General features: G+C 54.1%; 110 protein-coding genes, 9 tRNA genes, 10 pseudogenes and 1 riboswitch (2 of these 130 running past the window's edge). Of the genes and pseudogenes, 39 read left to right on the top strand and 90 right to left on the bottom strand.

From position 1 onward, the window contains the following. The 15 genes from ribF to MTP41_RS11735 form a co-directional block, all read right to left on the bottom strand. On the bottom strand, window positions 1-561 hold the 5' portion of the coding sequence (gene ribF / locus MTP41_RS11805; RefSeq protein ID WP_097773877.1) for a riboflavin biosynthesis protein RibF. 357 nt of this gene lie to the left of the window's left edge; 561 of the gene's 918 nt are visible here — the first part of the coding sequence; it begins with the start codon at window positions 559-561; its stop codon lies beyond the left edge, outside the window. Between the two features lie 17 nt (window positions 562-578). Continuing rightward, window positions 579-1,463, bottom strand: a complete 885-nt coding sequence (gene truB / locus MTP41_RS11800; RefSeq protein ID WP_097773878.1) for a tRNA pseudouridine(55) synthase TruB — start codon at window positions 1,461-1,463, stop codon at window positions 579-581. Continuing rightward, window positions 1,464-2,453 carry a DHH family phosphoesterase gene (locus MTP41_RS11795; protein ID WP_120079717.1) on the bottom strand — a complete coding sequence of 330 codons (990 nt, stop codon included), beginning with the start codon at window positions 2,451-2,453 and terminating at the stop codon, window positions 1,464-1,466. It abuts the gene before it with no gap. A gap of 17 nt (window positions 2,454-2,470) precedes the next feature. Then, window positions 2,471-2,863 carry a 30S ribosome-binding factor RbfA gene (rbfA, locus tag MTP41_RS11790; protein ID WP_005945412.1) on the bottom strand — a complete coding sequence of 131 codons (393 nt, stop codon included), beginning with the start codon at window positions 2,861-2,863 and terminating at the stop codon, window positions 2,471-2,473. 169 nt (window positions 2,864-3,032) lie between these two features. Then, window positions 3,033-5,501 (bottom strand): translation initiation factor IF-2, encoded by a 2,469-nt coding sequence (gene infB / locus MTP41_RS11785; protein ID WP_097776638.1) that lies wholly within the window; start codon window positions 5,499-5,501, stop codon window positions 3,033-3,035. Beyond that, window positions 5,498-5,875 (bottom strand): L7Ae/L30e/S12e/Gadd45 family ribosomal protein, encoded by a 378-nt coding sequence (locus MTP41_RS11780; RefSeq protein WP_097780834.1) that lies wholly within the window; start codon window positions 5,873-5,875, stop codon window positions 5,498-5,500. Before MTP41_RS11780 ends, infB begins: the two co-directional genes overlap by 4 nt. Continuing rightward, window positions 5,859-6,158, bottom strand: a complete 300-nt coding sequence (gene rnpM / locus MTP41_RS11775; RefSeq protein ID WP_005945403.1) for an RNase P modulator RnpM — start codon at window positions 6,156-6,158, stop codon at window positions 5,859-5,861. Before rnpM ends, MTP41_RS11780 begins: the two co-directional genes overlap by 17 nt. Before the next feature lie 33 nt (window positions 6,159-6,191). Beyond that, complete coding sequence (nusA, locus tag MTP41_RS11770; protein ID WP_097773881.1) at window positions 6,192-7,298, bottom strand: transcription termination factor NusA; 1,107 nt, start codon at window positions 7,296-7,298, stop codon at window positions 6,192-6,194. A gap of 37 nt (window positions 7,299-7,335) precedes the next feature. Continuing rightward, window positions 7,336-7,821: a ribosome maturation factor RimP gene (gene rimP, locus MTP41_RS11765; protein ID WP_005945397.1), complete on the bottom strand. Its 486-nt coding sequence runs from the start codon at window positions 7,819-7,821 to the stop codon at window positions 7,336-7,338. A 137-nt stretch (window positions 7,822-7,958) separates the two neighbouring features. Next, the gene (locus MTP41_RS11760) at window positions 7,959-9,200 is read right to left on the bottom strand and encodes an aminopeptidase (protein ID WP_249235575.1); all 1,242 of its coding nucleotides are present in this window, start codon (window positions 9,198-9,200) and stop codon (window positions 7,959-7,961) included. Window positions 9,201-9,319: 119 nt separating this feature from the next. Then, the gene (locus tag MTP41_RS11755; protein ID WP_097773884.1) at window positions 9,320-10,741 is read right to left on the bottom strand and encodes a glycine--tRNA ligase; all 1,422 of its coding nucleotides are present in this window, start codon (window positions 10,739-10,741) and stop codon (window positions 9,320-9,322) included. 182 nt (window positions 10,742-10,923) lie between these two features. After that, window positions 10,924-11,409: a 23S rRNA (pseudouridine(1915)-N(3))-methyltransferase RlmH gene (gene rlmH / locus MTP41_RS11750; protein ID WP_044954166.1), complete on the bottom strand. Its 486-nt coding sequence runs from the start codon at window positions 11,407-11,409 to the stop codon at window positions 10,924-10,926. A 63-nt stretch (window positions 11,410-11,472) separates the two neighbouring features. After that, on the bottom strand, window positions 11,473-11,703 hold the full coding sequence (locus MTP41_RS11745) for a hypothetical protein (protein ID WP_207699037.1): 231 nt from the start codon (window positions 11,701-11,703) through the stop codon (window positions 11,473-11,475). A 73-nt stretch (window positions 11,704-11,776) separates the two neighbouring features. Continuing rightward, window positions 11,777-14,026: a DNA gyrase subunit A gene (locus MTP41_RS11740; RefSeq protein ID WP_249235574.1), complete on the bottom strand. Its 2,250-nt coding sequence runs from the start codon at window positions 14,024-14,026 to the stop codon at window positions 11,777-11,779. A gap of 292 nt (window positions 14,027-14,318) precedes the next feature. Next, on the bottom strand, window positions 14,319-16,310 hold the full coding sequence (locus tag MTP41_RS11735; protein WP_154261165.1) for a DNA gyrase/topoisomerase IV subunit B: 1,992 nt from the start codon (window positions 16,308-16,310) through the stop codon (window positions 14,319-14,321). A 354-nt stretch (window positions 16,311-16,664) separates the two neighbouring features. Between MTP41_RS11735 and MTP41_RS11730 the strand changes: the two genes are divergently transcribed. The 5 genes from MTP41_RS11730 to MTP41_RS11710 all read left to right on the top strand — a co-directional run bounded on the left by MTP41_RS11730 (window position 16,665) and on the right by MTP41_RS11710 (window position 17,217). Continuing rightward, a tRNA-Phe gene (locus MTP41_RS11730) sits at window positions 16,665-16,740 on the top strand. A gap of 30 nt (window positions 16,741-16,770) precedes the next feature. Then, window positions 16,771-16,846: transfer RNA gene (locus MTP41_RS11725), tRNA-Gly, on the top strand. A gap of 29 nt (window positions 16,847-16,875) precedes the next feature. Then, window positions 16,876-16,952: transfer RNA gene (locus MTP41_RS11720), tRNA-Asp, on the top strand. Window positions 16,953-17,038: 86 nt separating this feature from the next. After that, window positions 17,039-17,114: transfer RNA gene (locus tag MTP41_RS11715), tRNA-Gly, on the top strand. Between the two features lie 28 nt (window positions 17,115-17,142). Continuing rightward, window positions 17,143-17,217, top strand: a tRNA-Cys gene (locus MTP41_RS11710). Between the two features lie 227 nt (window positions 17,218-17,444). Here MTP41_RS11710 and MTP41_RS11705 read toward each other — a convergent pair. Next, entirely contained in the window at window positions 17,445-17,942 is a 498-nt protein-coding gene (locus tag MTP41_RS11705; RefSeq protein ID WP_249235573.1) for a GNAT family N-acetyltransferase, read from the bottom strand. 125 nt (window positions 17,943-18,067) lie between these two features. Here MTP41_RS11705 and recG point away from each other — a divergent pair, with 125 nt between their 5' ends. After that, on the top strand, window positions 18,068-20,128 hold the full coding sequence (gene recG, locus MTP41_RS11700) for an ATP-dependent DNA helicase RecG (RefSeq protein ID WP_249235572.1): 2,061 nt from the start codon (window positions 18,068-18,070) through the stop codon (window positions 20,126-20,128). A 67-nt stretch (window positions 20,129-20,195) separates the two neighbouring features. Here recG and MTP41_RS11695 read toward each other — a convergent pair whose 3' ends face one another. Next, window positions 20,196-20,888: a metallophosphoesterase gene (locus tag MTP41_RS11695; RefSeq protein WP_249235571.1), complete on the bottom strand. Its 693-nt coding sequence runs from the start codon at window positions 20,886-20,888 to the stop codon at window positions 20,196-20,198. Window positions 20,889-21,063: 175 nt separating this feature from the next. Here MTP41_RS11695 and MTP41_RS11690 point away from each other — a divergent pair, with 175 nt between their 5' ends. Next, on the top strand, window positions 21,064-22,404 hold the full coding sequence (locus MTP41_RS11690) for a D-alanyl-D-alanine carboxypeptidase family protein (protein WP_249235570.1): 1,341 nt from the start codon (window positions 21,064-21,066) through the stop codon (window positions 22,402-22,404). Between the two features lie 78 nt (window positions 22,405-22,482). Here MTP41_RS11690 and MTP41_RS11685 read toward each other — a convergent pair. Then, window positions 22,483-22,556, bottom strand: a tRNA-Gln gene (locus MTP41_RS11685). Window positions 22,557-22,870: 314 nt separating this feature from the next. Here MTP41_RS11685 and MTP41_RS11680 point away from each other — a divergent pair. From MTP41_RS11680 to MTP41_RS11645, 8 genes are all read left to right on the top strand, one after another. Further along, window positions 22,871-23,329, top strand: coding sequence for an InlB B-repeat-containing protein (locus tag MTP41_RS11680; protein WP_249235569.1), 459 nt, complete (start codon window positions 22,871-22,873; stop codon window positions 23,327-23,329). Between the two features lie 48 nt (window positions 23,330-23,377). Then, window positions 23,378-23,599, top strand: coding sequence for a hypothetical protein (locus MTP41_RS11675; RefSeq protein WP_242959145.1), 222 nt, complete (start codon window positions 23,378-23,380; stop codon window positions 23,597-23,599). A 344-nt stretch (window positions 23,600-23,943) separates the two neighbouring features. Continuing rightward, window positions 23,944-24,486 (top strand): hypothetical protein, encoded by a 543-nt coding sequence (locus MTP41_RS11670; protein ID WP_118529226.1) that lies wholly within the window; start codon window positions 23,944-23,946, stop codon window positions 24,484-24,486. After that, window positions 24,483-25,073 (top strand): signal peptidase I, encoded by a 591-nt coding sequence (gene lepB / locus MTP41_RS11665; protein WP_120121099.1) that lies wholly within the window; start codon window positions 24,483-24,485, stop codon window positions 25,071-25,073. The genes MTP41_RS11670 and lepB overlap by 4 nt, the downstream gene beginning before the upstream one ends. Window positions 25,074-25,088: 15 nt before the next feature. After that, a complete protein-coding gene (locus tag MTP41_RS11660; protein ID WP_249235568.1) occupies window positions 25,089-30,473 on the top strand; it encodes a SpaA isopeptide-forming pilin-related protein in 5,385 nt (1,794 codons plus the stop codon). A gap of 103 nt (window positions 30,474-30,576) precedes the next feature. Continuing rightward, window positions 30,577-32,046 (top strand): isopeptide-forming domain-containing fimbrial protein, encoded by a 1,470-nt coding sequence (locus tag MTP41_RS11655; protein ID WP_249235567.1) that lies wholly within the window; start codon window positions 30,577-30,579, stop codon window positions 32,044-32,046. 81 nt (window positions 32,047-32,127) lie between these two features. Then, window positions 32,128-32,973 (top strand): class C sortase, encoded by an 846-nt coding sequence (locus tag MTP41_RS11650; protein WP_249235566.1) that lies wholly within the window; start codon window positions 32,128-32,130, stop codon window positions 32,971-32,973. After that, window positions 32,960-33,802, top strand: coding sequence for a SpaA isopeptide-forming pilin-related protein (locus MTP41_RS11645; protein ID WP_249235565.1), 843 nt, complete (start codon window positions 32,960-32,962; stop codon window positions 33,800-33,802). Before MTP41_RS11650 ends, MTP41_RS11645 begins: the two co-directional genes overlap by 14 nt. Window positions 33,803-33,881: 79 nt before the next feature. Here MTP41_RS11645 and MTP41_RS11640 read toward each other — a convergent pair whose 3' ends face one another. The 6 genes from MTP41_RS11640 to MTP41_RS11615 all read right to left on the bottom strand — a co-directional run bounded on the left by MTP41_RS11640 (window position 33,882) and on the right by MTP41_RS11615 (window position 39,878). Beyond that, entirely contained in the window at window positions 33,882-36,029 is a 2,148-nt protein-coding gene (locus MTP41_RS11640; protein ID WP_249235564.1) for a polyribonucleotide nucleotidyltransferase, read from the bottom strand. 189 nt (window positions 36,030-36,218) lie between these two features. Then, entirely contained in the window at window positions 36,219-36,473 is a 255-nt protein-coding gene (rpsO, locus tag MTP41_RS11635; protein WP_005933138.1) for a 30S ribosomal protein S15, read from the bottom strand. A 158-nt stretch (window positions 36,474-36,631) separates the two neighbouring features. Next, window positions 36,632-37,471: a CPBP family intramembrane glutamic endopeptidase gene (locus tag MTP41_RS11630; protein WP_249235563.1), complete on the bottom strand. Its 840-nt coding sequence runs from the start codon at window positions 37,469-37,471 to the stop codon at window positions 36,632-36,634. Window positions 37,472-37,579: 108 nt separating this feature from the next. After that, window positions 37,580-39,190 carry a glycosyltransferase family 39 protein gene (locus MTP41_RS11625; RefSeq protein WP_249235562.1) on the bottom strand — a complete coding sequence of 537 codons (1,611 nt, stop codon included), beginning with the start codon at window positions 39,188-39,190 and terminating at the stop codon, window positions 37,580-37,582. Window positions 39,191-39,694: 504 nt separating this feature from the next. Next, a tRNA-Pro gene (locus MTP41_RS11620) sits at window positions 39,695-39,770 on the bottom strand. A 34-nt stretch (window positions 39,771-39,804) separates the two neighbouring features. Continuing rightward, a tRNA-Gln gene (locus MTP41_RS11615) sits at window positions 39,805-39,878 on the bottom strand. A 280-nt stretch (window positions 39,879-40,158) separates the two neighbouring features. Here MTP41_RS11615 and MTP41_RS11610 point away from each other — a divergent pair. After that, window positions 40,159-41,238, top strand: a complete 1,080-nt coding sequence (locus MTP41_RS11610; protein ID WP_097776657.1) for a 6-phosphofructokinase — start codon at window positions 40,159-40,161, stop codon at window positions 41,236-41,238. A gap of 292 nt (window positions 41,239-41,530) precedes the next feature. Here MTP41_RS11610 and tnpA (MTP41_RS11605) read toward each other — a convergent pair. From tnpA (MTP41_RS11605) to MTP41_RS11575, 7 genes and pseudogenes are all read right to left on the bottom strand, one after another. Further along, a pseudogene (gene tnpA, locus MTP41_RS11605) lies at window positions 41,531-41,854 on the bottom strand (IS200/IS605 family transposase); the annotation flags it as partial. Between the two features lie 49 nt (window positions 41,855-41,903). Next, window positions 41,904-43,586 (bottom strand): recombinase family protein, encoded by a 1,683-nt coding sequence (locus tag MTP41_RS11600; protein ID WP_117465017.1) that lies wholly within the window; start codon window positions 43,584-43,586, stop codon window positions 41,904-41,906. Window positions 43,587-43,702: 116 nt separating this feature from the next. Then, on the bottom strand, window positions 43,703-43,969 hold the full coding sequence (locus tag MTP41_RS11595; RefSeq protein ID WP_117465016.1) for a DUF6870 family protein: 267 nt from the start codon (window positions 43,967-43,969) through the stop codon (window positions 43,703-43,705). Between the two features lie 433 nt (window positions 43,970-44,402). Continuing rightward, on the bottom strand, window positions 44,403-44,813 hold the full coding sequence (locus MTP41_RS11590; protein ID WP_117465015.1) for an RNA polymerase sigma factor: 411 nt from the start codon (window positions 44,811-44,813) through the stop codon (window positions 44,403-44,405). 430 nt (window positions 44,814-45,243) lie between these two features. Then, a complete protein-coding gene (locus tag MTP41_RS11585) occupies window positions 45,244-46,116 on the bottom strand; it encodes a hypothetical protein (protein WP_226818873.1) in 873 nt (290 codons plus the stop codon). 131 nt (window positions 46,117-46,247) lie between these two features. After that, window positions 46,248-47,660, bottom strand: coding sequence for a sensor histidine kinase (locus tag MTP41_RS11580; RefSeq protein WP_249235561.1), 1,413 nt, complete (start codon window positions 47,658-47,660; stop codon window positions 46,248-46,250). Next, window positions 47,644-48,318 (bottom strand): response regulator transcription factor, encoded by a 675-nt coding sequence (locus tag MTP41_RS11575; protein ID WP_425518619.1) that lies wholly within the window; start codon window positions 48,316-48,318, stop codon window positions 47,644-47,646. Before MTP41_RS11575 ends, MTP41_RS11580 begins: the two co-directional genes overlap by 17 nt. Window positions 48,319-48,508: 190 nt before the next feature. Between MTP41_RS11575 and MTP41_RS11570 the strand changes: the two genes are divergently transcribed. Then, entirely contained in the window at window positions 48,509-48,871 is a 363-nt protein-coding gene (locus MTP41_RS11570; protein ID WP_330366484.1) for a helix-turn-helix transcriptional regulator, read from the top strand. A 205-nt stretch (window positions 48,872-49,076) separates the two neighbouring features. Here MTP41_RS11570 and MTP41_RS11565 read toward each other — a convergent pair whose 3' ends face one another. The 26 genes and pseudogenes from MTP41_RS11565 to MTP41_RS11435 form a co-directional block, all read right to left on the bottom strand. Continuing rightward, on the bottom strand, window positions 49,077-50,423 hold the full coding sequence (locus MTP41_RS11565) for a relaxase/mobilization nuclease domain-containing protein (RefSeq protein WP_249235560.1): 1,347 nt from the start codon (window positions 50,421-50,423) through the stop codon (window positions 49,077-49,079). A 158-nt stretch (window positions 50,424-50,581) separates the two neighbouring features. Next, on the bottom strand, window positions 50,582-50,929 hold the full coding sequence (locus MTP41_RS11560) for a plasmid mobilization protein (protein ID WP_249235559.1): 348 nt from the start codon (window positions 50,927-50,929) through the stop codon (window positions 50,582-50,584). Continuing rightward, on the bottom strand, window positions 50,926-51,090 hold the full coding sequence (locus MTP41_RS11555) for a hypothetical protein (protein ID WP_014080207.1): 165 nt from the start codon (window positions 51,088-51,090) through the stop codon (window positions 50,926-50,928). Before MTP41_RS11555 ends, MTP41_RS11560 begins: the two co-directional genes overlap by 4 nt. 12 nt (window positions 51,091-51,102) lie before the next feature. After that, a complete protein-coding gene (locus MTP41_RS11550; RefSeq protein ID WP_249235558.1) occupies window positions 51,103-51,687 on the bottom strand; it encodes a hypothetical protein in 585 nt (194 codons plus the stop codon). Between the two features lie 13 nt (window positions 51,688-51,700). Then, window positions 51,701-52,660, bottom strand: coding sequence for a hypothetical protein (locus tag MTP41_RS11545; protein WP_249235557.1), 960 nt, complete (start codon window positions 52,658-52,660; stop codon window positions 51,701-51,703). Window positions 52,661-52,839: 179 nt separating this feature from the next. Beyond that, complete coding sequence (locus MTP41_RS11540) at window positions 52,840-53,193, bottom strand: cysteine-rich VLP domain-containing protein (RefSeq protein WP_087989526.1); 354 nt, start codon at window positions 53,191-53,193, stop codon at window positions 52,840-52,842. A gap of 4 nt (window positions 53,194-53,197) precedes the next feature. Further along, window positions 53,198-53,341: a hypothetical protein gene (locus MTP41_RS11535; RefSeq protein ID WP_187016090.1), complete on the bottom strand. Its 144-nt coding sequence runs from the start codon at window positions 53,339-53,341 to the stop codon at window positions 53,198-53,200. A gap of 29 nt (window positions 53,342-53,370) precedes the next feature. Beyond that, window positions 53,371-54,120 carry a DUF4366 domain-containing protein gene (locus MTP41_RS11530; RefSeq protein ID WP_249235556.1) on the bottom strand — a complete coding sequence of 250 codons (750 nt, stop codon included), beginning with the start codon at window positions 54,118-54,120 and terminating at the stop codon, window positions 53,371-53,373. Between the two features lie 2 nt (window positions 54,121-54,122). After that, window positions 54,123-54,377, bottom strand: a complete 255-nt coding sequence (locus MTP41_RS11525) for a DUF4315 family protein (protein WP_014080213.1) — start codon at window positions 54,375-54,377, stop codon at window positions 54,123-54,125. Window positions 54,378-54,391: 14 nt separating this feature from the next. Continuing rightward, window positions 54,392-56,110: a C40 family peptidase gene (locus MTP41_RS11520; RefSeq protein WP_249235555.1), complete on the bottom strand. Its 1,719-nt coding sequence runs from the start codon at window positions 56,108-56,110 to the stop codon at window positions 54,392-54,394. Continuing rightward, complete coding sequence (locus tag MTP41_RS11515; protein ID WP_442900303.1) at window positions 56,091-58,448, bottom strand: VirB4-like conjugal transfer ATPase, CD1110 family; 2,358 nt, start codon at window positions 58,446-58,448, stop codon at window positions 56,091-56,093. Before MTP41_RS11515 ends, MTP41_RS11520 begins: the two co-directional genes overlap by 20 nt. Continuing rightward, a complete protein-coding gene (locus MTP41_RS11510) occupies window positions 58,408-58,794 on the bottom strand; it encodes a PrgI family protein (protein ID WP_215684774.1) in 387 nt (128 codons plus the stop codon). Before MTP41_RS11510 ends, MTP41_RS11515 begins: the two co-directional genes overlap by 41 nt. A 3-nt stretch (window positions 58,795-58,797) precedes the next feature. Next, entirely contained in the window at window positions 58,798-59,352 is a 555-nt protein-coding gene (locus MTP41_RS11505) for an MT-A70 family methyltransferase (RefSeq protein ID WP_117761829.1), read from the bottom strand. 17 nt (window positions 59,353-59,369) lie between these two features. After that, on the bottom strand, window positions 59,370-60,149 hold the full coding sequence (locus MTP41_RS11500; RefSeq protein ID WP_249235554.1) for a DNA-methyltransferase: 780 nt from the start codon (window positions 60,147-60,149) through the stop codon (window positions 59,370-59,372). Continuing rightward, a complete protein-coding gene (locus MTP41_RS11495; RefSeq protein WP_215684776.1) occupies window positions 60,139-60,870 on the bottom strand; it encodes a septation protein SpoVG family protein in 732 nt (243 codons plus the stop codon). Before MTP41_RS11495 ends, MTP41_RS11500 begins: the two co-directional genes overlap by 11 nt. 15 nt (window positions 60,871-60,885) lie before the next feature. Then, window positions 60,886-61,752: a VirB6/TrbL-like conjugal transfer protein, CD1112 family gene (locus MTP41_RS11490; RefSeq protein WP_249235553.1), complete on the bottom strand. Its 867-nt coding sequence runs from the start codon at window positions 61,750-61,752 to the stop codon at window positions 60,886-60,888. A gap of 11 nt (window positions 61,753-61,763) precedes the next feature. Further along, window positions 61,764-61,844 (bottom strand): annotated as a pseudogene (locus MTP41_RS11485) (Maff2 family mobile element protein); the annotation flags it as partial. A 91-nt stretch (window positions 61,845-61,935) separates the two neighbouring features. Further along, the gene (locus MTP41_RS11480; protein WP_005335872.1) at window positions 61,936-63,606 is read right to left on the bottom strand and encodes a recombinase family protein; all 1,671 of its coding nucleotides are present in this window, start codon (window positions 63,604-63,606) and stop codon (window positions 61,936-61,938) included. Then, window positions 63,607-63,804: a hypothetical protein gene (locus tag MTP41_RS11475; RefSeq protein WP_007047419.1), complete on the bottom strand. Its 198-nt coding sequence runs from the start codon at window positions 63,802-63,804 to the stop codon at window positions 63,607-63,609. A 241-nt stretch (window positions 63,805-64,045) separates the two neighbouring features. After that, on the bottom strand, window positions 64,046-65,383 hold the full coding sequence (locus MTP41_RS11470) for a virulence-associated E family protein (protein ID WP_007047420.1): 1,338 nt from the start codon (window positions 65,381-65,383) through the stop codon (window positions 64,046-64,048). Next, window positions 65,352-65,996, bottom strand: a complete 645-nt coding sequence (locus MTP41_RS11465) for a CHC2 zinc finger domain-containing protein (protein ID WP_249235552.1) — start codon at window positions 65,994-65,996, stop codon at window positions 65,352-65,354. Before MTP41_RS11465 ends, MTP41_RS11470 begins: the two co-directional genes overlap by 32 nt. A 66-nt stretch (window positions 65,997-66,062) precedes the next feature. Continuing rightward, entirely contained in the window at window positions 66,063-67,991 is a 1,929-nt protein-coding gene (locus MTP41_RS11460; RefSeq protein WP_330220985.1) for a MobA/MobL family protein, read from the bottom strand. Further along, complete coding sequence (locus MTP41_RS11450; protein ID WP_006555734.1) at window positions 67,988-68,737, bottom strand: phage replisome organizer N-terminal domain-containing protein; 750 nt, start codon at window positions 68,735-68,737, stop codon at window positions 67,988-67,990. Before MTP41_RS11450 ends, MTP41_RS11460 begins: the two co-directional genes overlap by 4 nt. Next, the gene (locus MTP41_RS11445; RefSeq protein ID WP_005927784.1) at window positions 68,727-68,939 is read right to left on the bottom strand and encodes a hypothetical protein; all 213 of its coding nucleotides are present in this window, start codon (window positions 68,937-68,939) and stop codon (window positions 68,727-68,729) included. Before MTP41_RS11445 ends, MTP41_RS11450 begins: the two co-directional genes overlap by 11 nt. A gap of 184 nt (window positions 68,940-69,123) precedes the next feature. After that, the gene (locus MTP41_RS11440; RefSeq protein WP_249235551.1) at window positions 69,124-70,746 is read right to left on the bottom strand and encodes a relaxase/mobilization nuclease domain-containing protein; all 1,623 of its coding nucleotides are present in this window, start codon (window positions 70,744-70,746) and stop codon (window positions 69,124-69,126) included. Further along, entirely contained in the window at window positions 70,718-71,116 is a 399-nt protein-coding gene (locus MTP41_RS11435; protein ID WP_215663057.1) for a plasmid mobilization protein, read from the bottom strand. Before MTP41_RS11435 ends, MTP41_RS11440 begins: the two co-directional genes overlap by 29 nt. A 73-nt stretch (window positions 71,117-71,189) precedes the next feature. Between MTP41_RS11435 and MTP41_RS11430 the strand changes: the two genes are divergently transcribed. After that, on the top strand, window positions 71,190-71,708 hold the full coding sequence (locus tag MTP41_RS11430; RefSeq protein WP_249235550.1) for a hypothetical protein: 519 nt from the start codon (window positions 71,190-71,192) through the stop codon (window positions 71,706-71,708). A gap of 51 nt (window positions 71,709-71,759) precedes the next feature. Here the strand turns inward: MTP41_RS11430 and MTP41_RS11425 are convergent, their stop codons facing one another. From MTP41_RS11425 to MTP41_RS11405, 5 genes and pseudogenes are all read right to left on the bottom strand, one after another. Next, entirely contained in the window at window positions 71,760-72,080 is a 321-nt protein-coding gene (locus MTP41_RS11425) for a hypothetical protein (RefSeq protein WP_044960761.1), read from the bottom strand. A gap of 245 nt (window positions 72,081-72,325) precedes the next feature. Beyond that, window positions 72,326-72,913, bottom strand: a complete 588-nt coding sequence (locus MTP41_RS11420; RefSeq protein ID WP_005927795.1) for a DUF2812 domain-containing protein — start codon at window positions 72,911-72,913, stop codon at window positions 72,326-72,328. Beyond that, window positions 72,910-73,233 carry a PadR family transcriptional regulator gene (locus MTP41_RS11415; protein ID WP_005927798.1) on the bottom strand — a complete coding sequence of 108 codons (324 nt, stop codon included), beginning with the start codon at window positions 73,231-73,233 and terminating at the stop codon, window positions 72,910-72,912. The genes MTP41_RS11420 and MTP41_RS11415 overlap by 4 nt, the downstream gene beginning before the upstream one ends. 192 nt (window positions 73,234-73,425) lie before the next feature. Beyond that, a pseudogene (locus tag MTP41_RS11410) lies at window positions 73,426-73,554 on the bottom strand (Maff2 family mobile element protein); the annotation flags it as partial. A 98-nt stretch (window positions 73,555-73,652) separates the two neighbouring features. Beyond that, window positions 73,653-74,549 (bottom strand): annotated as a pseudogene (locus MTP41_RS11405) (VirD4-like conjugal transfer protein, CD1115 family); the annotation flags it as partial. Between the two features lie 124 nt (window positions 74,550-74,673). On the opposite strand from MTP41_RS11405, the gene MTP41_RS11400 reads away from it, so the two are divergent. Continuing rightward, window positions 74,674-75,987: a hypothetical protein gene (locus MTP41_RS11400; protein WP_117470902.1), complete on the top strand. Its 1,314-nt coding sequence runs from the start codon at window positions 74,674-74,676 to the stop codon at window positions 75,985-75,987. A gap of 56 nt (window positions 75,988-76,043) precedes the next feature. Here MTP41_RS11400 and MTP41_RS11395 read toward each other — a convergent pair whose 3' ends face one another. From MTP41_RS11395 to MTP41_RS11375, 5 genes are all read right to left on the bottom strand, one after another. After that, the gene (locus MTP41_RS11395) at window positions 76,044-76,409 is read right to left on the bottom strand and encodes a hypothetical protein (protein WP_118724375.1); all 366 of its coding nucleotides are present in this window, start codon (window positions 76,407-76,409) and stop codon (window positions 76,044-76,046) included. 77 nt (window positions 76,410-76,486) lie between these two features. Continuing rightward, entirely contained in the window at window positions 76,487-76,660 is a 174-nt protein-coding gene (locus tag MTP41_RS11390) for a transposon-encoded TnpW family protein (RefSeq protein ID WP_432649095.1), read from the bottom strand. A gap of 64 nt (window positions 76,661-76,724) precedes the next feature. Then, window positions 76,725-77,588, bottom strand: a complete 864-nt coding sequence (locus MTP41_RS11385) for an ATP-binding protein (RefSeq protein WP_118724377.1) — start codon at window positions 77,586-77,588, stop codon at window positions 76,725-76,727. Beyond that, entirely contained in the window at window positions 77,585-78,319 is a 735-nt protein-coding gene (locus tag MTP41_RS11380) for a phage replisome organizer N-terminal domain-containing protein (protein WP_118724378.1), read from the bottom strand. Before MTP41_RS11380 ends, MTP41_RS11385 begins: the two co-directional genes overlap by 4 nt. Window positions 78,320-78,432: 113 nt before the next feature. Beyond that, the gene (locus tag MTP41_RS11375; RefSeq protein ID WP_118724379.1) at window positions 78,433-78,831 is read right to left on the bottom strand and encodes a cysteine-rich VLP domain-containing protein; all 399 of its coding nucleotides are present in this window, start codon (window positions 78,829-78,831) and stop codon (window positions 78,433-78,435) included. Between the two features lie 126 nt (window positions 78,832-78,957). On the opposite strand from MTP41_RS11375, the gene MTP41_RS11370 reads away from it, so the two are divergent. After that, window positions 78,958-79,236: a type II toxin-antitoxin system RelB/DinJ family antitoxin gene (locus tag MTP41_RS11370; protein ID WP_005924829.1), complete on the top strand. Its 279-nt coding sequence runs from the start codon at window positions 78,958-78,960 to the stop codon at window positions 79,234-79,236. After that, on the top strand, window positions 79,233-79,523 hold the full coding sequence (locus MTP41_RS11365; protein ID WP_118724380.1) for a type II toxin-antitoxin system YafQ family toxin: 291 nt from the start codon (window positions 79,233-79,235) through the stop codon (window positions 79,521-79,523). Before MTP41_RS11370 ends, MTP41_RS11365 begins: the two co-directional genes overlap by 4 nt. Window positions 79,524-79,630: 107 nt before the next feature. On the opposite strand, the gene MTP41_RS15725 is transcribed toward MTP41_RS11365, so the two are convergent. From MTP41_RS15725 to MTP41_RS11320, 9 genes and pseudogenes are all read right to left on the bottom strand, one after another. Beyond that, window positions 79,631-79,840, bottom strand: a complete 210-nt coding sequence (locus tag MTP41_RS15725) for a TnpV protein (protein WP_442900302.1) — start codon at window positions 79,838-79,840, stop codon at window positions 79,631-79,633. Window positions 79,841-79,866: 26 nt separating this feature from the next. Continuing rightward, window positions 79,867-80,796 (bottom strand): annotated as a pseudogene (locus MTP41_RS11355) (DUF4368 domain-containing protein); the annotation flags it as partial. A 124-nt stretch (window positions 80,797-80,920) separates the two neighbouring features. Beyond that, a pseudogene (locus MTP41_RS11350) lies at window positions 80,921-81,784 on the bottom strand (type IV secretory system conjugative DNA transfer family protein); the annotation flags it as partial. Continuing rightward, on the bottom strand, window positions 81,771-82,160 hold the full coding sequence (locus MTP41_RS11345; RefSeq protein WP_442900369.1) for a PcfB family protein: 390 nt from the start codon (window positions 82,158-82,160) through the stop codon (window positions 81,771-81,773). The pseudogene MTP41_RS11350 and the gene MTP41_RS11345, both read right to left, overlap by 14 nt. Before the next feature lie 133 nt (window positions 82,161-82,293). Beyond that, on the bottom strand, window positions 82,294-83,007 hold the full coding sequence (locus MTP41_RS11340; RefSeq protein WP_249235549.1) for an antirestriction protein ArdA: 714 nt from the start codon (window positions 83,005-83,007) through the stop codon (window positions 82,294-82,296). Further along, window positions 83,007-83,348: a DUF7768 domain-containing protein gene (locus tag MTP41_RS11335; protein ID WP_003020223.1), complete on the bottom strand. Its 342-nt coding sequence runs from the start codon at window positions 83,346-83,348 to the stop codon at window positions 83,007-83,009. Before MTP41_RS11335 ends, MTP41_RS11340 begins: the two co-directional genes overlap by 1 nt. Before the next feature lie 282 nt (window positions 83,349-83,630). Beyond that, on the bottom strand, window positions 83,631-85,079 hold the full coding sequence (locus tag MTP41_RS11330; protein WP_249235548.1) for a ParB/RepB/Spo0J family partition protein: 1,449 nt from the start codon (window positions 85,077-85,079) through the stop codon (window positions 83,631-83,633). A gap of 209 nt (window positions 85,080-85,288) precedes the next feature. Beyond that, window positions 85,289-85,480: pseudogene (gene tnpA / locus MTP41_RS11325) on the bottom strand (IS200/IS605 family transposase); the annotation flags it as partial. A 251-nt stretch (window positions 85,481-85,731) separates the two neighbouring features. After that, entirely contained in the window at window positions 85,732-86,727 is a 996-nt protein-coding gene (locus tag MTP41_RS11320; RefSeq protein ID WP_249235547.1) for a D-isomer specific 2-hydroxyacid dehydrogenase family protein, read from the bottom strand. A gap of 208 nt (window positions 86,728-86,935) precedes the next feature. On the opposite strand from MTP41_RS11320, the gene pepT reads away from it, so the two are divergent. Together pepT and MTP41_RS11310 are read left to right on the top strand one after the other, a co-directional pair. Next, window positions 86,936-88,153 carry a peptidase T gene (gene pepT / locus MTP41_RS11315; RefSeq protein ID WP_249235546.1) on the top strand — a complete coding sequence of 406 codons (1,218 nt, stop codon included), beginning with the start codon at window positions 86,936-86,938 and terminating at the stop codon, window positions 88,151-88,153. Between the two features lie 329 nt (window positions 88,154-88,482). Further along, window positions 88,483-90,408, top strand: a complete 1,926-nt coding sequence (locus MTP41_RS11310; protein WP_249235545.1) for a carbohydrate-binding domain-containing protein — start codon at window positions 88,483-88,485, stop codon at window positions 90,406-90,408. Between the two features lie 237 nt (window positions 90,409-90,645). On the opposite strand, the gene MTP41_RS11305 is transcribed toward MTP41_RS11310, so the two are convergent. Next, a complete protein-coding gene (locus tag MTP41_RS11305) occupies window positions 90,646-92,031 on the bottom strand; it encodes a TrkH family potassium uptake protein (protein ID WP_249235544.1) in 1,386 nt (461 codons plus the stop codon). A 371-nt stretch (window positions 92,032-92,402) separates the two neighbouring features. Here MTP41_RS11305 and MTP41_RS11300 point away from each other — a divergent pair. The 7 genes and pseudogenes from MTP41_RS11300 to MTP41_RS11270 all read left to right on the top strand — a co-directional run bounded on the left by MTP41_RS11300 (window position 92,403) and on the right by MTP41_RS11270 (window position 95,853). After that, window positions 92,403-92,476: transfer RNA gene (locus MTP41_RS11300), tRNA-Arg, on the top strand. Window positions 92,477-92,873: 397 nt separating this feature from the next. Beyond that, window positions 92,874-93,134, top strand: a complete 261-nt coding sequence (locus tag MTP41_RS11295; RefSeq protein ID WP_005945283.1) for a hypothetical protein — start codon at window positions 92,874-92,876, stop codon at window positions 93,132-93,134. Continuing rightward, complete coding sequence (locus tag MTP41_RS11290) at window positions 93,131-93,385, top strand: hypothetical protein (RefSeq protein ID WP_097777335.1); 255 nt, start codon at window positions 93,131-93,133, stop codon at window positions 93,383-93,385. The genes MTP41_RS11295 and MTP41_RS11290 overlap by 4 nt, the downstream gene beginning before the upstream one ends. Continuing rightward, window positions 93,348-93,986 (top strand): annotated as a pseudogene (locus MTP41_RS11285) (replication initiator protein A); the annotation flags it as partial. The gene MTP41_RS11290 and the pseudogene MTP41_RS11285, both read left to right, overlap by 38 nt. Then, window positions 93,985-94,449: a PcfB family protein gene (locus MTP41_RS11280; protein ID WP_097777336.1), complete on the top strand. Its 465-nt coding sequence runs from the start codon at window positions 93,985-93,987 to the stop codon at window positions 94,447-94,449. The pseudogene MTP41_RS11285 and the gene MTP41_RS11280, both read left to right, overlap by 2 nt. Then, window positions 94,446-95,366 (top strand): annotated as a pseudogene (locus MTP41_RS11275) (type IV secretory system conjugative DNA transfer family protein); the annotation flags it as partial. The gene MTP41_RS11280 and the pseudogene MTP41_RS11275, both read left to right, overlap by 4 nt. Window positions 95,367-95,511: 145 nt before the next feature. Further along, window positions 95,512-95,853 (top strand): hypothetical protein, encoded by a 342-nt coding sequence (locus tag MTP41_RS11270; RefSeq protein WP_249235543.1) that lies wholly within the window; start codon window positions 95,512-95,514, stop codon window positions 95,851-95,853. 99 nt (window positions 95,854-95,952) lie between these two features. Here the strand turns inward: MTP41_RS11270 and MTP41_RS11265 are convergent, their stop codons facing one another. The 3 genes from MTP41_RS11265 to MTP41_RS11255 all read right to left on the bottom strand — a co-directional run bounded on the left by MTP41_RS11265 (window position 95,953) and on the right by MTP41_RS11255 (window position 97,773). Next, on the bottom strand, window positions 95,953-96,234 hold the full coding sequence (locus MTP41_RS11265) for a hypothetical protein (RefSeq protein WP_242959217.1): 282 nt from the start codon (window positions 96,232-96,234) through the stop codon (window positions 95,953-95,955). 63 nt (window positions 96,235-96,297) lie between these two features. Beyond that, a complete protein-coding gene (locus MTP41_RS11260; protein WP_249235542.1) occupies window positions 96,298-96,912 on the bottom strand; it encodes a class I SAM-dependent methyltransferase in 615 nt (204 codons plus the stop codon). A gap of 351 nt (window positions 96,913-97,263) precedes the next feature. After that, window positions 97,264-97,773 carry a ferritin gene (locus MTP41_RS11255; RefSeq protein WP_179859643.1) on the bottom strand — a complete coding sequence of 170 codons (510 nt, stop codon included), beginning with the start codon at window positions 97,771-97,773 and terminating at the stop codon, window positions 97,264-97,266. A gap of 373 nt (window positions 97,774-98,146) precedes the next feature. Here MTP41_RS11255 and MTP41_RS15720 point away from each other — a divergent pair, with 373 nt between their 5' ends. The 7 genes from MTP41_RS15720 (at window position 98,147) to MTP41_RS11215 (ending at window position 103,867) form a co-directional block, all read left to right on the top strand. Further along, a complete protein-coding gene (locus MTP41_RS15720) occupies window positions 98,147-98,905 on the top strand; it encodes a rhodanese-like domain-containing protein (protein ID WP_442900301.1) in 759 nt (252 codons plus the stop codon). Between the two features lie 373 nt (window positions 98,906-99,278). Then, window positions 99,279-99,393, top strand: a riboswitch (FMN riboswitch). Between the two features lie 151 nt (window positions 99,394-99,544). After that, entirely contained in the window at window positions 99,545-100,669 is a 1,125-nt protein-coding gene (gene ribD, locus MTP41_RS11240) for a bifunctional diaminohydroxyphosphoribosylaminopyrimidine deaminase/5-amino-6-(5-phosphoribosylamino)uracil reductase RibD (RefSeq protein ID WP_097777339.1), read from the top strand. Next, window positions 100,648-101,274 carry a riboflavin synthase gene (locus MTP41_RS11235; RefSeq protein WP_442900300.1) on the top strand — a complete coding sequence of 209 codons (627 nt, stop codon included), beginning with the start codon at window positions 100,648-100,650 and terminating at the stop codon, window positions 101,272-101,274. The genes ribD and MTP41_RS11235 overlap by 22 nt, the downstream gene beginning before the upstream one ends. A gap of 12 nt (window positions 101,275-101,286) precedes the next feature. Continuing rightward, window positions 101,287-102,483, top strand: coding sequence for a bifunctional 3,4-dihydroxy-2-butanone-4-phosphate synthase/GTP cyclohydrolase II (locus MTP41_RS11230; RefSeq protein WP_249235540.1), 1,197 nt, complete (start codon window positions 101,287-101,289; stop codon window positions 102,481-102,483). Window positions 102,484-102,504: 21 nt separating this feature from the next. Beyond that, window positions 102,505-102,981: a 6,7-dimethyl-8-ribityllumazine synthase gene (ribH, locus tag MTP41_RS11225; protein WP_005920573.1), complete on the top strand. Its 477-nt coding sequence runs from the start codon at window positions 102,505-102,507 to the stop codon at window positions 102,979-102,981. Between the two features lie 20 nt (window positions 102,982-103,001). Continuing rightward, window positions 103,002-103,418, top strand: a complete 417-nt coding sequence (locus MTP41_RS11220; protein WP_097777341.1) for a winged helix-turn-helix domain-containing protein — start codon at window positions 103,002-103,004, stop codon at window positions 103,416-103,418. Beyond that, window positions 103,415-103,867, top strand: coding sequence for a low molecular weight protein-tyrosine-phosphatase (locus tag MTP41_RS11215; RefSeq protein WP_097777342.1), 453 nt, complete (start codon window positions 103,415-103,417; stop codon window positions 103,865-103,867). Before MTP41_RS11220 ends, MTP41_RS11215 begins: the two co-directional genes overlap by 4 nt. A gap of 62 nt (window positions 103,868-103,929) precedes the next feature. On the opposite strand, the gene MTP41_RS11210 is transcribed toward MTP41_RS11215, so the two are convergent. Beyond that, window positions 103,930-104,220, bottom strand: coding sequence for a 23S rRNA methyltransferase (locus tag MTP41_RS11210; protein ID WP_097777343.1), 291 nt, complete (start codon window positions 104,218-104,220; stop codon window positions 103,930-103,932). A gap of 62 nt (window positions 104,221-104,282) precedes the next feature. On the opposite strand from MTP41_RS11210, the gene MTP41_RS11205 reads away from it, so the two are divergent. Next, window positions 104,283-104,549: an Rrf2 family transcriptional regulator gene (locus MTP41_RS11205; protein ID WP_097777359.1), complete on the top strand. Its 267-nt coding sequence runs from the start codon at window positions 104,283-104,285 to the stop codon at window positions 104,547-104,549. 202 nt (window positions 104,550-104,751) lie between these two features. Here the strand turns inward: MTP41_RS11205 and MTP41_RS11200 are convergent, their stop codons facing one another. The 4 genes and pseudogenes from MTP41_RS11200 to MTP41_RS11185 all read right to left on the bottom strand — a co-directional run. Next, a complete protein-coding gene (locus MTP41_RS11200; RefSeq protein ID WP_249235539.1) occupies window positions 104,752-105,933 on the bottom strand; it encodes an FprA family A-type flavoprotein in 1,182 nt (393 codons plus the stop codon). Window positions 105,934-105,952: 19 nt separating this feature from the next. After that, window positions 105,953-106,645, bottom strand: a complete 693-nt coding sequence (locus MTP41_RS11195; RefSeq protein WP_097777344.1) for a DUF2249 domain-containing protein — start codon at window positions 106,643-106,645, stop codon at window positions 105,953-105,955. Window positions 106,646-106,649: 4 nt separating this feature from the next. Continuing rightward, window positions 106,650-106,907: a DUF2249 domain-containing protein gene (locus MTP41_RS11190; protein WP_097771454.1), complete on the bottom strand. Its 258-nt coding sequence runs from the start codon at window positions 106,905-106,907 to the stop codon at window positions 106,650-106,652. A 52-nt stretch (window positions 106,908-106,959) separates the two neighbouring features. Then, a pseudogene (locus tag MTP41_RS11185) lies at window positions 106,960-107,097 on the bottom strand (ferredoxin); the annotation flags it as partial. A gap of 115 nt (window positions 107,098-107,212) precedes the next feature. On the opposite strand from MTP41_RS11185, the gene MTP41_RS11180 reads away from it, so the two are divergent. Next, window positions 107,213-107,908, top strand: coding sequence for a Crp/Fnr family transcriptional regulator (locus MTP41_RS11180; RefSeq protein ID WP_097771455.1), 696 nt, complete (start codon window positions 107,213-107,215; stop codon window positions 107,906-107,908). Between the two features lie 311 nt (window positions 107,909-108,219). Here the strand turns inward: MTP41_RS11180 and MTP41_RS11175 are convergent, their stop codons facing one another. The 5 genes from MTP41_RS11175 to MTP41_RS11155 all read right to left on the bottom strand — a co-directional run. Beyond that, window positions 108,220-109,062 (bottom strand): NAD(P)/FAD-dependent oxidoreductase, encoded by an 843-nt coding sequence (locus MTP41_RS11175; RefSeq protein ID WP_249235538.1) that lies wholly within the window; start codon window positions 109,060-109,062, stop codon window positions 108,220-108,222. A gap of 14 nt (window positions 109,063-109,076) precedes the next feature. After that, complete coding sequence (locus tag MTP41_RS11170; protein WP_097771457.1) at window positions 109,077-109,400, bottom strand: thioredoxin family protein; 324 nt, start codon at window positions 109,398-109,400, stop codon at window positions 109,077-109,079. Between the two features lie 222 nt (window positions 109,401-109,622). Then, window positions 109,623-110,486, bottom strand: coding sequence for a nitroreductase family protein (locus MTP41_RS11165; protein ID WP_249235537.1), 864 nt, complete (start codon window positions 110,484-110,486; stop codon window positions 109,623-109,625). 34 nt (window positions 110,487-110,520) lie between these two features. Next, window positions 110,521-111,564 carry a ribonucleotide-diphosphate reductase subunit beta gene (locus tag MTP41_RS11160; protein WP_097777348.1) on the bottom strand — a complete coding sequence of 348 codons (1,044 nt, stop codon included), beginning with the start codon at window positions 111,562-111,564 and terminating at the stop codon, window positions 110,521-110,523. A gap of 10 nt (window positions 111,565-111,574) precedes the next feature. After that, window positions 111,575-112,282: the final stretch of a ribonucleoside-diphosphate reductase subunit alpha gene (locus MTP41_RS11155; protein ID WP_249235536.1), read on the bottom strand. It continues 1,809 nt past the right edge of the window; the window shows 708 of its 2,517 coding nt (coding positions 1,810-2,517); its start codon lies off the right edge, out of view — the gene reads right to left on this strand; it ends in the stop codon at window positions 111,575-111,577.

Genomic DNA, 112,282 nt, shown 5'->3' with positions numbered 1-112,282 from the left:
CCGGATGGCGTAGGGCATCCCCAGCATGGCGTTTGCTGCCGGGATGTCGCCGCCTTCCAGCGCGGTGCGGATGCGGGTGGAAGACACCGGCTTTTCCTCAAACTGCGCCATGGGCACCACGATCACCTCCACGCCCAACGGAGCGCAGAGGGTGCGCAGCAGCTCCGGGTTGCCGGCCGCTTTGGCACCAAAGGTAAAGTTTTCGCCGCAGACCAGCGCACGGGCATTGCAGTCCCGCACGATGCCCAGCACGAACTGCTCCGGGGTCAGGCCCTTGATCTCCTCAAAGTCCGGCGTGAGGTAATACTCCACGCCAAGGCTTGCGATCAGAGCATGCTTATCCGCTGTGGAAAGCAGGCGCTTGCCCTTCATCTTATTCACCATCGGCAGCTTGAAGGTAAACACCGCCGGGGCGGCATCGTGTTCTTTGGCCCACTGCACGGCGCTTTCGATCACCGCACGGTGGCCGATGTGGATGCCGTCAAAAAAGCCCATTGCCACTGCGGTGCCTTTTTCCGGCTGCGCCAGCGGCAGCGGTGCAAATTGTGAAATGATCTGCATGGGTTTTGTTTCCTTTTTCAATTACGTTCTACGAACAGTTTTTCCACCCGCAGCACACCCTGTACGATATTGGCAAGGCCCAAAAACTGTCCGGCGGCATTGCGCACCCGGTAGCGGCCATCTGCTGCCGGATACCGGCTGGTGGGGCAGCCGTTGTACAAATGCTGTTCCACCCAAGGCTCCACCACCAGCAGCGGTAGGCTTTCAAACACGCTTTCCACCGGCAGCATCAGCGCTTCCAGTGCGTCCATGCCCTGCTCTTTTGCGGCAAGAATTTCCTCCAGCGTGTGGGCATCGGCTTCGGTGTACACGCCCGCCGAGGTGCGGCGCAGTGCGCTCATGGTGCCCTTCTGGCCCATGGCGGCGGCAATGTCTTCCAGCAATGTGCGGATATAGGTGCCCTTGGAGCACGTTACATCCAGCACATACTCATCCTCTGCCGGGCTGCCGCCGTAGGTGATGCTGTAAATTTCAATGGGGCGTGCCTTGCGCTCCACGGTCACACCCTCACGGGCCAGCTTATACAGCGGCTGACCGTTCAGCTTGATGGCTGAGTACATGGGCGGCACCTGCATCTGCGGGCCGATGAACTGCGGCAGCACGGCCAGCAGTTCCCCTTCGCCCGCCGTGACCGGAGCCGTTTCCAGCACAGTGCCGGTCACATCGCCGGTGTCGGTGCGCACGCCCAGTTTTAAAACCGCACGGTAGCTTTTATCGTGGTTCAGCTGCAGGTCCACTGCCTTGCTGGCACCGCCGCAGAACACCGGCAGCACGCCGGTGGCCATGGGGTCCAGCGTGCCGCTGTGGCCCAGCTTGCGGGTGCCCAGCACGCCGCGCAGCTTTGCCACCACATCAAAGCTGGTCCAGTCCATGGGCTTGTCAACGATCAGGATGCCCTGCATTTATGCTTCCTCCTGCGGTGCGTCCAGCTCGGCTTCCACCTCTGCCAGAATTGCATTTTTTGCGTTTTCCAGATTGCCCAGCAGCTCACAGCCTGCAGCGCGGCTGTGACCGCCTCCGCCCAGACGCCGAGCGATGGCGCAGGCATCCACGCCCTTTGCGGTGCGCACGCTGATGCGGTAGCTGCCGCCGGGCTGCTGCCGCAGGGTCAGGCCCACCTTTACGCCCTCAATGCTCACAGGCAGGCTGGTCAGTTCTTCCAGATCGGCCGGGTCCACCCCGCTCTGCTCGATCTCGTCCCGGGTGAGGTAGATGAGCGCGCACCGGCCATCCAGATAGTATTCCAGATGGTTGCGGGCAATACGCTCGGCCTCCATGCGCTCACGGGGCTTGGTATCGAACAGCAGGGTGTTCAGCTCTTCCACATGACAGCCCGCCTCAATGAGCTTTGCCGCCACGATGTGGGTGTTTGCCGTGGTGGAAGAGAACCGGAAGCAGCCGGTGTCGGTTGCAAGGCCGGTGTAAAGGCAGTCTGCAATGTGCGGCGTAATGGCAACGCCCATGGCGTTGATCACCTCGTACAGCAGCTCTGCCGCCGCTGCGGCGCTGCCATTGAGCAGGGTGAAGTCGGCATAGCCGCTGTTGCCTGCGTGGTGGTCGATGCACAGGTCCACATGGCGCGAGAACTGCGTCATACCGTTGTTTTCTCCAAACAGCTGCACGCTGGCAACATCCACCGCTACCACCGTCTGCGGCTCAAACTCACCTTTGAACATATGTGCGTTGGTAAACGCATACCGGTTGGGAATGGCATCGGAGCAAAGCACTGCCACGTTTTTATCCAGTGCCTTCAGTGCACAATACAGCGCGCTGCCGCAGCCAATGGTATCGCCATCCGGGTTTTTGTGACACAGAATCAAAATGTTGTCCGCCGTCATCAGGCGCTGGGCCATCTGCTGCACATTCAACTGTTCTGTCATTCCATGATCCATCCTTTCCGCAGGCGGAATTATTCTTCGGTCTCCTCCGGTGCGCTGGCTTCGGTGTCAGCGTCGCCGTTCACGTTCAGCGTGCGGAGCAGCTCGTTGATGTGGGCTGCATAGGCGGCACCGTCATCCTCTACGAAGATGAAGCGGGGAGCCTTGCGGATGTGCATTTTCTTGCTCACTTCAGTGCGCACATGGCCTGCCGCGCGGTTCAGTGCCTCGATGGCGGGCTTGGGGCCGTCCTCGCGGCCCATCACGCTCACATACACCTTGGCCACATCCAGATCAGGGGTCACATCCAGACGGGTGACGGTGAGCAGACCGCCCTCCAGACGCGGGTCCTTCAGCCTGCCGATGATGGCAATGATCTCGCGCTTCATATCCTGCGCCAGACGGCCCATATTCTTCTGAGACATAGTATTTCTCCCTATAAAAGAAAACCCTCTCAGCCTCGCTTCGCTCGGCAGCTCTCCCGAGAGGCGAGCTTTTTGCGTGGATACGGCAAACGTTCCGTTTCTCTGCAAACCTCCCACCTCGGGGGAGGTGGCATTGCGCCAGCAATGACGGAGAGGGTTATTTCAGATCTTAATCGCGGTACTCTTCCATCTTGAAGGCTTCGTACACGTCGCCTTCCTTAACGTCGGCAAACTTTGCCAGAGTAACGCCGCACTCGTAGCCCTCGGCCACTTCCTTGGCATCATCCTTGAAGCGCTTCAGGGATGCGATCTCGTCCTCGGTGATCACGATGCCGTCACGCACCACGCGCACCTTGCTGTCGCGGGTGATCTTGCCGCTGGTCACGCGGCAGCCTGCAACGGTGCCCACATTGGAGATCTTGTACACCTGACGGACCTGCAGCTCGCCCAGAGACACCTCGCGGAACTTGGGAGCCAGCATGCCCTTCATAGCGTCGGTGACATCGTTGATGGCATCATAGATGACGCGGTACATACGCATTTCCACCTTGGTGGCAGCAGCTTCTTCCTTGGCCACATTGTCCGGGCGGACGTTGAAGCCGATGATGATGGCGTTGGAGGCATCGGCCAGATCCACGTCGGACTTGCTGATGGCACCGACACCGGCATGGATGACACGCACGCGCACCTCTTCGTTGGAGATCTTCTCCAGACTCTGCTTCACAGCCTCGGCAGAACCCTGCACGTCGGCCTTGACCACGATAGCCAGTTCCTTCATGTCGTTCTGTGCCATCTGGCTGAACAGGTTATCCAGAGTGACCTTCTGGAAGGAGGAGAACTGCTTTTCCTTGGCGGCAGCAACGCGCTGTTCGGCCAGCTCACGGGCCAGACGCTCGTCCTCAACAGCCTCGAACAGGTCGCCTGCTTCCGGCACAGCGGTCAGGCCGGTGATCTCCACAGGGGTAGAGGGGCCGGCATCGCTCAGCAGCTGGCCCTTGTCGCTGCGCATGGTGCGCACGCGGCCCACAGCGGTACCGGCAATGATCACATCGCCGGAGTGCAGGGTGCCGTTCTGCACCAGAATGGTGGCAATGGGGCCCTGGCCCTTGTCCAGACGGGCCTCGACGACCGCACCCTTGGCGCGGCGGTTGGGGTTTGCCTTCAGCTCCATGACCTCAGCTTCCAGAGCAATGCGCTCCAGCAGGTCGTTGATGCCCATGCCGGTCAGGGCAGACACCGGGATGCAGGCCACATCGCCGCCCCAGTCCTCGGTGATGATGCCGTACTTGGTCAGGCCTTCCATCACGCGCTCGGGGTTTGCGGTGGGCTTATCCATCTTGTTCATTGCCACGATAATCTTGACATTTGCAGCCTTGGCGTGGTTGATGGACTCGATGGTCTGGGGCATGATGCCGTCGTCGGCAGCAACCACCAGAACTGCAATATCGGTCATGTTGGCACCGCGGGCACGCATGGAGGTGAATGCCTCATGGCCCGGGGTATCCAGGAAGGTGATGAGGCTGTCGTTGACCTTGACCTGATATGCACCGATGGCCTGCGTGATGCCGCCGGCCTCGCCTGCGGTAACGTTGGTCTTGCGGATGGCATCCAGAATACTGGTCTTGCCGTGGTCAACGTGGCCCATGACGCAGACAACCGGGGGACGCTCCACCAGGTCCTCCTGCGAATCCTCTTCCTGCGTGAACAGGCGCTCCTCGATGGTCACATGCACCTCGTGCTCGACCTTTGCGTGGAACTCCTCTGCCAGCAGAGAAGCGGTATCGAAATCGATCACATCGTTGATGGCGTGCATCTCGCCCATCTGCATGAACTTGGCAATGACCTTGCCGGCCTGCTGCTTCAGGCGGGCAGCCAGCTCGCCCACGGTGATCTCGTCGGGAATCATCACCTTCAGCTGTGCGCTGCGGGCCTTTTCCAGCTGGATGCGCTGCAGACGCTCGAACTCGGTCTCGCGCTTGCCCTTCTGGAACTGCTGGCGCTGGCGCTGACCGCGCTGGGTGAACTTTTGCTTGTTGCCCTGCGGGGTGGGCTTGCGGCGGTTCTCGGTGTTCTTGGTGGAAGCCAGATCATCGTAACGGGCATCGAAGCGGTCCACGTTCATATCCACAGTGCGGGTATCCACGGTGACCTGATTGTCCTCGCGGCGCACGGACACAGCCTGTGCCGGAGCAGCGGATGCCTTGGCACCGGTCTCACGAGCCAGTTCGCTGAGAGAAACGGTCTTTTCCTCGCGCTTCTTGTGCTGCTCGTTCTTCTTTTCGTTATGCTTATTGCCGTTCTTATCCTGCTGGGCAGGCTCTGCCTTTTTGGCGGCAGGCTGCTCCGGCTTCTTTTCTGCCTTGGGAGCTTCGGGCTTTTTCTCGGCCTTCTTCTCGGCCTTCTTTTCAGTGGGCTTCGGCTCTTCCTTTGCGGCCTTGGCGCTGTTCAGGAATTCGTCCAGATTTGCCACGCTGTTATCCTTGCTGAACTTTTCCAGCAGGTAGTTCAGCTCGTTCTCTTCCAGATTGGAGCTGTTCTTCTTGCCGGTGCTGCCCATGGCGTTCAGCTCATCCAGGACCTTCTTGGCGGAAAGGTTCAGATCCTTTGCAAAATCACTCACTTTATATTTTACGATCATTCGGTCATATCCTCCTCATTTTTGATTGCTCCGCAGTCCGACAGGCGGTCAAAGCAGAGCTTTGCGAGGTTGCGGTCAGTCACCGCGTAAACAGCCACAGGCTTGCGGCTGATATCGGCCAGTTTATCCTGCGTAAGCGGCATGGTGATCACATCCACCAGATCGCCCACAGAATAGTCGAGACGCTGCACGGTCTTGGCGCTGGCATCGCTTGCCACCATCACCAGCCATGCCTTGCTCTTGACGCAGGCATCTTCCACGGCATCAAAGCCCATGGTCAGTGCGCCCGCCTTGCGGCACAGGCTCAGCGCCTGATATAGCGCTTCCTCCGGCGGCAGCTTGGGCTTTGCGGGGGTGTTATTCTTCTTTGCCATTTGCTGCTGCCTCCTTTGCGGCTTCGGCCAGCTGTGCGGCCAGAGCCTCATAAACTTCGGCGGGAACCGGCTGCTCAAAGCAGCGCTCCAGCGCCTTTTTCTTTTTTGCCTTGGTCAGGCAGTCGGGGTTCGGGCAGAGATACGCGCCGCGGCCCGGCTTTTTGCCGACCAGATCAATGCTGATCTCTCCGCTGGGTGCACGCACCACACGCACCAGCTCCTTTTTGGGGCGGCTAGTCATGCAGCCGATGCACTGGCGGGAAGGGATCTTTTTCTGTGCCATCCGGTTTCCCTCCTTTGGCCATCTGCGCCGGAATTACTCGGTGTCGGTCTCGGCTTCCTTCTTCGGCTCTTCCTCGCCATAATAGCCGCTCTCGGGGCGGATATCAATGTTGTAGCCGGTCAGGCGTGCGCACAGGCGTGCGTTCTGGCCCTTGTTGCCAATGGCAAGGCTCAGCTGCTGGTCGGGCACGGTCACACGGCAGGAACGGGTCTCGCCGGGCAGCAGTTCCACCTTGACCACCTTGGCCGGGCTGAGTGCTGCGGAGATGAACTCGGAGATATCCTCGCTCCACTTCACGATGTCGATCTTTTCGCCGCCCAGCTTTTCCACAACAGCAGCTACACGGGCACCGTGCTCGCCGATGCAGGCGGAAACAGGGTTCACGTTGGGGTCCTTGCTCCAAACAGCCATCTTGGTGCGGGCACCGGCCTCGCGGCTGATGGCCTTGACCTCCACAGTGCCGTCAAAAATTTCGGGCACTTCCAGCTCAAACAGGCGCTTGACAAGGCCGGGGTGGGTGCGGCTGATCATAACGCGGGGGCCGCGCTCAGTGCTGACCACGTCCACCACGTAGACCTGCAGGGTCTGGCCCTCGGTGTACACCTCGCCGGGCACCTGCTCGTTGTGGGGCAGGATAGCCTCGCCGCCCTTGCCCAGATCCAGAGCAACGATGCCCTTCTCCGGGTCCACGCGGGTAACGGTGGCCTGCACGATGTCGTGTGCACGGGACTGGATCTCGCTCAGCTGCTGGCTGCGCTCAGCCTCGCGGATGCCCTGACGGATCACGTGCTTTGCGGTCTGGGCTGCAATGCGGCCGAAGTCCTTGGTCTTGAGGGGGGTCACGATGCGGTCGCCCACTTCGTAGCTCTTGCGGATCTTCTGTGCCTCGGTAATGCCGATCTCAGAGTGCTCGTCGTACCAGTCCTCGTCGGCCACAACGTCCTGGATCAGGGCCACATCAAAGCGGCCTGCGGCGGGGTCGATATCCACCTTCACGTGGTCCTCTTCCACCTCATAGTTCTTCTTGACGGCAATGATGATCGCAGCCTTGATCTTTTCGATCAGGTATTCTGCGGTGATGCCGCGCTCGTGCTCCAGCATGGAGAGAGCTTCAAAAAATTCATTGTTCGCTGCTGCCATTTTTCGGGTTCCTCCTGTAATTTACTCTCTATCTATGTTAGTCAAACAGGTCTTCATCGTCGCATAGGTTCACGCTGGATGCGGCGTTCACCTCAAAGGTGACAGCGCCCGCATCGGTGTTCACCGTAACGGTGCTGCCCTCGCGGCCTGTCAGGATACCGGAAAACTCACGCACACCGTCTGCATTCGGGCGGATGAGCTTTACCCGGATCTTCTGGCCCTTGAGGGCTTCATAGTGCTCCGGGCGGGTCAGCTTACGGCCAAGGCCGGGGCTGCCCACTTCCAGATAATAGCTCTGGTCGATGGGGTCTGCCTCGTCAAGGATGGGGTCCAGCGCATGGGAAACATCCGCGCAGGTGTCGGTATCCATGGTGCCGTCCTTGTCGATGAGCACGCGAAGATACCAGTCTGGACCTTCCTTTTCAAAAACCACATCCCACAGGCGCAGGCCCATGCCCTCCACGGTGGGGCGGACAAGCGCTTCGACTCTCTGGGCGGTGTTGCCGCCAGACTGCTTCGCCATAAAAAACCTCCAAACAAACAAGAAACGCGGACCTTGCGGCCCACGTTTCAGGTTAAACTATATCGTACTACTAGAATATACCATACATCCCGCGATTATGCAAGCATTTTCGCAGATTTTTTTCGCCGTAGGGTCTTTTACAGCACCCACACGCCGTCCCGGAACAGCTCCACGGTGCGGCCATCGCGGCATTTGCCGGTGATATGGCTGTCCTCTGCACCGATCATCACATCCTCATGCAGGCGGGACTGGTTCATGCCGCGGGCCAGCAGCTCTTCCTTCGTCAGCGCCGTGCCGCCCTTCGTGGTGCCGGGGTAGCTGGCACCAAAAGCGATGTGGCAGGCGGCATTTTCGTCAAACAACGTGCTGTAGAACAGCTTGCCGCTGCGGTTGATGGGGCTGCTTGCCGGCACCAGTGCCACTTCGCCAATGCTGCGGGAGCCTTCGTCGCCGTCCAGCAGACGGCCCAGCAGCACCTGTCCCTGCTCGGCGTGGTAGTCCACAACCCGGCCCTTCTCAAAGGTGACACGGAAGTTCTTGATGAGCTGGCCGTTGAACACATAGGGCTTTGTGCCGTAGACGATGCCCTCTACTCTGTCCTTGTGGGGCGCAGTGAACACTTCCTCCGTGGGGATGTTGGGCAGGAACACCACGCCCTTTTCGCTCTTGCTGGCGGCGCTTTCCCACACAGCCTGATCCGCAAGACCCACGGTCAGGTCCGTGCCATTGCTGCTCTCAAAATGCACGCTTTCCAAGTCCAGCGCGTTCATTTTATCCCGCAGAGTGCTGAGCCGCTCCATATGGGCCTGCCACTCGTTCACCGGGTCGCCGCCGGTGACCCGGCACACGTCAAAGATCAGCTTCCACAGCGCTTCCATTGCGGCATCCGCGTCCAGCTCCGGGAAGATCTTCTTTGCCCACGGCACACTGGGCAGAGCTGCAATGGACCACTGCACCCGGTCGTTCATGGTGTACTCCTGCCACTCCTCCATAAAGGCGCGGCGGGCGGCATTCACCCTGCTGATCTTATTGCCGTCAATGCCCGCATACAGCTCCGGGTCGTCCGCAATGAGATGCAGTACACACACGCCGCCCTCGCTTTCAGCATAGTCAAGATAGCGGCGCAGCTGCCATGGCTTGAGGTCGGTCAGAGCCTCCTCGCTGCCCAGCTCCATGCGGGCGCGGGCCACAGCGTCATCGCTCCAGTTCACCTGCACATCCCGGGCACCGGCTTCGTAGGCACTGCGCACGCACAGCCGCGCCAGCGGCGCGCCCTCCAGCGGGCAGTTGATGATGAGGGTCTGGCCCGGCTGCGGGTTCACCCCCACCCGGACGATGAAATCGGCATATTTTTTCAGCAGTTCGTCAAAGTTTTCCACGGTAGAACCTCCTGCGGTGTAAAATGCATTTTTGTTTTCAGTATACCGCAAACCGGTGCCCAAAACAAGCAAAAGGAGCCGTTCCCCTTTTACCGGGAACGGCTCCTTGAAAAAGCAGTTTAGAACTCGATCTTGCTCTCGATATAAGCTTTCAGCTCGGAGATGGGCATACGCACCTGCTCCATGGTGTCGCGGTCACGGACAGTGACGCAGTTGTCGGCGGCAATGCCCTTAGCCTCGTCACCCACGGTATCAAAGTCCACAGTGATGCAGTACGGGGTGCCGATCTCGTCCTCGCGGCGGTAACGCTTGCCGATGGAACCGGTATCATCGTAATCCACCATGAAGTACTTGCTCAGCTCGTTGCGGATCTCCATGGCCTTCTCGCCCAGCTTCTTGCTCAAGGGCAGCACGGCGCACTTGTAGGGAGCCAGAGCCGGATGCAGATGCAGCACGGTGCGGATATCCTCCTTGCCCTTGCTGTCGGTCAGGTGCTCCTCGTCGTATGCTTCGCACAGGAAAGCCAGAGCCACACGGTCACAGCCCAGAGACGGCTCAATGACGTAGGGGATGTAGTGCTCGTTGGTCTCGCTGTCGAAGTACTCCAGGCTCTTGCCGGAAGCTTCCTGATGGCGGGTCAGGTCGTAGTTGGTACGGTCTGCAATGCCCCACAGCTCACCCCAGTCGGTGAACGGGAAGGCGTACTCGATATCGGTGGTAGCGCGGCTGTAGAAGGCCAGCTCTGCAGGCTCGTGGTCACGCAGGCGCAGGTGTTCCTTCTTGATGCCAAGGCTCAGCAGCCAGTTCTCGCAATAGTCCTTCCAGTAAGCGAACCATTCCAGATCGGTGCCGGGCTTGCAGAAGAACTCGCACTCCATCTGCTCGAACTCACGGGTGCGGAAGGTGAAGTTGCCCGGGGTGATCTCGTTGCGGAAAGCCTTGCCCACCTGGCACACGCCGAAGGGCAGCTTGCGGCGGGTGGTGCGCTGGATGTTGGCAAAGTTGACAAAGATGCCCTGTGCGGTCTCAGGACGCAGATAGCAGGTGGAAGAGCTGTCCTCAGTAACGCCGATGGCAGTCTTGAACATCAGGTTGAACTTGCGGATGGGGGTAAAATCGTGCTTGCCGCACACCGGGCAGACGATGTCCTCATGCTCTGCGATGAAAGCATCCATCTCGTCAAAGCTCATGGCATCCACGTTCACCTCGGGGTGCTCCTCACCGATCAGCTTGTCGGCGCGGTGGCGTGCCTTGCAGGCGCGGCAGTCCAGCAGGGGGTCCGAGAAGCTGGAGACGTGGCCGGTGGTCACCCAGGTCTGAGGGTTCATGATGATGGCTGCATCCAGACCCACATTGTAGGGGCTCTCCTGCACGAATTTCTTCAGCCATGCCTTTTTGACATTGTTCTTGAACTCGACGCCCAGCGGGCCGTAGTCCCAGCTGTTGGCCAGACCGCCGTAGATCTCGGAACCGGGGAACACATAACCACGGTTCTTGCAGAGATTGACGATCATATCAAGGGTCTTTTCGCTCTGTTCCATTGTAGTACATCCTTTCCGTCCGCGGCTGGTTTGCCGTGTCGTTGTTGTATCGTTCCGGCAGCTTTCCCCACTGCCGGGCGTGCTTTTCAAAGGGAAAGCACAGTATCTTTACTGTACCATGTTTTGCGCCGCTTGTAAAGCCGAAAACCGGCCTGCTTTGGAGAACAGACCGGTTTTTGCACTTATTTATGGTATTTCATTCCTGCATTGATGGTGCAGGCGCGGTAGATCTGTTCCGTGAGCACAAGGCGGGCCAGCTGGTGGGGCATGGTGATGCGTCCCATGCTGAACTTGAGGGCGGCGGCCTTTTTCACCTCATCGGACAGGCCGTGAGACGAGCCGATCACAAAGGCCACATCCCCTGCCCCGCTGTTTGCGCGGTCGGCAAGGAACTGCGCCAGCTCGTCGGAGGAGATCTGCCTGCCTTCAATGCACATGGCCACGATGGCAGCACCCTTGCGCACGTTGGACAGGATGGCCTTGCCCTCCTTGTCCAGTGCCTTTTTTACCACGGCATCCGAGGCGTTCTTCTCCTCGATCTTTTCCTCCGGCAGCTCGATGATGCGGAAGGACGCGAAGGCGGCAAGGCGCTTCTGGTACTCCGCTACGCCCTCGGCGAAATATTTTGCATTCAGCTTGCCCACACAGATCAGGTCGATGTTTTGCATTGCAGTTTCCTCTTTTATGCAGTTTCCTCTTTTATGCAGTTTCCTCTTTTATATAGAAACGATTTAAAATTGTCTCCGCTTCGCTCTGACAATAATAGCGGAAATTCCATTTTTATTTTCGTGTTTGTCGCGGCCTGCGGGCCGCTCCAAACACATTTTCACGGGTGGGGTCGCTGCCGGAAAATGCATTTTTCCGCTGCGCGACGGCTGCAAGCCGACAGCAGCAAGATGCCGTTTGCCGTTGCGGCCTTTCTTGTGAAAAGGCAAATTGGAAAAATCCGCAGATTTTTCCAATTTGCAATCCTTAAAATCAACTTCCGCTAAGAATGGCAGAGCGAAGCGGAGCCATTTCTCAATAAAAAGCGTTTTACAGCAGGCTCATCTGCTCGCCCTCGTCCTCGGCGCGGAGCAGCGCACCGGTAGCGGGCAGGCTGCGCACCCGGTAGCGGTGGGGGTTCGCCAGCTCCAGCGTGTCCGCAGGCACCACCGAAGCGATGGTCTGGTTCTTTTTCAGGGTGACCACCGCCACGCCCTGACTGTCGCGGGTGGTCTTTGCGGCGATCTGCGCCGTGCCAACCAGCAGCATCCGGCTGGCACTGGTGCGGATGGCAAGCTCGGTCTCCTCCGGCAGGAAGAAGAGCTTCGCCAGCGGTTCCTTGTCGCAGTAGGCCTTGAGCAGCTTACGGCGGTTCTGCTTGGTGGCATAGGAGCTGAGCGGGATCTTTGCGCACCTGCCGCTGGCAAAGAAGAACAGCATATAGCCGCTGTAGTCGCTGGTGATCACCATGGAGAGCACGTTCTCGCCCTCGTCCATGCCCAGACGGCCCGGGATGAAAATGCCCATCTGGGCCACCTTGCCGTCCTCCAGCTCTGCCAGACGCACCTTGTACACCTGCTGGCGGTCGGTAAAGAACAGCGCTTCTACGTTGTTGCGGGTCTCGATCTGCTGCACGATCTCGTCGCCTTCTTTCAGCTTGTGGGCACCGGCGGTGCGCAGACCCTGCGGTGGGATCTTTTTGAAGTAGCCCTCGCGGGTAAAGAACACCGTCACGGGGTAATCCGGAGCTTCTTCCTCCTCGGAGCCGTTCTCTTCCTCAGGCAGATCGTACAGGATCTCGCTGCGGCGGGGCTGGCCGTACTTCTTGGCAACATCGTTCAGCTCATTGATGATGATGCGGCGGATGCGGGCGGGCTTTGCAAGGATATCGTTCAGGTCGGCAATGTCCTTCTCCAGCTGTTCGATCTCGCTGGTGCGCTTGAGGATATATTCCCGGTTCAAATGACGCAGCTTGATCTCGGCCACATAGTCGGCCTGCACTTCATCGATGCCAAAACCGATCATCAGGTTGGGCACCACTTCGGTCTCTTCCTCGGTGGTGCGGATAATTTTGATTGCCTTGTCAATGTCCAGCAGGATAGCAGCAAGACCCTTGAGCAGGTGCAGGCGCTTTTCCTTGCCGTGCAGGTCGTAGTAGGTGCGGCGGCGCACGCACTCCACACGGAAGGCCGTCCACTCCTTGAGAATTTCGCGCACACCCATCACGCGGGGCTGGCCGGACACCAGAATATTGAAGTTAGCGCTGAAGCTGTCTTCCAGAGGGGTAGCCTTAAACAGCTTTGCCATCAGCTTGTCGGCATCCACGCCGCGCTTGAGGTCCAGTGTCAGCTTCAGGCCGTTCAGGTCGGTCTCGTCACGCATGTCGCTGATCTCCTTGACCTTACCGGCCTTGACCAGCTCCGCGATCTTATCCATGATGGCCTCCACCGTGGTGGTGGGCGGGATCTGGGTGACCTCGATCATGTTTTCGCCCGGCACCACGTTGTAGCGGGCGCGTACCTTCACGCTGCCGCGGCCGTTCTCGTAAATTTCACGCATCTGCGCTTCATCGTACAAAATCTGACCGCCGCCCACGAAGTCCGGGGCGGGCATGGTGGTGGAGATGTCGTGGTGCTCGTCCTTCATCAGGGCCACGGTGGTGGCGCACAGCTCTGCCAGATTGAAGGAGCAGATGTTGCAGGCCATGCCGACGGCGATACCCAGCGTGTTGTTGGCCAGAATGGTGGGGAATGTGACCGGCAGCAGGGTAGGCTCGGTGGTGGTGCTGTCGTAGTTGGGCACAAAGTCCACGGTCTCCTTGTCGATATCCCGGAACAGCTCCTCGCACACACCCTCGAGCTTTGCCTCCGTGTAACGGGCAGCAGCGCAGGACATATCCCGGCTGTAGGCCTTGCCGAAGTTGCCCTTGCTGTCCACAAAGGGCACCAGCAGGCTCTCGTTGCCGCGGCCCATGCGCACCATGGTGTCGTAGATGGCGGCATCGCCGTGGGGGTTCAGGTGCATGGTGCTGCCCACGATGTTGGCAGACTTGGTGCGTGCGCCCTTGAGCAGGCCCATCTCGTACATGGTGTACAGCAGCTTGCGGTGCGCCGGTTTGAAGCCGTCGATCTCTGGCAGCGCGCGGCTGACGATGACGCTCATGGCGTAGGGCATATAGTTGGTTTCCAGCGTGCGGGTGATGGGGTCCTCCAGCACACTGCCGGCATTTAAAATTTCAACGCCGTCGCCCAGCTGCGGGCGCACCGGCTTGAGTGTTTTCTTGGTCGATTTTCTAGGCATCTTCTAACCTCTTGACGATTTTAAATGGGCGCCGCTCTCGCTCTGCCCATATTCAGCGGAAAATATTTTTTATTTTTGCAGCTCAGGATGGCCTGCAGGCCATCCTGAGCTGCTCTTTCACAGATGAAGCCGTTCCGGTTTTCTGCATTTTTCCCTTAAAATGCCGTGACCCGTTGGGGCCTTCTTCGTGAAAACGTGATTTGGAGCAGCCCGCAGGCTGCGACAAATCACCATATTAAAATAACGTTACCTCTGTCATTGCCAGAGCGCAAGCGGAGGCAATTTAAAATCATCAGCTCACATCCAGATCGTCCAGATATTCTGCGCCGTGCTGCGCAATGTGTTCCTTGCGGCCTGCAAGGTTATCACCCAGCAGGATATCGAACACCTGCGCGGTCTGCACCACATCGGTGGGCATCACTTTAATAAGGCGGCGGCTCTCCGGGTTCATGGTGGTCAGCCACATCATCTCAGGGTCGTTCTCACCCAGACCTTTGGAGCGCTGGATGGTGTATTTTTTCTCGCCGATCTCTTCCAGAAACGCTGTCTTTTCCGGCTCGGTGTAGGCAAAATAAGTGCGGTCTTTCGTTGTAATTTCATACAACGGCGACTCTGCGATATACACATAGCCCTTCTCGATCAGGGTCGGGGTCAGGCGGTAGAGCATGGTGAGCACCAGCGTGCGGATCTGGTAGCCGTCCACGTCGGCATCGGTACAAATGACGATCTTATTGAACCGCAGATTATCGAGATTGAAGGTGGCCAGCTCCTTGTTGTGTTTGCCGCCCAGCTCCACGCCGCAGCCCATCACCTTGATGAGGTCCACGATGACATCCGATTTAAAGATGCGGGCATAGTCTGCCTTCAGGCAGTTCAGGATCTTGCCGCGGATGGGCATGATGGCCTGATATTCACTGTCGCGGCTGGACTTGACCGCACCCATAGCGGAATCGCCCTCCACGATATACAGCTCGCGGCGGGATGCATCCTTGGTGCGGCAGTCCACGAATTTCTGCACACGGTTGGCAAGGTCGATCTGGGTGGACAGCGTTTTTTTGATGCTCTGGCGCGTTTTTTCCGCATGCTCACGGCTCTGCTTGTTCACCAGCACCTGCTGGCAGATCTTCTGGGCCTCGTCCGGCTTTTCCAGAAAATACACTTCCAGATAATGCTTGAGGAAGTCGGTCATAGCCTGCGAGACGAACTTATTGGTAATGGCCTTTTTGGTCTGGTTCTCGTAGCTGGTGCGGGTGGAAAAACTGGACGAGACATACACCAGACAGTCCTGCACATCCTGAAAACTGATGGCGCTCTCGCCTTTTTTATAGAGGTTCTTTTCCTTCAGGTACTTGTTGATCTGGTAGACAAAGGCGGTGCGCACCGCATGCTCCGGGCTGCCGCCGTGCTCCAGCCAGGAAGAGTTGTGGTAGTATTCCAGCATCTGCACCTTATTGGAGAAGCAGAACGCCGCGCTCATGCGCACCTTGTAATCCGGCTGATCCTCGCGGTCTCGGCCCACGGCCTCACTCTCGCAGCTGAATACCGGGGTCAGGGTATCCTCCCCTGCCACCTCGGCCACATAGTCCGCGATGCCGTGCTCATAGCACCAGCTCTCGTACCACGCCTTTCCAGTGGCAGGGTCTTTCTCTTTTTCATCGGTAAAGTTCAGGGTCAGGCCTGCGTTGACCACCGCTTGACGGCGCAGGGTATCCTTATAGTAGCTGCCGGGCACATCGATGTCGGTGAACACCTCGTCGTCCGGCTTCCAGTGAATGATGCTGCCAGTGCGGCGGCCCTTGTAGGCTTCCTTCTGCAGGCCGCCCACATTCTCGCCCTTTTTAAAATCAAGGTGATAGTGGTATCCGTCACGGTAGATATCGGCGGTCATCCATGCAGAAGCATACTGGGTAGCGCACAGGCCCAGACCGTTCAAGCCAAGGCTGAACTCGTAGTTGTCCTCACCCTCGCCATACTTGCCGCCTGCATACATCTCGCAGAACAGCAGCTCCCAGTTGTAGCGCCCCTCGCCGTTGTTCCAGTCCACGGGCATACCGCGGCCAAAGTCCTCAACGATAACGCTGCCATCCTTACAGCGGGTCACGTTGATGGTATCGCCGTGGCCGTCGCGGGCTTCGTCGATGGAGTTGGAGACGATCTCAAAGATGGAGTGGGCGCAGCCCTCCACGCCGTCTGAGCCAAAGATAACGGCCGGGCGCTTGCGCACACGGTCGGCACCCTTCAAAGAAGTAATGCTCTCGTTGCCATATTCCTGTTTTTTTGCCATGCTGCTCCTCCCGGCCCGGCCTTTCTTGCAAAAAGCGGGCCGTCTGTAGTCAAATCATAAAACGCCTCTGCCCTTTTCTTACTATAATATAGGTATGCACAGAGAAAAAGGGCAAAAGCGCCTGAATCATTTCATTTTCATTAAACCATAGGTTGTTGAATTTGTCAATTTCTGTTTGGCACGCCCGCACACAGCACGTCCTGTGCCGGATGTGCCGAAAGCAGGTTAAAAAAGTCATTCTTATTTTACGCGCTGGAGCGACCAAAATCAAGAAAGTTTCAATTTTCTGAAAAAAATTTGGATTTACCCCTTTACAAAATCGAAATTTCAGGTATAATAATCATCGTCCGGTGCGCCTCTGTAGCTCAGTCGGTAGAGCAGGGGACTGAAAATCCCCGTGTCATTGGTTCGATTCCGATCGGAGGCACCAGTCAAGGAAACCCAGCAGGGTTTCCAATATGCGGCCGTAGCTCATCTGGTAGAGCGCCACCTTGCCAAGGTGGAGGTAGCGAGTTCGAGCCTCGTCGGCCGCTCCATAACGGAGCAGCAACAGTTGCTCCAATATGGCCCGGTAGCTCAGTTGGTTAGAGCACCAGCCTGTCACGCTGGGGGTCGTCGGTTCGAGCCCGATCCGGGTCGCCACCAAGAAAGCGCAAGCTTTCACCTACTTTGAAACTTGTTTTCAGGGCATCAGAAATGATGGGTGCAAGGTAAAATGCACCGAATATGCGGCCGTAGCTCATCTGGTAGAGCGCCACCTTGCCAAGGTGGAGGTAGCGAGTTCGAGCCTCGTCGGCCGCTCCAACAGGAGTGGAAATTCACTCCTAAATGTGGTGACGTGGCCAAGTGGTAAGGCAAGGGTCTGCAAAACCCTCATCCACCAGTTCAAATCTGGTCGTCACCTCCAAAAGATTCCCGGAAGCTTCGGCTTCCGGGATTTTTTTGCGCCGTCCCCTGCCAGCCGCAAGGCTCCTGACTGTTCACCCCCCTCTGCCTTTTGAACAATGTGAGATACAACGTGTGTTCGTTGTTTATTTTCTCTCAAGGCTCAAAAGCCACGGAAAGCTGCGCTTTTTTGCGCACTATTTCTTCATTGTTCAAAACCTCAATGTATCATAGGGAACTTTTGAACAGTCAGCCTCTGCCGGAGCAGAACCGCAGCCGCATCTGATACCACACCACCCCGCCGTGGGTAGAGCCGGAAACCCCCTCGTTCACAAAGCCGAACTTTGCATAGTAGTGCAGCAGCTTTTCCTTGCAGGTCAGCACCAGCCCCCTGCGCCCCTGTGCGCGGGCATCTGCAATGGCCCGCTGCAGCAGCAGCCCGGCGTAGCCTTGGCAGCGGCAGCGCGGGAGGGTGTTCACCCCAAAGATCATCTGCCATGCGCCATTTTCATCATGCAGGGACGCGTCCGCGTACATCGCATCGGTCAGGTCGGGCGTGTCGGTGCAAAAGCCGTCCACAAAGGCCGCCAGCTGCCCATCCTCAAACAGCAGCCAGAAGTGGTCTGCATAGTGTGCCAGCCGCCCGGCAAATTCCTCTGCCGTGGCAGCCTCCGCTGCCGGGAAGCAGGCTGCCTCCACGGCGGCAATGGCGGGCAGGTCGTCCATGGTCGCGTTGCGGATCTCCATTCTATCCTATCCCCTTTCCGTTTTGTTCAGTGTACCACAGCCGCCGCGCAAAGGCAAAGTGTTTGCATCTGTTCCCGGTCCGTGTTACAATGGCTATACTACGCTTGGAAAGGAGCTGAACCGCCATGCCCGCCGAAAACCACACCACCCTCACCCCGGATACGCCGGTGCGCTACCTGAAGGGCGTTGGCCCCAAGACCGCTGAGCGGTTCGAGAAGCTGGGCATCGTGACGCTGGCAGACCTGCTGTGCCACTACCCCCGGCGGTACATCGACTTTTCCAAGCCCTACTCCATCGCACAGGCCCCCGCCGACACCGAATGTGTGGTGAAGGCAGAGGTGTTCGCAAAGCCCGGCGGGCGTATCCTGCCGGGCGGGCGGCGGATGGAGCGCATCACTGCCGGGGACGATGTGTCCAGTCTGGAGATCACATGGTTCAATAATCCGTATGCCGCCCAGAAGCTGCAGCTGGGGCAGGAATATTATTTTCAGGGCATCGTTACCGGCGGGATGCTGCGCCGCCAGATGGTCAACCCGCAGGTGCGCACCGCCGAGCAGATCAAGGCTTCTCCCTTTGAAGCGGTCTACCCCCAGACCGAGGGGCTTTCCAGCAATGCCATCGCCAAGTGCGTGCGGCAGCTGCTGCCCCATGCAGAACTTCTGCCCGACCCTCTTCCGCCGGAAATGCTGGCAAAATACCGTCTGCTCTCCAAGGCAGATGCCGTGCGGGCCATCCACTGCCCTGCCACGGAAGAGCAGGCCTATGCAGCCCGGCGGCGGCTGATCTATGAAGAACTTCTGGTTTTGCAGCTGGGCATTGGCCGGATGAAAAACCGGGGTGCCGCTGCCACCGGTGCGCCCATGCAGCTTGCCGACCCGTCCCCGTTCTGGGCCAGCCTGCCCTTCTCCCCCACCGGTGCCCAGCGCCGAGCCGTGAGCGAGATTCTGTCCGACATGGCGGGCGAGACTTCCATGAACCGCCTTTTGCAGGGCGATGTGGGCAGCGGCAAAACGCTGGTGGCGGCTGCCGCCATCTGGGCCTGCATCCGGGCGGGGTATCAGGCCGCGCTGCTGGCCCCGACAGAAATTCTGGCCGCCCAGCACGCCGAAGGCCTGAACCGGATGCTTGCCACCTTCGGGATACGGGTGGCCCTGCTGACTGGCGGCATGAAGGCCGCTGCACGCCGCACCACCCTTGCCGCCATCCGGAACGACGAAGCCGACCTTGTGGTGGGCACCCACGCCATCCTCAGCGAAGGCGTAGAATTTGCCCGGCTTGGTCTTGCCGTGATCGACGAGCAGCACCGCTTTGGGGTACGGCAGCGCGGAATGCTGGCCGAAAAGGCCGCGAATCCGCACCTGCTGGTGATGAGCGCAACGCCCATTCCCCGCACGCTGGGCCTGCTCATCTACGGCGATTTGGACATCTCCATTCTGGACGAGCTGCCGCCGGGCCGCACACCGGTCAAGACCCGCTGCATCACCGGCCAAAAGCGGCGCGACCTCTACCATTTTCTCGATCAGGAGATCGGGCGCGGACGGCAGGTGTATCTGGTCTGCCCCGCCATCGAGAACACACCGGACGGCGGGCTGAACGCCGTCAAGAGCTACTACGAGGACATTGCCAAAGCCCTGCTGCCGGAGCGCCGGGTAGGCCTGATGCACGGCAAGCTCAAGCCCAAGGAGAAAGCTGCCGTGATGGAGGACTTCAAAGCCGGACGGCTGGACGCACTGGTGTCCACCACCGTCATTGAGGTGGGTGTGGATGTGCCCAATGCCAGCGTAATGGTGATCGAAAACGCAGAGCGCTACGGTCTGAGCGCCCTGCACCAGCTGCGCGGCCGCGTGGGACGCGGTGCAGCGGAGAGCTGGTGCTTTCTTGTCAGCGACAACCAAAGCGAAAACGTACAAAAACGGCTGAAATTTTTGTGCAGCACTACGGACGGCTTTGTGGTGGCGCAGTACGATCTGGAGACCCGCGGCCCCGGCGACTTTTTCGGCAGCCGCCAGCACGGCCTGCCCACCCTGCAGATCGCCGACCTGATGAACGACACCCGCACCCTGCACGCTGCGCAGGCGGAAGCCGTTGCCATGCTGGCCGACGACCCTCTGCTGGAAGCGCCGGAGCACGCACTGCTGGAACAGCAGGTGCAGCAGATGTTCGAGAAAGCCGGAGCCATGAACTGATCCGGAGGTTTTTTGCGCACAAGCAGCAAATGCAAAAGCCGCTGCACGGCTGGTGCAGCGGCCCCTGTTATCGAACAGAACGCTTTGCGTGCCGTTCGCCCATGCTTATCACATCGCAGAACACGCAGCGGCTTTTGGTGGAAAGCTGGGTATCCTTATGGTAGCAGCCAAAAAGCCACTTGTCGTAGGTCAGCTTCAACAAAATTTTATCCAGAAAACTGTGCAGCTGGTTGGTCTCGCCGCTGGCAAGGGCGGTAAAATCCAAAAATCTGCTTGGCGCATCGTGGGTCAGCACATAATCCACTTTGTAATCGCACGCTGCAAGGTTCTCCTCACAAAAGGCGTATTCCTCCTCCGAAGGCATTTCTTCCCTCCACCAGTTCACGCCGGGTTCCCGATCCTCCACATCCTGGCTTTCCGCACCACCAAAGCACAGGTATTTTTTATTCTCCAATTCCAGCACGCTGCCGCGGCACACATGGTACACATTGCCACCCAGTGCCTGCACCTTCCCGCCAAAGCGTTCCTCGGTGGGATACTGCTTTAAAAGGTCGTAGTTTTCGTGGCTGCCGTCCAGAAACAGCAGGATATACGGGCGCTTGCGCAGCCAATCCAGCTTTTTCTGTTCCTCCTTGCTGCCGTCCCACACAAAGCCAAAGTCGCCCAGTACCACCACGGTATCCCGTTTGCCCAGCCAGCGCAGCTTGCCGTGCTTGAAGCGGTCGATGTCGCCGTGGGTGTCCCCTGTCAGATATACCATTCCTGTCCTCCCTGACCGGATGTGAAATCGGCACAATAAGCCTTGTCACACCCCGCCAAACCTGTTATTATAAAGAATACAGCCTTCCGCTGTGATCTCGTTCTTACCCGGCGCACAGCGCTTGTGCCGTGCTGCCTGTTGTTTTATATTATCGCTTTTTAAAGGAATTGTCCACATGAAACGTATTTTTGCGCTGGTTTTGTCGTTCGCTGTCCTGTTCAGCTGCCTTGTGCTGCCCGCCGGGGCTATGTTCGACCCCACCCCGGTCTATCAGGTGCAGGCACAGAGTGCCTATATCGTCAACACCGATACCAATATCATCGTCTATGATAAGGACAGCACAAAGCAGGTATCCGCCGGTGGTCTGACAAAGTACATGACCATCGCCCTGCTGCTGACCAACTATGCCGACCATCTGGACGACACCTTCCAGATGCCCTTTGCCATCTCGGATTACGTTTATAACACCAACAACGCCGATATGCGCTCCAACGAGACCTTTACCTACCGCGAAGCCATGTACGCCATGCTGACCCGCAACGCCAACGAAGCCGCCATGGGCCTTGCTTATGCCCTTTCCGGCGGCGACCTCGCGGGCTGGGTGAGCCAGATGAACACCCTGTCCCAGCGCATCGGCACCACCGGCAGCACATGGACGGATGCCTGCGGCATCAACAGCGGCAACGTGACCTGTGCCGTGGATATGTACCTGATCCTGCGCTATCTGATGAGCTTTGATGCCTTTGTGGAGGTTTCCGGTGCGCCCAGCTTTACCATGCCCGCCAAAGAAAAACACCGTTCTTCGTCTGTTCTGGTCAGCCAGAACGCCGCGCTGAGCAAATCCGGCGGCGGCAAATACTACCGCAGTGCCATGCAGGGCGGCATGTGCGATGTGACCGCATTCAAAAACGACAGTGGCAATCAGAGCTATGTTTCATGGGCCAATAAGGATGGTGCCACCTATATTTTCTGCGTGATGCAAAGCCCGGACACCTGCGACGATTTCGGCTACGCCAATCGCCGCCCGGCCCTGTGCGAGACCGTGAAGCTGATGGACTGGGTGTTCGACAGCTTTTCCATTCAGGCCGCGCTGGATACCGACCTTACGCTGGCTGAGATCCCGGTGAAGTATTCCTCCGATACCAGCTCCCTGCAGCTGTATCCCGCCGACAGCATGATGACCCTGCTGCCCTCCACCGGCGACGGCAGCGTGACCCAGAAATATTTCCATCTGCCGGATCACGTGTGTGCCCCCGTCCAGCAGGGCGATGTGGTGGGCACCGTGGAGCTGAAGCTTGCCGGTGAGACCATTGGCGTGGTGGACCTGATCGCCGGGCAGGATGTCAGCCGCAACCCGCTGCTGTTCACTGTGGCGCGTTTTCAGGAATTCTTAGGCAGTCTGTACCTCAAAGTTGTAATAACATTGAGTATTATTTCCATCATCATCTACTTTGCGTGGGTCCTTTTGAACAACTGGAACCGCCGCAAGCCCACCAGAAAGATCCGCCGCCGCTGAGCTTTGTACCGTTCAGCCGCATTTTGTGGAAAAGTGACGCAAAAAGCCCCGTCAGCCTTTTCAGGATGACGGGGCTTTTGGTTGCGCCAGCAGGAGTCGAACCTACGATGGGGGAGTCAAAGTCCCCTGCCTTACCGCTTGGCGATGGCGCATCATGCAAGGTATTATACCATATTCTTTGTTTTTCCACAAGGGGAAGGTTCCACTTTTCCGCTTTTGCGGCGGCTCTGTGATGCCTTTTGCAGCCTGCAATTTGTGAAAAACCAATTTTTTTCATCATAGCAACAAAATACGCCCATTTTGTTGCACTTTTGTTGCATTATATGTGGTAAATATAGGATTGAATAAACCTCCTCTTCCCGGCTTTTTCGTCTACTGCCTCATGGCGGGGACATCGAGGTCTGTTCTGGTGTTTCCGTTCCCGGCAGGCACCACATCCCAATTCGTCAGGAAAGCGAGGAGTCATATGAAAAAGATCTTGAAAATGCTGGTCCTCGGTCTGCTCAGCGCTGCACTGCTCTGCTGTGCACTGCCCTCTGCCTTTGCCGCAGAAGACAAGGATTCGCAGGTCTACATCATTGGTCTGGATGCCATGGGCGGCAGCAGCTCCGCTGTGGCAGTCACCACCAATCTGAGCGGCAAACTCAGTGCCCTGCCCGCGCAGCCTACGCTGGAAGGCTACACCTTTGACGGCTGGTATACCGAGCCGGTGGGCGGCACAAAAATCAGCACCTCTACGGTGTTTACCGGTGATACCACTGTGTACGCACACTGGACCGTGAAAAACGCCACCACTTCCACCAGCACATCCACACCCGCTCAGCCGGAACAGACCGCGCAGGAATACGATGACGGCCCGGTTCTGAGCGTTCTGGCGGTAGCCGGTGCTCTGATCACCACGCTGGCCGTGGCTGCCTTTATTTAAGTCTTTCCATGCACTGTATCAATTTTATCAATAGAAAGGAAAATCTCCATGTCTACTATGAAACTGCCTGCAAACTATGCCTCCATCAGCGAAGAGGAAATGGTCTATCTGGACGGTGGTGCCAGCGACGCTTACAACAGCTTCCTGAATATCGGTAAGGTGTTCAACGCCATTGCCCGTATCTTCTCCGGTGCAAGCTCCATCATCAACAATGTCAACGTGATCTACCAGTCCTTCCTGACTCTGGGCGATCTGCTGAAGAGCTTCTGATCCGGCTTCTATTTTCATCTGTTTTTCAAGAACTGTTTCCGTTGTGGGGACAGTTCTTTTTGTTTTTAATGCATTTTCAGTCCGGTGTATCCGACGTAATCGTTTACATCAAAGGAAACAATTTTTTTATTCTTTGGCAAAAAAATGCACAGAAAAAGCATTTTTGTTACGCTTCTGTTGCGCATGCTGTGCTAACATACAGGGTAGAAGTTCATTCATCAAACTGGCGTTGTCACGCCGAAAACTGATATATCAAATGTGGTTTTGTGGTGCGAAATTTTCGTATTTGTCGAAAGTTTTCGTTCGCCTGATCCGACCACTTTTTGCGGGAGAAATCGATCATTATGCCGGACCGTGAACTGCGGCACATGCGCCGCACCGAATTAGTCGAGATCATTCTGGCGCTCAAGCAGAGCGAGGACCAGCTCCGGGCAGAAAACGCTGCCCTGTCTGCCCAGCTGCAGGAACGGCAGATCCATATTGAAAACGCAGGTTCCATTGCGCAGGCTGCACTGGAGCTGAACAAGGTGTTTGAAGCGGCGCAGGCTGCGGCCGATGAATACGTTGCATCGGTGCACGCAGCAAACAAAAACACCAATGCCGCCGCCAGCGCTCTGCGCGCTCAGGCGGAAGCCGAAGCCCAGCAGATCCTTGCACAGGCACAGACTGAGGCCGCGAACCTGAAGGCCCGCACCCAGCAGCAGTGCGACGCGGAAGTGGAAGCCGCCGCACGCAAGCGCGCCCAGACCGAAGCGGACTGCAAGGCAATGCTTGCCCGGACGCAGCAGGAGATCCAACAGCGCTGGGCCGCTTTTGACCACCGGGCCAGCGAACTGCTGGACGGCTATCACAGCACGGAATTCCTGCCGGAGGAGCGTGCCAAATGAAAGAGCAAAAGATCAGGTTCACGCCCATTCCATCCACAGCAGAGGTGGAAGCAGAGCGCGAACGTCTGGCCTACCGCAGCCGTTATATGCGGGTGCTGCGCAGCACGGTCTACACGCTGCTGGTGGTCGCGGCCGTTGCCGTGCTGGTGGCCACCCTGTTTCTGCCGGTGCTGCAGGTCTCCGGCGACAGCATGAACCCCACTCTGCAGGACCGGGACATCATTCTGCTGGTCAAAGGCAGCGACATGAAGACCGGCGACCTTTGCGGATTTTACTGGCAGAACAAACTTCTGCTCAAACGCATCATCGGCCTGCCCGGTGATGTGATCGAACTGGACGAGGACGGTGTGGTCACTGTGAACGGCCAGACGCTGGATGAGCCCTATGTAGATGAACTGGCTCTGGGCGAATGCGACATCAAATTTCCCTATCAGGTGCCGGAAAACCGGTATTTCGTACTGGGTGACCATCGGGCCACCTCCATTGACAGCCGCAGCAGTGTGATCGGCTGTGTGGAAAAAAGTCAGATCGTGGGCAAGGTTTTTTTGCGGGTATGGCCCTTATCCAGCTTCTGGTTGATCCCCTAAGGAGGTTTAGGAATCATGCGGGATATTGTGAAAGAATATCAGGAAAAGTTCCGTCGGAACCACCAGCGCGCCAGACGCTATACTGCGCTGCTGCTGGCACTGGCGCTTACCACCAGCCTGTTCGTGAACTGGCAGCTGCACGGCGTGGGCATTGCCAAAACGGCCGAATATCTGTGCGGCGAGCTGGAGCACGAGCACACCGCTGCCTGCTATGAAAAGCAGCTGGTGTGCGGCTATGAGGAAGGCGAACCGGAGGACTGGAACGCCACCATGACGGACGACGGCATGTCTTTTGATGATACGTTCGGCATGGATGATGATGCGTTCGGCGTGGATGCGGATGATCCCGGCATTGCAGCCTATTCCGCAGAGCCGGAGTACATCTTTGTGCCCCATGAGCACACCGACGACTGCTACCAGGAAGTGCAGGAGCTGACCTGCCTGGAAGAAGAGCACACCCACACCGACGACTGCTTTGACCCTGAGGACGGCAGCCTGATCTGTGATCTGTTCGAGCACACCCACGACGACAGCTGCTACACCACCACCTATGAGCTGGTGTGCGGTCTGGAAGAGGGCGAGCTTGTAGAAGAAGTGAACCCCGATTATGACCCGGTGGCCCTGTTTGAGGAGCCGGTGGCCGCAAAGCCCGTGGTGGTCGATCCTGTAACCGAGACCCCGGTGCACCACCACACCGATGCCTGCTACGAGGAAGTGCTGGTCTGCGGCCTGCCGGAGCATCACCACACGGTGAACTGCCTGTCCGACCCGCTGGACGGCACGCAGGACGAGGATGACTGGCTGGACAAGACTGGCACGGCCCTGACCGGCATGTGGAACGAAGACCTGCTCACCGTGGCACAGGGTCAACTGGGCTATGAGCAGAGCGAGAAAAATTTCAAGCTTGACACCGATGACGGCGAGACCCTGCGCTACTACACCCGCTACGGCCAGTGGTACGGCAACCCCTACGGCGAGTGGGACGTGATGTTCCTGTCCTACTGCCTGAACTATGCAAATATCCCGCAGAGCGCGATCCCGCAGCGCGCCAGTACGCTGGCCCTGCGCAGCGAGCTGCGTTCCACCGGTTATCTGCTGGACCCGGACAGCGACATTGCGGCCTATGAAATGGACGCAGACATGTCTGTTACTGGCCTGCAGCCCGGTGATATCGTGTTCTATAACGCCACCACGACCGAGACGGTCGCTGTGGCAGACGAGCCGCAGATCGAGGACCTTTCCCCGGATGCTGACACCGAGCTGCTGCAGGCTTTGAGCGCCCCGGCAGCGGCCGAGCCGCAGACCGAAGAGCGCACTGTCTCGTGTGAGACCGTGGGCATCGTGTCGGCTGTGGACGAAGCTTCCGGCACGCTGACGGTCATCTCCGGCAACGTGGACGGCAAGGTGTCCGAGGTGTCCCTTGCGCTGTCCCAGCTCACCGGCGTGATCCCCGTGGCATCTGTGCAGGCCGAGGAGAGCGCGGATGCTGCAGTGCAGTCCGGCGATATCACCGGCTATGTTTACGACTTTGCAATCCGCAAGAAGGATGGCAACAGCTGGATACCGGCAACGGACTTTACCACTTCGGACTCTGTGCAGGCAGAGTTTGAGTTCAAAGAAATCCCGGTCACTGCACTTGAAAAGGGTTCGGACGGCAGCTATTTTGCCTATATCCCGCTGCCGGAAGGTATCGACTGCTCCATGCTGAAGGGTGGTGACATCAAGGATTCGGATTATCTGGGCGGTGTCTCCGGTGTCTCCGGTAAGTATTCCTTTAAAGAGGTGGATGGCCGCTGGGTCGTTGTCCTGAATTATGATCAGGAGTACATCGAACAGCACGAACTGGAGAATACCAAAATCAAGGGCGATGTCTCCTTCGAGTTCCAGTGGGACGAATCTTCCGTGACGGAGGAAGGCGAAAAGAAGATCATTACCGTCAACGGCAAGAATATTGAGATCACGATCAAAAAGGACGAAGAGCCGCAGCCTTCTGAGAACAAGTTCTCGCTGAATAAGAAAGCTGGAAAGCTTACCTACGACGAGGAAAAGAAGAAAGCCACCATTGATTATACGGTCACGCTGGATGTCAAGCAGGACATGACTGGTCCGCTCACGATGGAGGATGTGTTGACCAGCAACGGGTTCGATTATGTAGACAGCAGTCTCCAGATCGATTCCAGCAACGTCAAAATCAGTTGGGCTGATTCGACCAGCGGAAACGGAAAGACGCTCACGATCGGTGAAGAGGGCAAGACGATCCAGGCTGGCAAATATACCATCACCTATCGCGTCGAAAAGGAAAACTTTGGCGTATCTGCGGACGAGATCGGCGACGTGCAGAACAAGATCAGCATGCGCAAGGATGACGAGAGCCATTCCAGCGACGAGAAGACGTCTACCTCGACAAAGCTGATTGAAAAATCCGGCAAGGCCAGTACCGACAAAAATGGTGATACCATTATTACATGGACGGTCAAGCTGAACAGCGGCGACGCCAAGCGCTATCTGCAGAAGGCAAAGTTCACTGATACGATCGAAGGCGGTCAGGAGTATGTGGATGGCAGTTTCACGGTCAAAGAAAATGGCGGCACGATAAAGGGTGCAGCTCCGGCGATCAACGGAGCGACCCTCAGCTATGATCTGGCTGACGGATACAACAGCTATACCATCACCTACAAGACCAAAGTCACTGCAGACATCCCGCTAGAGGGCCTCACGGTGTCCAACACAGGCATTATCGATGGTGATAATCTCCATGGCGAGGATACCGGCAGCGTGGATCTGAAGGATGAAGTCCTGAAGAAGGAAGCTGACGGCGATCCCACGGTCGCCGGAAACAAGGCCACCCTTAACTGGAAGTCCACAATCAATGTGGATAACCTGAACGGTTATGTTTACTACGACTATAGTGATACGGTCTATCTTGATAGTCAGCATGTCAACCTGCAAAGCATTGATCTGAACGATATTCAGGTTCTGGATAAAAATCAGGTCGATGTGACGAATCAGGTGACCATCAGCACATACAGCGAGATAACTAGCGGCGCGGAATGCGGCCTGTTCAAGATCGATTTCGGCAGTGCGGACATTCATGGACCGGTGACGATCAAGTACAAAACCACAGTCGATACAAGCCGGCTGGGCGAGTATGCCAATATCACAAATAAGTGCTACATCGTGAAGGATGGCCACCGGCAGGATGCCAGTGCCTCGCAGCACATCCACAACGTGGAAGACCTGTGGAAAACGCTGATCAAGTACGGCGCCAACTGGAATATGACCGGCAAAGATAACATTACGATCGGCGTCGGCGATGAGATTCCGTGGACTGTTGTGCTGAACAATGAGGGATTGATCAAGGGCTCTAAGGGCAAGTGGACTGTGCAGGACAAGCTCCCGGCAGGGCTGCTGCTGGACCGCGCAAGCGTAACGCTGGGCTTCAACGGTCGTTATCCGACACCTGTGGAAGGTAAAGATTATACCATCTCCGTCTTCGAGGGCACAGATGGCCGGACGGTCCTGCAGATCGTTTTTGAAGAAAGCGCCTATCAGAACACCGAGGGACCCGCTGCAAAAATCATACTGACCTACAAAACCACCCTTGACCCGAATAGCGATTTCTGCAAGAACGATCAGGCCACGAAGGATTTTGTCAATGACGTTTCCTTCTCCCATGATGGAACAACGCAGGAGACGGACTTCACCCAGACGGTCACCCGCAATGTGGTTGGCAAACATGGCCAGTTCGACAGCAGCACCAACCTGCTGAGCTATACCATCGAGGTCAACCCGGACGGCTCGAAGCTTTCCCCGGATGACTCTGATCTGGAGCTTGAGGATAAATTGTCCGTCCCCAATGACCTGCGGAGAGGCTATGTCTCTCTGGAAGACATTACCGTATTTGAAGCCGAGCGGCAGGAGGACGGCTCGCTGGTGGCAACAAATCCGATCGGTGATGGCTTGCAGCGTGTGGATAGTCAGAGCGCAATCGACACCTCTCATTATTACACAAGGCCTGATAGCAACGGTGATATCAAATTCTGGACCAAGGTACCGGACCGCACGCCGCGTGTGTTGGTAGTCACGTATCTCGTCAGGGATACTCTGAATGATGTGAAGGTGGATGGTACGTTCACCTTTACCAATAAGGTGCGGCTCGGCGGTAAATGGAAGACGGAGGATAAGGGCAGCAGTGCCAGCTTCTCTTCCGGTTCCACCAGCGGTCTGGACTACAATGCCGACCGCCTGACCGTGATGAAGTACTCCGGCAACCAGGGCAATCCTCTGGCCGGTGCAGTATTTACGCTGAAAATGTATGACCCCAGTTCTGGTTGGAAGGAAGTCAGCAGCTTTACGACCGATGCAACCGGCAGCAAGACGCTGGGCGGCCTGATCCGCAACAGGCTCTACGAGCTGACTGAGACGGAGGCCCCCGCTGGTTATCTGCTGCCGACGCCGAACACGCCGTACTACTTCTACATCACAACGAACCTGAACGCGAACCCCATCCCGGCGGCTGCGAGCGTTGGCGAGAATCTTGTCACCGTCTACACCGTTGAAGAGGGCGTCTACCGCAACTTCACCTTCTACCGCAATAATGCCCGTAACCCGGACTATGTGAAGGAAGGCGACCTGCTGGTCAAGAAGGCGTGGAAGAACTTTGATGGCACCGATATCACGGATACATCGAAGCTTCCGGAGATCGTGGTCACACTGACGAAGCATGTGGCGAACCCCGGCCACCGTATTCTTCTGCAGCTTGATGATGGTTCAGGTACAAAGGTTTTTGCCAAAAATATCAATGACGGCGGTGATGTCTACGTCACAGTATGGTCTCAAAATTATCAAAACTGGTTGGATGCTGGAGTAGCAATAACGGCTACTGGCGAGAGCGCTCCGGATGGAAAACCGATTTATAAAATCAGCAATATCATCTCCGACATTACAATCAAGAGCACAAAAGTTTATTACAATGGCGGCGATTTCTATACGACTGCTGGCGGTACTCCCATCACCGGCACGACCGACACCGAAGTCGGCAAAGTTACGCTGAACAGCAGAAATGGCTGGTCTGCCCATTTTGAAAACCTTGAGATTGACGACGGCATCACTTATACTATAAAAGAGATGTCCGTAGAAGGTTACACCGTGTCCTACACGCTGAACAACGAAGCTCTGGAGGCCGGTGCATCCTTTGCGCTGGGCAAGAACACCGGCAGCAACGGCAACGGCGATACCATCGTCATCACCAACACCGCCGAAGAGTCCGGCGGCTACGTACTTCCCTCTACCGGCGGGGCCGGTACCAAACTGTATACAGCAGGCGGCGGCGCGCTGATGCTTGCCGCTCTGGTGTGCGGGGTTTGCAGAAAGCGCAGACGCGAGAGGAGGGAACGTTAAAAAGCCTGCATCCTTCCTGACACGGCGGCAAAATTGATTCTGCGCCGGAAGCAGACCCTGAAAATAGGAATCAGAAAAACTTGAAAGGAGATTTTCGCAAATCATGATGAAGAAAGTAATCAAAAAGCTGCTGGCCGCACTGCTGGCAGTTGCCATGCTGTGTGCCATGGCAGTACCCGCGTTTGCAGATGATAACACTTACACTATTACCATTAACAATCCCGTTGGCACTTATAAAGCTTACCAGATTTTCTCCGGCGATCTCGAGGGCAAGATTCTGTCCAACATTGTTTGGGGTACTGGTGTCACCGAGGCTGGTAAAACTGATCTCGGCAGTGCTAAAGACAGAGCTGCCACCCTCACTAACGATGCTTCCGCCAAGGTTTTTGCTAAGGAAGTAAGCAAGTATCTTGGTGAGGCTTCCGGCAGTTACGCTGACGGCAAGATCTCCGGTCTGGCTGCCGGTTATTATCTGATCAAGAATGATACCGTAGGCGATAATGAAACCTACACCAGCTTTATTCTGGCAGTTGTTAAGGATGTTACGGTTGAACCGAAGGGTGATAAGCCCGCTCTGGAAAAGAAAGTCAAGGATGCCAACGACACTGACGGCACTACCACCAACTGGCAGGACAGCGCTGACCATGACATCGGCGATGATGTTCCTTTCAAGCTGACTGCAAAGATTGCAAGCAACTTTGATGATTATACCACTTACAAGTTCGTATTCCACGATGAACAGTCTGCAGGTCTGACCTTTAAACCCGGTACTGTCAAGGTTACTGTTGCTGGCAACGAGCTGAAGGCTTCTGACTACACTGTTGTAACCGACCCGGACGATGGCTGCACCTTCCATGTTGTGATTAACGATCTGAAAAAGATCTCCGATGCAGCTGCAAACGCTGAGGTCGCTGTTGAGTACAAATCCACGCTGAACGAGCATGCTGTTATTGGCTCCGCGGGCAACCCCAACGAGGCATATCTGGGATACTCTAACAACCCTCATAACTCCAACGATACTACCACCACTCCCAAGGACAAGGTCACCGTTTTCACCTTTAAGGTCGTTGCAAACAAAATCAATGGCGACAATGATAAGGCTTTGAAGGGTGCTGCTTTTGCACTGTATAAGAAGGGCCAGGATTCTACTTGGAAACTGGTCGGTCTCAACAATGCTACGGAAGCCGACGGTAAGTATACCATTGTAGATCCCGATCAGACCAAGTTTGATTGGGTCGGTCTGGATGACGGCGAGTATAAGATCGAAGAGATCATCACCCCTGCCGGCTTTAACTCGATCGCTCCCCAGACCTTTAAGGTCACTGCTACACATGACGAAACTTCTGCTGATCCTAAGCTGACTGCTCTGTCCGGTAACATGACTTCTGGCGAGATCACCTTTACCGCCAAAGAAAGTGATGGTTCTTTGACTACCGACATCGTCAACAACGTCGGTGCTACCCTGCCCTCCACCGGTGGCATCGGCACCACGATCTTCTACGTCGTGGGCGGCGGCCTGATGGTGGCTGCAGCAGTCCTGCTCATCACCAAGAAGCGCATGGAGAACAAGTAATTTCTCCTTTTCCCCAACACCCCGGAACTGCGGGGCCGCAAGGCCCCCGGCTCCTATCCTTATAACATTAGGGAGTAGCCCATGAAAAAGAACAAAAGCACCATCATCCTGATCCTCGTCTTTTTCGTGGGTCTATCCGTGATGTTATACCCCACCCTCAGCGATTACGTCAACCAGCTGCATCAGTCCCGTGCTGTGGCCACCTATGCCGAGGACGTGGACAAGCTGACCGATGCCGACTACAGCGCCTATTTCGAGGCGGCAGATGCGTTCAATGCACAGATCGCCGCAGACCCGGATGCGTTGTATTTCCCGCAGCGCTTTCCCACCTACGAAAGCACGCTGGATGTGACCGGCACCGGCATTATGGGCTACATCACCATTGAAAAGATCGGTGTAGAGCTGCCCATTTACCACGGCACCAGCGATAGCGTGCTGCAGATCGCCGCAGGCCACTTGGAGGGCACCAGCCTGCCGGTGGGCGGCCAGAGCACCCACGCGGTCATTTCGGCCCACCGCGGCCTGCCCAGCGCCAAGCTGTTCACCAATCTGGACCAGCTGGAAGTGGGCGATACCTTTACCATCACGATCCTGGACCGCGTACTCACCTACGAGGTGGACAACATCTCCATCGTTCTGCCCACCGAGACGGACAACCTCAAGGTGGTGGACGGCAAGGATTACGTCACCCTCATGACCTGCACCCCCTACGGCATCAACACGCACCGCCTGCTGGTGCGCGGACGCCGCATCACCACGCCGGACAAGCTCAAGCACATCCGTGTAACAGCTGATGCCATCAAGATCGAACCGATCATCACAGCTCCCATCATGGCACTGCCCCTGCTGCTGGTGCTGCTGCTCTGGCTGCTGTTCTCCAACCGCAAACGCAAATCTACAAGAGGTGAAAAACATGAAACGCACTGATCTCAAAAAGCACGCTGCGGCCCTGCTTTTGGTGCTGTGCCTTCTGGTAACAAGTGCGCTGCCTGCCCTTGCCACCAGCGCAAACATCAAGCTGGTGGACAGCAGCGGCAATCCCACTACCGGCACCATCCGCGTTACGCTGTACGACAGCGCCAACGATAAGGCGCTGAGCGGCGGCAAGCTCACTTTGTACCGTGTGGCCGAGGTAAAGCGCCAAAACGGCAACCTGAGCTACGAATACTGCGGCGATTTCTACGGCTGCGGCATTGCGCTGGGTGATTTGACCGACAGCACCCTTGCGGCCCAGCTGCAGGAGTATCTGCCCCAAAGCGCCGAGGGCACTACGAAGACCATTGATGCGGACGGCAACGTGACCTTCCGTGATCTGGAGCTGGGCCTGTATCTGATCGTGCAGACCGAGGCTTCCAAGGGCTATGAGCCGATCAATCCGTTCCTTGTCTCTCTGCCCATGGCGGAGGATGGCAAGTGGAATTATGTGGTGGATGCCAGCCCCAAGGTGGGTGCTTACACCCCCACCAAGCCGGACACGCCGCCCACTCCCCCTACGCCGCCGGATACGCCCGATCATCCTGATACGCCTACCCCGCCGGACAGCCCGGATACCCCGGTCTCTCCCGGTAATCCGGATCATCCGGTAGCACCCGGTAATCCAGACAGCCCCGTTCTGCCGGGCCACCCGGATAGCCCGGTAATGAGCGGTCTGCCGCAGACCGGTCAGCTGAACTGGCCCGTGCCGGTGCTGGCTGTCAGCGGTGTGGTGCTGTTTGCATTCGGCTGGGCGTTGGATCGCAAATACCGCACAGTATAATTCCCTTCTGATACAACAAAGAGGACCCGATGCAGATGCATCGGGTCCTCTTTTTCGGTTTCTTTTATGCAGTCAGGGTTTACTGCTGCTGTGCCTGCTCGGCGCGCTTGGCTTCCAGCGCCAGAATGGCATCGCGGCGGCTCAGGTTGATGCGGCCCTGCTGGTCGATGTCGGTCACCTTGACCACGATGGCGTCACCCACGGCCACCACATCCTCCACGCGCTCCACACGCTTGGTGTCCAGCTTGGAGATGTGCACCAGACCTTCCTTGCCCGGTGCGATCTCAACGAAGGCACCAAAGTTCATCAGGCGGGTCACTTTGCCCTTGTAGATGGCACCGATCTCGGGGTCCTCCACAATGGTCTTGATGGTAAAGATGGCGCGCTTTGCGTCCTCCTGATCCACAGCAGAGACGAACACATGGCCGTCCTCCTGCACGTCGATCTTGCAGTTGCAGGTAGCGCAAATGTCCTGAATGACCTTGCCGCCCTTACCGATCACGTCCTTGATCTTATCGGTGGGGATCATCATGCTGAACATCTTGGGTGCGTAGCGGCTCAGCTCATGGCGAGGCTCTGCGATCACCGGCTTGATGATCTCGTCCAGAATATACAGGCGGCCCTTGCGGCACTTCTCAAAGGCCTCAGCAATGATGTCGTAGGTCAGGCCATCGATCTTGATGTCCATCTGGATGGCAGTGATGCCCTTGCGGGTGCCGCCCACCTTGAAGTCCATGTCGCCGTGGAAGTCCTCCACGCCCTGAATGTCCAGCATGGTCATCCAGCGGTCGCCCTCGGTGATCAGACCACAGGAAATGCCAGCAACGGGTGCCTTGATGGGCACGCCTGCATCCATCAGGGCCAGCGTAGAGCCGCAGATGGATGCCTGAGAGGTGGAACCGTTGGAGGAGAGCACCTCAGACACGCAGCGGATGGTGTAGGGGAACTCTTCCAGAGAGGGCAGCACGGGTACCAGAGCACGCTCTGCCAGTGCGCCATGGCCGATCTCGCGGCGGCCGGGGCTGCGCGGTGCGCGGGCCTCGCCCACAGAGTACGGCGGGAAGTTGTAGTGATGAATATAGCGCTTGGTCTGCTCGTCGGTCAGGTCGTCCATGAGCTGGTTGTCCTTGGTGCCGCCCAGAGTGCAGGTGGTCAGCACCTGCGTCTGGCCGCGGGTGAACATGCCGGAGCCGTGCACGCGGGGCAGGATGCCCACTTCGGCAGCCAGCGGGCGGATCTCGTTGATGCCGCGGCCGTCCACGCGCTTGCCCTCGTCCAGCAGCCAGCGGCGCACCACGAACTTCTGCATCTTGTAGCTGACCAGATCAAGGTCTGCAGCGGTCAGGTCGGGGTACTCCTCGGCGATCTTGTCCATGATGGGCAGCAGAGCGGCATCGCGCACATTCTTGTCGTCGGTGTCCATAGCGGCCTTGAAGTCGTCCAGATACTTGTTCTGGATGGCGTGGAACACGTCCATATCCAGACCCACCACCTGAAAATCGATCTTCTTCTTACCGCGCTCGGCCACGATGCGGTTGATGAACTCAATGGTCTTTTTGATCTCCACGTGAGCGGCCTTGATGGCGTTCAGCATGGTGTCCTCGTCCACCTCGTTGGCACCGGCCTCGATCATCACGATCTTATCCATGGTGGCGGCAACGGTCAGGGCAAGGTCGCTCACCTTGCGCTGCTCCTGCGTGGGGTTCAGCACGATCTCGCCGTCTACCAGACCCACCTGCACGCCGCCGATGGGGCCGTTCCACGGGATGTCGGACACGGCAGTGACCAGAGAAGCACCGATCATACCGGCGATCTCAGGGCTGCAGTCGGGGTCCAGACTCATGACGGTCATGGTGATGCACACGTCGTTGCGCATCTCCTTGGGGAACAGCGGGCGCATGGGGCGGTCCACCACGCGGCTGGTCAGGATGGCGCGCTCACCGGGGCGGCCCTCACGGCGCATAAAGCTGCCGGGGATGCGGCCTGCCGCGTAGAGCTTTTCCTCATACTCCACGTTCAGCGGGAAGAAATCCACGCCCTCGCGGGGCTTGGGGCTCATGACCACGTTGCACAGAACGCAGGTCTCGCCGTAGCGGATCATGGCGCTGGCGTTGGACAGGCCGCACATCTTGCCCATCTCGACCTTGAACGGGCGGCCTGCCAGCATGGTTTCGTAGACCTTGAAATTCTCAAAGGTCTCTCTGCGGGAACCAAATTCAATTGCCATTGTTTTTGCCTCCTTGTTTTTCCGGATTTTTCTATCCAAAAAGGCCGTGGCGCGCGCATCATAGCAATAAATCCAGCGTCCGTACCCGGGGCACAGGCGTTCGATTTACTGCTGCAATACGCTGCCGCCGCCATTTTGTACATAAAAGCAAAAGGCAGGCACCTTTGCGGTACCTGCCCTCTGTTTAAATTACTTACGCAGACCCAGAGTTGCGATCAGAGCACGGTAACGCTCGATGTCCTTCTTCTGGAGATAAGCCAGCAGATTGCGGCGGCGGCCAACCATCTTCATCAGGCCGCGGCGGCTGTGGTGATCGTTCGGGTTCTTCTTCAGGTGCTCGTTCAGCTCGTTGATGTGAGCGGTCAGCAGAGCGACCTGCACTTCGGGAGAGCCAGTGTCCTTCTCGGTCAGAGCGACTTTGGCCATAACTTCCTGCTTGTTCATAGTTACATACCTCTTTATAAAATTTTATGTGCCAATGGAACAGCGGCGGGAAACGGCATTCCCAAAAAGCGGGCATACTCCCAACCCCGTACCACGGTAACAGATACAGTATACCAGAACCCTGTGCAAAATGCAAGGATATTTTTTGCATCCTGCCTTTATTTTTTTACGTACTGGTGCCAGTACAGCTGTACCTCCGGCAGCTTCTTTTTGCGCAGCAGAACTGCGGTGGGGATCAGATACAGCAGCACCGAAAGCAGCATGGATGCATCGTAGCCGCTCACCGCATCGGCCACGGTAGTGGTGCCGTACAGCCCACCGATGAGCATGGACGAAATATCCATGGCACCATGCAGGAATACCGTCACCCACAAATTGCCGGTGCGGAAGTAGATCGCCGCAAAAAGAGTGCCAAGCGATGCTGCAAACACGCACTGCATCAGCACACCGAAGGGTGCCGAACTGAGGATATTGGTCAGGTGCGCCGCACCAAACAGCACACCGGACAAAAGGCAGGCCTTCCACACACCGGCGCGGCTGGTGCCAAAGTGCTCCAGCAGGGTCTGGGCAATGACACCGCGGAAGATGAATTCCTCGGCCACACCCACCATGGCCATGCTGACAAGGAAGGTGCAGATGCGTGCCGCAGGCTGCAGCACGCCGTTCTCCGGCCGGCCCAGCACCAGCGACCCAAAGGCATTGTAGCCAATGAACACCAGCGGGTACATGCCCACCAGCAGGCCATTGAAAAAGCCGCTGCCGCGGCGGTGCAGCAGCCCAGCACGGTCTGTCCGTACCAGAAACAGCACTGCCACCATGGCCCCCACCAGCTCCTGCAGAGTGCTGTAGAGGTATGTATCAATGGACGCAAAATCCGTCCGAAAAAGAACCAATGCAATGGTAAAGACAAGATCTGTTACGAACAGGCTTGCCAAAAAGACCACTTCTGCCAGAACGCAGAATAACATTGGGTGCGCTTTGCGCAGTCGTTTGAGCATGGGATACCCTCCTGAATCGTTGATGGTACTATTCTAGCACACTTTACCTTAAAACGATATAGCACGCGCAAAAAAGGCAGTTTTCCCTTCTGCTGTGCCGCAAAGCGTTCACTTTTTCAAAACAAAGATCTGTTCAAACTCCTGCGTTGCCAGCAGCGAAACATCCTCATAGCCGCCCTGTCGGGCAACGTTCCACGCAGTTTCCATGTTCTGGGCCGTGATCTGCTCCACCTGTTCTGCCGTCACGAACTGCCACAGCCCCCGGCCTCCAATGAACAGCACCAGCGTATCATTTTCGCCGGTGTTATACTGCACCAGCAGCTCACTGGAATCGTCCGGCACCACACAGACCTCCTGAAATTTGAGAAGCTCCTGCACGCCGGAAGTGAAACTGCCAAGGTCCCCGGTAATATCCACGCAGGCGGCCTGACTGTATTGTTCCAGTTCTTTGTCTATCTTATAAGTACCGCTGTACATGCGCTCCGGCTCGATCACAAATGCAAGCACGAGCATTGCAAGGCACACGATCTGCAGAATGCGCTTTCTGGTGCCTGCACGCAGCGTATCCAGAATGGAGAAAAGGCCGCAGCCACAAAACAGCGCTTCCAGCGGTTGCAGATGGTACACATACCGCAGCGACTTATACGGCGAGATCACCGCGATAACCAGAAATGCAGCAAGCGCCGGGACCGTGATCAGCTTGACATCCCCGGGGATCAGCGTAGTGCCGCGCAACTTGCCCGGCAGCCAGCGCTGCCCCAGCTTCGTCAGGATCAGCACGGCCATAATGCCTGCGCCTACGGCAAAACCGACGATGCTCCAGCCGATCAGCTCCAGCGGACCTTTGGGGTACTGCGCCAGATCAAAAAGATTGCGCGTTGTAGCATCCAGTGAGTTCGTATTCTGCGAGTGCAGCTGTGCATACCAGCACGGAAAGGTGAGCAGCATTCCGCCAACGCCCGCAAGTGCCGGAAGCGAAAATGCAGCAGCATTTTTCCATTCGCGCCGGAACATCAGGTAAAGGTCATATGCTGCGCACAGCAGGAAGGCATAGACCACAAAGAAATACTGGGTCATCATGCCAAGATAGATGGTTACACCGATCAGAAGATATTTGGGCACAGACGGCCTGCGAAGAGACTTTGCCACCAGCAGCGCAAGCAGGATTGTCAGCAAGGTCATGAGCATATACATGCGCACCATCGTCACATTCGAGATCATTTCACGGTTGAACGCATACAATGCACAGACGAACAATGCTTTTTTCCAGTCTGCAAACAGCTCCATGCCCAGCGCATACAGCGCTGCCAGCGTGCCGCCCAGCAGCACAAAATTCATCCCCAGACCCGTCCATTTTGTAAAGCTGCCCGGGAACAGCGAGCATACTGTATTCAACAGAAAATAAAACAGCGGCGGATGAATGTCCTGCGTCTGATTATAGTAGACCGACGCATAGTTGAACCGTGTGCTTCCCTGCGGGGCAACATAATTCAGAAACTCGCTCTGCGTGAACACTGCTTCCGGCAGCTTGCCGTTTGCCACCTGTTCTCCACCATGGAGCCAGCTTAAAAACGGAACATAACTGCTGTTTGCAAGGCCGTAGGAGTAGATCTCATCCAGAAAGAAACCCTCTTTCCGCACAGCCCACCAGCCGCAAAGGCAGATCAGAACGATCACAAAAAGCGCGACCGCCCGTTTTTTCTTTTTTATTTCCTGCATAGTTTCTGTTTTTCCTCGTTTTTTTGTCCGTTCTGCAGCCAAATATGGCTTTGCTTTTCCAGTATATCATATTTAGAACACAAGTCAAAACTTTTCGGGTTGCAGATCCCGCTGCTCCTAGCAGCATGCACCTTGTTAGACATTCCTACGAGTTGGGACCCGTAACATCATCTGATCTCCGCCGCCCAACGGGTTGCGTTTGCTGATTTTTCCGCAGCCCCTTGACAGGGCTTTGAAAAATCAGAACGCGGCCCCAACAACTCCTCCCTGTCTCTGCCGCAGGCAGCGGTCGTCGCTGTTGCAAATCCCGCGCGGAGACAAAAAAGAACCAGTACACGAATGTGTTAGCAGCATGCACCCTGTTAGACATTCCTACGGGTTGGGACCCGCGGGCTAAACAAAGCCATACTATGGCTTTGTTTGCGGTGCTTCGCACCGCCGCCCTGTTCAAATCCCGCACAGAGACAAAAAAGAACCAGTACACGAATGTGTACTGGTTCTTTTTGGTCGGAGCAGCGGGATTTGAACCCACGGCCTCCTCGTCCCGAACGAGGCGCGCTACCAACTGCGCTATGCCCCGAAAATACCGCAGCCAGTTGAGACTGCGGTTTTCTTGGTTGGGGATGAGAGAATCGAACTCCCACAAGTAGAGTCAGAGTCTACCGCACTACCACTATGCAAATCCCCATTATTCTGTTTGTCTGCCGCGCCGTGCGCTGCTGACAAGGGATATTATACTCAAAAGGCCCGCGCTTGTCAACCATTTTTTTATTTTTTCTGCAAAAGTTTTCCCGCTGTTCTCCTGCCCGCAGAAATGCACCGTGGAAGCGTGTAAATTTTCTGCGCTTCTCTTGACAGCGGCCCCCATCCGGAATAATCTTATACTATAAACAGGTAGGTCTCCGGGCAGACTGACTTTGAAAGGCAGAACGCGCGGCGCTGAATACCAAATGAAAGAGGGCTTTTGAATGAAAAAACGTGTTGGAATCCTGACCTCCGGCGGCGACTGTCCGGGTCTGAACGCCACCATCCGCGGCGTAGCAAAAGCACTGTATGCCCGCATGGGCGATAACGTGGAGATCATTGGCATCCTGAACGGATACAGCGGCCTGATCAACGGCGACTACAAGGAGATGTGCGAGGACGATTTCCGCGGCATCCTGACGCTGGGCGGCACCATTCTGGGCACCAAGCGCACCCCCTTTAAAATGATGCGTGTGGTGGAGGACGACAACATTGATAAGGTTGCCGCCATGAAAAAGACCTACAAGGAAGCCAAGCTGGACTGCCTGCTGTGCCTGGGCGGCAATGGCACCCACAAAACCGCAAACCTGCTCTCGCAGGAGGGTCTGAACATCATCGGCCTGCCCAAGACCATTGATAACGATATCTATGGTACCGACGTAACCTTCGGCTTCCACACCGCCGTGGACATTGCCACCGATGTGATCGACCGCATCCACACCACCGCAGGCAGCCACAGCCGCGTGATGTGCATTGAGATCATGGGCAACAAGGCAGGCTGGCTGACGCTGTACTCCGGCATTGCCGGCGGTGCAGATATTATCCTGCTGCCGGAACAGCCCTATGATATCGACCGTGTGTGTTCTGCCGTGGAACGCCGCGCAAAGAAGGGTTCCAACTTCTCCATCATCGCTGTGGCCGAGGGTGCCATCAACTGCGAGGAAGCCGGCATGAAGCGCAAGGAATGGATGGCAAAGCGCGCCGAGGCAGGCTTTGGTACCACCGCCACCAACCGCATTGCACAGGCCGTGCAGAAAAAAACCGGCATGGAGACCCGTGTGTGCATCCCGGGCCACATGCAGCGCGGCGGCAGCCCCAGCGCCTACGACCGTGTGCTGGCCACCCAGTTCGGCAGCTATGCGGCAAAGCTGGTGGAGATCGAGCGCTACGGCGTGACCGTTGCCATGGTGAACCGTCATGTCACCGAGAACCGTCTGGCCGACATTGCAGGCAAGACCCGCAACGTGCCGGAGAACTGCGACCTGCTCACCGTCGCCCGCCGCATGGGCATCAGTCTGGGTTGATTACCATTTGAATGCTCTCCGCTTTGCTCTGAGCATTTTTAGCGGAATAATTATTTTTATTGGGGATTCCTGAAAATCTGCGGATTTTCAGGAATCCCTTTTTCACCGGAAGGGTCCCAACCGGCAGATGCTTCAAACAAACTGAATGCCGTTTTCCGCTGCACCCCCTCCCGTGAAAATCATAACCCCGCGTGAAAACGCGGGGTTTGCAGAACGGCCCCATAGGGGCCATAATACCAGCCGCGCCTAAAGGCGCACAATGAGCGACATCAACCGCACACTGACGTCGCTTTTACTTTCTTATACTATCTGTAGGCACTTCTGGCGAATCGTCATCATCGAAGTCAGCTACATTCTTGAATGGATCTTCGTATTCCTTGAAGCTCAACTGGTCGCACATCTGATCGTTGAACTCTTGTTCCTGAATGTATTTGCGGATCTTGGCTTCATTTCCACCTACTGTATTTACGTAATATCCTTTCGCCCAGAACACTCTCCTTCCGTATTTGTATTTTAGGTTTGCATGTCGCTCGAATATCATGAGTGTACTCTTCCCTTTGAGATACCCCATGAAATCTGCTACGGCAAGTTTGGGCGGTATCGACACAAGCATATGATTAGCGCCTATTAGGAAAACACACTGTCAAAGGGGTTCGTAGCGGGGGTTAGCCCGCTACTGTGGTATCTTCCGTAGTGTTGATTTCAATGTACTCGGCAATCTTGCGGAGCTCGTCAGCAAATTTGAATTTCACGCTGATATTGCCGTTTTCATAGACCTTGATATAGTCCACAAGTTCAACCAAGATTTCACGGTTGAGGGCTTCAATGTTCTGATACTTCATAAAGGCTACCAGTGCAGGATGCTCGTTGTCCACACCGTTTGCCAGTTCTGCGCGTTCAGCGTTCAGCCGGGTAAGCACCGCGGAAATATCAGAAGTCTGCCGTTCGTAGTCAGCCTTCATATCCCGGTATTCCTGCTGGGTGATTTCACCGTCTTTCCAGTCCTGATAAAGAGATTGCTTGTAGCGTGTTATCTTTGTCAGTTCCCGCTCTTTTGCAGCTATCAGATCGTCCAGTCGGTAAGACTGGCTTTTTTTGATTGGAGCGGAATTGATCTGCGTGACGATTTCCGAGTAGGAAACAGCCAAATGTACCTGATGCTGTACAGCGAACAAAACAGCGGCCTCCAGCCGTTCATGCTTGATTGAGTGCATGGTGCAGGCTGTCCGGGAACGGTTCTTGTAGGTTGAGCAAGAATAATATACATTGTTGTTCTTGCCAACGCATCGGGTAATGGCCCGCCCGCAATCGGCACATTTCAGAAAGCCGCTGAATAAATGTACCTCACGGCCTTTCGGGGAAGTACGGGTATCACGCTGTAAGAGAGCCTGTACCTTGTCGAAAGTTTCATAGTCGATAATGGCCTCATGCGTTCCAGCCACTTCCACCCATTCCTCGCGTGGAACAGCTTCAATCTGGTGTACCTTGTAGCTTTTCACCCGGCTTCGGCCTTGGGCTAAATCCCCGGTGTAGGTCGGATTGGTAAGAATGGAGTGGATCATGCGGACTCCCCACATAGGATCGTCATACCCTCTTGTCGAAACAGGCAAGCCCTTTTGTACCTTGTAAGCCGAGGGGCTCGGTACGCCGTGTTCGTTCAGGTACAGCGCGATAGCACGTTTTGATGACCCTTGAATAAGCATTGTGAAAATGAGTTTGACATTTTCAGCAGCATCGGGATCAACAATCAGCCTGTGCTTGTCCTTTGGGTGCTTTACATAGCCGTAAGGAGCAAATGCTCCGATATACTGGCCGTTGCGCCGTTTGTAATCAAATACCTGCCGGATCTTTTTGGAAGTCTGATAGCAGTAATTATCGTTCATCACGTTTGTAATGGGAACGATGATATTTGAAACGCTGTCGGGGTTCTTGTAGCTGTCCACATTCTCAGCAAGGCTGATAAAGCGAACACCCATTTGAACAAACAGGTTATCGATCAAACTTCCGGCATCGCTATAATTTCGTGCGAAGCGGGACAGGTCTTTTACTACCACGCAGTTAATTTTTCCGCTCATTACATCGGAAAGGAGCCGCTGGAAGTTCTCCCGGTTGGCGTCCGTTCCTGTGTGTCCATCGTCTACATATTCGGAAACACTTTCAAATTCTCCGATATGCTTCTGGTAAAAGTCATTGAGCAGATCACGCTGGTTGATGACGCTGTTGCTGTCGTCCTTTCCCTTTTTCAAGTCCTCCTTGGAGAGCCGGATGTATGCGCCCAGCCGCCAGCGGCGGACGGTATAAGAGGGAGAGAAACTCTGTTGCAATCCTCTGTTTTTTGTTCGTGCCATTGTTCCTCCTTCCCTATCACATTACATCTATATTATACCTCTGCTCGGGCGGGACAACAAGGATGCCTCCGCCTCGGGACACTTTGTCTCAAAGTAGAAACGGGCCATAACCGAAGTTACAGCCCGCTTTTTTGCCGGAGAAGGAAGTCCGTCAGCGTGTCCTGCAAGGACGGCCCGCTTTCCGCAAATTCAATTTTTACACCGATCCCGCCGATGCAAAAGCAGTATGGATTTTCTACCGCCTGCAAAAACAGAGCGATCCGCTCCTCCCGGGGGAGAGAGGTGTCAAAGATCATACCGCTCACATCCGGCAGGGACTCGGGAGCCACTGCGCCGATGTCAACGCTTTTCATTTGTTCCAGTTCCTTTGCCGTTAATCTCACGGTAAAACCTCCTTATCAAAAATAGGATACGCCTCCCGCATATCATGGGAAAACGCAAGAGGGCAGCACCCAAACGATGCTGCCCTCTTGCCTCACTCCATGTAAGTATAAAATAGAGAACGCCGCTCCCATTTTCTTGCCCTGTCCAAAGACAACCATGCTCAAAGCGGCGTTCCCTCGCAGATAAGGGGACAGCCCGGAGGGACAAGCGGCCAGCCTGTCCTATGCCGGATCGTGGCCGTGGGGCGGCCCGGCCCAGTTGCGGCGTTGGTGTTGTTCGCTCGTTCTTCCGAAGAAAAAGTCACAGCGCACCCGCCACCCGGCTCCCCGGACTATGCCCGGGGCCGCCGCTGTTTATCTGCGAAAAGAAGAATATCTTCTTTCATAAACCGAGACATTTTTTCATCATTTCCAAGTGGGGAAAATGAAAAAATCAAAAAGTTTTTTTCATACGCTCAAGGCCACGCTTGATCGACTGGCGAACAGACTCCTCATGTACGCCCTCGGCCTCGGCAATTTCCTTGATGCTCTTTCCAAGAATGATGTGGGCATCAATCCTGCGGCCCTGGATCTCCGGCAAAGAGTTGAGTGCGTTCCACAGACGGATGAACAGCTCCATGCGCTCCAGAAGCTCCTGGGGCGTTGGCTCATGCAGGCAGGCGGAATATTCGATCCCGTCATCGCAGTCCAGAGAATACTGCGCCTTATGCCGGGAGAGCCGCCGCTGGTAGGCCATTTCGTGCCGGGCATCGGACACAAACACTTCGGCTACCTCGTCAGAAACCTCAATAAACTGATCCTGTGTGTACCAATAATAAAAATCCTTCAGATTGATTGTAGTCATAAATAAACCTCCGTTTCGGTGTTGGGTGGATGAGTGACCGAAACGGGGCTCGGTGGGGAGCGGCATCCCGGGGAGCCGCCCCGCACCTCGGGACAATTTGTCTCGAAGTACAAAAAAGCGCCCGCACAGCAAGACGCTATGCAGACGCATGAAATTACATTATCATAATTGTACTGATATATTGTACCTTCATAGTCAGACTGTCCCGGAGGGGGAGCTACGCTTTTTTTAGCTGGTGAAGGTCATGGGAATTGTGAGAAAGTAAGATGGACACGGCGACACCCTCCTATGGGCCGCCGTGGGGTTACTGAATATCCAAAGAGAAACGGCGGCTCTGAAAATTGAGCCGCCGTTTCAAATAGGCGTATTGATAGGCTGCTGTACGACGGCTTTTTTTCTTTTGCCGTCGTGCGGCAGTTAAATGCTTTGTTTAGTTATGGCTTGCATTACCTATGGATTGGTTTCCAGATATTCCGGCCTGTGTATGCTCGTCAAACTCCTCTTGACTGTATTTCTCGATGCCAGTTAATGTTCCGTGATGTTCGCTGTTCAAGTGGCCGTAATCACGAACGGTATAAATGTCTATTGTACCAACACCACTTCCAAGCGTTCTCATTTCGCCTCGGAATTTTCCGCTGGTGAGACTTTCACCATTAGAAGTGAGAACATCCCGGAAATAGCGGACTTCCTCACCATTGAAATACCACTGATCTTTTTCGGCATCATAGGTTACTCCAAATGCCTCATACTCTGCAACGAGCTTTGCAGTTTCGCTATCTTCAAGCGGCGTTCCTGCCATAGCAACGGATGTGCTGTTTTTCAACGCCTCAATATCCCGTGCGTCAAATTCCTGCTGGGTAAACTCTTTTAAGCCAATCAGCTTACCCGCCGGATCAACGGAGCCGTCAGCCGCTTTTGAAAAGCTCTCTAAATCCCGTACAGCATACACATCCACTGTGCCGTTTTCATTTAGAAAATCAATACCGGCGGTTTCATTGTTACCGATGGGATAATAGTCCTCAAACCATCGAACCAAATTCCCGTTATAGGTAAGTTCATCTTTGACCGCATCATAGGTCATCCCATATTGTTCATAAGGTGCAAACATTTTTTCTTTGTCTGCGGCGGAAAGTGCCGAGCTATCCTCGCTGTTTCCAAGCGCCTCAGAGCTGCCAAGAGGTTGACTGATTTCTTCCTTGATAACGGGATTACCTTGTTCCTGGCTGTTCTGTGGTGTCGTGCTGCATCCAGCCAAACAGCCTAATAAGAGCATAGACGCAGCGCATAATGCCATTCTTCTCATAGTGTTTACCAATCCTTTCTTTGAATGTACCCCAAGTATAGCAAAGCATTTTGGGATACCTTTGGGATTAGTTTGTGATTTATGTGTAGTTAAAAAAAGCGGCAGGTTGTTCACCTGCCGTTGATTGTCCGCTAAATCGTGAAGAAGAATTTAACACCGTTTTCTGTGTTGCAAGCCTCACAATAGCTGTTATGTTGTTGTAAAATTCTTTGAACCATATAAAGCCCTAAGCCGCTACCGCCTGTTCTTCTACTGCGGGATTGCTCCATACGATAAAAAGCGTCAAACAATTTGGGAATATCATCTTCTGGTATATGTGTACCTGTGTTCTCTACGGAGAACAAAAAGCGTCCGTTGGTATTTTGCAAAATAATATCAACGCTTGCTCCATGCGGCGAATACTTTACAGCATTTGAAATCAAATTGGAGAACACCTTTTCAATCAGCAATTTGTTCCCGTTTATAAAAGCGGGAGACTGTATAGCAAGATGTATTTGCAGTTCTTTTGTTGCCACTAAATCATCAATCTCCCTCAAATAGACATGTATCATGGGAGCACAATCAAAATGCTCCATTTTGAAATCAACATTGGTTTCCAGCCTTGAAATCGTTAATATTTCCTGCACCATCGTTTCAAGCGTAGCCGCAACTTCCAAGGATCGGGCAAGATACTTTTCGTGGTCTTTATATGCCCCTATACCCAATAGCATCCCCTCTAATTGACCCTTGATAATGGTGATAGGGGTTTTCAGTTCATGGGAAGCAGAAGAAAAGAAATCCTGTTGTGCCCGTTCCAGCACCTTTTGATGTTCAATATCCTTTTGGAGCTGGAGATTTGCACTTTGCAACTCCTCCAAGGTAGCAGACAGTTTCCGGGACAGCGTATTCAAGCTATTCTCCAGTACACCCAGCTCGTCAGAACGGCGTTCCTCAAGTTGCCATTCCAGCTTCATATCAGACATTTCTTTAGAAATCCGACTGATTTTTAATACCGGGTTTGTAATGATACGAGAATACACCCAAGCAGTTGCCAACGATACAAGGAGAATAACGCAAAACAAAATCGGTAATACGCTTACAAATGATTGCCGCAGTTCTGCGATTTGAGAGGCTTCTCCGTAAACTGTTAAAATATATTGGCTATTATCATCTGCAAATGAGAAGTAATAGCTGTTGGATATAATCGGCGCACTTTCATAAGATGCTCCGCCAAGAGCCTCCCCGGTGATCCCATCGTTAAAGCTATTTTGGTTAGACGGTGTTTCCACCAGAACACCATCAGCAGTATAAAGCTCCACCATGCTAATTGTTGTGTTTTGAAGAAACTGATCAAAAAGTCCGCCGCTATCCTGCATACGGATATGTTCTAATTCATAAATAAAGTCGCTGGTCTGTTCATCTAATGCCGCATTGAGATTGTTAGAATAGGTTTGAGGCATATACCAAGCCAAAACGCCATAGACAAGAAAGCTCACGCAGAGCAAAACTGCCACAGTCAGAATAAAGACTTTAGCAAACAGACTGCCTTTAATTCTCTTTATCAACTTTATATCCCACCCCTCTGATTGTTTGAATGAAATCTATTCCCAGTTTTTTTCGTAGATTTTTGATATGGGTATCAACAACACGCTCGTCCCCATAAAAATCATATCGCCACAGCTTATCCAACAAGTTCTGCCGGGTCAATATCCGGCCCTGATGGGTCAGCAGTTCCCGCAGTATTTCAAATTCCTTTTGTGTCAGTTCAAAATTAGCTCCGTCCACTGTGGCGGTGTAGCCGTCACAGTTCAAACGCAAATTGCCATAAGTAATGATTTGATACTTTTCATCTGTTCCCCGGTTACTGCGCCGAAGTACAGCCGCAATTTTGCGGAGCAGGACAGGCATAGAAAACGGTTTTGTAATGTAGTCATCCACCTGCAAATCCAATCCTTTAATCTGATCTTCTTCTCCGCTTAATGCGGTTAGCATGATGATAGGAACATCAGATTGTTTGCGTATCAATTCACAGACACCGTAACCGTCAATTTTGGGGAGCATAATGTCCAACACAATCAAGTCATATCGTTCTCCCGCAAATAAAGATAGTGCCTCGACACCATCATTTGCAACAGCTACTTCATATCCTGCTTCTTGTAAAAAATTCTGTAAAAGTTCTTGAATATCAAAATCGTCCTCAACGACTAAAATCCTTTGCATAATAACACCTCCAAAGATAGCGTATCATAGATTTTTGTGATTAAAGTGTAGTTTTCAAATTTTCTTTCTGTTATTATACCTTGTCCGTGTAACATCGGCAACCTTGCCGACGGGCAATAAAATACTACTAAAACATAAAATTGTGTTTCGTTCTCATAGTCAAACCCGAAATGTAAAATAATATAGGGGTGATATGAGAATGTACCAAGACACCAGACGGCTTGACTTCCACGCATTAGGCCGGGAGATCAAGCGCAAGAGAGAGGCGAAAGGCTGGACACAGGAATACCTTGCACAGCTCGTAGACCGTACCCCTCGTTCCATCATGTATTTTGAGAACCGGGGCCAGCATCCAAGCCTGAACACCTTTTACCAAATCGTCACCCTGTTGGATATTTCCGTAGACCAGTTCTTTTATCCTGACAGGCAGAACGGCGAAAGCGACTGCCGCCAGCATATTGACAGGCTGCTCAATACAATGGACGAAAAGGAATTGACGGTCATGGAGGCCACAGCAGAGGGACTACAAAAAGCCAGAGAAACGGAGGTCAAGTAAAAAGGGCCTTCGTTTTTCTCGTTTTTAGGGGGCTTTTCGGGGGTGCCGCTAAATGGCAAGCAATTCGGGTGTGGCCACACTCCGAAATTTTTGCTGGCCGCAGGCCCGCAAAAATGCTTGTTGGGGAGCTCCCCAAACCCGCTGAACTTCGGGACAAATTGTCCCAAAGTCCCGGCGCTATGCGCCTGTTGTCGGCGGCCTGTCGCTATCGCTCCTGGGCCTTATTTTCCCGCCCGTCCGTCACGCCGAGCAGATGATCAATGTTCGCCTTGATTGCCACAGCCTGCCGCATATCCGCCTGGGCCTTGCGGTATTCCGCATAAAGCTCTTTCTTTTGTCCCGCCAGCTCACGGCGGGATTTTTTTAGTACTTCTATTTTAGGGAGCTTTGCGCCGTTCAGTCTGGTGTTCATGGTATCCTTTGCCGCCCGGTAAGTGGCAAGCTCCGCTTCATGCTGGGCCAGATACTTTTTGCTGTACCGTGCAGCCTTGTACCCGTCGAACACCGGGCGGGTCTTGGCATAGTCCACCGTGGCAGCCATCAGCTCCGAGGTTTTGGAAAGAGCCTCCTCCGTTGTGCGGAGTTCGTCAGACAGCTTGTGAAAGTAATCCACCGCAGCCTCGGTGCTGGCCGTCAGCGCCGCATAGTCTGTCAGATGATGCTCCTGCAAATACTGGAGTGCAGCCGCCATCTGCTTTAAGTTGTAGACCTTGGCCCATCGTTCATAAGCCGGGCCCTTGCCCTGGGCCATACGCTTTTGAATGTCGATGATGAGATTAACTCGCCGTGGCGGAACCGTGGGCTCCTCTGGCAGCTCGGGGAGCGGACGTTCCCCGGCAATTACTGCCTTGATGTCCTCCGGGTCAAATCCAGCTCCCAGTGTAGAAGCCCGGAGCCGGGTCGGTTTTTCCTGTCCGGGCGCGAGAAATGAGATGACACCGCCTCGTCCCTGTTTCACCGAAAAGCCGGACTCCTCCATAAGCCGGAGAAAATCGGCAAAGTTTGTGGGCTTTTTCTCCAAAGCGGCGAGAATAGCCAGCCGTACCCTCTGCTTGGCAGAGGGCGGCTTTTCCCCAATCCACTGGCCATAGTGAAGAAAGCAGCCCTTGCTGTGCTGGCGCGGATTTTGGATAACAGACAGTTCATGTTCGATGCACACGCGGTCAGAGAGCCGCCGCAGGGCAAAGGACGAACCAATGAAATTATGAAATTTCCGGGAGCAGTCAAAGGCCGTCGCATTGAAATAAATGTGATTGTGAATATGGGCCTTGTCGGTATGCGTACAGACGAAGAACTGATACTTTCCCTTTGTCCAGCGCATCGCCGTTTCATAACCGATACGATTTGCTTCTTCCGCCGTAACCTCCCCGGGCAGGAACGCCTGCCGGATCTGAAAGAACAGTGCCCCGCGAGATACGGCCCGGCCTGTCTCTGCAAGGTATTGACTTTTTACCAGAAGAAACTCGGCGGGAGCCGTGTTCGGATCGCAGAGATAGGAAGATACGGCTCCCAGCTTTTCCGGGTTCAGGCCATAGGTGAAACGATCCTCCATCGTTTGAATTGCACTTTTTCCCGCCGCTGTTTTATAAGGGCGGATGTAGGTGGTCGCCGTAAAAATCCCTCCTTCCGGCAAACAGTATTTTTACTTTGGGACACTTTGTCCCGAAGTAGAAAAAGCCGGGGAGCGGTATCAACCACTCCCCGGATGGGTCAGAGCTCTACCAGCGCGGAGAGCTGTTTCAAGAGATCAGACAGCGGCCCCCACAAAGCGGCATAGTCCCGCTGCAAGGCCGCGAGTTCTTCGGGATAAATCGCGCCGTAGGTGTTGGCTTGAATTGCCACTTGGTTCAGATTGTTGGAGCAGCGCCGCTGGAGCGAAACCAGCTCACGAACAGGCGAAAGGTCAACATGAAGCACATACCCACTCAGGGCCATTTTCCGCATATAGGCTCCCATGTTACGGATGCCAGCCTCCGCCATACGTTCTTGAATCAGGGCCTGCTCCGCCTCCGACACCATCACATGAAAATGGATCGGACGGCGGCGTTTCTTTGTCATCGTTCCTCACGCTCCCGGCTGCGGCAGGCGCGGGGCGGCTCCTTTACTTTATCCAGCGGCTTTTCCTGTTCGTCTGCCGGAACAGGGTGCGGCAAATGAAATTCACGGTGCAGGCGCAGCACCTCCAGTACAGACAATTCCTGTTCACGTTTCTTTTCCATATACGCACCTCCTTATCTATCGCCACGGTCAGGCTGCCTCCGTTGGGGAGCCGGAGCCTCCGAGCCGCGATCTGCCTCCGCCAACTTTGCCGCATTTTTCATCTGCTCGGCAATCGGACGGGGCCTGTCGGGATTATCAGGCGCAGGACGCAGCTCATAGTCGGATGCCTGTTTTTCCGTTAGCGGGCGGGTATAGGTAAGATAGCCCCAAGCCAAGAACGAGCCATTTTCCACCGGGATGCGCTGATCGTAATTGAAGATTTCATCCGGCTTGTTATAGGGCGGCTTCGGGAATGTCCCGATGTCCACAGGCCGCTGGGTCGAATAATACTTGTAAAGGCCGGGAGCCTCGGTCTGCCTGATCCCCACGTTATAAATCCGCTGATAGTCCTGCACCCGGTCTGTAAAATCCTGTTCCATCGCGGCGCGGTCATTTCCATAGTGACCCCATTCGTACTGCCGCTGGCCGTCCTTGTCATCATAGCAGGCCCATGTGACATAGCGGGATGGCGCGGTGGGATGTTCGCCCAATGCAAATCCCCGCCCATTTTCCAGCATGACCGCCTTCAAAATAGCATAGCCTTGATTTTTGTCCATAGTACACCTCCCATCATCGAGACATTTCTTTGTTTTCTCTTTTCACAAACGGCTGGAGCTGATAGGGGCTTGTACCGTCCTCGGGCCGCAGAAAGTCTATCCGGGCCGCAGCACGGATGGCGTTCTGGTTAAGCTGCCGCTGCCATGCCCCTTGGCTGGGAGCCCACTTAAAGCCGTTGCTTTTCAGTTCCTGCCGCTGATTGGCATCGGGCTTTTCCTCAAAAATAAGCTGCAAACGATTTTCAGCCTCGTTGATTTTTGCCTCGCCTCCGGGGAATGTCCAGCCTGCAAACTCGGAGCGGCTGCTCAGTTCCTCAATGCGCTGGCGTACACGGCGGATGTTGGCGTTGTTGTTGGAAAGCAGATAGGCGGGATACGGCTTGCTTTTATCCAAGTGCCATGACTGCGCCATATCTGCTTTGAGCTTTTCTGCCTGCTCCGGCGTAAGCTCCGGGCAGCCGTCCAGCGTTTTGTGTTTCCGAAAATACGCATTGACCGCCTTCATGGTGGCCTGCTGGGACTCCAGCCCCTCCAGCTTTTTTGTCAGCTTTTCCACGGCCAGATCATCGTCTGCGCTGATCCCGCCCATACCAACAGAGCGGATTTTATCAAGCAGCTTTGAAATCTCCGCACACTCTCCATAGTTGCGATCCCGGGCGGCGTTCTGCTTGTGCTTTTTTGCTACAGGAAAATTACCGCCCCCGGAGATCAGAATAGAGGGTACCCGGGCATCAATCACATTGCGTTCATTCAGATTTTCCGCAAGTTTCCGGGCATAGCGATCCACCAGAGCGTCAATCTTATCGTGGTACATGGGATCGACACGCGCTTTCTGGCGTTCCGCCGCTACATACGCTTCATCGACCATTGCCCGGTAGCTCGTCGTAGCGGAGCCCGGCTGATAGTCGGAAAAGCTGTTCATATCCTTTGCCCGCTTTGCGGCTTCTTCATTGATCGGATAATATTTCGGCATAGTACCTCCTTCCACAAAAGCCGGAACTTTGGGACAAATTGTCCCAAAGCCCCGGCAGCTAAAATGTTGACAGCATCTCACGGAAACAGGGCCGGACGTAGAAATATACGCCTCCCGCAGAAAAGGGCCTTAAAAAGCCTTGTCACAGGCGGGTTTTGGATGTCCTAATTGTCAACACATCAGCCCCGTTTTTTCCGCATATATTCCCGCTGCTGTCTGCGGTGTGCCGCCTTTGCACAGGCCGCCGAACAATAGGTTTGCCGTCCATCAGGAGCCACGGCTCTGCCGCATACCGGGCAAGCCTTGAAATCCGGCCTTGGCCCTTCTGCCAGCAGCGCAGCCTCCAGCGCCGGATCAAGGGGCAGAACAGCCTCGCGGAAGTAGCGGCAATAAGCCCCCGTCCAGCATTTCCCAAACATATAGCACTCGCAATCCAGCGGCAGGCAGCCGCAGTCCCGGTCATAGTTGGCACACCATTTTGACACCAGCCTGCGGATTGCCGCTTTTTCTGTCCGGGTCAGTTCTCGGCCCACAGCATCACCTCCCGTTGCCCGGTGGTTTGAGCTGCTCCCGGTAGCAGAACACGCAGCCGATCCCGCGCCAGTAAGGGCAGCCATCACAGCGGGAGCCCTTCGGCGGCAGGCTGGGCGGCACACCCTTGAAGTAGCTTTTTTCTTTCATAAATCCCTCATAGGGGTTATTTGTAAATCTCATTCATTATCCTCGCTTTCGGTATCGTCCTCGTCCCAAGGCGGCCCATCGTCCTCGGGATCGTCATAATCGGCCAGTTCCTCGCTGTAATCCTCTTCGGATACAGCAGCTTTTTCATGCTTCGGGCGGTAGATTTTGAAGTACCAGCCTGCACCGCTGCCCAGAACAGCCACTGCCAAAATCAGCAGAAGTGTCCCGGTATTGCTTTTTTGCTGGGGTTCGGGTTCCGGCTCCTCCACAGGTTCCGTCACCGGGGCGGGTTCGGGAGCTGTGCCAGCACACTCGGTCATGTTGACCGCGCAGACCTCGCAATCCGTATGGATGGCTCCGGGCGCACATTTTTCTGTGCAGGAGCAGGCTGGAAGCTCTCCGCCAGCGGCCTCCAGTGCCGCCAGCAGATCGGCTTCATCCACCATGTTCAGAAAGTAGGTGTGATACTGTTCGCCGTCCTCGTCCACAGGCTTGTCATAATCAATGACAATGTAAAAGGTGTTGCCGCCGCTGGTTTCCACCGTGATGAACTGTTTGTTGGTTGCAGCATCATAGAGCAGATCGCGGGTCACAAGGTTTCCATCCTCCGAAAAGCCCTCGCCCGGGGTAATGGTAGGTGCAGGCTCCGGGGCCGGAGTTTCTTCCACAACAGGCGGTTCCTCATTCCCACTGTCCGAATAGGCGTAGGCTGGAATCGCAGAGCCGCATAAAAGAACGGCGGAGCAAAGCCCCGCCGCCAACATACGAAAGTGTTTCATATTCAGTTTTCCTCCTTCTTTTCTTCTTCGGACTTCGGGACACTTTGTCCCAAAGTGCCGCCGTCCTTCAGTTTCTCAAACAGCAGCGGGAGCTCCGTAAGGGAAATGCTCATGCCGCGCACAATGTCCACGATCTCGCTGTTTTCCGCCTCCAGCTTTTTCTGCTCCAGCTCCTTGAGCCGGGCCTGCTGTTCACTGATTTTGGCCTTGACCTTATCAATCTCGGCCTGAATTTTCATGCTTTTGGTAGTTGCCATTTCAAAACCTCCTGTCACGGTAAACGCCCGTAGGCGTAAAAATGAGATTGCCAGTAGCTTGTATTCAAATTTGCGTAGCCGATGGGATCTCCGCAATGCAGCATTTTTCCATCACCGACATAAATCCCGCAATGGCTCACGCCCGGCGTGTCATAGGTGCCTTTGAAGAACACCAGATCACCGGGTTTGGGAGAACTGGTCGGCGTACAGATGTTATAGAGCCCCTGGGCTCCCAGCCTGCCCACATTCCAGCCGGAGTGATTGATGACCCATGAAACATAGCCCGAGCAATCAAAGGAAGTAGCCGGAGAACTGCCGCCCCACACATAGGGATAGCCGATGTATTTCTGCGCTTCGGCAAGCATCGCGGCAAAGGTTTCATCGTCCAGATATTCTCCGGGCACTTCGTAATCACCGGGTTTCCCGGTAATGTACTTGTTCACATATGGAGAATCCGGGAACAGATCGGGGCGGTTTCCCAGCGTTGCCATATAGATGGCATACCGTGAAAGCTGCTCCTCGCCCATGACATATGCGGGCACATGGGATAAATCAAAGTTCTCCAGCGTGACCGTACAGATGTAATAGTCGTAAGGCACCTGATAGGTGTCCGTATGGGAGTTGCCGTCCGCGTCCGTCCATGTGTCGGTTTCCGTGCGATACCGGGTTTCCACCACTACATCTTCCGTGAGAATGTACTGGCGGTCAAACAGCATTTGCAGCGTTCCCTGTACTTCGTCTATTGTCCATTGCCCCTCATGGAGCGCACACAAAAGAGAAAGCAGCACATAGGGGTCATGTTCGATTTCGTCCAAATCGAAGTGGTATTCGTCATAGTCATGGGTGCTTTCATAGGTGTCCAGATAATGCTGCAAATCATCTTCCAGCGCACAGTAGGCAGCTTCGGCGGCCAGCATATCCCGATCCTCGCAAGGATAGGTGCTGGCTCCTAATGCACCGGCCCCGGCGTTCCCCAGCATAAGCATGGTAGAGGAACAGGACTGCATAGCAAACAGAAGTAACACACAGAGCACCGCAATCACGGCACCTGCGGGATGACTTTTGACAAATTCCACTGCCCGGGCAGTCAGGCGTTCTGTGGCTGTGGCAGTTTTCCCAGCCGCAGCCGCGCCCTGCTTTGCAGCCTCCTTTGCCTGCTTGCGGTATTGCCTGCGGAGCCGTTGCTTCTGCCAGTAGCGGGTAAGCGCATTTTTCGTCAGCTCCGGGTGCTCCTGTGCGGCGGTGTGAAAATGGTAGTCCGCCGTGTACTTGGTATAGCGGGCCTCGGCCTTGCGTACCACTTTTGCCGGATGTTCCCGGACTTTACGGCGTACAAAGCGGGAGCCATGCCGCAGCGCGGTTTCTCCCACAAGCTCAGAACGGTGTGCGCCTTCTGTGCCGACATTTTCCTGTTCCACTTCAAAAATCTTGCCATGCACGAAGCTGTGAACGGAACTACTGGCAACACGGCCTATGCGTTTTACCGGGCCGGGCTTTTTCGGCGGCTTTTGCTTTGCCAGCTTCTCTCGGGCCTGTTCCAGCTTTTCGCCTTGGGACTCCATGCGGAGCTTTGCCGCCGCAGCCTGTTCCTGCTGGCTCTTTTTGCGGAACTTGGACTTTGGGACACTTTGTCCCGAAGTGTCGGAAGCCTCCGGCCCGGGCTGTTCCCCGTCAGGGGCGTGGGCGGTCTGCGACCAAGCCTCCTCCTTGGTCTTATTCGTTTTTCGTTTCATTCTTCATATCCTCCGGGCGTGTAGTCAGCAGGTCATAGATTTCTCCGCGAGGGAACCGATCCACAAACGGAATGGTTACATTTCCATAGAACAACAGCCCCTCGCCGGAATTGCTGTGTGTGATATAGGAAAGCTGATGCTCGGAAATACCGAGCTGTTTTGCTAGAATGGTACGGTCACTCTGCGCCTGCGAAAGCAGAATCATAAAATCCGTGTTGTCCAGAATGTTCTCGATTTCCCGGCTGGCCAAAAGGTCTTTGACGTTCTGCGTCAAAGCAGACGGCACACATCCTTTTTTACGCAGCATTTTCCAGACTGCCACAAAGTAGCTGGCTGTCAGCGGATCGCGGAGCAGGATATGAAACTCGTCAAAGTAGCACCAAGTCGCCGCACCCTCGTGGAAGTTCTGATCCACCGCCTGCGAAACAAACTCATTTGTGATGTGCATTGCAATCTTTCTAAGGTTTTCGCCCATGTTTTTCAGAACGATGCACACCACACGGCTGTCCGTCTTGACGTTGGTAGGATGGTTAAAGAGATTGAGGGAGCCTGTGCAATAAAGCTCTAAGGCAGTTGCCACGCGCCGGGCTTCGGGCTCCGGCTGGCGTAAGAGCTCTTCGTACAAATCCTGCAACAGCGGCGTTTTTGCGGTTTCCAATCCGAGCGCCTGCTCCCGGTACACCAAACGCACACAGCGGTCAATGACCGTCTTTTCAATGGGCTGCAAGCCTTCCTTGCCGCCGACCACCAGCTCGCACAGGGACAAAAGAAAATCCGCCTTCATGGAAAGCGGGCTTTCTCCGGCAGCCATATTGAGCTCCACATCCATCGGATTGAGATGGTGCGGGCTGTCCGGGGCAATCTCGATCACCTGACCGCCCAGCCTTCGCACCAGCGGCGCGTATTCGCCCATCGGGTCAACCACGATGATCCGATCCTGCGGGATGGTGAGAAACACATTCAAGAGCTCGCGCTTTGCGGCAAAGCTCTTTCCGGAGCCCGTAGAGCCCAAGTACATCCCGTTTGCCGATTTCAGCTTTTTGCGGTCAGCCATGATGACATTGTGAGAAAGTGCGTTCATGCCATAGTAGAGGGCCTGTCCAGCCATGCGGAGCTCCCTTGTCATAAAGGGGATAAAAATGGCTGTGGAGCTGGTTGTCATACCGCGCTGGATTTCTACCTCGTTGTAGCCAAGAGCTAACGAGGAAACAAAGCCCTGTTCCTGTTGCCAGTCCAGACGGCGCAGAGCGCAGTTGTATTTCTGTGCGATACCGCCCACGGTAAACACATCATTTTCCAACCGCTGGCGGGTAGGCGCAAGGTTTACCACCGTAAAGGTCAGCAGAAACATTCGCTCATTGCGGGACTGCAGATCGGCAAGAAGCTCCGCCGCGTCCTTGCTGAATGTGATCAGGTCAGGGGGAAGAATGTCCGGGTCATAGCCGGAGCGCACAGCCTTTCTCTGTTCCTCCACTTTCATTTTCCCAATGTCCGAGATTTTCCCCTTGATGGTCTTGATTGCCTTGAGCTGATCCACGGTCTGAATGTGCATGGTCACGGTCATTTCCGCATCCAGCTCCAAGATTTCCGCCAGCAGCTTATCCGAAAGCTCCGATGCCATAATCTGCAAGTAGGACACCGCACCCCAATACTGGCCGATGCGGAATGTGCGGGACTGGCGGAAGTCGAGACTGTCCGGGGCAATAAAGTCTTTTGTGCCAAGCCCGGTCTGCGGGATGTCTTTCCACGAAAAGCGGAACGCTTCGCGGCTCCCCGGATGCATCTGGCTATGAAGCAGCGCAAGGCGGGCCCGCCCGTCCATAGGCTCCGAGGGAACGCCCAGCCGCTTAAAGTTCCCCATGACATCGGCCTCCACACGCTCCAGACGGGGCCGAGCCTCCGCAATCCCCTCGGCGGGTATGCCAAAGGTGATGTACTTTGAGCGTTCAATGCCGTTATTGCTTTTGGCAATCTGATTTTTCAGCATCCCGGTAAACTCGTCCCGGACACTGTTATAGTTGTCATCCGCTTTCGGGATATTGACCTGATAGCGGCTACGGGAATGGGAACGGCGGTTGATAAAGGAAAGCTGGAACGGCAGCGAACTGTCAAAATAGTTGAGGAATGAGCTCCATCCGCTGAATATGGCGGTCTGATCCTCGGTGGATGCCACAGAGTAATTGATGTCCTCATATTCCACGGTTTTTGTATAGAGCCCGCCCGGGAGTTTGCACACACCGTCCGGGTGCATGGACAGATACGGGATCGTCTGCTGGGCAGACAGAGCCGCCCGGCCTTTACCCTTGACGGCTCCGTTTTTCTTCTTTGCGTTTTTCAATCACATCCTCCTTTCCAGCGCCCGGCCCGGCAAAGGGCGCATAAATGTTTTCGGTTCGGTAGGCTCTGATCCCCGGCCTGAGAAACTTGGCCCGGATGATGTTCCGCACAACCTTTTCAAAGGGCAAGCCGTCTTTTTCATACATGGCCAGCAGGAACGCCGGAAGCATAATTCCCAGCATGAGAAACATCGCCCCGGTATTGCCGAGGGTGCCACGGGTCAGCAGATAGGCCGGAATCCCCACCGCGCCCGCGCTGCCGAAGCAGACAAGCTGGCGTTTGGTGAGGTTGAAAGCCATCTTTGTTTTGATTTTGGATAAATCGTTTGGTACGTTTACATAGGGCATAGATCACACTCCTTTCTGCACTTCGGGACAATGTGTCCCAAAGTCCGGGATGGTTGGTGTTACTTCATTTCCCCATACAGCCCAGCCAGGCGGGGTCTGCCTGGCAAAGAGCTCCACGCGGGGCAGATCTCCCATCAGGGAAATGATTTTGTCGCGGGCCTCGTCCGGCTTTTTGCTGTGGGCCTCAATCGGAGAAATGATGAATTGATGAATGTTGGCGGCCTGCCGCTTCGGGTGGCCCTTGGTTGCCAGCAGGCAGATTTCCGCGTTGCCCCTTGTCCAGAAGCCAAGGCCGTAAAACCAGCTATCCGCTTTCTTGTTCTTTTTCAGCCAAACGAAAGCAACGCTTTTGTAGGTGAAGCCCCAAGCCTCGATCAACCGGAGCGCCTCCGGGAGCTGCGGGAAAGTGGCCCATAAAAAGAGTGCGCTGTCCGGGGCTGCAAGATCAGCCACAGGCAACGCACATAAATCCTCAATGCTCATAGTGGGATAATGGTTTTCCGCCGCGCCCTGTACTTTCTTAGCCGAGTAGCGCCAAGGGGGATCGGCGTAAATGATAGAATACTGCTGGATAATTACACTCCTTTCTCGCCGGAGCTTTTTACTGCCTGCGCCGCACGGATGCGCTCACTGGCGGCGGCATAAAAGGACGGGGCCGTTTCAAAGCATACAAAGCGGCGTTCTGTGTTGATGGCTGCAATCGCGGTTGTGCCGGAGCCAACGCAAATGTCCGCGACCAGTTCTCCGGGGTGGGTATAGGTGCGGATCAGATACTCGCAGAGCTCCACGGGCTTCTGCGTGGGGTGGATGCCGCCGGACACCGTAGGCACAAATAGTACATTTCCGGGATAGCGGCGGCCATCGTTGGACTCCGATCCCTGCCGTTCAAATTTCCCATAGTTGGAGCTTGTACCGCTTCGGGAATGAACACGGGTATATGGCTTGCCGTAAGTAAACTGTGGATTGTAGACAGGGGCCTTCTGATAAAACACCAAGATATTCTCAGACTTTTTCAGCGGAGCCCGGTTTGCATTGAGAAAGCCTGTTCCGCGCTCCTTGTACCAAATCCACTCATAGCGGAGCATGGCGAGGTTGGATGCGCCCAGCACCTTGTCAAAGGGGCACTGTGCGAAGAACAGCACCGCGCCATTCGGCTTGACCGCCCATTTCACCGCCTCCCACAGCTCCGGGAGCGGCAGGGGCACATCCCAATAATTCCGGGTTGTGCCGTAGGGCGGATCGGTCAGCAGCATATCCACGCTATGCTTCGGCAGGGAGCGCAGGCCCTCAATGCCATCCATGAGAAACAAGCCCTCCTTCGGGACACTTTGTCCCAAAGTGCGGCTATCGGTCATTGCGGGCCTCCTTTGCCTTGGCAGGCGCAGGCCGGGCGGCATTTTCTTTTCCCGCCTGTTTTGCGGCCTCGGCCATCTGCTCCTTGATCGGGGCAGGCCGTACCGCCTGGGCCCGTGCAACAAGCTGTTCCACCGCCGCGTGATACGCTTCCATACCAGCCGCGTTAATCCGCTCTTGCGTGGCGCGGTCAGGAATCCGAACCGTAGCTCGGTATCCCGTCCGGCTGGCAGGATCGGGTTTAGAGGGAGCACCGAGGAAAATCCCGTTTTTCCCGTCCACGACCTTAAAATCGTCGATGACCACACCACCAAAGTTGACGCTGGCGAAGCCGATCAGTTTACCCTGCGGCTCAATCGGGCGGACAGACACCGAGATCGGAACAACCGCCTCTTGCAAGACGGCATCCGTCCGCATTTTTACCGCCTCGTCAATGCTAACACCCTTGACTTCTGCAAGCTCCGCGATGGGGGCATCAAACAGCCAGCGCCGCTCCTCCGCAGCAATCTGCTCCGGGGTCAGCAATACATCGTCCTTCTTACTCAGATAAAATTCCTCCTTTCCGCTTGCCGGAGCAGGCTGGGCGGGATCGTCCATCAGCTCTTTCCTTTGCAGGACGGCCTCTGTTTCCACCATAAAGCGGTAAGCGTCCGCCTCAGTAAACTCCTCTGGCGTTTTTCCATTCCATAAGCGCGTTCCGTCTGCCCCGTATCTTCTCGGCATAAGTACCACCTCCTGTTAATGAGCGCCGAAGATACGCTGGGCAATGCTCCCGGTCTTAAAGAGCATGAAGCAAAGCAAAACCGTGTAGCCCACAGTTCCCCAAATTGCCCCGATGGGATCGCCGCTTGTTGCGATGCCTTGAATGAGCACTGCGTAAATTGCAACACATACAAGGATCAGCAGCCCTTGAAAGCCCACGGCAAACAAGGACTTGATGTAGTTCTGCCCGGTGCCGCCAAGCTCCCGGTTGGAAAGCGTGGCAACGGGGATGGGGGCCAGACTGGTCAGCAGATAGATTTCCAGCATCCTGCCATACACCAAAACGAAAATGATAATTCCCATCGCCTTCATCGTGAAGCCAATGAGCGCAGACTGCAGCCACAGCCCCAAAAGTGGCCCCAAGTCCATCGCCTCCAGCGAGGTTTCCAGTTCGGCAAGCATATCCGCCGAAACATCGGTAGAGCCTTGAATCAGCCCGCCTGCCTGCGCGATAACGCTCTGCGACACATCGAACACGGCCATGACGATATTGAATGTATTTGACAGGATCAGGATTGCACAGGCCGTTTTGAACATCCATTTATAAAGGTTCGCAACGTCAACCTCGTGCATATTGTTCTTTTCCAAAAGCATCTGTATGAGCTCATAAGTGGCAACAAAGGTCAGCACCATTCCGGCAATCGGCAGGATCACCGTTTCGGAAAGCTGTCGGATCAGGGAGAAAACCCCGGCGTGCCACGCCGCCGGGGTAGTCCCTACCTGTGCCGCAATCTCTCCGACTTTGGCATTGACGGTATCAAAAAGCCCTTCGAGGTTTCCCATGATCCCGCCAATCAGAAGCTCTTTGAGCCAGTTTGTGAGCCAGTCGGTGAGAAAATCCATAAGCGCCTACCTTAAAACAGGCCAGACAGCAGAGGGATCAGTGTGGTGCCAATGACGATGATGCCGCCGCCCGCCATGAGCTGTTTTATCCCCAATTAGGTGTAAAACTCTGCTCGATGGCGGGCGGCGGCGTACAAAAAATCTATATGGTATTTTTTAAGAGAACCGTCCCGGCGGGACAGGTCAGGCAGTGACCTGTTCCACCTCCGGGATGGGTTTGAGATTAAAATGAATTTCGATAGAAATGTGTCTTGTTTTATCTTCGTCAATGCGCTCATGCACGACGATTTCTTTGATTAAGCGGTTGAGGGTGGCTGCGTCCAGCTCTGTGATGTTGGCGTATTCCTGAATGGCTTCCACCCATTGTTTTGCGTCATTGGCAAGCTGGACTTCATCGGACAGCCGCTTTCTGCCCTCGGACACTTTTGTTTTAAGCTCCGTCTGCTCGGTCTGTGTCTTTTCCAGCATGGTGTTGAAATTCTGCTCACTGATACGCCCTGCAATCATATCCTCATAAAGCCGCATGACCATTTTGTCCAGAACCTCAATCCGTTCCTCGTCCCTTGTAAGGGAGCGTTCCATTGCTTCCCGCTGTTCCCGCTGCTCGGCTTCACAGGTATTGGTCAGGCGGTCAGCAACCGCTTCCCCGTCCATCAGGGCAGCTCTGGCACATTCCCGGATTTTCCGCAGCACATGGCTGTAAAGGGTGTCATAGTCAATCCGGTGCTGGGTGCAGTGGTTCTTTCCAAAGGCATTGTAGGTCTTGCAGGAGTAAATCCGCTGGGGATGTTTTGCGTTTGTGTAGCGTATCGTCAGCGACTTCCCACACTCGCCGCATTTTATCAGTCCGGCAAACAGGCTGATTTCATTGGTCTGCCCCGGACGCTGGCGGGATTTCAGCTTGTTCTGCACAATATCAAAGCTCATGCGGTCAATCAGCGGTTCGTGCTGTCCCTCAACCACAACCCAGTCCTCCGGTTTCTTTTCCCCAATCGTGCCGATTTTGAAGCGGTAGTCTTTTTTCTGGGAAGCAATCGCCCCGGTGTAGACGGGATTCATCAAAAGGTCTTTGATAACGGAGAAGTCCCACATATACCGCCCGTTTTCCGGGTCTTTCTTTTCCCATTTGGTGCGGGTATTGCGAAGCCCCCGTTCCCGGTTCCACCATGTGGGGCAGGGGATTTTTTCTTCCTCCAGCCGTCTGCGGATATAGTTCGGACCATGACCGTTTAGGGCATATCCGAAAATCAGCCGCACAATCGGGGCGGTTTCCTCGTCAATGAGCAGATGGTTTTTGTCCTCCGGGTCTTTCCGATACCCAAACGGGGCAAGACACCCGGTAAACTGTCCTTTCTGCGCTTTCAGAAGATAAGAGGAATGGACTTTCTTGGAAATATCCTTGCTGTACATCTCGTTCAGGATATTCTTGAACGGGGCAATGTCGTTGTTATCCCGTAAGGTGTCGATACCGTCATTCATGGCGATATAGCGCACCCCGTTTCTTGGGAAAAAGTCCTCAATCAAATGCCCGGTTTGCAGATAGTTACGCCCCAGTCGGCTGAGGTCTTTCGTGATAACAAGGTTGATTTGCCTGCGCTCAATGGATCTCAACATTCTCTGTAAATCAGGACGCTCCATATTAAGACCTGTGAAGCCATCGTCCTGATAGACTGCCACAACCTCCCATCCCTGCTTTTCGCAGTATTTTTCCAGCATATCACGCTGGTTTGCGATACTGGCACTTTCGCCTTGCAGGTCATCGTCCTTTGACAGTCTGCAATAGACCGCTGCACGATAGCCCCCGGCAAGTGCCGAACCGATTGTTCTGTATTCCATTTCGTTCATCATAGCCATTTACCCACACAATCCAGACGGTATCCGGCTCTTTTGAACCTCATCTTCATTATACTTCAATTCTTTCTTTTTAGCAAGATATTCTTTTGTATTTGACTTGCCGTATTTCTGGGAAATCAGGCTGACGAACACATCGGTGGCGTCCAGCTCCCCGTCAAATACAGTGGTCACATGAATCTCTGTTTTGTTTTTTGCCATAGGCAGTTATCCTCCATACATGAAAATAGCCAGACAGAGGGTGTCGGCAACGAAGTCCGGCAACGGGCTTCAAAAGACCTTGCAAACAATCTCAATCTGGCGGTGGTTACTATTTATACTTTTCTTTTATTTTTCTGTTGTTTTGGTTGTCATAGGGGAGAAAAGCCCGCAGTTATGGGTTTTTCCCCGGCAACCGGCTCGGCAACGGGATAGCAACGAAGTCGGCAACGGGCTGTCATTTTCAGAATGGAAGCTCCATCTGCTCCGTGACCTCCACAAAACCGTCCATAGATTTTTCGGGCGGGTTGTCGGTGTCCGTTGCCGGGATTTCACGCTCCCAGCCCTTTTGTCTGCCATATTCCGCAAACATTCTTGGATTGGAAAAGTAGTTCCACCCGGTAATGCACTGGTTCATTATCTCGTTGATTTCCCGGATTTCCCATTGCTTCGGCTCGTCAAAGGTGTGATTTAAGGCTTCCTTGTAGAGCTGCTTGGAACAGACCGTTTCCCCGGTGTACTTATCAAGGTAAGCCTGTATCATCCCGGCTTTGGTGTCCTCCGGCATAAAATCCCGCTGGTGTTCTTTGAGATACCGCTGCATGGCTGGGCTGAATGACAGCTTGTACCTGCCGCTTCGGTAAATCTCCATTGCTTCCGCCCACATCTGGCTGATATAGGCTCTGGAAGCGGCTTCGTCCTCCAAAATGTGAACCTCGGCTTGCTCCGGGTACACCATGACCGGGATAAATCGGCGGTTGCCGGAACGGTCAAGGGGGAGAAAGTCAAGGGCGTTGGAAGTACCGCCGAACACGCACTGACGGGGACGGTCTGCCGGGTGGGTTTCATAGGGTATCTTATAAACCTCTTTCTGTCGGCTTAGAAAAGACTTGATTTCCTCAATGCTCTTGGCATTGGCGGTTGCCATCATTTCCGACATTTCAATTATCCAGTGACCTTGCAGCTTGCGGTACACGTTATCATCGTCCAGCTTCCGCAAATCATCGGAAAACCACTCGTCCCGGACTGCCAGCAGACGGAAGAAGGTGGACTTGCCAGCCCCCTGACCGCCTACCAGACACAGCATGATTTCAAACTTGCTTCCGGGCTTAAATGCCCTTGTAATCGCCCCCAAAAGAAACAGCTTTAGGGCTTCATAGGTGTAATCGTCCACATCCGCCCCCAGAAAGTGCCGCAGACAGAAGCGGATGCGCTCCGTCCCGTCCCATGCAAGGCTGTTCAGAAAATCCCGGATGGGGTGGTACTTATTCTCATTCGCCACAATCCCGATGGCGGTTTCAATCTTTTTCTCACTGGTCAGCCCGTAGGTTTCCTCCAGATAGAGAAGCAGATACTTCATGTCTGTATCGGTCAGGGCTGTGCTTTCTCTGTGAAAACCGATGGGCTTTATGATGTCCTTTCGGTCGGTCAGGATGTTATAGGCGATTGCCCCGGCAAGCACCGGGTCACGCTGGAATACGGTCAGGCAGTTCCGTATGCTCTGGCGGACACCGCCTTTCTCGGTGGTTTCCAGAGTTGCCTTTACTTCCTCAACGCTCTGGGGCGGCTGCATGGCGTTCATGGTGTTTTTTAGTTCTTGCTGCGTCTGCGGCGGCAAGCTCTGCCATTCGCTGTTCAAGCTGTATCACATCCTTTCCGTATTCCGTAATCAAAGCCGCTTTTTCCTCTGTTTCCCCGAACAGCAGCACATCCAGCAGATATTCCACATGGTCTTGCTTCTGCAAGGCTTCCACGAACCGGGGATGAAACGCTTCCTCCGGGGAGTGCGGGGCATAGTCGGTTTTCCATACCCGTAAGAGGTGTAGATAATCGGCAAGGACACGGAAGCAATGTGCCTTTGCTTCCCGGAACTGTTCTTCCGGGGATTTCTGCCGGGGCTTGGGCTTCCTTGCCCTGCCCGGTGGCTTCCAGTCCTCATAGGCAAGCCCGAAGTCACTCGCCAACTGTGCGGCGGCTTCCTTTTTCCCCAGCCCGTACAGGGCAGCTACAAAATCAATCACATCCCCATCTGCACCACATCCGAAGCAGTGGAAACGCTTGTCCAGCTTCATGCTGGGGGTCTTATCGTTGTGGAACGGGCAGCAAACCATCCCGTTTCTGTTTACCCGGATTCCGTAATGCTCCGCAGCCTGTCTTGTCGTAACGGACTGCTTCACAGCTTCAAATACATTCAAATCAATTCCTCCTTGTAAAAAAGAAAAGGCACTTATCATTCTCAATCTGAAAATGGCAAGTGCCTGTTAAAGCTCCATATCCTGTTGTTTGTGTTTCGTCTGCGCCGGGGCGTTTTTCTGTGCTCTCTTCTCGTCAGCCTTATCCTGCAAGACTTCTTTGAGGGGCTGCTTCTTGGGCGGCTCTTTGCTTTCCTCTGTGCCGGGTGTGGCTTTCCGTACCCAGTAGCGGATGTCCCACAGCTTCTTCAAATCTTCCTGCACCTCGGTCAACGGTACTTTCAAGTCTGCGATTTCGTCCACAAGCTTCGCCTGTTCCTGCAAAAGCTCCTTTTTCGTGCTGTCCTTATCGTCCGGGTGCTTGGCAAGGTAGGCACTGGCTTTCTCAAACCGGGCAACCTCCGGGTGTTCCAGCTTGAATTTTTCCTTAGTTTTCTTGAAAAATATCTTCTGGTATTTCTCATAAACGGGCTTACATTCCTTACAGTCCGTCCGGGCGGCAAGGATAGCGTCAATCACGTTGCTGCGGGTTTCCTTTGGCTTCATCTGCTTTCGGTAGTCGGCGGCAGATTTCCCGGACGTTTCTATAAAGTTTTCCAAATCCTCCACGGTGGAAAGTCCCTTTCTCTGGAGATAGGACAGGGCTTCGCTGACTGCCTTTAAGTCTTTGGAAGTCCCCCGGCTTTGTCCCGCCCGTGTCCAGCTGCTCCGTTCTGCCTTTCGTATCTCCATATACTTCATCAGCAGATTGGGAAGAAAGACCGCTTCCTCCGCAGCTTTTTGGGCAAGCAGTTCATTCCGCTTTTCGCTAAGCTCCGCAATCCAGCCTTTGAGATTTTTAATAAGCTGCCGGATGGACTTCATCAAACTATTGGCGGCTTTGATTTCTCGGTTCAGGTTGCCGATGTTCGTCTGAATCCCACGCTTTTCCATCTGCCGGACAGCAGCCCCTTCATGGACGGTAGGGATAATATCAAGCCCCTGTCTTTCGTAAGAACGGAGATCTACTCGTTCCGGGCGGTTGTTGGCTTCCAGATAGCGGTTTTGGATGACCTCCCATTCATGCCGCCAGATTTCGCCATATTTGCGGTCGTTCCAGTCAACCGTATCTTCCTTGTGGCTTTTCCACCTGCCGGACGGGAGCTTGATTCGTTCCCCGTTCTTATCAAGTTCATAGACCTTGCGGCTCTTGGGAAGCCATTTCCCACGCTCATCCATTGCCCGCATGGTCAGCATGACATGGGCGTGTGGGTTTCCGTCCCCTTTGTCATGGATGGCAAAATCCACGCACATTCCTTTGGAAACAAACTGCTGGCGGCAGAAATCCCGTACAAGGGCGGCGTACTGGTCGGGCGGTATCTCTCTGGGAATGGAAAGCACCCACCGCCTTGCAAGCTGGGAGTTCCATTGCTTCTCAACAGCTTCGGCAGCGTTCCAGAGGGTGTTGCGGTCTGTGTACTCCAGGGGAGCGTTTGCCGGGAGCAGGATTTCATTGTGGACGATTGTTGCAAAGTTTGTCATGCAGACGGCAACCTCTTTTTCCATAAGGGCGTTGGCGATACAGGCGGCAAGGTAGCTTTTTCCTGTCCCCACGCCGCCCCAGAACAGGTAGCCGATATTTTCAGCCTGCATGGTTTCCCAGCTCTCCACATAAAAACGGGCGGTTGCGGTCTGCGGGTTTCTGCCGTTGTCATGCTCAAATGTCCAGTTCCGCATAGCAGGGTCGGTAAAGCCCCGGCGTTTCAAGTCCTCCACTGTTTCAAGGTGCTTCTGTCGGCTTTCAGCGGCTTCCCGTTTTTCACGGGCTGCCCGCTGGCAGTCGCACTCTGACGGGTGTCGGTCATGCCCTAACCATTGGGCGGTTTCTTTTGAAAAATAGGCTTCTTTGGGCGTATGGCACTTGCCGCAGTATAAAAGCCCGTCCTCGCCTGTGTAGTCCTCCGCTTCGGCGGTAGTGGCTGTAATGTCCGTAATCATAGCTTCAATCCCGTTTCTCATAAGCTCTCGCCCTCCTTGCATGAATAATCGGGTATGCCCTGTTTCGGGGCAGCCTTGCCTTTGGCAGCGTCCTCCTGCGCCCACTTGTAAATGGTGGCTGCATGGCTGTGGTACTGCTTCCCGGTGGAAGCGATATGGCAGGAAAGCCGGTCAAGGTAATACTCCCACTTGTCGGGCAGCTCTGTTTTCAGCCCGGAAAGCTCTGTATCGGTCAGTATCACATTGTTGTATCTGCCATAAGCAGCGGGGGCGGGGTGTCCCGTTTCTCCCTCTCTCTCTTTTTCTATCTCTATCTCTTTCTCTAACTCTATCTCTATCTCTGGTGGACGAATGTCGGACAAATGTCCGCCTTTTGTCCGGGGCGGTAAAAGTGCCTTGTTTTCCAGCCTTGCAGCCCGTTTCCTCTCGGCTTCGGTAGAGGACTGTCCTATCATCAGCTCAATATCGGTCATATAAAAAGCCCCGCTGTCAAGCTGCTCCACAAGCCCCAACTGCCGGAAAATCTCTAAAGCCCTCTCAACCGTCCCTATCTGGTGGCGGGTCAGTGTCGCTATCATCTGCGCTGTGTAGGGGATATGCTCGTCAAGCTGCAATTTCCCGCCGTTTTTCAGCGATTTTAAGTACAGCTTCAAGAGGATATTGGAGTATAAAATCCCGTCTTTCATATCTTCCAGCAGCACAATGGAGTCGCTGTCAAAAAAGTTCTCTTTCAGCTTGAGGTAGTAATACTTGCGGTTATCTGCCATTGTCCCTGTCCTCCTTTTTCCGGCGTTTGGAGTAGTAGCGGGGGCAGAGTATGATAACCGCCCGGAAGCTCTGCTTGCAGCTATGGGTACAGCCCCGGCAGAGGTCGTTGTATGTGATACGGTCGCAGGTGGTATTCCCGACTTTCACTTGCCGCAGGAAAAAAGACCATTCCAGCCGCCGTTTCTTGCTCATTCTTGGCATGGGTGCGCTCCTTTCTGCCGTTTCCACTGGTGTGGCGGTATCGGCGGTAATTCTGTATCATCTCGGTATCATTTTCGGGGTTTTTCTGCCCTGTAAGCCCGTTAAAAAATCCTTTGGTATTGGGGATAGGGTACGGGGCAGCCCCCTTGTTCTGTATGGGTTCGGGTACATTTTGGGGTGGTTTTTATCGCTCCTGTTCCTGCCTTTTCACAGGCTTGCGCTCCCGGCGTAAAATCTGGTCGATATTGCCCTTGACGGTCTGTAAGCGGCGGTATTCCTCCCGTTTTGCCCGGTAATCGTTGTAGCCGCTGTTTTTCTCTTTGATAAGGGTTTCAATCTCTGCTTGCAGGGCTTTATAGCTTGGCAGCTTGGAAATGCCGTTCTCCCTAAAATAACGGGCGGCTGCGTCTGCTATGATAAAGTCGCTTTCGTGCTTCTGTCGGTAGGCTGCTTTTGCTTTGGCGTTTTTCTGCTGTTTCAGCCCGTCCCGGACAGGGCGGGTCTTGGAATAGGCAAGCACCTGCCGTTGCAGCTCCTTTTTCCCGTCCAGCGTCTTTTCCACCTGCTTCAGCTCTGTAAGGCTTTCCCGCATGGCGGTATAGGCGGCAGAACAGGCTTCGTCCAGTTCCTCCGGGGAAGAAAAGCCGTACTGCTGATAGGCGGTAACGGTAGCCGCCATTTGCTTTAGATTGTACTTTGCCGCCCAGCGGTCATAGCCCACGCCCTTGCCCTCGGCTCGCTTGGCTTCCCGGTCAACCATGCGCTGCAAGGTGTTGTCTGCCGGGGTGGTTTTTGTGGTTTTTTCCCCTTGTGACGGCTTTTTAACTGCGGCAGGGTATTCGGGTATGGCTTTGGTCTGTTCGGCGGCTCTGCGGGCGTTCTGTGTAAGCAGGGCAAGGACAGTAGCCTTGTCAAAATCGTCCCCCAGCTTCCGGGCTGTGATAGGCTTTGTCCTGTCCGGTGTGAGGTAGGAAAGCCGCCCCCGGCTCTCCTTGACGGTCACACCCTCCCGCAGCAAAAGGGAAGAAAACTCGTCAAAGCTGGTAGCTTGGGAAAGTGCCTGCCGTATCGTCCGGCGCAGCTTCGCCTTGTCCGTTTCAAACTTGGTGGGCTTGGTCGGCTGTCCTGCGGCTTCTCTGGCGGCGTTCTCTTTATCAAGGGCAAGCTGCCCTTTCTTTGCCGCCCAGTATTCCCGTTCGGTTATCCGTTCCTTGCTGCCGTTCAAGAGGTCGATTTGGTAAAGTCCCTCCCGGTGGCACATCTCCATGACTTCACTCTTGAAATATTCCATAGCGGCGTTGGTGCAGCGGTGCTTGCAGCCCTCCCGTGTGTCGGCTGGTCTGTCCATGTAGGGCAGAAGCGGGACTTCATAAATCCGCAGGGAGTTGAGGACGATATGCACATGGATATTGCCGCTGTGGTTATGCCCGTCCGGGTGGGTGCAGACTAAGGCTTGGTGTCCGGGGAAATGCTCTTTACAGAACTGCTCGCCCAGCTCCTGCGCCCAGTCTACGGTCAAGCCGTTGTCTGTCCCGTCCCGTGGGTCAAAGCTGATGATATAGTGGTGGCTTTTCACATCTTCCCGTTTTTGGTTTTTCTCATAGCGGAGATTGGCTCGCATACAGGCAACAGCGAAATCCTCGCCCTCGCAGTTGAGGGAAGAAATGCGGTAATCCTCCCTCGGTATCAGCCGCCCATTTTCATCAAGGGTGGGCTTCATGGTAAACTCGTCATGCTCAAATGTGAGGTAGGCTTCCGCTGCGCCATAGTCAGCATTTTTAGAGCTGATATGTTTGAATGTTGCCAACAGCGTCACCCACTTTCTGCAAGACTTCAAACTTTAGGGCAGCAAGGTCGGAAACCGCCGCCCGTACCTCCCCGGCAAGCTGCGGGTAGGGGCTGTGCCACTCGTTCAGCGTCCGGGCTATCTGGTTTAAGTTGCCGCCGATCCTGCCGTATTCGGCGGTTAGCTTCCCGACGGCGGCAAGCAGCTCGTCGTTGACGGGGGAAACGGTTATGGTGGGGCGTATGGCTGCCCCGGTTATGGCTTGCCGGATAAACTCGGCTTGGCTCATGTTGTAAGCAGAAAGCCTTTCCGCAAACTCGGCGTATTCTTCCTCGGTCATGCGTGTCTTGACTACCCGGCTGCGGTGCGGCGTGTTGTATCGTTTTCGCATGGTAAAACCTCCTTTCTGTGCGTGGTGTCCTCTCACTAATAGGAGAAAAACGGGGTGTGAAGCGGAACTGTTTTTGAAAAATCCGAAAAAATATTTTGAGGGATTTTTCAGCGGCGCAAGCCGCATAAGCAGGGTTTGGGGAAGGCACTCCCCAACAAGATTCCCGCAGGGGCAAAATGAGCGAAAAGCGAATTTTGGTACTGCGGTAGAATCTTGCTCTGAAAAACTGCCACTTTCCTCTGCGGCTGACTTTGCGGCAATCTACAAGGGTCGGTGTGGCTGCTTTCGTCAATATAGCGATTGCGGAGGCGTGTCCTGCCCACCTTTGTTCCCCTCTACGGACAGAAACGGAAAATGCCAAACGCTCATTTGGATTTTTCATCACTACTACGGCAGGCAAGCCCATTTCGGGCAAACTTCCCCGTCACTCACTACTACAAGGGAACGGGGCGTTTTGCCAAAAATGGGAGCAAAAAACGCCACGGATTTTCAAAAATCTGTGGCGTTGCTGTTTGGAGCAGTATTCAATTTTAGTCTCCCGTTCCCTCTTTTGGGTAAAAGAAAAGGACAACCGATTTTGGCTGTCCTGTGAAAATGTGTATTATGTTGTATTATGTATGATTGACAAGATTAAATTTGAAGATCATTCTTCTACAAAGTATCTGTATGCGGCGGCTTCAAGCTCTCCACATTCGTTAAGCAAGTTGCCATTTTCATCATAAAGCTTATAGGTAATTTGAGTATTACCTAACGACGCTTCTCCGTCCAATCCAAGCAACAAAGTATAGTAATTTTCTTTTAGCACCAAATTCAATAGATCATACAAATCATCTTTTGATATACCTTGTTCAGTTATTGCACTGATTTTTTTGCCGACAACTGATGAAGAATTAGGATTGAAGTATTCGGCTAAAATGGTTTTCTTTTCTTCGTAGCATAACTTAACAAATTGTTCTCCTGTCATTTTTATACTCCCCATACCGTAGTGTAAAATATATATTTATATTTCATTCTGTCGGAACTATTATAGCACATAGATGTGAAATTTTCTACTGTCTTTCCCCCATAATGGGCGGGAGCGACAGCACTTTAGTCTGTCGCTCCCTTGATTGCCACAAAAGCAGGACGGGCGGCGGCTGTCAACGGTGGCACATTTGCGCCGTTCATCTTGACCGTTGACTGGCTCGGCTGGATTTGCTATTTATTTCCTCACCATTCCTGTGTCTTGGCTTCCTTCCGGATTTTCATTATCTGTATTTGATATATACTGCCAGGAATTACAGAAACCAACGCAAAAATACCAAAGATTATAGATTGCTTTGTAACTGCGAATAGTGCAAACATGAGCAGTAGAAATAGCCACGGATTGCGTAAGTTGCGATAATATTTTTCTTTATCGTCATAAGAGGTATGGAGTTCAAAAGGCTTTCCATCATTTGCTTTTTCCACAATCAAGATTTCTCGATTAAAAGTTGTTGTGTTTGTCGCAATACGACCGCCCCTTTCTGCCCATGGGCGCCAACGAACTTTTCCAACAGAATAGTTTAGATTGATATTTTTAAAAAACACCTTATATCCCATATCCTCCAAAAAATTAGCATAATCTATTGAACTCTCTTTTGATTTTTCTCCGATAAACTCTACACAATAGGTCACTTCATCGGGCTTGCATTTTTCAAATTCGTATAACAGTTTTCCTGTCCGAACAAGTCGATAACCCTTTTCAGACATTTTGTTTAGCCATTTTTCCTGCGTATTTAGCAATCCGCCAAAAAAGCGATAACATTTTTTACTCATACTGCACCTCCAATAATTTCACTTGCAATGCTTACAAGTTCATTTAGTCTTGCAAGCTCTTTTTCTGCAATTTCTTTTCCCTGTGCTGTAATGTGGTATTCTTTTTTTCTTCCCTCACTATCTCCATAAGGTTCAATCCACTTCTTGTCCTGCAAAGAGTTTAATGCTCCATATAAAGTGCCTGCGCCTAACGAAAGCCGCCCGCCCGTTTTTTCTTCAACAAACTGCATAACGGCGTATCCGTGTTTTGGTGTATAAAGAGAGAGTAAAATATAAAAGGTCACTTCTGTAAGTGCGCCACTTTTTGCATTGTCTCTCATAGTCCAGCCTCCTTATTACGATTACTGTAATAAATATATCACTAACCGTAATATAAGTCAAGCAGATTCAAGGAAATTATTTAAGGGGCATGAAAATGGAGCAGCAACATTTTCGTGTTACTGCTCCACTTTGATACAGAATAGTAGGGTACGCTGTTCTCAATTTGTGTTGTTGCTTCTTTACCGCACATGAGCATTGGAGCCCGGGTTATCCGAGCCGTAGCCCTCCAGCAGATTGACCACACCCCATACGCCAAGGCCAGCGCCGAGCGCGATAACGAGGGTCTGTAAAGTGTCGATTGCAGATGAGAAAAATGCCATATAAGCCTCCATTTCTCCGGGATTTTCCCGGTAACAAAAAAGCCGCCCATGCAGGCGGCAGGTTACAAACTTCGGGACACTTTGTCCCAAAGCCCTATTTATGCAAAGGCGTCCGGATCGTCGATGTCATCATAATTGAGGATGTCCTCGTCCTCGCTTGTGAGCCCATCATCCGGCACAGCCACGGCATACACCTCACACAGCTCGTCCGGCCCGGGCCGCCTGCGGCGGTTGATAAGCCGGTCAAGGTCAAAGGTGTTTTTCTTTTTGTCGGCTTCAGCCGTATATCGGTAGTTCGGGTGCTTTTTCAAATCGTATTTCGGGGAATAGAACGGGGGCAGGCCCCGAAGCTGTAAAATGCACTTATCCCCGGGCATGGTTGCCAACTCGCTGGGTGTCATCAATTCCCGGCCCAGCCGCTGGTTATTTTGACTGTAGCTTTCCGACTGGCCACGGGAGCGGCTGTCCGTCTGCATGGAGATTGTAGCCTTACCCAGCCAGTTCTCGGATATTTCCTTGATGGTGCTGGCCTCCCGGCCCCCGAGGAATATCACGCTGTCCATATTTCCCAAAATGGTTTCGGCGTGTTTATCGTAAATCGCCTTACACTGAGCCAACTGCTGATAGAACAGCGTCAAGCTGATCTCACGGGAACGGATGACAGCCACGATCTTTTCAAGCTGGGGAACCTGCCCTGTGTTGGCGGCCTCGTCCCACAGCACCCGTACATGATGGGGCAGGCGGCCTCCGTGAACATTGTCGGCCCTCTCGCACAGCAGATTGAACATCTGCGAAAATGCAAGTGCCACTAAAAAGTTGTAGGTCTGCGTGGTATCGGAAATGATGAAGAATACCGCCGTTTTCCGATCTCCGATGCGGTCAAGCTCCAATTCGTCATAAGCCATGACTTCACGAAGCTGCGGGATGTCAAAGGGAGCCAGTCGCGCACCGCAGGAAATCAAAATGCTTTTTGCCGTCTTGCCCGAAACGAGTTGTCAAGGACTTTTTATCAAAAAAATAAGCAACAGTATTATCTGTTGCACTATGCTTGTTGTGTATGTCATTTGGCTGTATAATTAATAATATAAATTTTACTGACGAGATCGGAGGTCATTGCAAGTGGATGATACTGTTTTATTTTTAAGCGCATATAATTCGACACAGTATAAAGCGACAAACTGGTTTTTACGAAAACTTCGTAATGTTATCCCGCACAAAAAGAAGCAGATGCAATCCTTACTGGAAAAGCATCATCTTTCTTTCGTGGCAACAGACGAGACTATTACTTCTGTTGATGGGAAAATGGAGGTAACGGCCCAATATGATTATGTACATCAAGCGACTACATTTTCCTTCAAATCAAAAGATTCAGCTGAAAAAGAAAACGATGCAAGTGACTCTTTGAAAGATTCCGGTTTCTATATCAATCTTAGGCACGCACAATCTATCTTAGTTGATGAACGATATTTCAAAATCGAATTTACTTTCTGGCTAGAGCCATTTTTAGTTTGGATAAATGGTCAGATGTATCAAATTGATGCCGGTGCCTTTATGATGAACAGTGTTTTGTTCATTGTTTTTGAAGTCATAAACTACAAAACAGGAAAACCACTTGCCAAAGATGATGTCGGGGCAAAAGCAGAAAACTACAACCTACTGTCTGTGGAGAAATATCAATTCTTTGATGAAGAGAAACCTGTCGAGGCAGGAATGAAAATTTCTGAAATAATATATGAAAATATTTCTGAGTTTATCTGGGAATTGACAAATAAGTGTTATCGTTCCCAAGAATATTTCTTTGTGCATGACACATTGGTCTTTTCGAATAATATTGAAAATATTTCAGATTACTTTTGCAAACTCATTGATACGAAAGCGCCTGCTGAACCAATTAAGGACATTAGTACAGTGGAAATATACCAATATTATCCACAAGCTGGTTGTAGTGTAGTTTCTGACTTTGATTGTGATAACTTTCAACCAATTTTATATTCGGCCATTATATTGGAATCGCTAAAACTCTATATTCATATTTTTCAAAACTCTAACCTTGAAAATGAAACAGATCTTCGGCGGTCGGTACGAAATGATATTTACTTGCAGAATCTTTTTTGCTCTCCTAATCTTCCAATTGAAACTCATAATTTATTGAACTACATTAAGGAAAGCGAGCCTTACAAAAAACACGCAGAAGCTCTTCACCTAAAAATATCCTATTTGACTGCACAAAATGAACTAAAGAAAAGCAGAAACTCTGCGATTTTGAATGTTCTGCTATACATTATTTCTTTACTCAGTGCTATCGGAACTCTTGATGTCATAGAAGCACATTTTGGTGTACCATTCAAATACAGCTTTATTATTGTGGTCACGCTGTTTATTCTCGGACTGTTTTGGGGAATAATAGAGTATCGAAACCATAGAAAGCTCTAAAATTCGTAACAACGTGCCAGAAGCATTTTATTGCTTCTGGCACGTTTGCATGTGAATTATTTGCGTCCACTTAGTAAATCGTCGCAGATATACGCATATTCCGGCAGCTGGTTGATATATGGCTCCCAGCGCCGCTTGATTTCGGCCAATTCCAGCGGATCGGCTTCCTCCAGTGCATGATCGTTGCCCGTCATATACAAAACATCCATAGCAACATCATCCAAACACCTGCCGCAGAGATCGGCGGCTGATTCGATTCTGATACCGGTATCCACATAGACTGGATTGACGCCAATCGTCAGCCAGACATAGCCCACCTTGTCCGACCAGAGCAGTTCAAAATCAGGGCTTTGCCGCAGATGTTCCGCAAAGACTTCCTTTACTCGCTCAATTTCATGTTTCTCTTTTTCTGTGTAAAGCATTTTCTTGTCCTCCTTAACAAAAATTTTGGCGCGTACCATCATCAGTTTAGCACAAGGCGGCTTCGTTTATCAGTCTGTCACATTTGCTGAATTTCATTTTTGAGCATACGCTTGATTTTATCGCTCATGGTTTCTGTGCTGGTATTGCTGAAATGGACATGAACCTTGTAGGTTGTCTTACCGATTTTCTTTACCATCGCCGGCGTGTTTTCCAGCGCTCTGGACGCAGTAACGGCATCTGCCATCTGCATAGTACGGGGTTCTCTGTTCATGGCGCTCCTTTCTCCGAACGGGTCTGTGCCGCCCGGTAAAAAATCAGTCTTGCTTACTGTTTACAATGTCTTTTGCTGTCTGTCGGGTAGCACCGGCATTTTCTTCCCGGAAATTCTTCCCGTCAAAAAGAATCGGCGCACACCGTTCCAGAATACGGTCATAGATACGGGCGTGGGCCAGATCAGGCGGGTTTTTCAGCTCGGACAGTTTCAAGTTTGTTGTGATAATCATGGGCCTGCGGCTGCGGTAGCGGCTGTCGATGACGAAAAACATCTGCTCCATAGCATATTCGGTACTGCGCTCTACTCCCAGATCGTCAATGATAAGCAGGTCATACTCGTCAAAGCTGGCAATAAACTCCGACCTGTCCTCAGAGAACATCCTGGTCAGGCGGTTCAGAATGGTGGGAAAGTTCGTCATCAGCACCGGCACATCCTGGTCAAGCAAAGCGTTGGCAATACATCCGGCGAAGAAAGACTTGCCGGTTCCCACATCTCCAAACAGCAAAAGCCCGATATTGCTCTTATATGCCTCTTTCCAGTTCTCCACATAGGCGCGGGCCTTGTCCATCAGGGGATTTTGGCCGTTGTCGTTGGCAAAGGTGTAGTCGTACAGATAGCGGTCTTGCAGGCCCTGGGCCTTCCGGCGCTTGATACGCTCCATGCGGCGCTGCCGTTCCTCAGCGGCCTTGCGCTGTTCCTCGGTCTCCCGCTGGCACTGGCAGATACAGCGGGGCATGAAGTAGCCGGGTTTCCCAAAGCATGGCACAACGGTCTGCCTCTGGCCGCCGCACCTCTTACAGTGAATGAGGCCGTCTGCCGGGTCTATGTACTCGTCCCCGGCCAGCTCCACACTGGCGGCTGCCTTGTCGATCAGCGCCCGGATTTCTGCGGTAATCTCAATCATACAGTTTCATCCTCCTTTACGCTGTAATCCCGGTTGCGTGAGGGTGTGATCGTTTTTTTAGCGTCCTCACCGGCCCAGCGCCGGATGGTGGCGGCATGGCTCTGATACCGCTTGCCGGTAGAAGCCATGTACTCGGACAGCTTTTCGATGTACTGGCCCCATACAGTGGGAAAGCTGGCCTGTAAGTCTGCCAGTTCCCCGTCCGTCAGGAAAACATTCTGGTAACGGCCATAGGCGTGGGCGGGGTGTCCCTTCTCTATCTCTCTCTTTATCTCTATCTCTTTCTCTAACTCTATCTCTATCTCTGGTGGACGAATGTCGGACAAATGTCCGCCACTTGTCTGGAGCGCAGAAAGAGCCTTATTTTGAAGCCTCGCAGCCCGCTTTCGCTCAGCCTCGGTAGAGGACTGGCCGATTAAAAGTTCGATGTTGCTCATGTAGAATGTGCCGCTGTCCAGCACCTCCACAAGACCCAGCTTCAAAAAGATCTGCAAGGCTCTCTCCACAGTGCCGATCTGCTGGCGGGTAATGGTGGCAATCATCTGCGCCGTGTAAGGGATGTCCTCGTCAAGTTGAAGCCGTCCGCCATGTTTCAGCGATTTCAGATACAGCTTGAGCAGAATGTTGGAATACAGCACACCGTCCTGCATACTTTCCAGCAGCACGATGGAATCATCGTCAAAATAGTTTTCTTTGAGTTTCAGGTAATAATATTTTCGATTGTCTGACATAGGGTTCCTCCTTTGGGGTTCTCTTGGGATTCTGTACGCATTTTAAGGCTATTTTAGGGGTCAGAGGATAAATCTATCAGCTTACCGTTGACACCCTCGAAAAAAGCCTTGATTTACAAGGGTTTTTCAGCCCCTAAAGCGTGACATTTCTCCCGTTGTTTCCGCTTGCGCTTTGCGGCGTTGATCCGCTTCATGCGTACGGCACATTCCGGGCAGTATTTGGCCCGGTTAGAACCGGGGGTAAACAGCGCCCCGCATACGGCGCACTTCTTAGCATTTAGCCGATGGAACAGCGCCGTTTCCAGTTCCTTATCCTGCGGCAATACCGCCGTCCGAAACCACCTGCACAACAGGGAGTAGGAAATAGACTGGACACAGACACATTCCTCCCCATCGTCCAGAGCGATACAGTTTCCGTCGATGTAGTTGCAGCACTCATGCACCAGCCTCCGCGCTCTGCGGTACTGGCGGTAATCCATGACAAGGATAGGTTCAGTCTTGTTGTTCTTCATAAATGATTTCTTTCATAAAGCGTGTAACCTCCTCCAGTGAATTTATTGTTAAATATTCGTGCAAAGTATTGTTTTTTTCGTGCAAATGGCATATACTATAATTGCCAGCAGAAAGGGGTTGATCGTATGGCTGGAAATACCACAAACATCAGTATCCGCATGGACGCAGATTTGAAAGCGCAGGCGGACGCACTGTTTACTGAACTTGGCATGAACCTGACTACGGCGTTTAACATCTTTGTGCGCCAGTCGCTTCGTGAAGGCGGCATTCCCTTTGAAGTAAGGCTGGAACAGCCGAACAAAGAAACGGTTGCTGCCATGCTGGAAGCGGAAAGGATTGCAAAAGACCCGTCTGTAAAGGGCTACAATGACCTTGACGAGTTGTTTGCTGACCTGAAAAGATGAAAGAAACCAAATATACCGTCAAGTACACGACCAGTTTCAAAAAGGACTACAAACGAGCCATCAAGCGTGGCTTGAAGATTGAGCTGCTGGAGCAGGTCGTAGCATTGCTGGCAATGGGCGAGCCGCTGCCGGATAAAAACCGTGACCATGACCTGTCCGGCGATTGGGCATGCCATCGGGAATGTCATATTCTCCCGGACTGGCTGCTTGTCTATCGCATAGAGGATGATGTTCTGGTGCTGACGCTGGCCCGCACCGGCACACACAGCGATTTGTTCGGCAAATAAACAGTCTGCCGCCGTATGGGGAAACCTGTACGGCGGTTTTTCTGTATGCAAAAGTATGTCGTGAAACGCGACGCACTTGACAGGGATACGCCAAAACGCGGTAGCCTTTACCGCTCCGGCCCACGGTCGTGAGACTTATCCCTTTCCTGTCGGGACAGCTGATCGGCGGTTTTGCGGAGCCGTTCCACTGCTTTCAAATCCTCCCGCATGGATTTTCGCATTCTGCCGTACTTGCCGATAGAAGTTTCCGGCTGTTCAGAAAGTTTTAGGTTGGGTATATCATAATCTCCACAACGAATGTAAGTCAACTTACTCATATTCATTCTCCTTTGCTTCGTGATGATTAGACTGCTGCGCTGGCTGCTATGCTGCCTTTGCGTGGTTCTTCTTTCGGCAGCTGTCCGACAGTAGAAAAAACGCCTTTTTTCATATCCTCAGCCCGGATCAGGGCTTTCTTAGCGTCCATTTCCGCTTTTTTCTTCGCCTTGATTTTGTCCTCATACCGTTTCTGTGCGCCGCTGGCTTTCCGCTTCAAATAATTCTGATGAAGCCTGTCCTTGCGTTCTTCTTTTTTCCGCAGTTCTTCCTGTTCCTCCGGGGTTAAAGGAACCGGCTGTAAGGATGGTGGGATATAGCGTCCTAAAAAATTGAAGTAGATTTCAATTTCCTGCGTGGTGTCCTGACTGCCTTTTCGGGCGCGTTCGTGGACAAGGATTTTCTCTACAAACTCATTGAGCATGGTGTTTGTCAGCGTGTCAAAATTCTCGTATTTATCAATCAGGGCTATAAATTTCTCCGCTGATTTCTGGCTTTGCTCGTAGCCGGTAACAGCCTTTTCCAGCTCCGCAATTTCAATCTCAAGTGCGTCCTGCTCTTTGGCATACTGTGCATCAAGCGCCCTATATCGTGCATCCGGCAGCTTGCCGAGGACATTGTCCTCATAGATTTTGCAAATCAGTTTTTCCAGTTCTCCGGCTCTCTTTTGAGCAGCGGCCAGACGCCTGCGCTTTTTCGCTATATCGGCACTCTGTTGGGCAACCTGCGTTTCCTGAACGGTGTGAATAAATTCCGTCCGGTCATTTTTGGAATATTCAGCGATAGCCCGGAGCGTGTCGGAAACCAATGTCAGAACAGCACTCTCATTGATACGGTGTTGTGTATGGCATAGTGTCCCACACGGAACTTTGGTATAATTGGAACAGGTATATTGAGAAATCCTCTTGCCATTGTTGGTGCGGTGGACATACATCTTGCCGCCGCAATCGGCACAATGCCGCCTCCAGTCATATCAATTACCTACAAGAGTGTGCCGCTTTTCACCTCCTTAGCACCTCTTATCAGGTTTGCAGTGGTGTCACCCTACTACGGGAGTTTTACACTGCAATTAGGGTCGCACCGTTCATAAAATCCTCGTCATCCTCCTTGACCTCCATGCCGGAAATCATATCCACAAGGGTATTCATGTTCCGATCCTCGGCAGGCCCCTCGAAAATGATGTAGGCGATCAGAGCACAGTACAAAAGCGTTTCCGATTTCGTCCAGAATGGATCGCCTTCCTTGCCTTCGCCCTTGGTGTTGGAAATCAGGGCATCCACGAATTTCAGAATATCGGCCTCGTTGCGGATATACGCCAGCGGGTTATAGTGCATGGATTTTGAAAAATCTATGCTGTTGAATACCTTGATTTTGTACCCGCGTTTTTGCAGGAAAGCCCCGACCTGTCCCAGCACACCACCTTTGGGATCGACCACCACATAAGAGGAATGGGCCTGTAAAAGCTGGGGCGTAAGCCAGAAGCGGGTTTTGCCGGAGCCGGATGAGCCGATAATACAGCAATTCAGGTTTCGGGCATTTGCGGGGATTTTCGGGCGGGTGTTCATCGTGAGAAACTCCGTCCCGGTCAAAATCACGTTGTTTTCAAACTTCGGATCGACAAACGGTTTGATGTCTTTTTCCGTTCCCCATCGAGCGCTGCCGTATTCTGCATCCCGCCGAAACTTCTTAGCGTTCTTGCTTTTGAAATAGATCAGCAGCCGGAAACCAACTGCGCCTACAATACCAACAAGCCAATCCAGCGGGGCAAGACCGGGTGCAAAGTCAGCAAAGGCCGGGCCAATCGTCTGGCCCAGTCCGATGAGCTTATGTGCAAAATCGTTACCCGCCGCCAGCCGGTAGGCTGTCCCCAGCTTGAGGAACGCCCACAGGATGAACAGATAGGGAATGTTCGGAATGAGATATTTTCTGATCTTATCTGTCCTCATGGGCCACCTCCTTTGCACGTTCTTTTTGTTTCGGCTTTTCTTTGGAAAGCTGATCCGCCGCCTGTTGCAGTTGTTCTCGGATGGGAACACGGTTCGATTTTGCTTTGCTTAACACCTTCCGGGAATACTCAGAAAAGCAGGCGGTCATTGCGTCTGCCTGTCCAGCCTTGAAAAACAGCAGGTATTTGTCCGATCCGGTTTTATAGAACGCATAGTCCACATTCCATTTCCGGGCCACGCGGTCAAAGGACTTGGCATCCCCGGATAGCTCAATGCTGTTTGTGGCTGTGCCGTGGGCCATGAGCTTTCGCACACTTTGTTTGCCATGTGGTACTTGCCGCCCACGGTATGCCTTGCGGATCTTCCGACCCACCATGCCCAGCACATACGCCAGTCCCCGCGCCGTCAGCTTGGTCGTTTTTACAGATATGGCTATCGTGCGCCGGGAAATATCTTCATCAATCAGTTACACCGCCTCCTTCCTTGGGACAATTTGTCTCGAAGTGCCATTACCGATCCCCACGGTCTTTTTTCTGCATTTGGCGGTAGCCCTCCAAAGAAGAACCGTCTATGATTTCCTGATAAGCCGCCATCTGCTCCCGGATAGAGAGCTTCGGGAAAGAGAATACCTTATGCTCCTTGGGAATATCCTGCAAGCCGTGATACACTTCCACGAAATGCTCGCTTTCTTTGACAACATAGCCGCCCGGGGCAAAATGGCCGTTTTCGTGGATGCAGGCATCCCGGCCATACGCCTCATAATCGAAATACGGTTTTACCTGATCCGGCACATCCAACATTTCCAGATCGTCCACATAAATACGCCCCAGCGTTTCTTCATCAGATACGCCGGGGTAAAAACCGTAACAGTCCAGATTTTGTGTCAGATTGATGATGTCCCGCACCGAAGAACAGTGATCGCCGCTGTCGAGGACGGCCTCCAGTGTTTCCAGCTCCGATGAGGTAAGCTCGGAAAGCAGGCAGGCCAGATGATTAAGCTCATCCAGATTTTCATACTCGCTCAAATGGTCATAGAGCCCCAGCACATCCCCATCGAAAGAGGTAATAAAAATTTCCTGATAGCGGACGCCATCCACGCCGATCCGTTTCAAGAGAGCCTCCACCTCCTGGGCGGTTGTGGGAAATTTCAGTGTTTCACCCACAAGCTGGCCCTCGCTGTACTTCTCCGCATTGGTAACGTAGGCTTCAAACAGGGTCGCCATCAGCGGCGGCCCTGTCCCTTGACGGTCAGGATGCCCTCAAGGGTTGTTGCCGTAATTCCCAGCCGCTGGGCCACGGCAATATCATTTTTCATGGCTTCGGTCATACTGTGTCCGCAGACAACCAGCACATGAGAACGGCGGAGCAGGTCACGGCTCATGTCGATGCCGCTTTTATGCTCCTCGGGAACAGCATCATTGAGAAACAGGGGCAAGTACAGGGGCGGGCAAATAGGAGAAAAGCCTGCCTCATACACGGTGCGGCAATACTGCGCCGCCAGTTCTGCGTTTTCACTATCGCCGCCGAGCCATGCAGCGGTGATATAAGCAAGGGGTCGTTTCATCGTTCATACCTCCGATATTTTAATAAGAAAGTTCAACCCAAACCCCACGCCCTTTCCCAGTCTTGGGAAAGGGGGCGGCTCTGGAGGATATACCCCCGCCGCTTGCCGGGAAATAGCACAGCCGGGGCAGACCGTCAAGGGCGAGCCGCCGAAAACGGCGGTGCGCTGCACCCTTGACGGCCCACTCCCGGCTGTACTAAAAAACAGGCGGCGACGGGGGATCTATACCACCAGAGCCTCTGCGCGAGGGCGGGGCCCTCGGGACAAAGTGTCTCGAAGTTGTTACTTGTCAAGTTCCTGCTTTTTCGGGGCTTTTGCCAGTTCCGGCGGCTGTTTTTCTTTCCAGTCATCCAGCAGGGACATAATCTGTTCTTTCATTTTGGCGGGAGTAACCTCCTTGCCAAAATACTTTTCCAGTTCCGCAGTAGAAATAATCACGCCTCGATCCTCCTTTTTCTGTTCTGATAAGATACCGTCAATGACATCGCCGTTGAGTTTGCCCTCTTTATCCAACTCCCGGAGCCGTTTGGCCTGAGCCAGTGAGGGTGAAGCCTGCTCCCCGTCAATGGAAACAGCAATAAGTCTCTGATTTTTCGGTTTGATGTAGGACAGCTCCACGGCAGGCATGAAGCCCATCTTTTTATCGTCTACCTTATCCAGAAGCTCCGGCACAAGGGAGTTGAGCCGCAAGTAGCGCATGACCTTTTTATAGTTCATCTCATGCGCCTCGCCCACAATCTCAACCGAGCGTTTCCCGACATCGCCTTCCGCAACGCCTTTCAGCCGCCCGCCCTGATGCTTGATGTCCTCAACCTCGAGTTCCAGCAGCGCGGCCAATTCGCTGGGGAGCATCCCGTCACGCTGCTTGTTGCTGTCCTTCATGGCCTGCACCGCTTCGTGGTCGGTCATTTCACGGACAATAAAGGGCATTTCCTCCAGCCCCGCCAGTTCACTGCCGTGGGTACGGCGATGGCCCGCTACAATTTCATAGCCGTTTCCATCTTTCTCCGGGCGGGCAAGACCGGGAACCATTACACCGTTTACGCGGATAGAAGCAACGATTTCCTGCATCTTCGCATCGTCCCGTACCTTAAAGGGGTGCGGACGGAATGTGTGAAACGGATGAACCTCGGAAAGTTTCAGATAAACCAGCTTGCCTTCCTCAACCGGGCGGGGCGGTGTGGTCGGCTCGGGAGCCGTCTGTTCCACAGCAGCAGTTTCCTTCAGTGCCGTATCCTGTGCGGGCTTAATGGGCTCCTTGGCATCCGGGGCCTTTCCATCGCTTCGGGACACGTTGTCTCGTTTGGACGGCTTGGGCTTGTCAGGGGCCGCCTTATCCGCCTTGGGTGGGCGGCCCTTGCGGGCCCCAGCCGATTTCTCCGCTTTCTGATTTTCAGTCGCAGCCTTTTCCGCTTTCGGCGGACGGCCACGGCGCGGCTTTTTCGGTTCCTCCGTATTGGCGGGCTGCGGTGTTTCTCCGGGGGCTGCCGCCTCTGGCGTTTCGGGGGTTTCCGCCTTTTCGACTTCGGCGCGGGCGTTCTGCCTCTTTTCCGCCATAAGTTCATTGATTTTGTCAAAGGACACAACCACATCGCCGGACTCAGGTATGGCAGGCCCGGTCTGTTCCTGCTGGGGCTCAGGCGCTGCGGCCTGTTCGGGTGTGGTGATAGGCTCGGCGGCCTCCGGGGAAATATTCTCCGCAGGGCCAGTATTCAATTTTTCATCGGCCATTTACGATCCTCCTTTTCGTTAAAGTTGCACAAATTAGAGCGCTAAAATTTTGTAGTTATTTTTGTGCCTCCTTTCCGTCTATCCACGCAAAAAAGCCGTCCGTTTCTCATGCCGGACGGCTTTTTGCGTAATGTGATAGATCAAATATTATTTTTTCTGGTTTGTAGGCTCCGAAAAGCCTTGTATTTACAGTGTTCCTAATAGGAAGTAATCATATGGATATGGTCTGGCATCGCGTGTGCTTCTATTATCTCTACATGCTTGTAATCGCATAGTCTCCTTAGTATTTTTCCAATATCTTTTCTTAGCTTTCCGTATATCACTTTCCTGCGATATTTCGGTACTAGCACTATGTGATATTTGCAATTCCAGCTCGTATGTGATAAACTTTTCTCGTCCATATGGATGAACCTCCTTTTGCTTTAGTATGCGGTTGGCGTTACCCGCTTCTAATTATAGCAAAAGGAGGTTCTTTTTCTACCGTTTCAACGCTACGGCTCTTTTCTTCCACAAGCATAGCTTGTGGTTTTCTATATGAATGCAGATCCCGGCAAACCGCAGTCTGCCGGGATCTGCTCTATTCAGAAATACTGTTTCCGTTGAAGATGGCCAGAGTGCAACGGTGGCCATTCAAAATCGTCTGCCGGACAAATCAAAGGTCCGTCACATCATGCCGGGTGGGCTGGCCTTTTTCAAAGGCAACCGCGCTTTCCAGCACACCGCGCACCATGCTCTCCACATCCTCGTGGGTGTAGAAAGCCGTGTGGTCGGTCAGGATCACATTGGGCATGCTGCGCAGAGCCGCCAGCTCCGGGTTCGGGATCACATCGCCCATGCGATTATAATAGTACAGACCGTTCTCATTTTCCAGCACGTCCAGGCCCGCCGCGCCAATCTTGCCGCTTTCCAGCCCGGCGATCAGTGCATCGCTGTCGATCAGCTTGCCGCGGGCGGTGTTGATGATGGTCACGCCCGGCTTCATGCTCTCAATTGCTTTGGTATCGATGAGATGGTGATTCTCCTCCGTAGCGTTGGTGTGCAGAGTGATGACATCGCTTTCCGCCAGCAGGGTCTCCAGCGGCACATACTCGGCGATCTTCTTTACCTCGTCGTTGGGGTACAGGTCGTAGGCCAGCAGGCGGCAGCCAAAGCCGGACAGATGCTGCAGCACCGTGCGGCCAATGCGGCCCGTACCGATCACACCCACAGTGCAGGTGGAAATATCGCGGCCGATTTTTCCCTGCAGGGAGTAGTCCTGCGCTTCGCCGCGCTTGAGGATGTGCCCTGCCTTGCGCAGGCTCATCAGCATGAGCATAATGGCAAAGTTTGCAACGCCGTTTGGCGGGTAGTCCACATTGGCCACCTTCATGCCCAGTTCCCTGGCCGTCTCGCGGTCTACGTGGTCATAGCCGATGGAACGGCAGCAGATGGACTTTACGCCCAGCTCGTGAAACCGCTTGACCATGGGCGCGCTCATATCACAGGGCGTTACCGACACGGCATCATAGCCCTTTGCCAGTTCAGCGTTTTTCAGCGTGGGATACTCCTGCACAGAGCCAAACTCAACATCCAGCTGCGGTGCCAGCCGCTGCGCGATGCCCAGCTCATCGTAGGGGCGCAGGGTGTAAAAAAAGACTTTTGTTGCCATAAAACTTCCCTCCCGGCTTATTTTGTACCTATTGTAGCACGTTCTGCACAGATGGATGCATTTTACTGCGTGAATTTTATTCACCTTAAAAATGAGGATTCATCTTTCCATATGAATGCGCGCAAAACAGTTGTAAATTGTCGGAAAAGAGGGTATGATAAAGGAACTGAGAAGTATACATCACTGAAATATAAAAGGAGTGTGCCTTATGCGCGCTTATGAACGGCTTTTGAATTATGTCCGGGTGCATACCACCTCGGACGAAAACTCCGGTACGCACCCTTCCGCTGAACGGGAGTTTGACCTTGCCCGCCAGCTGGTGGAGGAGATGAAGGCCCTTGGCATGGAGGATGCCCATGTGGACGAGCACTGCTACGTCTATGGCACCCTGCCTGCCACGCCCGGCTGTGAGGATCAACACGCTCTGGGCCTGATCGCCCACATGGACACTGCCGACGATGCCAGCGGTGAGAATGTGCAGCCCGTTGTGTGGGAAAACTACAACGGCGGCGACGTAACTCTGCCCGCCACCGGCATGGTGATGAAGCCCTCTGTGTTCCCCTTCCTTACTTCCATGAAGGGCGAGACCCTCATCACCTCAGACGGTACCACCCTGCTGGGTGCCGACGATAAGGCCGGTATTGCCGAAATTTTGACCGCTGTTGAGACCATTCAGGAAAAAGGCCTGCCCCACGGCAAGCTGTGTATCGCCTTTACTCCGGATGAAGAGATCGGCGAGGGTGCAGAGCTGTTCGATATTCCGGGCTTCGGTGCCGACTTTGCCTATACGGTGGACGGCGGCGATGCCGGCTCCATTGAGTACGAGAACTTCAACGCCGCTTCCGCCACCGTGACCATCCGCGGCTTCTCGGTGCACCCGGGCACCGCCAAGGACACCATGATCAACGCTTCCAACGTAGCAATGGAGTTCCACGGTGCTCTGCCCGTCACGGCCCGGCCGGAGACTACCGAGGGCCGCCAGGGCTTCTACCACCTGTGCCAGATGTACGGCGATGTGACCACCGCAAAGCTGGGCTACATCCTGCGCGACCACGATGCCGCAAAGCTGCAGTTCAAGAAGGACAACATGCTGGATATTGCCGAATTTTTGAACGGAAAGTACGGCGAAGGCACCGTGACCGTGGAGATCAAGGACAGCTACCGCAACATGCTGGAAAAAATCAAGCCGCATTTCCACTTAGTAGAGACCGCCCGCAAGGCCACCCGCATGGCCGGGCTGGAACCGGAGGAAATTCCGGTGCGCGGCGGCACCGACGGTGCTATGCTGAGCTGGAAAGGCCTGCCCTGCCCCAATCTGGGCACCGGCGGCTTCAATTTCCACGGCGTATGCGAGTGCATCACCGCTGAGCGCATGGACCGCTGCACCGAGATCTTGCTGAACATCATTTCTCTGTACGCAGAGTGATTTTCAGATACTGCAAAACCTTCCGTAATAGAGCAATGCCGGGCAACCTTCGGGCTGCCCGGCATTGCTTTTTTAAAACCATTTTTCGGCAAACAGCCCGGTCAAACGGCAGCAAAAAGCGCCATCTGCAACAAACTGCAACTACGCTCTCGAAGATTTGTGTGATACATCAAATTTTTCTTTCTTTTTTTGGCCAAGCCGTCACTTACCCCCCCCCCGTATAAGTATTGTATAATATCAGATAGACGATTCCCGCAAAGAATGCAGCGTGTTGCCGCAAAGTCTGTACGGGCGGCTGCACAATGCGCCAAAAGAAAGGAATGTTCCTTATGCATAGACGATTTTCCCTAAAGACCCGGCTTTTGAGCCTGCTGCTCTCAGCTGCCATGGTGCTGATGTTCCTTCCCGCATCCGCTTTTGCGGCTGCCGACAAGCAGGTGCTTGTCGGCGACACATGGCTGGGCAGTGCCAATCGCTCTGTGACTTGCGGCGATGGCACTGCCGAGTATGACCCCGACACCCAGACCCTGACCCTGACGAAGGCCACGATCAACTCTGGCCACGCTGCCGCCATCTGTAATATGACCTATGGCCTTACCATTAAGCTGGTAGGTGAAAACAGCATCAACTCCGACAATCAGCCCGGTATTCTGAGTGTGCAGTCGTGCGGCCTTCTGACCCTGACCGGCGAAGGCAGCCTGAACATCACTGCTGCTAATGGTCATGCTATTTACGTCAACACAGGCAGTCTGCTCGTTAAGGACACCACCGTTAAGGTGTCCAGTAATGTTCTTGCGGTCCACGCCGATTTAGGCATCGAGATCAGCAACAGTACCTTTGAATCCGCTAGCACCGACGGCAACGCCATCTGGACGCCCCGCGATTTGACGATCGAGAATTCGAACGTCACCACCTCCAACGACAACCAAAGCAATAAGGGATATCCTGCCATCTGGTGTGACGGCGATATCACTATCAACGGCGGTCAGCTGAAGTCCACCTGCATCGGTAGCGATGCCCTCGGTGCCGCTGGCACCCTTAGTATCACCAACTGCAACGTGGAAAACAAGGGTGGCTATACTGCACTGTATTCAGGAGGCGAAATGACCCTGACCGGCGGCAGCATTACTGCCGAGGCCGAGCGTAACGCCATTATGAGCAAAAGTGCTATGACCATTACCAACGCTACGGTCAAGGCTACCGCGCAAAAATACAATGCCCTGCGTGCATCCGATGTTATGAAGATCGACAAAGGCAGGGTGGAAGCGACCACCTTTGGTGAGGAGACATACGCGATCCACATGGAGCCTATGGACGATGGCAATAATGGTCGTATGGAGATCGGCGGCGGTGTCGAGCTCTATGTGAACGGTTATAACGGCATCTCTGTCGGCGAGGGAGCCACGATTGAGGACGCTCGCATCGTCATTGATAGCGAGGCCTGCTCTATTGATATGCCGGTCAAGTTTGCAGAAGGTTATGACATTGCCCTCGCGCTTGGCGGCGACTCCATGGAAAGTGCGGAACCTTTTGATTGGTACAGCATGGAACCGTTCACACCCGGTGCCGGCAAACAGCCCGGCTCCTTCCCCTATCTGGAGCTGCTCTCCGGTGCCAAGCACACCCTGCGCGTGACCAATGGCACGATCTCGGAGCTGAACGGCAAGCAGTACACCGGCAACGAAGCCGAAATCCCCGCTGGCAGCCCCGTGACCCTGACCCTGACTGTGAATGAGGACGCCTTTACCGCAGGCGATGTGTTTAGCAGCTGGACCCTGTCCCCCACGCCCAGAGATCTGCGGATTGATGGAAACGTCATCACCTTCACCATGCCCGCAGAAGATGTTGAGATCAGTGCAACAAGCGATATTCCTCCGGAGCCCACCCCCGATGCGGAAGGCAGCCCGCTGCTCGGTCTTGCTTTGGTCGCTGTCGGCGGCACACTCGTTGGTCTGACCCTCTATGCCGCCCATGAGTTCGGCATCACCCAGACCCTCAGAGAGACCCTGCCCGCAGGTGCAGCCATCCCCGCTAACCGCGGCGAACTGGCTCTGCTGCTGTGGAATGCAGCCGATAAGCCGGAGCCCGAAAAGCAGCCCGCCTTTACCGACGTGTCTGACCTTGAAACTGCCAAGGCAGCACAGTGGGCTATCGAAGCTGGTCTGATGGAAACCGAAAGCAGCGGTAAATTTGCTCCCGCAAAACGCGTTACCCGCCTGAAGGTTTTCAAAACCTGGAAGGCCGCAGGCCACTAAAGCGTTTTACCTTTAGCACCCACCAAAGCCTGACCCCCTGCCCCCGGAGAGCGCCTCCGGGGGCTTTTTGTGTGCAGCAGCGTTTATCCCCTTGTAAAGAGCGCGGTCTGCCTCAGCGGATGGCGGGGCTCGGACAAGCTCCGCAGACGCACCGTCAGTCCCGAAAATCAAAGCATAACCTTTCCTTACCAAAAAACAGGCGGCTGCACAAAGCACTGTGCAGCCGCCTGTTTTCATTTAACCTACGTTGATATGCCCCACCGGCATGATCTTCCGTTTGTTGTCGTCCGGCTTTGCCGTCAGGCTCATGGCCAGCGACACCGGGCCGACACGGCCCATGAACATGACCAGCATATACAGGATCTTTGCACCCCGGTTCAGCTGAGCGGTAACGCCCACCGAAAGGCCCACCGTACCAAAGGCCGAACAGGATTCAAAGATCGCGTCAATGATCGATACCGCCTCCGAAGTGTTGTAGTACACCACCACAGCCGAGCCAACCGCCGCCAGCGCGCCGAGCACGATAATGGTCAAAGCACGATAAACCGTCTTGGACTCGATGTGGTGCTCTGCGATCACACAGTCATCGCGGCCCTGAGCCACGCTGCGGATGGTCAGGATGATGACGGCAAAGGTGGTCACTTTCACACCGCCGCCGGTGGAACCGGGTGCCGCGCCGATGAATTGCAGCACACTCATCAGCAGCTTGGTAATGGGCCCGCAGGCGGCAAGGTCGATGGTATTCATGCCCGCAGTACGAGTGGACACCGACTGGAACAGTGCCGCCATCAGCTTGCCGGGCACAGAGAGCCCGCCCATGCTGGCAGGATTGTTCCACTCCATCAGCGCGATGAGCGCCGCGCCGCCGAGCCACAGGATCACCGAGAAGCTCAGCACCACCTTGGCCTGCAGAGACAAGCGGTGTTTTTTGTGGTACTCGCCGATCTCCACCCAGACCATAAAGCCCAGACCACCGGAGATGATCATGAACATCACAACGGCCTGAACATAGTAATTGTTCACATAGGGTGCCAGTGAGGAATACTGGCCGAACCGGCCAAACAGATCAAAGCCCGCGTTACAGAAAGCCGAGATGGCCGTGAACACGCTCACCCAGATGCCTTCCAGCCCGAACTGCGGCACAAAGGCGAGCAGCAGCAGCACAATGCCAATGCCTTCAAACAGGCCAGCCAGTCCCACCACGATCTTCAGCACGTCCTTGGCCTGCGCATATCCGTCCGCTGAGACGCTTTCTCCCAGCAGCCGCAGATCGCGGAAGCCCATGCGCCGCCGCATAGCCAGCGCGAAGAAGCTGGTGAGGGTGACCAACCCCAGACCACCCACCTGAATGAGCAGCAGGATCACCGCCTGCCCAAAGTAGGTGAACTGGGTCCAGGTATCCCGCACGATCAGACCAGTAACGCAGGTAGCGCTTGTGGCGGTGAACATGGCATCCAGTACATCCAGCCGCCCATGCTTGCTGGCAACAGGCAGGCTGAGCAGAAAGGTGCCCAGCGCGATCACGATGACAAAGCTCACACAGATGATCTGCGTAGGCGTATACATCCCCTTGCGCTTGCCCGCCGGGCGGTAAAACAGCTTTTTCCCTTTTGCCTTTTCCATAAGTTCCTCCGCACGCGGCAAAGCCTGCCGCGGCTATTTTCATTTCCTCTATAGCATACACCATTTTGCCCTCCGGTTCAACTTGATTTTATCCGCAAAATGCTGTATTATAATAGGGTATCCGTCTCCGTAGCTCAGTTGGATAGAGCGCAAGCCTCCTAAGAATTCGGTCAACCTGATACCTTGGGTGCAGAAGTGATTGCTCTATTCAAAAGCAAAACCGAGAATCACGGTTTTCTCAACAAATTTTGATGCAACAAGTTTAACACCGTTTCGGTTGCAACGCAGTCGGTCACTTCGTTGTGAAAAGCATTCCACACATTCGTTTCCAAGTGCGTCGAATTTCAAAAATCAACGATAATACATAATATGCCTCAGTAGCTTAGCTGGATAAAGCGCCTCCCTCCTAAGGAGGAGACCGCAGGTTCGAATCCTGTCTGGGGTATCCCTTTAAGAAAATGCGAAGGTCATTTTTCCATGTGAAAGACGATCTTCGCATTTTTCATTTTGAACCTATCACCAAAATTAGACAGCTAATGCCATTAGCAGAATTTTCGGTTTCAGCTAATAAAATCAGGTTTCCAGCTAATGAAGCCCCATAAAGCACCTTTTGAACTCTGTTTCCCGGCTCTCTGCTAAAATTGGTAGCCGCTTTCCTGTAAATCCATGTAAATACAAGATAAACTGTGTAAATCTATTTTTCACATTCCTACCAGAAACCGTGCAAAACACTTTTCTCCATACATAGCGCGTTCACTCGCTGTTCTTTCGGAACAGAAAGAGGAACGCGCTTTTTGGTTTTCGGGCTGAACTTCCCGAATCCACCAAAGGAGGGTTTACCGATGAAAAAAGTTCTGACCGTCACGATGGACGGTATCCGCTACCATGCTTCCCGCCCGGCAGATTGCCGGCACTGCTTCTTCTGGAAGAACCGAAAGAAGGGCTGCGTTCTCGGCAAGGAGAACTGCTACTATCTGATCGAGCCGCCCAAAGGCCCCAGCAAGTGTGAAGGGTGTCCCTACAAGCGGGCAAAGCCCTGTGTGTTGGTTCCCTGCTACAAGGACCTGATGGCACCGCTGGAGAAACGAGGTGATGCCAAGTGAGCCACAAGCGAAACGAAACTCTGCGCCATGTTCAGCACTCCATGCACCATGTGATCGCTGCTGGCGAAGGTTCTGACCGTGCCCCGGACAGCTGCAAGCTGTGTCCGTACTATCGGCCTGATTTCAAATTCCGCACCTGCCTGTATGCCCACTGCCCTTATAAGAAGCAGGTCAATGTATTCCGTTCCACACCTGAAAAATGGGATATTCTCTATGCCCGAAAAAAAGCCGACAAGAACCGCAGACCTTGATTACTTCTATGGACAGTCCAGCGAGCTGTTCTCCTTCTACCGGATTCCCAAGCTGTTGTTTCAGGATAGCCACTTCCAACCGCTTTCCACAGATGCCAAAACCCTGTATGGTATCCTGCTGGACCGCATGAGCCTTTCAGCCCGGAATGGTTGGTTGGACAATGCTGGGCGGGTGTTCATCATCTATACTGTGCAGGAGGTGCAGGATTCACTGGGCTGTGCCGATAAAAAGGCCACCAAGCTGCTGCGAGAACTGGAAGAGTACGGCCTGATTGAACGCAAACGGAGGGGGCTGGGCAAGCCCGATCTCATCTATGTAAAGAATTTTTCGTCAGAATCGTCAAAAACGCCCTACTTGAATCGTGATAATGACGATTCTGGAACCGTCCAGAATACGCTTCAAGACCCGGCCAAACTACGATGTAATAAGACTGAGAGAAATAATACAGAGGTAAGCGATACTGATCCTATCTATTGCGATGAAAACGACTGGATGAGCAAACGCGCCCAACTGGAAGAATATTTTTCGCAGCCCTTGGAGGTAGACCTTCTGCTCCGGCTCTGCCCGGACGATGAGGATACCATCTATCAGATCGTAGATGGCAGTGCAGGAAGAAATCGAACAGAAGTCATTCAACATTATGATCTCGACCACAAAGCTGTCTGCCCGGACCGTCCTGCGGGCGGTCAAGGCGGCGTTTCGGCTGTACCAGTCCAAAGCATCCCAAGGCAAGCAGAGTGTTCGCACCCTGTTGCGGCAAAACCGGGGCGTGTCCAGCGTGGAGATCAGCAAGACCGGTATCCGTGGCTTGGAACGCTATGCCAAAAAGTACGGCATCGACTATGCCATCCGCAAGGACACATCCGAGGTGCCGCCCCGGTATCTGGTCTTTTTCAAAGCCCCGGACGCAGAAGCCTTTCACTCGGCGTTCAAGGAGTATTCGGCATCTTTGCTCAACAAGGACAAACGCCCCTCGGTGCTGGCACAATTGCATGAACTGGTGCAGGCGGCGGCAGAACTCCCCGGCAAAGTCCGGCACAAGGAACAGGAGCGTGGACTGTGACCACGAAAAAACTGACAAAGCTGCTGGCACTGTACCTGCCCTATATTTTGCTGGGGCTGGTGGCAACCAACTTTGGCGAAGCGTGGCGACTTGCCGAGGGCAAAGAACTGGGCGATAAGATTATGTCCATGATGGGTACGATCCCGGTGGCATTTGCAAACCCTCTGCCCAGCCTGCATCCGCTTGATTTGCTGGTGGGTCTGTGCTGTGGTGCAGGGTTACGGCTGGCGGTCTATTTGCGTGGAAAAAACGCCAAGAAGTACCGCCATGGCATGGAGTACGGCTCTGCCCGGTGGGGCACACCCAAGGATATTGAACCGTTCATGGCTCCCAAGTTTGCCGACAACATTATCCTGACCAAAACGGAACGGCTGATGATGTCCAACCGCCCACCGGACCCCAAAAACGCCCGGAACAAAAATGTGCTGGTGGTGGGCGGTTCCGGCAGCGGTAAGACAAGGTTCTTTATCAAGCCGAATCTGCTGCAATGTGATTCCAAGAATTTTCCGGTATCATTCGTGGTTACAGATCCGAAAGGTAGTATCGGCGTGGAATGTGGAGAAGCCCTGTTAAAGCACGGCTACAAGCTAAAATTCTTCAACACGATCAACTTTTCCAAGAGTATGCGCTATAACCCTATGGCGTACATCCATAGTGAAAAGGATGTGCTGAAACTCGTGACTGCACTGATGACCAACACCAAAGGTGAAGGTCAGGGCGGCGACCCATTCTGGGACAAAGCGGAACGGCTTTTGCTGGTTTCACTGATTGCCTATCTGCATTATGAAGCCCCAGTTGAAGAGCAAAACTTTGCAACATTGCTGGAAATGCTAAACACTATGCAGGTTTCGGAAGATGATGAAACCTATCAGAATCCGGTAGACCTGTTGTTTGAGGATCTGGGTAAGAAAAAACCAAAATGCCGCAAAAAACGCCCAGACCACGCAGGCCGTGGAGTTCAACGGCAGCTCCGAGGACCTGAAGCTGAATGTGGTCTATGGGGCCGCACACGGCACCAAGTGCTTCACCTCCGGCGCTGTCGCCACCGCCGGGGACACCATCGTGCTGAGCTACATTGACGAGTTCCAGTTTGCCGGTTCGGACGCCGGGGTCGTCGGTGTGCCCAACTCCGATTCTGACTTCGGCGCAGGCTACGCTGAGGGCAAGGTGCTGATGTCCAAGCGGGTCAACGCCGATTACTACAGCAAGATGATGGCCGAAAAGGCTGGTTCCACCGTTTCGCTGGATGCCAACTACGACGCCATCCAGAACCACGTGAACGGCATGAGCATTGCCGACGCCGAGGCTCTGAGCAAAGATGAAAAGGCTGTGGACGCCGTTTCCAGTGCCACGCTGGTGGATACTGCCGGCTACGTTGGTGTGCTGGTGGATGCCGCAAAGTAAGGCAAGAAAAATAACGTTCCTCTGAACACAGCAACGCCCGCCGGGAGATCTCCCGGCGGGCGCTGTTTATTGTATGCTATTGGATCCAGAACGGTTCGCCTAAACCGAGGGCCGCGCTGCGCGCTTCTGGCGTTCTTTTTCCCTGTACATCCGGTCGTCGGCTTCGCGGAGGAAGGCGGGCAGGTCTTCGACCAACGACTGCCAGAACGAGCCGATGGCTGCATCCACCTGATGGCGGACCAGTGCCGCCCGCAGAGCTTCCACCTGCTGTTCAAATTTTTCCTGCGTGACCGGGCAGCAGATGACCACGAACTCGTCCCCGCCGATGCGGCAGGCTTCACCGGGGAACACATCGTTCAGCGCGTCAGCTACACGGCAGATCAGGGCGTCGCCCGCCGCATAGCCGAACAGTCGTTGCAGCGCTTCAAGCCGTTGAGATCCATATCACACCTCCATTTTTACACACTCGGCATAGGTCAGCGGGAACGAAGCTTTCAGGACAGCGCTTTTCCGCACCGTCCAGCCGTTTTGCCGCAGGAAACGCAGGTATTTCTCGCTCGTCCATCTGCTGTGGAGAGGGAAGCCTGCCAGCTTCATGAAAAATGCCTTGACCTTGCCGGAAAACGAGTTTCCCGCGTGGGTGAAGGTCGGCGCGATGAGCACGCCGTCCTCTTTCAGCACCCGCTTGATTTCTTGTAGGGCTTTTTCCGGCTGCGGCACGATGTGCAGCGCATTGGACACGATCACCACATCAAAGGACTTATCCGCATAGGGAAGGCGGAACATATCCTGCACGGAAAAGTGCAGCTTGGCAGAGTGGTTATCACGCTTGGCCTCTGCAATCATCTCCGCGGAGGCATCCGTCGCCTCGATGTGCGCTGCCGCGTTCACAATGTGCTTTGCAATCAGTCCCGTGCCGGTCGCCAGCTCCAGCACCGTTTTGGCTTTCACCACCGGTCGGATCAGCTTATACATCTCTTCGTATGCCGCCCGATCCTTTCGCATAAAGCGGTCGTAACGACCGGCATTTTTGTCCCAGAAGGTCTTTCGTTCTTTCATAGCCGTTGCCCTTATCTCTTCTTTATTTTTTGCCGCATTGTGCCTCTCGGAAAGGATTCAAAGTGCCACTAAATTTTCCCTTGCAGGCATCTGTCCCGCCGCTCTCAGGAGTATTCCAGCAGTGCATTGCACGCCGGACAAAGCGCCTCGCCCCTTGTCCAATGCACGCCACAACAATACCGGCGCACCATGAGGGTAACGGTTTCGGTCTCCTTTTCCTTGTTCAAGTTCTGAAGTCCTTTCTGTTTTATACGCAGTTAGCACAATCTAACCGTCTGGTGGAAGAAAAGGCAGACCACCTGTATGCAGTCTGCCTTTTGCCTGATGCGAAAGCCCGCAGACGCGCGGGGCTTACAGCACCAGCGAGGGCGCGGTGTAGACCCGTGCCTTCAGCTCGCTGTTTAGCATATACAGCCCCTTGCTGTCACCGCCGAACAGCTCCATCTTGGTAATGAGGTCGGCGGCGTTCTTCTCCTCCTCGCCCTGTTCCTTGATGAACCAGTCCAGCGTCTGCATGGTACGGAAGTCCCTGACCTCGTGTGCGGCGGCGTAGATGGCATCGATGCTGGCGGTGACCAGCTTCTCGTGCTCCAGTGCCTTTTTCAGCGGGGTCATGTGATCGACTCGCTCCCACTCCGGCTTTGCGATAGCCTCAAAGGTGACGCCCTCGCCGTTATTCTGCAAATACTGATAAAACAGCATGGCGTGATCCCGTTCCTCCTGCGCCTGTACCCGGTACCAGTTCTCAAAGCCGTCCAGTCCGACGGCGGCGTAGTAGTTGGCAAAGTCCAGATACAGATAGGCGGAGTAGAACTCCTTATTGATCTGCTCGTTGAGCAGCTTAGATACGTTTGCGTTCATAATACTTCTCCTCCATAAGATTGTCTTTTTCCTGCTCCCGGCAGGGGGGGGCAGATATACCGTACCCAGAGCGATGCTGGGATGCTCCCTTTTCATCTCCAGGAACACCTGCTCCGCCTTGAGATGCTGCTGCAGCTCCGTTACGGCGGCCAATATCTCCTCTGCGTATTTTGGCATACCGCCAACCCTCTAAATGCAAGAATGAGTCTTATTATTTTGCTTTTATTATACCTATATTTTTTTCTCTGTCAACAACCACAAAGGGCTTGTGCGCCAAAAGCTGCCTCGAAGTACCTTAACAGTTTTAACTGTATCTGTTATATTTCAATATAAACTGTATCAGCAGTAAACACAGTTGCATTGGAGGTTGATTATGCGTCAGATATTGCTTTTCGCGGCACTTGCCGCCGTGCTTGCACTGCTTCTGGTGAGCTGCGGGGGAACCAAGGACAAGCCGGTGCCGACAGAGGAGGACGCTCCCGGCAAGGCGGCGTATCATAAGATCAGCGCCGAGGAAGCCTATGAGATGATGATCTCGCAGGAGATCGTGGTGGTGGATGTCCACACCCGGGAGGAATACGATGGCGGGCATATTGAAAACGCCGTCCTTGTGCCCAACGAGAGCATCGGGAGCGAAATGCCCGAGACGCTGCCCGATAAGGAGGCGACGCTGCTGATCTACTGCCGCAGCGGCCGCCGCAGCAAGGATGCTGCACAAAAGCTGCTGGCGCTGGGGTATCAGAGCGTCTGCGACTTCGACACGATCCTGATTGTCCAAACTCAATTCAAGGTCATGGTCGATGATGGGCAGCTTGAACCGGACGGACTTCAGCCACTGTCCATTAGGCTGGCGTTCCGGGCAGATCTGCACCTCGTCGATCAAAATTTCCACCAGTCTGCGGCGTTCCGCCTCGGTCATGGTGGCATAAAACTTGTCAAAGCAAATCAGGATCTTATAGATGTTGTCGCCTGTGATTTTGTCGGCTTCAATGGCCTGCTTCTTTGCCCGGGCATCCATCAGTCCATTTTCCACCTCTTCGATTTTATCGTACATCTTATAAAGGCGGTCGTCCGGGTCAAGGCTGTCGATCTCCTCCATAAGCCGGGATTTTGTGGAGTAGTGCTGCCGTAGCTGCTTCTCATAGGCGGCGATCTCCTGCTCAATGGCAGTGGTATCTACCTTCATGTGTAGACCTTGGTCTTTTCTGCTGCCATTTCCAGCACCTCCCATTCGTACCGTCTTGTTCGGAATAGACTTTGCAAGCAAAGTCGTGTGCCAAAGGGCGCTGCTCTCGCCTGTCGGCTCGGTCAAGCGCTTCAAAATGCAACGCATTTTGAGGTCGCCACTGGCGACCCGCGCCCCTTTGGATTCTCCGTTCACATTGTCCTACGGACGATGTGATTTTATTGTTGTAGCGATTCGCTTCATCCCGGTTTCGTCCCGGTTTGCAGAATGCCCTTGCAATCCGAAAGGAGCCGTGCTATAATGCCGCTGTAATTGAATCAGAAATCTTCAGGGCAGGGTGTGATTCCCTACCGGTGGTACAGCCCACGAGCCGTAAGGCATGATTCGGTGAAACTCCGAAGCCGACAGTACAGTCTGGATGAAAGAAGATACCAAGCGCAGAGCCCGCACGGTTCTGTGCTTGTGGAGGCTGCTCTGGGATGCGTTTGCATTCTGGAGCTTTCTTTTTTGCACAAGAGTCCCTTGTGTCTTTTCGGCTTGCCCTGAACGTTTTTGTTCAGGGCTTTTTCTTTTGGAGGCGACACGATGAACGACGAAGATTATATGCGTCTGGCTTTGCAGCTTGCAAAAAAGGGTTGCGGATGGACATCTCCCAACCCGATGGTGGGTGCCGTGGTCGTAAAAGAGGGCAGGACCATCGGACAGGGCTGGCACCAGAGATACGGTCAGGCTCATGCGGAGCGCAATGCGCTGGCATCCTGCACCGAAGATCCGCAGGGAGCGACCCTGTATGTGACATTGGAGCCGTGCTGCCATTACGGAAAGCAGCCGCCCTGCGTGGATGCGATTCTGGACGCGGGCATTCACCGGGTGGTCGTGGGTTCTGCTGACCCGAATCCGCTGGTGGCTGGAAAAGGAATTGCGTTCCTGCGTGCACATGGCATAGATGTGATCGAAAATGTTCTGCAAGAGGAATGCGATGCGCTGAACAAGGTATTCTTCCACTATATCACCACAAAACGCCCCTTCGTTTCCATGAAATACGCCATGACGATGGACGGAAAAATCGCCACATACACAGGCGCTTCCAAATGGATCACCGGGGAAATTGCCCGGAATCATGTTCAACGGCAGCGACACCGATTCCGCGGCATTATGGTGGGAGTCGGAACCATTCTGGCAGATGACCCACTGCTGACCTGCCGGATAGAGGGTGGCCGTGATCCCGTCCGGATCATCTGTGATACGCATTTGCGGACACCGCTGCAATCACAGGTGGTCATGACCGCCAAACAGGTCCCCACCATTCTTGCGACCTGCTGCGGCGACCCAGAGAAGCAGGCGGCATATCAACAGGCCGGGTGCCGGATTCTTTTTCTGGAAGAGCAATGCGGTCATGTGAATCTTTTGCAACTGATGGAACAGCTGGGGCAGGAGCAGATTGACAGCATTCTGCTGGAAGGCGGCGGAACCTTGAACTGGTCTGCACTGGAAAGCGGCATCGTGCAGCAGGTACAGGCTTACATTGCCCCGAAGCTGTTTGGGGGGAGAGATGCCAAAACGCCCATTGAGGGCGCAGGTGTCTCGTTCCCGGATGCAGCATTCCAGCTGAAAAATAGCCGGTTGGAACGTCTGGGCGAGGATCTCCTGATTGAAAGTGAGGTGGAGTACCCGTGTTTACCGGAATCGTGGAAGAAGTCGGAACAATAAAATCCATCAATCGGGGACAGCATTCCGCCGTACTGACTGTTCGTGCAAAAACGGTTCTGGAAGAAACCAGGATCGGTGACAGCATCGCCGTCAACGGCATCTGTCTGACCGTCAGGCAGCTCTTTCCGGATGGCTTTGCTGCAGATGTCATGCACGAAACCTTGAACCGCTCTGCGCTTGCACAGCTCAGCGTTGGAAGTGCGGTCAATCTGGAACGTGCCATGCCTGCCAATGGACGTTTTGGCGGACACATCGTAGCAGGCCATGTGGATGGCGTCGGACGCATTGCCAATATCCGAAAAGACGATACGGCCATCTGGTACACCATTCATGCAGATTCTTCAATCCTTCGCTATGTCGTCGAAAAAGGCTCTATCACAATAGACGGTATCAGCCTGACCGTGGCTGCGGTGGAACCTACGGGCTTTTCCGTGTCCACGATACCGCACACCGTCTGTCAGACGAACCTGAACCAGCGGCACAAAGGGGATTTTGTCAATCTGGAAACCGATGTTATCGGAAAATATATCGAGAAGCTGCTTCCATCAGAAGCACCGAAACAAAACACGCTCACAAAAGAAATACTGCTGCGCTGCGGCTTTTAAGGAGAGTTTAGGATGAACTTCAATACCATTCCCGAAGCTTTGCAAGACCTGAAACAAGGAAAAATCGTTCTGGTAACGGATGACCCCGACCGTGAAAACGAGGGGGACTTCATCTGTGCTGCCGAATTTGCCACCACCGAAAACATCAACTTTATGGCGACCCACGGCAAAGGTCTGATCTGTATGCCGATGTCCGAGGCTTTCGTCCAGAAGCTGCAATTTCCGCAGATGGTGCAGCATAACACCGACAACCATGAAACGGCATTTACGGTGTCCATCGACCACGTTTCTACTTCTACGGGCATTTCTGCCGCAGAGCGTTCCATTACGGCGACGGCTTGTGTGGACGACCACGCAAAAGCAGAAGATTTCCGCAGACCGGGCCATATGTTCCCCCTTCTGGCAAAAAAGAACGGTGTGTTGGAGCGCAACGGTCACACGGAAGCAACCGTTGACCTGTGCCGTCTGGCAGGGCTGAAAGAATGCGGCCTGTGCTGCGAGATCATGCGGGAGGATGGCACGATGATGCGCACCGCTGAACTGGCAAAGCTGGCAGAGCGTTTCCAGATCAAATTCATCACCATCCGTGATTTACAGGAGTACCGCAAGTGTCACGATAAACTGGTCGATCAGGTGACGGCAGTGAACCTGCCCACCAAGTATGGCACCTTCAGAGCTTATGGTTTTGTGAGCCGCCTGAACGGAGAGCATCACATTGCACTGGTAAAAGGTGACATTGGCGATGGAAAGGATATTCTGTGCCGCGTCCACTCGGAATGCCTGACAGGAGATACATTTGGCTCTTTGCGTTGTGACTGCGGCCAGCAGCTGGCCGCTGCCATGACGCAGATCGAAAAAGAAGGCCGGGGTATCCTGCTCTATATGCGGCAGGAAGGCCGGGGCATCGGTCTGATCAACAAACTTCGTGCCTATGAACTTCAGGAGCAGGGCATGGATACGCTGGAAGCCAATCTCGCTCTGGGGTTCCATGGAGATGAACGGGAGTATTATCTCGGCGCACAGATCCTCCGGGAACTTGGCGTAAAAAGCCTGCGCCTGCTTACCAATAACCCAGACAAAGTATATCAGCTCTCCGAGTTTGGGCTGGAGATCTCCGAGCGCGTACCCATTCAGATGACGGCGACCCCGTATGACCTGTTTTACCTGAAAACGAAGCAGGCACGGATGGGACATCTTCTGGAATATTAACAACGAAAGAGGTATTTAAAAATGAAAACATTTGAAGGCAAGCTGGTTTCTCAGAATATCAAGGTCGGTATCGTAGCTGCCCGATTCAATGAATTTATCACGTCCAAACTTCTGAGCGGAGCAATGGACGGCCTGCTCCGGCACGATGTGCAGGACGCTGATGTTCATGTTGCATGGGTTCCGGGTGCTTTTGAGATCCCACTGGTCGCCTCTAAAATGGCAAAAAGCGGAAAGTATGATGCTGTGATCTGCCTTGGTGCAGTGATTCGCGGTTCTACCAGCCATTACGACTATGTGTGCAATGAGGTTTCCAAAGGCATTGCCACGGTCTCGCTGGAAAGCGGGGTTCCCGTCCTCTTTGGTGTTCTGACCACCGAAAACATCGAGCAGGCCATCGAGCGGGCAGGCACCAAAGCAGGTAATAAAGGCTATGACTGCGCGGTCAGTGCCATCGAGATGGTAAACCTGCTCCGGGAAATGGATACCGCCGCAGAGTAAAATACACGCAGGAGTTTGCCATGATCGTTATAAAAACCCGACAGCCTGACCCGGAATTGGAGCAGAAGATCCGGATGCTTCTGGAACGAGAGCACATCGAGGCAGAGCAAATATCCATTGATTCATGGGAGAAGTTGGTTCTTCCGGGGCTTACACTGGATGGAATGACCCACGAAGTGTCGTGCAACGGCAGAAAAGTCTCCCTTACACGACTGGAGTTCGATTTGCTGCTGATGCTTGCTTCCCACGAAGGACAAATCTTCTCAAAAGAAGAGCTTTTTCGTGCTGTGTGGGGACAAAACTGTAACGACACCTTAAAGGTCGTGGCAAATACCGTTTCCAATCTGCGAAAGAAGCTGGCCGGCTGCGGCAGCTTTATCCGCACCACCCACGGCGGCTATATTTTTGTAAGCCAAAAGGAGAACGACCCGGCATGACCAGGATCTTATTTGTTTGTCTCGGAAATATCTGCCGAAGCCCGATGGCCGAATCCATCATGAAAGATCTTGTGTCCAAGGCAGGTCTTTCCGAGCAATTTGAAATCGCATCAGCCGCCACCAGTGCATGGGAAATCGGAAATCCGGTCTATCCTCCTGCGCGGCAGAAGCTGGCAGAACATGGCATCGACTGCAACGGCAAGACCGCCCGGCAGATGACTCGGCTGGATTATGCACGGTATGATCATCTGATTGGCATGGATGAAAGCAATCTGTGTGACATTCTGCGGCTTGTCGGCGGTGACCCACAGCATAAAATCTCGCTGCTGATGGCGCATACGGATCATCCCCGTGAAGTGGCAGACCCATGGTTCACAGGAGATTTTGAAGCCACATGGCAGGATATACTGGAAGGATGCACGGCATTGCTTGAGGAACTGCGATCATAACAGATTATCATAAAAACGGACGGATGTCTGCCAGTTGACAGACATCCGTCTATTTTTTTATTTCAAATCATCTTAAAATACTTCAGTGCCTCCCGGATGGCTTTTTCCTTCTCCGGCGGGCACTTGAGCTGCTTGGGGTTCTCAGCCTTAGGCTTGTTGTAGTTCTGCCGCTCCTTGATGCCGCACTTGCGCTTGACCTGTGCAATATAGAGGTTGCTCACGTTCAGACCGGTGTGCTCCTTGACGTACTCCCGGATCTCTTCATAGGTAGCCTTGTTTTCCGCAGCAGTCACGTCCAACTCATCCATCTTCAGGTCTACCGTGATCTTCTGGTAGACATCTAGTTTGGACAAAGCGCATACCGTCTCGGCGGTGTCATCGACTGGCCCTACGAGCTTGTGAAGGAGGGATGATTGTGGACAGTTCTTTTAATCTGGCCGTCCATGCGCTGGTCTGCCTGAGCCACAGTGAACGCTCCCTCAGCAGCGAAGCGCTGGCGGAGAACATCTGCACCAATCCCACCCGCGTCCGCCGGGTGCAGGCGGTGCTGAAAAAGGCGGGAATAGTGGAGACCCGGGAGGGCTTGGACGGCGGCTATCCGGGAAACGCTGGCGCAGTGAGGGCGTGGCTATGGAGCAGATCTATGATACGCTTCCATGTAGCACACTTCGTGTCTCCTTAGAAATCGAGGGTAACGGTCAAAGCCATCCGTTTGCACCATGGTCAAAATGCAAAAAGCGCAGCCGCAGATATTCTCTGCGGCTGCGCTTCGATCCATCTTCAAAGCTTCGGCATCACTCAACGCCATATTGTTGTCTAAATAAATCAGCGACGATGTTTTGCTTTTGAGGCATCGGGCGGCCGGACGAAGCCAGACTCGCCGCCTACTCCGCGCAGAGCTCAGCCACCAGAGCGTCCATCTGCGCTTCGCTGGTTTGGTTCAATGCACCACGCAGAGACACTACCGTTTCGTAAAGGTGGATATCCTTCATCTCCTCCAGTTTGGTGCGCATCAGCCGCGCGGCAGCAGGTGCCCAAGAGCCGTTTTCAATAAGACCAACCCGGCGGTTCCGGAATCCCTTTGTCTGTAAATGTTCCAAAAACTCCTTCATGGGCGGAAACAGTCCTCCGTCATAGGTGGAGCAGGCCAACACCAGTTTCCCACAGTAGAATGCGCTGGTCACGGCATAGGAAAGGTCTGTTGCCATCAGATCGCACATGGTGACTTGCGCACCTTTTCCCTCCAGCTTGCTCTTGAGGGCCTCCGATGCGTATGCGGTATTTCCATGGATGGACGCGTGGACGATCAGGATGCCCTCCGGTTCTTCCGGTTTCCATTGTGACCAGAGATCATAGAGCCGCAGATACTCTCCCAAGTCTTCTGTGAGCATGGGGCCATGGAGCGGGCAGATCGTTTTGATCTCCAGCGCGGAGATTTTTTTCAGCAGCGCCTGCACCTGTGCGCCATACTTTCCGACGATGTTGTAATAATACCGCCGGGCCTGCGGCGCCCAGGGGGCACGGGCAGTCCGTTCCAGTGAACCGAAGCGGCCGAAGGCATCCGCCGAGAACAGGATCTTTTCCTCCTCTTCATACGCTGCCATCACCTCCGGCCAGTGTACCATCGGCGCCAACAGAAAGCGCAGCCGGTGCAAGCCCAAGGAAAGCGTATCTCTTTCGCCAACCTCCAGCATACGGTCTTCCGACAATGCACCTGTGCCGAAGAACTGCTTGATCAGGGTAAATGTTTTCGCGTTTCCCACGATCTTCATCTCCGGGTACTTTTGTGCCAGTCGCATGAGGCTGCCGGAATGATCCGGCTCCATGTGTGTGACCACAAGATAGTCGGGGTTGCGCCCCTCCAACACCTGCGCTACATTGGAAAGCCATTCCTCCGCCGCCCGTGCATCCACGCTGTCCATCACGGCGATTTTCTCGTCCAGAATGACATAGGAGTTGTAGCTCACTCCCATAGGCTGGACGGGGTACTGGTTTTCAAAGAGTGCTAATGTGTTATCATCCACCCCTACATAGCGGATGGCATCTGTTACCGTTTGAATGGTCATAATACAAAACAACTCCTTATCATCTGTTCAAGACCTGCATCTCTGGGTTCTTCTCCCCGAATTTCTCGCGCAGCGCACTGCAGATATCCTCCCGGGACTTGCCCTGTTTCTCACCGTTTTTAATGAGCTTGTACGCCTGGAACAGCGCCGAGGGGCCGATCTCGCTGCTGAAAAAGCCGATGCCCTGATTCCATGCCAGCAGCTCGAACACGTCGTCCAACGCGGCACTCTCCACACCGTGGATATATGCCTTTACCAGCTCCCGCGCCGCCTGCCTCATCCGGCCCGCACCGACAGCGTTGGTCAGGGACAGCAGCAGCCGCGTTTCGTAGGGCAGTACGCGCTTCTCGCTCTGCCATGTGGTCTCCCAAAAATCCACGGCGATCTGCCCCAGCTTTCCATCGATCATGGGATAGTTCAAAAGAGCCAGCGGCTTGAAGGGAGCGGAGCTGTCGCCTTCCTTCTTCTCCACACGGCAGAACCAGACATGGAACTCCGCCTCACTCCGCCGCTCGGTGTGGTGCTCGTAGCCCAAGCCCTCCATGACAGCGTACAGTGGATGCGGCTCAAAGGTCTGGATGATGTGTAATCCTTCGCCCACCTCCAACGCCTCGGCTCTTTTCTTCAGCCCTTCAAAGAAGCTGCCCTGTATATGGCGCACATCCACGGTCTGAAACCCCTGCGCCTTATTCTTCCAGTTTTCGTAGCTCATGCGGTTATTCTCCTTTCTTCACTCGATAAAACCAGATGTGATATTCGCTGCCGCTCACCTTCTCCGTGTGATGCTCAAAGCCCATAAGGGCCAGCACCGGGTACAGGGGGACAGGCTCGAAGGTCTGGATGATATGCAGTCCTTCGCCGTTTTTCAGCGCGGCAGCCTTTGCCTTCAATGCGGGGAAGAAGTCCATCTTTTTGCCCCGCACGTCCATCACTTCAAATGTGCCGATTTTGTCCTTCCAGTTTTCATAACTCATAGTCTTTGCCTCTCTTGCAGAAAGCTCACGCCTCTTCGAAGGAATCCTTACCCACGCCGTCCAGCTTAGGACAGCCCACCAGGGTGATGTGTCCCTTGATGAACCGCTCGTGGAAAGCGGCGTAGGCGTAGGCGGTGCAGTCGGCGGCAATCAGGAGCCGTGCGCCGTCAAAATACGGGGCGTTTATCCTGATCGATTTCAATGATCCGTCGTTTCATGTTCGATCCTCCTGTTGCTTTTGTGCGTTCATTGTACTATACTAAGAGCAACAAGTCAGTTGAATTTTCAACGAAAGAGAACTTTTTATGAAAGAATTTTTTCCGGTACTTCATACGGCGGCGCTTTTCTCCGGCATTTCCGACGATGAGCTTGCCGTTATGCTCTCCTACCTTGGGGCGAGGATCGACACCTTCCCCAAAGGCTCACGCCTGCTCCGCGCCGGGGAGCAGGTGGAGGAGGTGGGTCTCGTGCTGGCGGGCAGCACCCTCATCGTGCAGGAGGATATCTGGGGAAACCGCAACATCCTCTCCAAGACCGGGCCGGGGCAGACCTTCGCGGAGGTATTCGCCTGCGCGCCGGGAGCGGTACTGAACGTGAGCGTAGAGGCGGAGAGCGCGGTGACGGTGATGTTTCTGCATATAAGGCGCGTTTTGAGCGTGTGCCCCTCCGCCTGCTCCCACCACAGCCGGATCATCCGCAACCTGCTGGACGAACTGGCAGAGAAGAACCTGCGGCTCAACGAAAAGCTCACCCACATGGCCCAGCGCACGACGCGTGCAAAGCTGATGTCCTATTTTTCCGCCGAGGCCCAGCGGCGCAGCGTCTATGAGTTCGACATTCCGTTTTCAAGGCAGCAGCTTGCGGATTACCTCGGTGTGGAGCGCAGCGGGCTGTCTGTAGAGCTTGGAAAAATGCGGGATGAGGGCCTGCTCGACTTTCACAAAAGCCATTTCCTTCTCAAAACGCCGGAGACTGACCGTCCCTTTCCTTCTGCGCGTTAAGGAGCCCTCTTTGGGCGTATTGGCAAGTGCGGATAACCCCGTCAGCCACGGAGCGTCGGGGTTTTGCAGATGGAAGAAGCAGCTATACTACGCAAAAAAAAAACACAGCCGCAGAGTACATCTGTGGCTGTGTTTTGTGTTCAGTTGCTTACTGTTGCGTGGACTGGATATGGAGAGACAACATATCTCCCGATCTTACATGGGTTTCTTATCTGCCATCACTCTGGCAGTTTGCCTTGCAGATATGTCGGCATCCCCACTGCGGTCGTATCCGGCCTGACCTTAAACATGGCTTTTTCAATCTACCTCCCTTATCGGTTTTCCGCGATATATTTCTCCGCCATGTGAACTGCCACCGCGCCGTCCGCCACGGCGGTGACCACCTGACGGAGGGGCTTCATCCGCACGTCGCCCACGGCGTAAACGCCGGGAATACTGGTTTCCGTGGTCTCTCCGGCCACGATATAGCCGCCGCCGTCCAGCGCCAGTTGACCCACCGCCAGCGCCGTGGCGGGCTGTCGGCCCACGCTGACAAATACGCCGTCGCAGTCCACCACGCTTTCCTCACCGGTGACGGTGTCCCGCAGGCGGACGCCGGTCAGCCTGTCCCCGGAAAGCAGCGCGGAAACGACGCTGTTCCAACGGAATTCCACGTTTTCGGCCTGTGCCAGCGGCTCGTGATAGATCTTGGTGGCCCGCAGGGTGTCTCTGCGGTGGACGAGGATCACTTTTTTCGCCACGCGGCTGAGAAGGAGGGCATCTGCCGCGGCGGAATTGCCGCCGCCCACCACGCCCAGCGTTCTGGGGTTCGCACCGGTGGCCAGCACCACGGTTTTCCCCAGGAAAATCCCCTCGCTGGTCTCCACGAGCTTGGGAACCGCCGTCAGATCCATGCGGAGGACTTCTGCGTATTCGCTGCGTGCCCCGAAGCGCTCCGCCTGCTTTTGCATCTTCTCCGCCAGAGAGAAGCCGTCGATCCCGTCCTCAAAGCCGGGATAGTTGTCGATCTGCTCGGTCAGGGCCATCTGCCCACCGGCGGACAGTTTTTCCAGCACGATGGTGTCCAGCCCCGCCCGTGCCGCGTACAGGGCGGCGGTGTAGCCGCCCGGGCCGCCGCCCACCACGAGCATATCATAAACATGATTGTTGTTCATATCTGAACCCTCCGTTATTTCGCCAAGGCTTCCTGAATGAAACGGTCGATTTCTGCCTTTGAGCCGGGCGCGGTGATGGAATCCACGGCCTTTCCGTTCCGGTACAGCACCAGAGTTGGGATGTCCTCGATCCCCTCGGCCCCCGCCAGCCGCGGCTCCTCGTCAATGTTGATTTTGCCGACGGCAAGGCTGTCCGCGTATTCCTCTCCAATCTTCTCATACGCAGGGCCGATCTTCCGGCAATAGCTGCACCATGGCGCCCAGAAATCCACCAAAACAGGCTTTTCCTCCCGGATCAACTGCTTAAACTGCTCCTGATTCATATTCATAGCTGCCATATCTGTCAGCTCCTTTCCTTGTTTGGGTGTTCTCAAGACTCCGGTCTCGCCCCACACCACATTGTGACCTCATCCTGAGATGACGGTAGCCATATAAAAAATACCTCCTATTTTCCTTACTCAGACTCTGACGGATAGGTTCTTCTTTTCTAATGAAACATACGCTCAACCGCGGATCGACGGTCGCGCATTTCACCGTTGCCTTGCTTCCCCCCAGAGTCGTTACATGTGGTACACCGCAGCGGTGCGAAGTCCTTCCGGCAGGCCGTCGGGCGCAGCAGGTGAAAGTTCCCAGCGTACCTGCCCCGCCCACTGGGAGGCGACGGCGGAGAAGTGGAGCATGACAATACCGAGATCCAATGCGGCATCCGAATTATCGGTGTAGGCATCCTCCTGCTGCACCAAATAGATGCTGTGATCCTGCACAAGGAAGCCATAGGGCTGACGGTTGAGATAGCTGGGGGAGAGCGAAGCGGCGTAGAAGGACTGCCAGAGCATATCGTCGTAGAAGTCCATCATCTCGTCAAGCCCAGACTTGTTGCTCCAGCTCCCCATGTGAACCAAATCATGCACGCCCTTTTTGGGCGCGTAGTACTGCTGCTCGGCCCGCACATCGATTTGAGACATACTTAGGATATTCAGCCGCAGCTTTTTTGCGGTCTTTTCCCCGTAGCCAAAGGCAACGATTGCCGCCACCTCTAACGGGGTGGCGAGAGACAGTGCCTTTTTGATTTTGTCGCTGTCGGTGAAGGTCATCCAGCAGGTGTCAATGTCCAACTCAGTCAGCTTGAGGACGAGATCTTCCATCATGTAGCCGGCGTTGATGGCCGCATAGGAATGCGGGGCAGACATAAGGAGCAGGTAGTGCGGTGCTCCGATGAGAAATTGATTATAGCCCGCTGAGCTCTCCAGCGCCGGCTGTGCATCCTTGTCCAAGACGATCAACTCCGTTGCAATCTCCGGGACAAGACGGGGGCAGGTCTTTTCATAGTAGGATCGGAGCTGGCCGATAGCCTCGCTCGGAACTTCCTTTTCGCGGAATGCGTGAACGGATCTGCGATTTTGAATCATAGCGCTGTAATTCATAGTAATATCTCCTATTCTGATGTCTTTGGTTTTCTTATAAATCGTCTATCAGTGCGGTGCTCTTGGCGTAGGCGGTACTGCGTGCCTCAAAGAAATCGGTCTTGACCATGTTGGCGTCGGCGTACTGGCTGACCCATTCCATGCTCTCCGGTTCGCTCTCAAAGCCTGGATACAATGCGGGATAGCCAAGGCTCGTCCAGCGGAGGTTGCCGAGATAGCGGATGTAATCGCTGATCATCTGCCGGTTCAGCCCCGGGATGCCGTCGCCGATTACATAATGCCCCCATGCGATCTCCTGCTCCACGCCCTCACGCATCATCTCGCGCAGCGCTTGTACGCTCTCGGCGGTGAACAACTCCGGCTGCTCCTTTTGCAGCTCCGTGATGATATTGCGGAACAGCCACAAGTGCGTGTTCTCATCGCGGTTTATGTAGCGAATCTCCTGCGCCGAGCCGGGCATCTTCCCGTTTCGGGAGAGATTGTAGAAGAACATAAAGCCGCTGTAAAAATAGATGCCCTCCAAAATATAGTTTGCCATCATCACGCGCAGCAGCGTGGGAGCGTCCTTCCGCTCCTGAAACTCGTTGTAGCAGTCCCCAATGAAGGTGTTGCGGCGCAGCAGATGCTCGTCCGTTTTCCATTGGTAGAGGATGTCATTGCGCTCCACGGGGGAACAGATGGTGTCGAGCATATAGCTGTAGCTCTGTGAGTGGACACACTCCTGAAACGCCTGAATGGACAGGCAGAGATTGACCTCGTTGGCGGTAATGTAGGCGCCGATATTAGGCAGGTTCGCTGTCTGAATGGAATCCAAAAAGACAAGAAAACTCAGAATTTTATCGTAGGCGCTGCGCTCGGCTGACAGCAGGCGAGGATAGTCCTTCACATCCTGCGAGAGATTGATCTCCTCAGGGATCCAAAAGTTGTTCATGGCCTGCCGGTACCAGTCGCTGACCCAAGCGTACTTCATATTGTTGAAGTCATTGAGGTTGGTGGTATTGCCGCCGATCATGCGCCGCAGGCGCACATCAGGGTCGCCCTCCGGGTTAAAGAGGGGCTTTTTCTTCAGTTCCGTCATGCTATCCTCCTTATGACGAGCAGCTTTCGCAGGCCTCGACCTCAAGGGCCTTGCTGCGGACATAGTAAATGGTCTTGACGCCGGCCCTCCACGCCTCCAAATACAGTCTGAGCACCTGACGCATGGAATAGTCGTTGGTGATATAGAGATTCATGCTCTGCGCCTGGTCAATATGTCTCTGGCGAAGGCCCGCGGCGCGTACCGACCAGCTTTGGTCAATCAGATGCGCCGCCTTATAGCACCACCATGTATCCATAGAAAGCTCCGGAGCAACGCGGGGCAGCATGCTGCCCTTTTTTTCCTCTAAAAAGAATTTCTTCATAATTGGATCTATGCCCGCCGACGTGCCGGAGAGGATAGATGTGCTGGAGGTCGGTGCGACCGCCAGCAGATAGGCGTTGCGCATTCCCTGCACCGCCACCGTTTTCGCAAGCGCCCGCCACTTTTCGGAGGTATAACCCCGCTTTTCAAAATACGCGCCCGTCTGCCAGTCGCTGCCCTCAAAGAGCGCGTAACGACCCTTTTCCCGTGCCAGAGCTGTGTCCGCCTTGACGGCGGCGTAGTTGATGAGCTCGAACACTGCGTCGGTGAAGGCAAGGTGCTCATCGCTCTCCCAGCGGATGCCGCGCTTTGCCAGCATGTGGTGGTAGCCGCTGACGCCCAGGCCGATGCTGCGGTACTTCTGATTGGTAAGCCGCGCGTATTCCAACGGGTAGAA

It is taken from the genome of Faecalibacterium sp. I4-3-84 (assembly GCF_023347255.1).
GTDB classification, from domain to species: domain Bacteria; phylum Bacillota; class Clostridia; order Oscillospirales; family Ruminococcaceae; genus Faecalibacterium; species Faecalibacterium taiwanense.
This window is presented reverse-complemented; position numbering and strand designations above follow the sequence as displayed.

Excerpts from the sequence above, each read along its gene's own strand:
- truB (WP_097773878.1), bottom strand. The coding sequence starts at position 1,463 with ATGCAGGGCATCCTGATCGTTGACAAGCCCATGGACTGGACCAGCTTT.
- MTP41_RS11795 (WP_120079717.1), bottom strand. The coding sequence starts at position 2,453 with ATGGATCATGGAATGACAGAACAGTTGAATGTGCAGCAGATGGCCCAG.
- rbfA (WP_005945412.1), bottom strand. The coding sequence starts at position 2,863 with ATGTCTCAGAAGAATATGGGCCGTCTGGCGCAGGATATGAAGCGCGAG.
- infB (WP_097776638.1), bottom strand. The coding sequence starts at position 5,501 with ATGATCGTAAAATATAAAGTGAGTGATTTTGCAAAGGATCTGAACCTT.
- MTP41_RS11780 (WP_097780834.1), bottom strand. The coding sequence starts at position 5,875 with ATGGCAAAGAAGAATAACACCCCCGCAAAGCCCAAGCTGCCGCCGGAG.
- rnpM (WP_005945403.1), bottom strand. The coding sequence starts at position 6,158 with ATGGCACAGAAAAAGATCCCTTCCCGCCAGTGCATCGGCTGCATGACT.
- nusA (WP_097773881.1), bottom strand. The coding sequence starts at position 7,298 with ATGGCAGCAGCGAACAATGAATTTTTTGAAGCTCTCTCCATGCTGGAG.
- rimP (WP_005945397.1), bottom strand. The coding sequence starts at position 7,821 with ATGGCGAAGCAGTCTGGCGGCAACACCGCCCAGAGAGTCGAAGCGCTT.
- MTP41_RS11755 (WP_097773884.1), bottom strand. The coding sequence starts at position 10,741 with ATGGAACAGAGCGAAAAGACCCTTGATATGATCGTCAATCTCTGCAAG.
- rlmH (WP_044954166.1), bottom strand. The coding sequence starts at position 11,409 with ATGCAAAACATCGACCTGATCTGTGTGGGCAAGCTGAATGCAAAATAT.
- MTP41_RS11740 (WP_249235574.1), bottom strand. The coding sequence starts at position 14,026 with ATGCCTAGAAAATCGACCAAGAAAACACTCAAGCCGGTGCGCCCGCAG.
- MTP41_RS11735 (WP_154261165.1), bottom strand. The coding sequence starts at position 16,310 with ATGGCAAAAAAACAGGAATATGGCAACGAGAGCATTACTTCTTTGAAG.
- MTP41_RS11705 (WP_249235573.1), bottom strand. The coding sequence starts at position 17,942 with ATGGAGATCCGCAACGCGACCATGGACGACCTGCCCGCCATTGCCGCC.
- recG (WP_249235572.1), top strand. The coding sequence starts at position 18,068 with ATGCCCGCCGAAAACCACACCACCCTCACCCCGGATACGCCGGTGCGC.
- MTP41_RS11695 (WP_249235571.1), bottom strand. The coding sequence starts at position 20,888 with ATGGTATATCTGACAGGGGACACCCACGGCGACATCGACCGCTTCAAG.
- MTP41_RS11690 (WP_249235570.1), top strand. The coding sequence starts at position 21,064 with ATGAAACGTATTTTTGCGCTGGTTTTGTCGTTCGCTGTCCTGTTCAGC.
- MTP41_RS11680 (WP_249235569.1), top strand. The coding sequence starts at position 22,871 with ATGAAAAAGATCTTGAAAATGCTGGTCCTCGGTCTGCTCAGCGCTGCA.
- MTP41_RS11675 (WP_242959145.1), top strand. The coding sequence starts at position 23,378 with ATGTCTACTATGAAACTGCCTGCAAACTATGCCTCCATCAGCGAAGAG.
- MTP41_RS11670 (WP_118529226.1), top strand. The coding sequence starts at position 23,944 with ATGCCGGACCGTGAACTGCGGCACATGCGCCGCACCGAATTAGTCGAG.
- lepB (WP_120121099.1), top strand. The coding sequence starts at position 24,483 with ATGAAAGAGCAAAAGATCAGGTTCACGCCCATTCCATCCACAGCAGAG.
- MTP41_RS11660 (WP_249235568.1), top strand. The coding sequence starts at position 25,089 with ATGCGGGATATTGTGAAAGAATATCAGGAAAAGTTCCGTCGGAACCAC.
- MTP41_RS11655 (WP_249235567.1), top strand. The coding sequence starts at position 30,577 with ATGATGAAGAAAGTAATCAAAAAGCTGCTGGCCGCACTGCTGGCAGTT.
- MTP41_RS11650 (WP_249235566.1), top strand. The coding sequence starts at position 32,128 with ATGAAAAAGAACAAAAGCACCATCATCCTGATCCTCGTCTTTTTCGTG.
- MTP41_RS11645 (WP_249235565.1), top strand. The coding sequence starts at position 32,960 with ATGAAACGCACTGATCTCAAAAAGCACGCTGCGGCCCTGCTTTTGGTG.
- MTP41_RS11640 (WP_249235564.1), bottom strand. The coding sequence starts at position 36,029 with ATGGCAATTGAATTTGGTTCCCGCAGAGAGACCTTTGAGAATTTCAAG.
- rpsO (WP_005933138.1), bottom strand. The coding sequence starts at position 36,473 with ATGAACAAGCAGGAAGTTATGGCCAAAGTCGCTCTGACCGAGAAGGAC.
- MTP41_RS11630 (WP_249235563.1), bottom strand. The coding sequence starts at position 37,471 with ATGCTCAAACGACTGCGCAAAGCGCACCCAATGTTATTCTGCGTTCTG.
- MTP41_RS11625 (WP_249235562.1), bottom strand. The coding sequence starts at position 39,190 with ATGCAGGAAATAAAAAAGAAAAAACGGGCGGTCGCGCTTTTTGTGATC.
- MTP41_RS11610 (WP_097776657.1), top strand. The coding sequence starts at position 40,159 with ATGAAAAAACGTGTTGGAATCCTGACCTCCGGCGGCGACTGTCCGGGT.
- MTP41_RS11600 (WP_117465017.1), bottom strand. The coding sequence starts at position 43,586 with ATGGCACGAACAAAAAACAGAGGATTGCAACAGAGTTTCTCTCCCTCT.
- MTP41_RS11590 (WP_117465015.1), bottom strand. The coding sequence starts at position 44,813 with ATGACTACAATCAATCTGAAGGATTTTTATTATTGGTACACACAGGAT.
- MTP41_RS11585 (WP_226818873.1), bottom strand. The coding sequence starts at position 46,116 with ATGAGAAGAATGGCATTATGCGCTGCGTCTATGCTCTTATTAGGCTGT.
- MTP41_RS11570 (WP_330366484.1), top strand. The coding sequence starts at position 48,509 with ATGAGAATGTACCAAGACACCAGACGGCTTGACTTCCACGCATTAGGC.
- MTP41_RS11565 (WP_249235560.1), bottom strand. The coding sequence starts at position 50,423 with ATGGAGGATCGTTTCACCTATGGCCTGAACCCGGAAAAGCTGGGAGCC.
- MTP41_RS11560 (WP_249235559.1), bottom strand. The coding sequence starts at position 50,929 with ATGACAAAGAAACGCCGCCGTCCGATCCATTTTCATGTGATGGTGTCG.
- MTP41_RS11555 (WP_014080207.1), bottom strand. The coding sequence starts at position 51,090 with ATGGAAAAGAAACGTGAACAGGAATTGTCTGTACTGGAGGTGCTGCGC.
- MTP41_RS11550 (WP_249235558.1), bottom strand. The coding sequence starts at position 51,687 with ATGGACAAAAATCAAGGCTATGCTATTTTGAAGGCGGTCATGCTGGAA.
- MTP41_RS11545 (WP_249235557.1), bottom strand. The coding sequence starts at position 52,660 with ATGCCGAAATATTATCCGATCAATGAAGAAGCCGCAAAGCGGGCAAAG.
- MTP41_RS11535 (WP_187016090.1), bottom strand. The coding sequence starts at position 53,341 with ATGAAAGAAAAAAGCTACTTCAAGGGTGTGCCGCCCAGCCTGCCGCCG.
- MTP41_RS11530 (WP_249235556.1), bottom strand. The coding sequence starts at position 54,120 with ATGAAACACTTTCGTATGTTGGCGGCGGGGCTTTGCTCCGCCGTTCTT.
- MTP41_RS11525 (WP_014080213.1), bottom strand. The coding sequence starts at position 54,377 with ATGGCAACTACCAAAAGCATGAAAATTCAGGCCGAGATTGATAAGGTC.
- MTP41_RS11520 (WP_249235555.1), bottom strand. The coding sequence starts at position 56,110 with ATGAAACGAAAAACGAATAAGACCAAGGAGGAGGCTTGGTCGCAGACC.
- MTP41_RS11510 (WP_215684774.1), bottom strand. The coding sequence starts at position 58,794 with ATGCCCTATGTAAACGTACCAAACGATTTATCCAAAATCAAAACAAAG.
- MTP41_RS11500 (WP_249235554.1), bottom strand. The coding sequence starts at position 60,149 with ATGACCGATAGCCGCACTTTGGGACAAAGTGTCCCGAAGGAGGGCTTG.
- MTP41_RS11495 (WP_215684776.1), bottom strand. The coding sequence starts at position 60,870 with ATGCCGAGAAGATACGGGGCAGACGGAACGCGCTTATGGAATGGAAAA.
- MTP41_RS11490 (WP_249235553.1), bottom strand. The coding sequence starts at position 61,752 with ATGGATTTTCTCACCGACTGGCTCACAAACTGGCTCAAAGAGCTTCTG.
- MTP41_RS11480 (WP_005335872.1), bottom strand. The coding sequence starts at position 63,606 with ATGGCTATGATGAACGAAATGGAATACAGAACAATCGGTTCGGCACTT.
- MTP41_RS11475 (WP_007047419.1), bottom strand. The coding sequence starts at position 63,804 with ATGGCAAAAAACAAAACAGAGATTCATGTGACCACTGTATTTGACGGG.
- MTP41_RS11470 (WP_007047420.1), bottom strand. The coding sequence starts at position 65,383 with ATGAACGCCATGCAGCCGCCCCAGAGCGTTGAGGAAGTAAAGGCAACT.
- MTP41_RS11460 (WP_330220985.1), bottom strand. The coding sequence starts at position 67,991 with ATGAGAAACGGGATTGAAGCTATGATTACGGACATTACAGCCACTACC.
- MTP41_RS11450 (WP_006555734.1), bottom strand. The coding sequence starts at position 68,737 with ATGGCAGATAACCGCAAGTATTACTACCTCAAGCTGAAAGAGAACTTT.
- MTP41_RS11445 (WP_005927784.1), bottom strand. The coding sequence starts at position 68,939 with ATGCCAAGAATGAGCAAGAAACGGCGGCTGGAATGGTCTTTTTTCCTG.
- MTP41_RS11435 (WP_215663057.1), bottom strand. The coding sequence starts at position 71,116 with ATGCGAAAACGATACAACACGCCGCACCGCAGCCGGGTAGTCAAGACA.
- MTP41_RS11425 (WP_044960761.1), bottom strand. The coding sequence starts at position 72,080 with ATGACAGGAGAACAATTTGTTAAGTTATGCTACGAAGAAAAGAAAACC.
- MTP41_RS11420 (WP_005927795.1), bottom strand. The coding sequence starts at position 72,913 with ATGAGTAAAAAATGTTATCGCTTTTTTGGCGGATTGCTAAATACGCAG.
- MTP41_RS11415 (WP_005927798.1), bottom strand. The coding sequence starts at position 73,233 with ATGAGAGACAATGCAAAAAGTGGCGCACTTACAGAAGTGACCTTTTAT.
- MTP41_RS11395 (WP_118724375.1), bottom strand. The coding sequence starts at position 76,409 with ATGCTTTACACAGAAAAAGAGAAACATGAAATTGAGCGAGTAAAGGAA.
- MTP41_RS11390 (WP_432649095.1), bottom strand. The coding sequence starts at position 76,660 with ATGCAGATGGCAGATGCCGTTACTGCGTCCAGAGCGCTGGAAAACACG.
- MTP41_RS11385 (WP_118724377.1), bottom strand. The coding sequence starts at position 77,588 with ATGATTGAGATTACCGCAGAAATCCGGGCGCTGATCGACAAGGCAGCC.
- MTP41_RS11380 (WP_118724378.1), bottom strand. The coding sequence starts at position 78,319 with ATGTCAGACAATCGAAAATATTATTACCTGAAACTCAAAGAAAACTAT.
- MTP41_RS11375 (WP_118724379.1), bottom strand. The coding sequence starts at position 78,831 with ATGAAGAACAACAAGACTGAACCTATCCTTGTCATGGATTACCGCCAG.
- MTP41_RS11370 (WP_005924829.1), top strand. The coding sequence starts at position 78,958 with ATGGCTGGAAATACCACAAACATCAGTATCCGCATGGACGCAGATTTG.
- MTP41_RS11365 (WP_118724380.1), top strand. The coding sequence starts at position 79,233 with ATGAAAGAAACCAAATATACCGTCAAGTACACGACCAGTTTCAAAAAG.
- MTP41_RS15725 (WP_442900302.1), bottom strand. The coding sequence starts at position 79,840 with ATGAGTAAGTTGACTTACATTCGTTGTGGAGATTATGATATACCCAAC.
- MTP41_RS11345 (WP_442900369.1), bottom strand. The coding sequence starts at position 82,160 with ATGGTGGGTCGGAAGATCCGCAAGGCATACCGTGGGCGGCAAGTACCA.
- MTP41_RS11340 (WP_249235549.1), bottom strand. The coding sequence starts at position 83,007 with ATGGCGACCCTGTTTGAAGCCTACGTTACCAATGCGGAGAAGTACAGC.
- MTP41_RS11335 (WP_003020223.1), bottom strand. The coding sequence starts at position 83,348 with ATGAAACGACCCCTTGCTTATATCACCGCTGCATGGCTCGGCGGCGAT.
- MTP41_RS11330 (WP_249235548.1), bottom strand. The coding sequence starts at position 85,079 with ATGGCCGATGAAAAATTGAATACTGGCCCTGCGGAGAATATTTCCCCG.
- MTP41_RS11320 (WP_249235547.1), bottom strand. The coding sequence starts at position 86,727 with ATGGCAACAAAAGTCTTTTTTTACACCCTGCGCCCCTACGATGAGCTG.
- pepT (WP_249235546.1), top strand. The coding sequence starts at position 86,936 with ATGCGCGCTTATGAACGGCTTTTGAATTATGTCCGGGTGCATACCACC.
- MTP41_RS11310 (WP_249235545.1), top strand. The coding sequence starts at position 88,483 with ATGCATAGACGATTTTCCCTAAAGACCCGGCTTTTGAGCCTGCTGCTC.
- MTP41_RS11305 (WP_249235544.1), bottom strand. The coding sequence starts at position 92,031 with ATGGAAAAGGCAAAAGGGAAAAAGCTGTTTTACCGCCCGGCGGGCAAG.
- MTP41_RS11295 (WP_005945283.1), top strand. The coding sequence starts at position 92,874 with ATGAAAAAAGTTCTGACCGTCACGATGGACGGTATCCGCTACCATGCT.
- MTP41_RS11280 (WP_097777336.1), top strand. The coding sequence starts at position 93,985 with ATGGCAGTGCAGGAAGAAATCGAACAGAAGTCATTCAACATTATGATC.
- MTP41_RS11260 (WP_249235542.1), bottom strand. The coding sequence starts at position 96,912 with ATGAAAGAACGAAAGACCTTCTGGGACAAAAATGCCGGTCGTTACGAC.
- MTP41_RS11255 (WP_179859643.1), bottom strand. The coding sequence starts at position 97,773 with ATGAACGCAAACGTATCTAAGCTGCTCAACGAGCAGATCAATAAGGAG.
- MTP41_RS15720 (WP_442900301.1), top strand. The coding sequence starts at position 98,147 with ATGCGTCAGATATTGCTTTTCGCGGCACTTGCCGCCGTGCTTGCACTG.
- ribD (WP_097777339.1), top strand. The coding sequence starts at position 99,545 with ATGAACGACGAAGATTATATGCGTCTGGCTTTGCAGCTTGCAAAAAAG.
- MTP41_RS11230 (WP_249235540.1), top strand. The coding sequence starts at position 101,287 with ATGAACTTCAATACCATTCCCGAAGCTTTGCAAGACCTGAAACAAGGA.
- ribH (WP_005920573.1), top strand. The coding sequence starts at position 102,505 with ATGAAAACATTTGAAGGCAAGCTGGTTTCTCAGAATATCAAGGTCGGT.
- MTP41_RS11220 (WP_097777341.1), top strand. The coding sequence starts at position 103,002 with ATGATCGTTATAAAAACCCGACAGCCTGACCCGGAATTGGAGCAGAAG.
- MTP41_RS11215 (WP_097777342.1), top strand. The coding sequence starts at position 103,415 with ATGACCAGGATCTTATTTGTTTGTCTCGGAAATATCTGCCGAAGCCCG.
- MTP41_RS11200 (WP_249235539.1), bottom strand. The coding sequence starts at position 105,933 with ATGACCATTCAAACGGTAACAGATGCCATCCGCTATGTAGGGGTGGAT.
- MTP41_RS11195 (WP_097777344.1), bottom strand. The coding sequence starts at position 106,645 with ATGAGCTACGAAAACTGGAAGAATAAGGCGCAGGGGTTTCAGACCGTG.
- MTP41_RS11190 (WP_097771454.1), bottom strand. The coding sequence starts at position 106,907 with ATGAGTTATGAAAACTGGAAGGACAAAATCGGCACATTTGAAGTGATG.
- MTP41_RS11180 (WP_097771455.1), top strand. The coding sequence starts at position 107,213 with ATGAAAGAATTTTTTCCGGTACTTCATACGGCGGCGCTTTTCTCCGGC.
- MTP41_RS11175 (WP_249235538.1), bottom strand. The coding sequence starts at position 109,062 with ATGAACAACAATCATGTTTATGATATGCTCGTGGTGGGCGGCGGCCCG.
- MTP41_RS11170 (WP_097771457.1), bottom strand. The coding sequence starts at position 109,400 with ATGGCAGCTATGAATATGAATCAGGAGCAGTTTAAGCAGTTGATCCGG.
- MTP41_RS11165 (WP_249235537.1), bottom strand. The coding sequence starts at position 110,486 with ATGAATTACAGCGCTATGATTCAAAATCGCAGATCCGTTCACGCATTC.
- MTP41_RS11160 (WP_097777348.1), bottom strand. The coding sequence starts at position 111,564 with ATGACGGAACTGAAGAAAAAGCCCCTCTTTAACCCGGAGGGCGACCCT.